The organism is Novosphingobium organovorum, from assembly GCF_022832435.1.
Taxonomy (GTDB): domain Bacteria; phylum Pseudomonadota; class Alphaproteobacteria; order Sphingomonadales; family Sphingomonadaceae; genus Novosphingobium; species Novosphingobium organovorum.
On sequence record NZ_JALHLF010000007.1, the window covers coordinates 1 to 95815 of the forward strand.

84 protein-coding genes are annotated in these 95815 nt (G+C 67.0%); 35 read left to right on the plus strand and 49 right to left on the minus strand.

The genetic code is table 11. The annotated features are described in order from the left end of the window. The 4 genes from MTR62_RS03340 to MTR62_RS03355 all read left to right on the plus strand — a co-directional run. Positions 1-729, plus strand: a 729-nt coding sequence (locus MTR62_RS03340) for a hypothetical protein (RefSeq protein WP_244016934.1), incomplete at its 5' end; no start/stop codon positions are given. Then, a complete protein-coding gene (gene tolB, locus MTR62_RS03345; protein ID WP_244016936.1) occupies positions 726-2126 on the plus strand; it encodes a Tol-Pal system beta propeller repeat protein TolB in 1401 nt (466 codons plus the stop codon). The genes MTR62_RS03340 and tolB, both read left to right, overlap by 4 nt. A 157-nt stretch (positions 2127-2283) precedes the next feature. Then, positions 2284-2829, plus strand: a complete 546-nt coding sequence (gene pal, locus MTR62_RS03350; protein ID WP_244016938.1) for a peptidoglycan-associated lipoprotein Pal — start codon at positions 2284-2286, stop codon at positions 2827-2829. A gap of 217 nt (positions 2830-3046) precedes the next feature. Further along, positions 3047-3580: a J domain-containing protein gene (locus MTR62_RS03355; protein WP_244016940.1), complete on the plus strand. Its 534-nt coding sequence runs from the start codon at positions 3047-3049 to the stop codon at positions 3578-3580. Between the two features lie 33 nt (positions 3581-3613). Here MTR62_RS03355 and MTR62_RS03360 read toward each other — a convergent pair whose 3' ends face one another. After that, positions 3614-4324: an HAD family hydrolase gene (locus MTR62_RS03360; RefSeq protein WP_244016942.1), complete on the minus strand. Its 711-nt coding sequence runs from the start codon at positions 4322-4324 to the stop codon at positions 3614-3616. 182 nt (positions 4325-4506) lie between these two features. Between MTR62_RS03360 and MTR62_RS03365 the strand changes: the two genes are divergently transcribed. Together MTR62_RS03365 and cueR are read left to right on the plus strand one after the other, a co-directional pair. Then, positions 4507-7071 carry a heavy metal translocating P-type ATPase gene (locus MTR62_RS03365; RefSeq protein ID WP_244016944.1) on the plus strand — a complete coding sequence of 855 codons (2565 nt, stop codon included), beginning with the start codon at positions 4507-4509 and terminating at the stop codon, positions 7069-7071. Beyond that, positions 7068-7463 carry a Cu(I)-responsive transcriptional regulator gene (gene cueR, locus MTR62_RS03370; protein WP_244016946.1) on the plus strand — a complete coding sequence of 132 codons (396 nt, stop codon included), beginning with the start codon at positions 7068-7070 and terminating at the stop codon, positions 7461-7463. Before MTR62_RS03365 ends, cueR begins: the two co-directional genes overlap by 4 nt. 6 nt (positions 7464-7469) lie before the next feature. Here cueR and fumC read toward each other — a convergent pair whose 3' ends face one another. After that, on the minus strand, positions 7470-8852 hold the full coding sequence (gene fumC / locus MTR62_RS03375) for a class II fumarate hydratase (RefSeq protein WP_244016948.1): 1383 nt from the start codon (positions 8850-8852) through the stop codon (positions 7470-7472). A gap of 1206 nt (positions 8853-10058) precedes the next feature. Between fumC and MTR62_RS03380 the strand changes: the two genes are divergently transcribed. Beyond that, positions 10059-14753 (plus strand): NAD-glutamate dehydrogenase domain-containing protein, encoded by a 4695-nt coding sequence (locus tag MTR62_RS03380; RefSeq protein WP_244016950.1) that lies wholly within the window; start codon positions 10059-10061, stop codon positions 14751-14753. A gap of 29 nt (positions 14754-14782) precedes the next feature. Here the strand turns inward: MTR62_RS03380 and MTR62_RS03385 are convergent, their stop codons facing one another. Next, positions 14783-15880 carry an AbrB family transcriptional regulator gene (locus MTR62_RS03385; RefSeq protein WP_244016952.1) on the minus strand — a complete coding sequence of 366 codons (1098 nt, stop codon included), beginning with the start codon at positions 15878-15880 and terminating at the stop codon, positions 14783-14785. 310 nt (positions 15881-16190) lie between these two features. Beyond that, positions 16191-16652: an Lrp/AsnC family transcriptional regulator gene (locus tag MTR62_RS03390; protein WP_244016954.1), complete on the minus strand. Its 462-nt coding sequence runs from the start codon at positions 16650-16652 to the stop codon at positions 16191-16193. A gap of 106 nt (positions 16653-16758) precedes the next feature. On the opposite strand from MTR62_RS03390, the gene phhA reads away from it, so the two are divergent. The 3 genes from phhA (at position 16759) to MTR62_RS03405 (ending at position 19426) form a co-directional block, all read left to right on the plus strand. After that, positions 16759-17622 (plus strand): phenylalanine 4-monooxygenase, encoded by an 864-nt coding sequence (phhA, locus tag MTR62_RS03395; protein ID WP_244016957.1) that lies wholly within the window; start codon positions 16759-16761, stop codon positions 17620-17622. Continuing rightward, positions 17619-18713, plus strand: coding sequence for a 4-hydroxyphenylpyruvate dioxygenase (gene hppD / locus MTR62_RS03400; RefSeq protein WP_244016959.1), 1095 nt, complete (start codon positions 17619-17621; stop codon positions 18711-18713). Before phhA ends, hppD begins: the two co-directional genes overlap by 4 nt. A gap of 167 nt (positions 18714-18880) precedes the next feature. Beyond that, on the plus strand, positions 18881-19426 hold the full coding sequence (locus tag MTR62_RS03405) for a VOC family protein (protein WP_244016961.1): 546 nt from the start codon (positions 18881-18883) through the stop codon (positions 19424-19426). A gap of 89 nt (positions 19427-19515) precedes the next feature. Here MTR62_RS03405 and MTR62_RS03410 read toward each other — a convergent pair whose 3' ends face one another. The 3 genes from MTR62_RS03410 to hflK all read right to left on the minus strand — a co-directional run bounded on the left by MTR62_RS03410 (position 19516) and on the right by hflK (position 23247). Next, positions 19516-21066: a Do family serine endopeptidase gene (locus MTR62_RS03410; protein WP_244016963.1), complete on the minus strand. Its 1551-nt coding sequence runs from the start codon at positions 21064-21066 to the stop codon at positions 19516-19518. Positions 21067-21181: 115 nt separating this feature from the next. Beyond that, entirely contained in the window at positions 21182-22027 is an 846-nt protein-coding gene (gene hflC / locus MTR62_RS03415) for a protease modulator HflC (RefSeq protein WP_244016965.1), read from the minus strand. Further along, positions 22027-23247 carry a protease modulator HflK gene (gene hflK / locus MTR62_RS03420; protein WP_327194374.1) on the minus strand — a complete coding sequence of 407 codons (1221 nt, stop codon included), beginning with the start codon at positions 23245-23247 and terminating at the stop codon, positions 22027-22029. The genes hflC and hflK overlap by 1 nt, the downstream gene beginning before the upstream one ends. A gap of 134 nt (positions 23248-23381) precedes the next feature. Between hflK and MTR62_RS03425 the strand changes: the two genes are divergently transcribed. From MTR62_RS03425 to MTR62_RS03440, 4 genes are all read left to right on the plus strand, one after another. Beyond that, positions 23382-24389 carry an Mrp/NBP35 family ATP-binding protein gene (locus tag MTR62_RS03425; protein ID WP_244016967.1) on the plus strand — a complete coding sequence of 336 codons (1008 nt, stop codon included), beginning with the start codon at positions 23382-23384 and terminating at the stop codon, positions 24387-24389. Further along, positions 24386-26659, plus strand: a complete 2274-nt coding sequence (locus tag MTR62_RS03430; protein WP_244016970.1) for a molybdopterin cofactor-binding domain-containing protein — start codon at positions 24386-24388, stop codon at positions 26657-26659. The genes MTR62_RS03425 and MTR62_RS03430 overlap by 4 nt, the downstream gene beginning before the upstream one ends. 3 nt (positions 26660-26662) lie before the next feature. After that, positions 26663-27673, plus strand: a complete 1011-nt coding sequence (hemH, locus tag MTR62_RS03435) for a ferrochelatase (RefSeq protein WP_244016972.1) — start codon at positions 26663-26665, stop codon at positions 27671-27673. A gap of 83 nt (positions 27674-27756) precedes the next feature. Further along, the gene (locus MTR62_RS03440; protein ID WP_244016974.1) at positions 27757-28728 is read left to right on the plus strand and encodes a MarR family winged helix-turn-helix transcriptional regulator; all 972 of its coding nucleotides are present in this window, start codon (positions 27757-27759) and stop codon (positions 28726-28728) included. A gap of 322 nt (positions 28729-29050) precedes the next feature. Here MTR62_RS03440 and MTR62_RS03445 read toward each other — a convergent pair whose 3' ends face one another. The 8 genes from MTR62_RS03445 to cyoA all read right to left on the minus strand — a co-directional run bounded on the left by MTR62_RS03445 (position 29051) and on the right by cyoA (position 36550). Further along, a complete protein-coding gene (locus MTR62_RS03445) occupies positions 29051-29503 on the minus strand; it encodes a PilZ domain-containing protein (protein ID WP_244017092.1) in 453 nt (150 codons plus the stop codon). Between the two features lie 111 nt (positions 29504-29614). Next, positions 29615-30166 carry a response regulator transcription factor gene (locus MTR62_RS03450; protein ID WP_244016976.1) on the minus strand — a complete coding sequence of 184 codons (552 nt, stop codon included), beginning with the start codon at positions 30164-30166 and terminating at the stop codon, positions 29615-29617. Continuing rightward, complete coding sequence (locus MTR62_RS03455) at positions 30163-31488, minus strand: ATP-binding protein (RefSeq protein WP_407672596.1); 1326 nt, start codon at positions 31486-31488, stop codon at positions 30163-30165. The genes MTR62_RS03450 and MTR62_RS03455 overlap by 4 nt, the downstream gene beginning before the upstream one ends. Continuing rightward, complete coding sequence (locus tag MTR62_RS03460; protein WP_244016978.1) at positions 31458-32141, minus strand: SURF1 family protein; 684 nt, start codon at positions 32139-32141, stop codon at positions 31458-31460. The genes MTR62_RS03455 and MTR62_RS03460 overlap by 31 nt, the downstream gene beginning before the upstream one ends. A gap of 71 nt (positions 32142-32212) precedes the next feature. Continuing rightward, positions 32213-32599, minus strand: a complete 387-nt coding sequence (cyoD, locus tag MTR62_RS03465) for a cytochrome o ubiquinol oxidase subunit IV (RefSeq protein ID WP_244016980.1) — start codon at positions 32597-32599, stop codon at positions 32213-32215. Further along, complete coding sequence (gene cyoC / locus MTR62_RS03470; protein ID WP_244017096.1) at positions 32599-33234, minus strand: cytochrome o ubiquinol oxidase subunit III; 636 nt, start codon at positions 33232-33234, stop codon at positions 32599-32601. The genes cyoD and cyoC overlap by 1 nt, the downstream gene beginning before the upstream one ends. 27 nt (positions 33235-33261) lie before the next feature. Then, positions 33262-35271 carry a cytochrome o ubiquinol oxidase subunit I gene (gene cyoB, locus MTR62_RS03475; protein ID WP_244016982.1) on the minus strand — a complete coding sequence of 670 codons (2010 nt, stop codon included), beginning with the start codon at positions 35269-35271 and terminating at the stop codon, positions 33262-33264. A gap of 4 nt (positions 35272-35275) precedes the next feature. Further along, positions 35276-36550: a ubiquinol oxidase subunit II gene (gene cyoA / locus MTR62_RS03480; protein ID WP_244016984.1), complete on the minus strand. Its 1275-nt coding sequence runs from the start codon at positions 36548-36550 to the stop codon at positions 35276-35278. A gap of 188 nt (positions 36551-36738) precedes the next feature. Between cyoA and MTR62_RS03485 the strand changes: the two genes are divergently transcribed. Next, the gene (locus tag MTR62_RS03485) at positions 36739-38052 is read left to right on the plus strand and encodes an MFS transporter (protein ID WP_244016986.1); all 1314 of its coding nucleotides are present in this window, start codon (positions 36739-36741) and stop codon (positions 38050-38052) included. Positions 38053-38155: 103 nt separating this feature from the next. Here the strand turns inward: MTR62_RS03485 and MTR62_RS03490 are convergent, their stop codons facing one another. The 6 genes from MTR62_RS03490 to MTR62_RS03515 all read right to left on the minus strand — a co-directional run bounded on the left by MTR62_RS03490 (position 38156) and on the right by MTR62_RS03515 (position 42560). Continuing rightward, complete coding sequence (locus MTR62_RS03490; protein WP_244016988.1) at positions 38156-39001, minus strand: class III extradiol dioxygenase subunit beta; 846 nt, start codon at positions 38999-39001, stop codon at positions 38156-38158. 29 nt (positions 39002-39030) lie between these two features. Beyond that, positions 39031-39441, minus strand: a complete 411-nt coding sequence (gene ligA / locus MTR62_RS03495) for a protocatechuate 4,5-dioxygenase subunit alpha (protein WP_244016990.1) — start codon at positions 39439-39441, stop codon at positions 39031-39033. Beyond that, positions 39438-39875 carry a dihydroneopterin aldolase gene (locus MTR62_RS03500; RefSeq protein WP_244016991.1) on the minus strand — a complete coding sequence of 146 codons (438 nt, stop codon included), beginning with the start codon at positions 39873-39875 and terminating at the stop codon, positions 39438-39440. The genes ligA and MTR62_RS03500 overlap by 4 nt, the downstream gene beginning before the upstream one ends. Further along, positions 39872-40753, minus strand: coding sequence for a bifunctional 5,10-methylenetetrahydrofolate dehydrogenase/5,10-methenyltetrahydrofolate cyclohydrolase (locus tag MTR62_RS03505; protein WP_327194375.1), 882 nt, complete (start codon positions 40751-40753; stop codon positions 39872-39874). The genes MTR62_RS03500 and MTR62_RS03505 overlap by 4 nt, the downstream gene beginning before the upstream one ends. 4 nt (positions 40754-40757) lie before the next feature. Then, complete coding sequence (gene purU, locus MTR62_RS03510) at positions 40758-41615, minus strand: formyltetrahydrofolate deformylase (RefSeq protein ID WP_244016993.1); 858 nt, start codon at positions 41613-41615, stop codon at positions 40758-40760. Between the two features lie 75 nt (positions 41616-41690). Beyond that, entirely contained in the window at positions 41691-42560 is an 870-nt protein-coding gene (locus MTR62_RS03515) for a methylenetetrahydrofolate reductase (protein ID WP_244016995.1), read from the minus strand. A gap of 113 nt (positions 42561-42673) precedes the next feature. Here MTR62_RS03515 and MTR62_RS03520 point away from each other — a divergent pair, with 113 nt between their 5' ends. The 3 genes from MTR62_RS03520 (at position 42674) to MTR62_RS03530 (ending at position 46181) form a co-directional block, all read left to right on the plus strand. Next, positions 42674-43405, plus strand: coding sequence for an alpha/beta fold hydrolase (locus MTR62_RS03520; protein ID WP_244016997.1), 732 nt, complete (start codon positions 42674-42676; stop codon positions 43403-43405). Between the two features lie 48 nt (positions 43406-43453). Continuing rightward, on the plus strand, positions 43454-44863 hold the full coding sequence (gene desA / locus MTR62_RS03525; RefSeq protein WP_244016999.1) for a syringate O-demethylase: 1410 nt from the start codon (positions 43454-43456) through the stop codon (positions 44861-44863). A 127-nt stretch (positions 44864-44990) separates the two neighbouring features. Beyond that, a complete protein-coding gene (locus tag MTR62_RS03530) occupies positions 44991-46181 on the plus strand; it encodes an MFS transporter (RefSeq protein ID WP_244017001.1) in 1191 nt (396 codons plus the stop codon). A 17-nt stretch (positions 46182-46198) separates the two neighbouring features. Here MTR62_RS03530 and MTR62_RS03535 read toward each other — a convergent pair whose 3' ends face one another. From MTR62_RS03535 to MTR62_RS03545, 3 genes are read right to left on the minus strand one after another with little or no spacing between them, the layout of a single operon-like run. Further along, entirely contained in the window at positions 46199-46954 is a 756-nt protein-coding gene (locus tag MTR62_RS03535) for an IclR family transcriptional regulator (protein WP_244017003.1), read from the minus strand. Positions 46955-46968: 14 nt separating this feature from the next. Then, entirely contained in the window at positions 46969-47370 is a 402-nt protein-coding gene (locus MTR62_RS03540) for a nuclear transport factor 2 family protein (RefSeq protein ID WP_244017005.1), read from the minus strand. After that, positions 47367-48509, minus strand: coding sequence for a cobalamin-independent methionine synthase II family protein (locus MTR62_RS03545; RefSeq protein ID WP_244017007.1), 1143 nt, complete (start codon positions 48507-48509; stop codon positions 47367-47369). The genes MTR62_RS03540 and MTR62_RS03545 overlap by 4 nt, the downstream gene beginning before the upstream one ends. Before the next feature lie 126 nt (positions 48510-48635). On the opposite strand from MTR62_RS03545, the gene MTR62_RS03550 reads away from it, so the two are divergent. Then, the gene (locus MTR62_RS03550) at positions 48636-49757 is read left to right on the plus strand and encodes an NAD(P)-dependent alcohol dehydrogenase (protein ID WP_244017009.1); all 1122 of its coding nucleotides are present in this window, start codon (positions 48636-48638) and stop codon (positions 49755-49757) included. An 82-nt stretch (positions 49758-49839) separates the two neighbouring features. Here MTR62_RS03550 and add read toward each other — a convergent pair whose 3' ends face one another. Together add and MTR62_RS03560 are read right to left on the minus strand one after the other, a co-directional pair. Next, positions 49840-50967 (minus strand): adenosine deaminase, encoded by a 1128-nt coding sequence (add, locus tag MTR62_RS03555; protein WP_244017011.1) that lies wholly within the window; start codon positions 50965-50967, stop codon positions 49840-49842. Positions 50968-51146: 179 nt separating this feature from the next. After that, entirely contained in the window at positions 51147-52571 is a 1425-nt protein-coding gene (locus tag MTR62_RS03560) for an aldehyde dehydrogenase family protein (protein ID WP_244017012.1), read from the minus strand. A 172-nt stretch (positions 52572-52743) separates the two neighbouring features. Here MTR62_RS03560 and MTR62_RS03565 point away from each other — a divergent pair, with 172 nt between their 5' ends. The 3 genes from MTR62_RS03565 to MTR62_RS03575 all read left to right on the plus strand — a co-directional run bounded on the left by MTR62_RS03565 (position 52744) and on the right by MTR62_RS03575 (position 55795). Beyond that, a complete protein-coding gene (locus MTR62_RS03565; protein WP_244017014.1) occupies positions 52744-53172 on the plus strand; it encodes a MarR family winged helix-turn-helix transcriptional regulator in 429 nt (142 codons plus the stop codon). A gap of 139 nt (positions 53173-53311) precedes the next feature. Beyond that, positions 53312-55441 carry an acetate--CoA ligase family protein gene (locus MTR62_RS03570; protein WP_244017016.1) on the plus strand — a complete coding sequence of 710 codons (2130 nt, stop codon included), beginning with the start codon at positions 53312-53314 and terminating at the stop codon, positions 55439-55441. A gap of 147 nt (positions 55442-55588) precedes the next feature. Continuing rightward, positions 55589-55795 (plus strand): hypothetical protein, encoded by a 207-nt coding sequence (locus MTR62_RS03575; RefSeq protein WP_244017018.1) that lies wholly within the window; start codon positions 55589-55591, stop codon positions 55793-55795. 94 nt (positions 55796-55889) lie between these two features. Here the strand turns inward: MTR62_RS03575 and MTR62_RS03580 are convergent, their stop codons facing one another. The 4 genes from MTR62_RS03580 to MTR62_RS03595 form a co-directional block, all read right to left on the minus strand. Then, positions 55890-56732: a p-hydroxycinnamoyl CoA hydratase/lyase gene (locus MTR62_RS03580; protein ID WP_244017020.1), complete on the minus strand. Its 843-nt coding sequence runs from the start codon at positions 56730-56732 to the stop codon at positions 55890-55892. A 77-nt stretch (positions 56733-56809) separates the two neighbouring features. Further along, positions 56810-57997, minus strand: a complete 1188-nt coding sequence (locus MTR62_RS03585; protein ID WP_244017022.1) for a multidrug effflux MFS transporter — start codon at positions 57995-57997, stop codon at positions 56810-56812. Between the two features lie 272 nt (positions 57998-58269). Next, positions 58270-58821 (minus strand): MarR family winged helix-turn-helix transcriptional regulator, encoded by a 552-nt coding sequence (locus MTR62_RS03590; RefSeq protein ID WP_244017024.1) that lies wholly within the window; start codon positions 58819-58821, stop codon positions 58270-58272. A 96-nt stretch (positions 58822-58917) separates the two neighbouring features. Next, the gene (locus tag MTR62_RS03595; RefSeq protein ID WP_244017026.1) at positions 58918-59313 is read right to left on the minus strand and encodes a nuclear transport factor 2 family protein; all 396 of its coding nucleotides are present in this window, start codon (positions 59311-59313) and stop codon (positions 58918-58920) included. 121 nt (positions 59314-59434) lie between these two features. On the opposite strand from MTR62_RS03595, the gene MTR62_RS03600 reads away from it, so the two are divergent. The 3 genes from MTR62_RS03600 to MTR62_RS03610 are packed head-to-tail and all read left to right on the plus strand — an operon-like array spanning position 59435 to position 61151. Further along, the gene (locus MTR62_RS03600) at positions 59435-59851 is read left to right on the plus strand and encodes a nuclear transport factor 2 family protein (RefSeq protein WP_244017028.1); all 417 of its coding nucleotides are present in this window, start codon (positions 59435-59437) and stop codon (positions 59849-59851) included. Between the two features lies 1 nt (position 59852). Next, positions 59853-60614: an SDR family oxidoreductase gene (locus MTR62_RS03605; RefSeq protein ID WP_244017030.1), complete on the plus strand. Its 762-nt coding sequence runs from the start codon at positions 59853-59855 to the stop codon at positions 60612-60614. A gap of 12 nt (positions 60615-60626) precedes the next feature. Next, complete coding sequence (locus tag MTR62_RS03610) at positions 60627-61151, plus strand: DUF3237 domain-containing protein (protein WP_244017033.1); 525 nt, start codon at positions 60627-60629, stop codon at positions 61149-61151. A gap of 357 nt (positions 61152-61508) precedes the next feature. Here the strand turns inward: MTR62_RS03610 and MTR62_RS03615 are convergent, their stop codons facing one another. The 3 genes from MTR62_RS03615 to MTR62_RS03625 all read right to left on the minus strand — a co-directional run bounded on the left by MTR62_RS03615 (position 61509) and on the right by MTR62_RS03625 (position 64493). Continuing rightward, the gene (locus tag MTR62_RS03615; protein ID WP_244017034.1) at positions 61509-62504 is read right to left on the minus strand and encodes a GGDEF domain-containing protein; all 996 of its coding nucleotides are present in this window, start codon (positions 62502-62504) and stop codon (positions 61509-61511) included. Between the two features lie 88 nt (positions 62505-62592). After that, positions 62593-63018, minus strand: a complete 426-nt coding sequence (locus tag MTR62_RS03620) for a nuclear transport factor 2 family protein (RefSeq protein ID WP_244017100.1) — start codon at positions 63016-63018, stop codon at positions 62593-62595. Positions 63019-63020: 2 nt separating this feature from the next. Then, complete coding sequence (locus MTR62_RS03625; RefSeq protein ID WP_244017036.1) at positions 63021-64493, minus strand: aldehyde dehydrogenase; 1473 nt, start codon at positions 64491-64493, stop codon at positions 63021-63023. 309 nt (positions 64494-64802) lie between these two features. Between MTR62_RS03625 and MTR62_RS03630 the strand changes: the two genes are divergently transcribed. Beyond that, positions 64803-66011 (plus strand): MFS transporter, encoded by a 1209-nt coding sequence (locus tag MTR62_RS03630; protein WP_244017038.1) that lies wholly within the window; start codon positions 64803-64805, stop codon positions 66009-66011. Here the strand turns inward: MTR62_RS03630 and MTR62_RS03635 are convergent. The 6 genes from MTR62_RS03635 to MTR62_RS03660 form a co-directional block, all read right to left on the minus strand. Beyond that, on the minus strand, positions 65997-66416 hold the full coding sequence (locus tag MTR62_RS03635; RefSeq protein ID WP_244017040.1) for a hypothetical protein: 420 nt from the start codon (positions 66414-66416) through the stop codon (positions 65997-65999). The two genes, MTR62_RS03630 and MTR62_RS03635, sit on opposite strands and share 15 nt — an antisense overlap. Positions 66417-66430: 14 nt before the next feature. After that, complete coding sequence (locus MTR62_RS03640; RefSeq protein ID WP_244017042.1) at positions 66431-68857, minus strand: TonB-dependent receptor; 2427 nt, start codon at positions 68855-68857, stop codon at positions 66431-66433. Between the two features lie 354 nt (positions 68858-69211). Next, positions 69212-70699 carry a carotenoid oxygenase family protein gene (locus MTR62_RS03645; protein WP_244017044.1) on the minus strand — a complete coding sequence of 496 codons (1488 nt, stop codon included), beginning with the start codon at positions 70697-70699 and terminating at the stop codon, positions 69212-69214. A 94-nt stretch (positions 70700-70793) separates the two neighbouring features. Next, complete coding sequence (locus tag MTR62_RS03650; protein WP_244017046.1) at positions 70794-72404, minus strand: GMC family oxidoreductase; 1611 nt, start codon at positions 72402-72404, stop codon at positions 70794-70796. A 14-nt stretch (positions 72405-72418) separates the two neighbouring features. Next, positions 72419-74620 (minus strand): PQQ-dependent dehydrogenase, methanol/ethanol family, encoded by a 2202-nt coding sequence (locus MTR62_RS03655; RefSeq protein ID WP_244017049.1) that lies wholly within the window; start codon positions 74618-74620, stop codon positions 72419-72421. Continuing rightward, positions 74617-75531: an SDR family oxidoreductase gene (locus MTR62_RS03660; RefSeq protein WP_244017051.1), complete on the minus strand. Its 915-nt coding sequence runs from the start codon at positions 75529-75531 to the stop codon at positions 74617-74619. The genes MTR62_RS03655 and MTR62_RS03660 overlap by 4 nt, the downstream gene beginning before the upstream one ends. Before the next feature lie 144 nt (positions 75532-75675). Between MTR62_RS03660 and MTR62_RS03665 the strand changes: the two genes are divergently transcribed. Further along, a complete protein-coding gene (locus MTR62_RS03665) occupies positions 75676-76173 on the plus strand; it encodes a nuclear transport factor 2 family protein (protein WP_244017053.1) in 498 nt (165 codons plus the stop codon). Positions 76174-76301: 128 nt separating this feature from the next. Here MTR62_RS03665 and MTR62_RS03670 read toward each other — a convergent pair whose 3' ends face one another. The 4 genes from MTR62_RS03670 to MTR62_RS03685 form a co-directional block, all read right to left on the minus strand. Beyond that, positions 76302-76856: a hypothetical protein gene (locus tag MTR62_RS03670; RefSeq protein ID WP_244017055.1), complete on the minus strand. Its 555-nt coding sequence runs from the start codon at positions 76854-76856 to the stop codon at positions 76302-76304. Next, on the minus strand, positions 76853-77317 hold the full coding sequence (locus tag MTR62_RS03675; protein WP_244017057.1) for a c-type cytochrome: 465 nt from the start codon (positions 77315-77317) through the stop codon (positions 76853-76855). The genes MTR62_RS03670 and MTR62_RS03675 overlap by 4 nt, the downstream gene beginning before the upstream one ends. Beyond that, positions 77314-78846 (minus strand): FAD-binding oxidoreductase, encoded by a 1533-nt coding sequence (locus MTR62_RS03680; RefSeq protein ID WP_244017059.1) that lies wholly within the window; start codon positions 78844-78846, stop codon positions 77314-77316. The genes MTR62_RS03675 and MTR62_RS03680 overlap by 4 nt, the downstream gene beginning before the upstream one ends. A gap of 159 nt (positions 78847-79005) precedes the next feature. After that, positions 79006-79491, minus strand: a complete 486-nt coding sequence (locus MTR62_RS03685; RefSeq protein ID WP_244017061.1) for a MarR family winged helix-turn-helix transcriptional regulator — start codon at positions 79489-79491, stop codon at positions 79006-79008. A gap of 164 nt (positions 79492-79655) precedes the next feature. Here MTR62_RS03685 and ligM point away from each other — a divergent pair, with 164 nt between their 5' ends. After that, on the plus strand, positions 79656-81062 hold the full coding sequence (gene ligM / locus MTR62_RS03690) for a vanillate/3-O-methylgallate O-demethylase (protein WP_244017063.1): 1407 nt from the start codon (positions 79656-79658) through the stop codon (positions 81060-81062). 76 nt (positions 81063-81138) lie between these two features. Here ligM and MTR62_RS03695 read toward each other — a convergent pair whose 3' ends face one another. Then, positions 81139-81756 (minus strand): cation diffusion facilitator family transporter, encoded by a 618-nt coding sequence (locus MTR62_RS03695; RefSeq protein WP_244017064.1) that lies wholly within the window; start codon positions 81754-81756, stop codon positions 81139-81141. 90 nt (positions 81757-81846) lie between these two features. Further along, entirely contained in the window at positions 81847-82635 is a 789-nt protein-coding gene (locus MTR62_RS03700) for a CmcJ/NvfI family oxidoreductase (RefSeq protein ID WP_244017066.1), read from the minus strand. 244 nt (positions 82636-82879) lie between these two features. On the opposite strand from MTR62_RS03700, the gene MTR62_RS03705 reads away from it, so the two are divergent. The 6 genes from MTR62_RS03705 (at position 82880) to MTR62_RS03730 (ending at position 90982) form a co-directional block, all read left to right on the plus strand. Then, positions 82880-85330, plus strand: coding sequence for a TonB-dependent receptor (locus tag MTR62_RS03705; RefSeq protein WP_244017067.1), 2451 nt, complete (start codon positions 82880-82882; stop codon positions 85328-85330). A gap of 74 nt (positions 85331-85404) precedes the next feature. After that, positions 85405-86172 carry a glutathione S-transferase family protein gene (locus tag MTR62_RS03710; RefSeq protein ID WP_244017069.1) on the plus strand — a complete coding sequence of 256 codons (768 nt, stop codon included), beginning with the start codon at positions 85405-85407 and terminating at the stop codon, positions 86170-86172. Beyond that, positions 86172-86969: a glutathione S-transferase family protein gene (locus MTR62_RS03715; protein ID WP_244017071.1), complete on the plus strand. Its 798-nt coding sequence runs from the start codon at positions 86172-86174 to the stop codon at positions 86967-86969. The genes MTR62_RS03710 and MTR62_RS03715 overlap by 1 nt, the downstream gene beginning before the upstream one ends. A 118-nt stretch (positions 86970-87087) precedes the next feature. Next, a complete protein-coding gene (locus MTR62_RS03720; RefSeq protein ID WP_407672598.1) occupies positions 87088-89364 on the plus strand; it encodes a PQQ-dependent dehydrogenase, methanol/ethanol family in 2277 nt (758 codons plus the stop codon). Then, positions 89361-90236, plus strand: a complete 876-nt coding sequence (locus tag MTR62_RS03725; RefSeq protein WP_244017075.1) for an amidohydrolase family protein — start codon at positions 89361-89363, stop codon at positions 90234-90236. Before MTR62_RS03720 ends, MTR62_RS03725 begins: the two co-directional genes overlap by 4 nt. Then, on the plus strand, positions 90233-90982 hold the full coding sequence (locus tag MTR62_RS03730) for an SDR family NAD(P)-dependent oxidoreductase (protein ID WP_244017078.1): 750 nt from the start codon (positions 90233-90235) through the stop codon (positions 90980-90982). The genes MTR62_RS03725 and MTR62_RS03730 overlap by 4 nt, the downstream gene beginning before the upstream one ends. Positions 90983-91110: 128 nt before the next feature. Here the strand turns inward: MTR62_RS03730 and MTR62_RS03735 are convergent, their stop codons facing one another. The 3 genes from MTR62_RS03735 to MTR62_RS03745 are packed head-to-tail and all read right to left on the minus strand — an operon-like array spanning position 91111 to position 93382. Then, positions 91111-91548 carry a VOC family protein gene (locus MTR62_RS03735; protein ID WP_244017080.1) on the minus strand — a complete coding sequence of 146 codons (438 nt, stop codon included), beginning with the start codon at positions 91546-91548 and terminating at the stop codon, positions 91111-91113. After that, positions 91545-92453 carry an SDR family NAD(P)-dependent oxidoreductase gene (locus MTR62_RS03740; RefSeq protein ID WP_244017082.1) on the minus strand — a complete coding sequence of 303 codons (909 nt, stop codon included), beginning with the start codon at positions 92451-92453 and terminating at the stop codon, positions 91545-91547. Before MTR62_RS03740 ends, MTR62_RS03735 begins: the two co-directional genes overlap by 4 nt. A 41-nt stretch (positions 92454-92494) precedes the next feature. Then, complete coding sequence (locus MTR62_RS03745) at positions 92495-93382, minus strand: BKACE family enzyme (protein ID WP_244017084.1); 888 nt, start codon at positions 93380-93382, stop codon at positions 92495-92497. A 150-nt stretch (positions 93383-93532) separates the two neighbouring features. On the opposite strand from MTR62_RS03745, the gene MTR62_RS03750 reads away from it, so the two are divergent. After that, entirely contained in the window at positions 93533-94369 is an 837-nt protein-coding gene (locus MTR62_RS03750) for a helix-turn-helix transcriptional regulator (RefSeq protein ID WP_244017086.1), read from the plus strand. On the opposite strand, the gene MTR62_RS03755 is transcribed toward MTR62_RS03750, so the two are convergent. Continuing rightward, positions 94366-95815, minus strand: a 1450-nt coding sequence (locus MTR62_RS03755) for an MFS transporter (RefSeq protein WP_244017088.1), incomplete at its 5' end; no start/stop codon positions are given. The two genes, MTR62_RS03750 and MTR62_RS03755, sit on opposite strands and share 4 nt — an antisense overlap.

Here is a 95815-nt window from a genome sequence, read left to right on the forward strand (position 1 = left end):
GAGACCGCGCCCGCGCCGGCTCCCGAGCCTGCCCCGCAGCCCGAGCCGCAGCCCGCACCAAGGCCCGAGCCCAAGCCTGCGCCCAAACCGGCCCCCAAACCCGCGCCCAAGCCCGCCCCCAAAGCGCCGCCCAAGCCGGTCGCCAAGCCTGAGCCCAAGGCCAAGGAGACGCCCCGGCGCGAGACCAAGCGCCCGGCGCCCGAAAAGAAGACCACCAGCCGCCGCAAGGAAAGCGCGATCGACGATATCGTCTCGCAGCCGTCCGCGTCGAAATCGACGTCCAAAAGCCCGTCCAAGGCCAAGGACGAACCCAGGAAGGCTGGCGGAAGCCGGATCGGCTCGAACTTCCTCGACGGGGTGAGCGGGGCGTCCGATGCTCAGGGTTCGGGTACGCCCGCGGCCGAGATCGGGCCGAGCGCGCGCTCGGCGCTGTCCGCCTCGATCACCCGCCAGCTCAAGCCGCACTGGAATCCGCCTTCGGGCGTCGATGTCGACAAGCTGGTGACCGTGCTCTCGTTCGATCTCAACAAGGACGGGAGCCTGGCGGGCAAGCCGCGCGTTGTACGCCAGCGCGGGATCACCGATTCCAACCGCGCGCAGGCCGCCCGGCACGCCGAGCAGGCCATTCGTGCGGTTCAGCTTGCAGCCCCGTTCACTTTGCCCGCAGAATACTACAACGCGTGGAAGCACGTATCGTCCTTCGAATTTGACTTGAGGCTCTCGCAATGACCGCCCGATCCCTTTCCCGACTTCTCGCCCTTGCTCTGCTGGGGAGCGCCCCCGTCATGGCGCAGGCGCAGGTTCAGCCGCCCGTCGAGCCGCAGGCGGCGTCCGCGCCCGGCGATGGCCAGGATGGCGGGCTGACCGGCTCGGTCTCGGCCGACGGCGCCTGGCAGGATCTGGGCATCGCGATCACCACGTTCGCGACCGACGCCGACGTGCCCACGCAAACCAACGCCGGATCGACCGCGCAGCTGGGCAACGCGATCTCAAGGGTCGTCGCCGACGATCTGAAGGACAACGGCCTGTTCAAGCCCTCGGGCCCCGACGGTCTGCCGCGCCCGCGCTTTGCCGAAGTGACCACGCCCAACTTCCCGCTCTGGGCGACGGGCGGCACCGACATGCTGGTGCAGGGCTATGTCCACGCCAACGGTGACGGCACGCTGACGGTGGGCTGCTACCTCTACGACGTTGCGCTCAAGCAGCAGCTGACCAAGGCGGGCTGGAAGGTCAATCCGGCCGACTGGCGCCGCGCCGGGCACAAGTGCGCGGACCTTGTCTACTCGCGCCTTTCGGGGGAAAGCCCGTTCTTCGATTCCAAGATCGCCTACATCGCCGAGACGGGGCCCAAGGATCACCGCATGAAGCGGCTGGCGATCATGGATTCGGACGGTGCCAACCACCGCTACCTCACCAGCGGACAGGCCATGGCGCTGACCCCGCGCTATTCGCCCGACTATTCCAAGATCCTCTACCTGTCGTATCTGAACGGCCAGCCCAGCGTTTATGCCTATGACCTGGCGAGCAATTCGCAGAAGCTGATCTTCCGCACCACCAACCCGACGATGGCCCCGCGCTGGTCGCCCGACGGCAAGTGGGTGCTGTTCTCGATGTCGCAGGCCGGGCGCACCGACATCTACCGCATTTCCTCGGCCGGGGGCGGCACGCCGCAGCGCCTGACCGATGGGCCGGGCATCAACATCGGCGGCAGCTACTCGCCCGATGGCAGCAAGATCGTGTTCGAGAGCGACCGTTCGGGCTCGCAGCAGGTCTACGTGATGAACGCGGATGGTTCGAACCAGCACCGCATCAGCTTCTTCGGCGGCCGCTCGGCGACGCCGGAATGGAGCCCGCGCGGCGATCTCATCGCCTTCACCCACATCGCGGGCAACTTGCGCATCGCGGTCATGTCGCCCGACGGCAAGGGAATGCGTTACCTCACCAACTCGTGGCAGGACGAAGCGCCGACCTGGTCGCCCAATGGGCGCATCGTGCAGTTCTTCCGCACCGAGAAAGGCTCGGGCCTGGCCTCGATCTGGCAGGTCGACCTGACCGGCCACAACGAACGCAAGCTGCCCACCCCGGTGGGCGCCTCGGACCCCGCCTGGGGGCCGATCCGACCCTGACACGGCGCCGCAGAGCGCACGCAAGGCGGCGGCCGGCGCAGGCTGGCCGGCGGCTTTGCGTGACAGGGTCTATTCATCTTGACAGTGTGAACAATTGCACGGAACTACGCTTTTCGCTGGCCATTACTATCGGCTGAGCACCAGAGGAGATTACCCGATGTCTTCCCCCCTTCCGACCGCCCGTTTCCTGAAGAGCGGAGCCACCATCCTGCTCGTGGCCGGTGCGCTGAGCATTTCGGCCTGCTCGCACAAGAAGGCGCCTCAGGAACTTCCGCCCGAGCCGGGCCCCGCACGCACCACCACCACGCCGCCCTCGGGCCAGCCGCTCGGCCCGCAGCCCGGCAGCCAGGCTGATTTCGCGGCCAAGATGATGGGCGCGGACACCATCTACTTCGACACCGACAAGTACGACATCGACGCGATGGACCAGCAGGCGCTCGCCAAGCAGGCGCAGTGGCTGATGATGTACCCCAACAAGCAGGTGACCGTCGAAGGCCATGCCGACGAGCGCGGTACGCGCGAATACAACCTTGCGCTGGGCGAACGCCGCGCCAACTCGGCCAAGAACTATCTGGTGAGCCTGGGCGTCGCGCCGGGCCGCATCACGACGATCAGCTACGGCAAGGAACGCCCGGTCGCGCTCGGTTCGAACGAGCAGGCCTGGGCGCAGAACCGCCGCGCGGTGACCGTCACGATCGACTGAGACGGGTCGCCTTACTTAGGCGCCTGACGCGAGAGCTTTGTTCTTTCGCGAAATGATCGGGAAATTCGCCAGTTCGCCCGTCCGTGCCCTCGCTTGCGAGCGGCGCGGGCGGGCGCTGGCTTTGGGCTTGCCAAAGGGGGCCGGGCATCGGCGCGGTTGGGCGAATTGGCCGCAAGAGGCTTGCAACGAGGCAAGCGGACAGCGTAACGGCTGGGGAATGAGCCGCGCACGACGCACCGACAACTGGGGATTCCCGCGCTGGGGAGGCTACGGCAGCTCGCGCGAGGCCGCGCAGGTGCGCCTGTGCGATCGCCACGGGTGCACCGAGCGAGGCGATTGCCCCGCCCCGAAAAGCCCCAACAGCCCGGAACGCTGGTACTTCTGCCAGAAGCACGCGGCCGAATACAACGCGGGTTGGGATTACTTCGCCGGGCTCGACAAGGAAGAAGCGCAGCAGCGCGAGGCCGAAGAGCGCTCGGAAACCTCCGGCTACCAGGAATCGGCGCATTACGGCTGGGCAGGCTCGGGCGATGGCACGCGCAGCCGCGACGAACTGCGCGCGCTTGAGGCGCTGGGGCTTGATCCCGACGCCGATTTCCAGGCCGTGCGCCGGGCCTGGCGCGCCAAGGCCAAGGAAGTCCACCCCGACGTTCGCCCCGGCGACGCGGAGGCCGCCAAGGCCTTCCAAACCTATCAGCTGGCTTACGAAGTGCTCCGCGCGGCCGAGGAGCGGCGCGAATGGCACGGCTAGGCCTTTAAAAAGGCGCCACGTATTTCGCCTCGCTCAGGCGGGCGCGAGCGCCGCATCCATCCAGCGGCGTACTACGTCGAGATCGGGCAGCACCGCGTGCGCCAGCGTGGCGACATCGGGCGCGGGGGTGACGAGGTCGGGGACGAGCAGCACGGTCATGCCCGCAGCGGCCGCCGCCTTGAGGCCATTGGGCGAATCCTCCACCGCCACGCAGCGCGCCGGATCGGCGCCAAGGTTGCGCGCGCTGACAAGGTAGGGCTCGGGATGGGGCTTGGGGTCCTCGACGTCGCTCAAGGTGACGATCGAATCGAACAGCGCGAGGAAACCGGCGTGTTCCAGCTTCTCGAGCGCCTTTTCGCGCCGGGTCGAGGTGCACAGGCCCAGCGGCACGCGCGCCTGGCTGAGCGCGGTGAGCAGCGCCGTGGCGCCCGGCTTGATCGGGATGTCGGCGCGCCACAGCGTGTCGAACAGCGCGTCGGCCCTGGCGTTGAAGGCGTCGAGATCGGCGTGCTCGCCCCACAGGCGGCGCAAGGTGAGGTCGTTGACCTCGCGGTGGACGCCAACGAAGCCGTTGTGGATTTCGGCGGGAAGATCATGGCCGAGTTCGCGGGCGGTTTCGGCCTGCGCGCGGCGGTGGAGCGCTTCGGTATCGATCAGCGTTCCGTCCATGTCGAAAATCACCGCTGCGGGGCGGGCGGGCGCGAAGGGGGGCGGGCGAAGGATCGCATCGGGCGCGTTGGTCACTGGCTGGTTCCGATCGTGGTTGGGGAGGGGGAGGTCACGACGGGTTCCCACCTAGGAACTGGCCTTGGGCGCTGTCAACGGGAAGGCGCGGCTTCTCCTTGGAACAATTGCGCGGGCCGGGCCTTGACTCTGACATGATGTCAAACCCTATCTGGGGTAGCGTCATGCAAAGGAGGAGCCCGATGGCGCCGTGTAATTCCGATTCCTCACCCACGCCCGAAACGGCAGCGCCCCCCGCCTCGGACGCGGGGCACGCGCACCATGGGTGCTGCCTTCATGGCGAGGACAAGGCCCCTGCACGCGCGAGCGACCCGGTCTGCGGCATGAGCGTCGATCCGGCGAGCGCGAAGCACAGCGCCGAGCATGACGGCCAGTCCTATTATTTCTGCTGCGCTGGCTGCCGCACCAAGTTCCTTGCCGATCCCGCCCGCTATCGGAAGGCATCGAGCGAGCCCGATCCGGACCGCGATCCCGTTTGCGGGATGCGCGTCGATCCGGCGAGCGCCAGGCACAGCGCCGAGCATGACGGGCACACCTACCACTTTTGCAGCGCGGGCTGCCGCACCAAGTTCGTGGCCGACCCGGCACGCTATCTCGATCCGCAGCCGGTGGCCGAGGAAGACGTGCCCGAGGGTACGATCTGGACCTGCCCGATGGACCCTGAAATCCGTCAGGACCATCCGGGCCCGTGCCCGATCTGCGGCATGGCGCTCGAACCCGAGACGGTTTCCCTCGACAGCGGGCCCAACGCCGAGCTGGTCGACATGACGCGCCGGTTCTGGATCGCGCTGGCCCTTGCGCTGCCGGTGTTCGGGCTCGAGATGGGCGGGCACCTCGTTCCCGCGCTGCATCATCTGGTGCCGCAGCGCCTCTCGATCTGGGTCCAGCTGGTGCTGGCGAGCCCGGTCGTGCTGTGGGCCGGTGCGCCGTTCTTCGCGCGCGGCTGGGCTTCGGTGAAATCGCGCCACTTCAACATGTTCACGCTGATCGCGCTCGGTACCGGAGTGGCCTGGAGCTACAGTCTCGTTGTCGCGCTGGCGCCGGGGATCTTCCCGCCGGCGCTGCGTGGGAGCGATGGCCTCGTCCCGGTCTATTTCGAGGCGAGCGCGGTCATCGTCGTGCTGGTCCTGCTGGGGCAGGTGCTCGAACTGCGCGCGCGCGAACGCACGTCGGGCGCGATCCGCGCGCTGCTCGAACTGGCGCCGCGCACGGCCCGGCGCATCGCGCCGGACGGCCGCGAAGAAGAAGTGCCGATCGAGGAGATCGCGGTCGGTGAACGCCTGCGCCTGCGCCCCGGCGAAAAGGTCCCGGTCGATGGGGAAGTGGCTGAAGGGCGCTCGACGCTCGACGAGGCGATGCTCACCGGCGAGGCTATGCCGGTTGCCAAGGGGCCGGGCGATGGCGTGATCGCGGGCACGATCAACCAGGGCGGCGCGCTGGTCATCACCGCGGGCAAGGTCGGGCGCGATACGATGCTTTCGCGGATCGTCCAGATGGTCGCCGAGGCGCAGCGCTCGCGCGCGCCGATCCAGGGGCTGGCCGACCGGGTCGCGGGGTGGTTCGTGCCCACGGTCCTGGCCGTTGCGGTGCTGGCCTTTGCCGCCTGGATGCTGTGGGGCCCGCAGCCGCGCCTCGCGCACGCGCTGGTCGCGGCGGTCTCGGTGCTGATCATCGCCTGCCCCTGCGCGCTGGGGCTGGCAACGCCGATGTCGATCATGGTCGGCATCGGGCGCGGCGCGGGGCTCGGCGTGCTGATCCGCAACGCCGATGCCCTCGAACGGCTCGAAAAGGTCGATACGCTGGTGCTCGACAAGACCGGCACGCTGACGCAGGGCAAGCCGCGCGTGGTGGCGCTTGAGACGGTGGGCGGCTGGAGCGAAGCCGATCTGCTGCGTCTCGCCGCGTCGGTCGAGCAATCGTCCGAGCATCCGCTCGCCGCCGCGATCGTCGCCGAGGCGCGTGAGCGCGGGCTTGACCTCGCCTCTGCCGACGATTTCGCGGCACCTACCGGGAAGGGCGTGAAGGCCCGTGTCGAGGGCAAGGCGGTCCTGCTGGGCAATCAGCGTTTTCTCGAGGAGGAAGGGGCCTGGGACCGCGCGCTCGCCGAACGGGCCGATGCTCGCCGGGCGGATGGCGCGACGGTGCTGTTCGCGGCGATCGATGGCGCGCTGGCGGGGCTCTTCGCGATTGCCGATCCGATCAAGGAGACCACGCCCGAGGCGCTGGCGGCCCTGCGCCGGCAGGGGTTGCATCTGGTCATGCTGACCGGCGACAACCGCCGCACGGCTGAGGCGGTGGCGCGCACGCTCGGGATCGAGGAGGTCGAGGCCGACGTCCTGCCCGACCGCAAGAGCGCGGTGGTTGCCCGGCTTCAGGGCGAGGGGCGCATCGTGGCGATGGCCGGTGACGGTATCAACGATGCTCCCGCGCTCGCTGCGGCGGACGTCGGCATCGCCATGGGCACCGGCACCGACGTAGCCATCGAAAGCGCGGGCGTGACCCTGCTCAAGGGGGATCTCACCGGCATCGTCCAGGCGCGCCGGCTGGGGCAGGCAACCTTGCGCAACATTCGCCAGAACCTGTTCTTCGCCTTCGTCTACAACGCGGTCGGCGTGCCGGTGGCGGCGGGCGTGCTCTACCCGGTGTTCGGGGTGCTGCTCTCGCCGATCCTCGCGGCGGCGGCGATGTCGCTCTCCTCGGTCAGCGTGATCTCGAACGCCTTGCGGCTCAACCGGAGCGCGCTGTGAACATCGGCGAGGCCTCTAAGGCGAGCGGGGTTTCCCCGCGCATGATCCGCCATTACGAAAAGATCGCGCTGGTGCCCGCTCCGGCGCGGCGTGACAGCGGCTACCGCGATTACGACGCGCGCGACGTGCACCGCCTGCGCTTCATCGCCAACGCGCGCGATCTGGGCTTTTCGGTGGGCGAGATCGCCGAACTGCTCGACCTGTGGGAAGATCGCGCGCGCGCGAGCGCGCAGGTCAAGGCGCTGGCGCTGGCGCATATCGACGCGCTCGACGCCAAGATCGCGCAGCTACAGGCGATGCGCACGACGCTCCATCAACTGGCGGACCGTTGCCACGGCGATGGTCGGCCCGATTGCCCGATTCTGAGCGAACTGGCCGACCCGGAGCGCTGAGCCGCGTCAGACCATCGTTTCGGGGCGGACCACCCGGTCGAACGTCGCCGCGTCGACCAGTCCCAGCTCGAGCGCGGCGGCGCGCAGGGTCTGGCCGGTCTCGTGCGCGTGCTTGGCGATCTTCGCCGCGCTGTCGTAGCCGATCTCGGGCGCGAGCGCGGTCACCAGCATCAGCGAATTATCGACGAGCTGGGCGATGCGCGCGCGGTTGGGGGTGATCCCCTCGACACAGCGGGTCGCGAAGCTGTCCATCCCCACGCTCAGCAGGTGGATCGAGCGCATGACGGCCGCTGCGATCATCGGCTTGAACACGTTGAGTTCAAACGCGCCCTGAAGCCCGCCAACGGTGATCGCCTGATGGTTGCCGATCACTTGCGCGGCGACCATCGTGAGCATCTCGCACTGGGTGGGGTTGACCTTGCCCGGCATGATCGAACTGCCCGGCTCGTTCGCCGGAAGTTCGAGCTCCCCCAATCCCGAACGCGGGCCCGAGCCGAGCCAGCGGATGTCGTTGGCGATCTTGGTCAGCGCCACGGCGAGCGTGTTGAGCTTGCCCGAAAAATCCACCAGCGTGTCGTGGGTCGCCAGCGCTTCGAACTTGTTGGCGGCCGAAACGAAGGGCAGGCCGGTCAGCGCGGCGAGTTCGGCGGCGACGTCATCACCGAACCCCTCGGGCGCGTTGAGCCCGGTGCCGACCGCGGTGCCGCCGATGGCGAGGCGGCACAGGCCATGCTCGATCAGTGGCAGGGTGCGCGTGCGGGCAAGGCGCAACTGGGCGTAGTAGCCTGAGAATTCCTGCCCCAGCGTCACCGGTGTCGCATCCTGCAAATGCGTGCGGCCGATCTTGACGATGCGGTCCCAGGCCTGCGCCTTGGCGTGGAGGGCGGCTTCGAGCGTCTCGACCGCAGGGATCAGCGACCGGCTTGCGGCGAGCGCGGCGGCGACGTGCATGGCGGTCGGGAAGCTGTCGTTCGAGGACTGGCTCTTGTTGACGTGGTCGTTGGGGTGGACCGGGCTCTTGCCGCCGCGTGTGCCGGTCAGGATCTCGTTGGCGCGGCCCGCGATCACTTCGTTGACGTTCATGTTGGTCTGCGTGCCGCTGCCGGTCTGCCAGATGACCAGAGGGAACTGGTCGTCGAGCGTGCCCTCGATGACTTCGATCGCGGCCTGTTCGATCGCATCGGCAAGCGCGGGATCGAGCCCGTGGCGCCGGTTGACCCGTGCCGCGGCCTGTTTGACCAGCGCCATGGCGTGGACGAGGGCGATCGGCATGCGTTCGCTGTCGCCAAAGGGGAAATTGGCGTGGCTGCGCTGGGTTTGGGCGCCCCAGTAGGCGGTTGCGGGGACCGCGATCGCGCCGATGCTGTCGCTTTCGATCCGGGTATCCATGCGTGCTGACCCTCTCTTATGACTCTGGCTCTTGTGACTCTGGGGCTCTCGTGACTGTGGGAACGATGTCCCGTGCCAAAAAGGTAGGGCGCGGCCGCAGGGTTTTACAGGGTGCGCCGAGGTGAATTCGCGGGCGGGAAGCGCGCGCGCGGTGCAAAGGCGATAATACCAAAAAAATCCCCCGCCGCTGTCGAGCGACGGGGGATAAGGTCGTCAGAGTCTGAGGGAATTTCAGAAACTCGAGCGAGTCCTTACGGCCGGTGATCGAGCCTAGCCAGTGCTGCGGTGCAAAAAATTCGTATGGCGAACAAAAATGGCCTCTAATGTGTATTGAGGGGGCTACTTTAAGCGTTTTTACGGAGGGACGGAGCGATCCAGGACTCTGTTTCCGCGCTCGAACAGCGAAATCCATGCGGGAAAAAATTCGCAGGACGACCAAACAGGGGCCGAATCGCACGCGCGGCGATCGGGTGATTCGCTGGCTGCGGTGCCCTGAAATCTCACAAAAAGTCGATATATCAGATGGATGTATTGCTTTGTGGATATCTTCTTTTTTGATTCAAGGACGATCGTCAAGTATTCTATCTGTGGGTAGTTGGTGGGCTGGGATTACTTGCTGGTCGGTGGTTATGGCGGAAGTATCGCTTCGGTCGAGCCGGGGCTCGATCTTTTGATTATACTTTTGCGGTATTTCTTTGGTCCTGCGTTTCGACCGCGATCCGATCGCCGGGAGCGAAGGGTCCGTGATGCGCGTTTCACGTTCGCATCGGCAGGGCGGGACCGCGTTCGAAGGGCTCTCTACGAATCATTGCTTGTTGCAGTTATAAAGTTACAAGATGAGGTCCATATCTTGCAAAGGGCGCAAAGGCGTTTGTGCGGGGTTGGAAGCCGGCCGGGCAGCAGCTACCCCGGCTAGTGTATGGCTAGCTGTTGAATGGAAGCGTAAATGCCCGTGGTTCGCCGAAGCCGAGTTGAAACGATCCCGTCGCACGATGGGCTCGCGGCATTCGTGCGCACGGCGACCCCCGACCTTGATCGGCGGCGGCATCCGGCGAAATAACACGAAGCCAGTAGGCGGAGATGATGATGAGTGCAGGTGAGAAGACGTCCGTTGCCAAGAAGCCTTCCAGGACGAAGCCTTCCAAGCCATCCGAGAAACGCGTCACGGCTCCGCCAGCGAAGGCCCGCAACGGGACGAACGCGGCCATGAGCGGCTGCGAGAGTGCGCTGGCCGATGCCATCCGCTCGGGCCTGCTGCCCGGTGACGGCGCGCCCGACCAGCCCTGGATCGAAGATGCCGCCCAGTTCCTGGTCGCCGCCGGTGCGTCGCGCGCGGCGGGCCAGTCAGTCGTCGAGATCGCCTCGACCAGCGAGGAACGCCGCCTGGTGCGCGTGGCGCTGGTCAACGACGACATGCCCTTTCTTGTCGATTCGACGGCCGCGGCGCTCGCCTCGCTGGGGCTGGTGATCGACCGGCTGGTTCACCCGATCGTCGGTGTCGAGCGCGATGCGGACGGGCGCATCGTGCGGATTTCGGCCGACGGGCAGGACGTCAAGGGACGCGAGTCCTTCATCTATATCGAGATGGCGCGGATCGACGCTCGCCAGCGCCGCGAACTGCAGGCAACGCTCGAGGGGACGCTCGCCGACGTGCGCAGCGCCGTCGCCGACTGGCCGCGCATGACCAAGGCGCTGGCCGCCGATGCCGCCATCGTCGAGGACGTGGAAGGGGCCGCGCTGCTCAAGTGGTTCGCGCAAGGCATGCTCACCGTGCTTGGCCACGTCACGCGCGGACGTGACGGCGGCCACAGCCAGAAGCTGGGCATCTGCCGCCGCGGGATCAAGACGCTGCTGTCCGATGCCAGCTTTGCGCGCGCGTTCGAAATCTTCGACGGGCAGCTCGCCACGGGCAAGGTCGTCGCGCCGATGGCGATCAAGGCCAACCGCATCGCCACGGTCCACCGCCGCGTGCCGCTCGACCTGTTCCTGGTGCCGGTCATCAAGCAGGGCAAGGTCGCGGCGATTTCGGTCCACGCCGGGACCTGGACGAGCGAGGCTCTGGCCTATCCGCCCGACCGCGTGCCGCGCCTGCGCGGGATGCTGGCGAGTCTCGCCACCAAGCTGGGCTGCGATCCGCGCGGACATACCGGCAAGGCGCTGGCCCATGCGCTGACCAGTCTGCCTCATGACCTCGTGCTGGGTCTGGCGGCGGCCGACGTGGAGCGGCTGGCCGGCACCATGACCGGGCTGGTCGATCGTCCGCGTCCGCGCCTGCTGCTGGCGACTGCACCGCTGGTGCGGCATCTCTTCGCCTTCATCTGGCTGCCGCGCGACATGGTCTCCACCCAGATGCGCCAGCGCATCCAGGCGCTGGTCGAGGATGCCACCAGCGCGCCCGCGCTCGACTGGAGCCTCCAGGTCGAATCGGGCAACCTCGCCATGCTGCGCTACACCTTCGACATTCGCGAGGGCGCGAGCGAGCCCGACGAGGCCGATCTCGATCACCGCCTGCAGGTCATGCTGCGCGGCTGGAGCGAGGCGGTGGGCGCCGCGCTCGCCCAGCAGTTCGAACCTGCCCGCGCCGAAGCGATCGCGCTGCGCTATGCCGAGGCCTTTCCACTCGGTTACCGCAGCGAATACGGTCCGGCCGAAGCGGCAATCGACATCGCGCACATGCGCAAGATCGTGGTCGGCGAATCGGGTGAGGGCAAGGCCCCGCTCGGCTCACGCGATGCGCGCCTCTACGCGCACGAACAGGATGTGCCCGGCAGCCTTCGCCTCAAGATCTACCAGGCCGGGGGGCAGTTGCCGCTGTCCGACGCGGTGCCCGCGCTCGAGAATTTCGGGTTCCGCGTGCTGGCCGAAGTGCCCACGCCGCTCGATCAGGGGCGCATCGGCACGATCCACGATTTCACGCTCGAACTGCCCGTCGGGCGCAGCGCCGAAAGCGTGCTCGGGCTTGCCCCGATGATCGAGGATGCGCTCTGCGCGGTGCTCAACGGGCATGGCGAGAACGACGCCTTCAACCGCCTGGTGCCGAGCCTTGGTCTTTCCAAGCGCGAGGGCAACTGGCTGCGCGCCTGGTATCGCTACTTGCGCCAGGGCGGCATGCACTTCGGCATCGCCACCGTGGTCGAGGCGCTCGAAGGGGCCCCGGCGGTGACACTGGGCATCGTCGACCTGTTTCGCGCGCTGCACCAGCCCGATTTCAAGGGCGATCGCAAGGCGGCGCAGGACATGGCCGAGGAGGCGATCCGTGAGGGCCTTGCGGGCGTGGGCGCGATCAACGATGATCGCCTGCTGCGCGCCTATCGCGATCTCGTGCTGGCGATGCTGCGCACCAACGCCTTTGCCGCGCCGGGCCAGCTCGCGCTCGCCTTCAAGTTTGATTCCGCGATGGTGCCGGGTCTGCCCAAGCCGCTGCCCTGGCGCGAAATCTTCGTCTATTCGCGTCGGGTCGAGGGTATTCACCTGCGCGCCGGGCCAGTCGCGCGCGGAGGGCTGCGCTGGTCGGACCGGCGTGATGACTTCCGCACCGAAATCCTGGGGCTGATGAAGGCGCAGCGCGTCAAGAACGCGGTCATCGTGCCGACCGGCGCGAAGGGCGGGTTCTATCCCAAGCAGCTTCCCGATCCCGCGCGCGACCGCGCCGGATGGGCGGCCGAGGGGCAGGCGAGCTACGAGATCTTCATCGCCACGCTCCTCTCGATCACCGACAACATCCACGATGGGGCGGTGATCCATCCCGAGGACATCGTCATCCGCGACGGCGAAGACCCCTATTTCGTGGTCGCCGCCGATAAGGGCACGGCCAAGTTCTCGGACATCGCCAACGGCATCGCGCAGTCGCGCGATTTCTGGCTCGACGACGCTTTTGCGAGCGGCGGCTCGAACGGCTACGACCATAAGGTGATGGGCATCACCGCGCGTGGTGCCTGGGTGTCGGTCCAGCGCCACTTCCTCGAAATGGGGATCGACGTGCAGACCGACCCGGTGCGCGTGGTGGGCTGCGGCGACATGTCGGGGGATGTGTTCGGTAACGGCATGTTGCTGTCCAAGGCGATCCGTCTGGTCGCCGCGTTCGATCACCGCCACATCTTCATCGATCCCGATCCCGACGCAGCAGCCAGCTGGGCGGAGCGCAAGCGCCTCTTCGACCTGCCGCATTCGAGCTGGGACGATTACGACAAGTCGTTGATCTCGAAGGGCGGCGGGGTCTTCCCGCGATCGATGAAGTCGATTCCCCTGAGCCAGGAAATCCGCGATGCGCTGGGCTTCCAGGTCTCCGAGATCGATCCCGATTCGCTGATTTCGGCGATTCTGTGGGCCAAGGTCGACCTGCTCTGGTTTGGCGGCATCGGGACGTATGTGAAGTCCTCGAGCGAGAACAACGCGACCGTGGGCGATCCCGCCAACGACGCGCTGCGCGTGAGCGCCAACGAAGTGGGCGCGCGGGTCATCGGCGAGGGCGCCAATCTGGGCGTGACCCAGGCCGGCCGTATCGAGTTCGCGCTCAAGGGTGACGGCGGGCGCGGTGGGCGCATCAACACCGACTTCATCGACAATTCGGCGGGCGTTGACTGTTCGGACAACGAGGTCAACATCAAGATCGCGCTCGCCGCGGCCAAGCGCGCGGGCAAGCTGTCCGAGAAGAAGCGTGTCGAGCTGCTGCGCGACATGACCGAGGAAGTCTCGCAGCTCGTGCTCGAAGACAACCGGCTCCAGGCGCTGGCGCTGTCGATCGCGGGGCGCGGCGGGGCGGATGCGATCCACTCGCACATCCGGCTGATCGAGATGCTGGAAGAGGGCGGCAATCTTGATCGCGTAACCGAGGGGCTCGCCGAGAACGAGGCGCTGGTGCGCCGTGCGCAGGACGGACGCGGGCTGGTGCGGCCCGAGCTGGCCGTGCTGCTCTCGTCGAGCAAGCTGGTGCTGCAGGACGCCATCGAGAAGAGCACGCTGCCCGAGGATTGCGGCCTTCGTCCGATGCTCGAAGCGGCCTTTCCGGGGCCGATGCAGGCCAGGTTCAAGCCCTTTATCGCCGAGCACCGGCTGGCGCGCGAGATCATCGCGACCAAGCTTGCCAACCGCATCGTCAACCGCATGGGGCTGGTCCACCCCTTCGAACTCGCCGAGGAAGAAGGCGCGACGCTGGGGCAGGTCGCGGCGGCCTATTCGATCGCGGAGCGGCTGTTCGATCTGCCGCGGCTCTGGGCCCGGCTGGAGAACGCGCCGATGGGCGAGGAAGCGCGGCTGGCGCTGTTCGACGGTGCGGCGATGGCGGTGCGTTCGCACATGGCCGACCTCTTGCGCGCGGGCGCGGGTCGCGTGGCGCCGCACGAGCTTGAAGCGCGGCTCGAACCGGGCATCGCGCTGCTCACCAACGACGTCTACGAACTGCTGGGTGATCGCGGGCAGAGCCAGTCGGCGCGGATCTTTGCGCACCTGAGCGCGCTTGGCGCGCCTGAGGAAGAAGCGCGCCTGGTGACGCGCCTGTTCGATCTCGACGGCGCGGTGGGCCTTGCCGATCTTGCCGCCGATGCGGGCATCGCGCCGCGCCGGCTGGTCAACGCTTTCGTCTCGCTGGGCGCCGGGCTCGGGCTCGACTGGGCGCAGGCGAGCGCGGCGATCATGACGCCGAGCGATCCGTGGGAGCGCCTGCTGGTCGCGGGGCTTTCGCGCGATTTCCAGCAGATGCGGCTCGACTTTCTCAAGGCGCTGGGCCGCACCAAGGCGGGCAAGGCCGATCTGGAGGCGGCAACCGCGCGCTGGTGCAAGGACAACGCGGGCGCCATCACCGGCCTTCGCAACGTGGTGCGCCGGGCCGAGGAGAGCGGTACGCACACGCCCGCGATGATGGCGCAGATCGCGGTTCAGGCGCGCAACGTGCTTACCCGCTGAACGCGATCAGGATGACAGATGACGCCGGATCAGCCTTCGGGCTGGTCCGGCGTCGACGCGTCGGGGTGGACGAAGCGGCGCGCGATGGTGCGCGCAAGCCAGGGCCCGATCAAAAGGATCGCGGCCATGCGCGTGGTCTGGAGCGTCATCACGAAGCCCACGTCGACAGGGGAGGAAGCTGCGACGATGGCGATCGAGTTCATGCCGCCAGGGCTCGTCGCAAGGTAGGCGGTGGCGATGCTCACCCCGGCGATACGCGCGACGATAAGTCCGAGCGCGAAGCAACTGGCCATCATGGCCAGGATCGCGACCAGCACGGCGGGCAGCGCGGCGCGGGCGCGCGTAACGCTTTCGCGGGTGAAGCGCGCGCCGATGCCCCAGCCCACGATCAGGTAGGCCAGCGCGACAAGCGCGCGCGGCAGGGTGAAGTCGGTGAACACGCCGGTCGCGTTGAGGATCGTACCGAGCACCAGCGGTCCCAGAATGTCGGGTGCGGGCAGGCGCACGAGGCGGCCCAGCAGCAGCCCCGCTGCCGCCGTGGCGAGCGTTGCGCCAAGCGCCACGGGATCGACCGGCCACAACCAGGGCAGGGCGGCGCTGGCGACCGCATGGCCGCCCGTCTCGTCGCCAAGGATCATCGCGAGACCCGAGGCTCCCAGCGCGACCATGATGACGCGGACGTAGGTCATGAAGGCGACCATGCGGAAATCCTCGCCGCTGTCGCGCGCCATGAGCACCATCGCGGTGGCGAGGCCGGGCGCAGAGCCCCAGATCGCGACGGCTCCGGGCAGGATGCGCAGCGCGGCGAGCAGCATGCCGGTGCCGAAGGCGACCGCGAGCGTGGCCAGCGCGCTGCCCACGAACAGCGGCCAGTCGGTGAGGAAACGCGCGAGCACCGGCGGGCCCATCGAAGAAGCGATGAGGCTGCCGACGAGCGCCTGCGCCAGCGCGAAGAGCGCGGGCGGGGTGTTCATCGAACGTCCGCGCAGCGCCATCGCGATCGCCGCGAACATGGGGCCGAGCATCAGCGCGGCCGGGACGCCCAGCGCCTCGCCGCCCAGGCCCAGGACGAGCGAGAGGGCGATCAGGACCAGCCAGGGGCGTGCGTGCTTGAGGATCGGGGGCAAACAGGGTCCGCTGGAACGAAGGGTTTGAACACCACTGGCCCTAGGCCGCGTCGATGGGCTTCGCAAGCGCTGTGGAACTGGCCGGGATGCGGACGGTACGCGGGCCGCCCACCCCGCTGCGACTAGCATCGCCTCCGGCTCTGCAAGTCTCGCTGCCCCTCCCGCCAGCGGGAAGGGGGGACATGACGCGTCGCCCTCCCGCTGGCGGGAGGGCCGGAAGGCTTGGGACCGAAGGGACCTAGCCGGACGGGGTGGGCTAACCACGCCATCCGCAACCGCGTATTGGCGTTCGTGGTCGAGGCGTCGGTTCCTAGCCCAGCGGAAGGCGGCGCGGCGGCTTGACCGTTTCGAGCACGATGATCGACTTCACGTCGCGCACGCCGGGAATGCGCAGCAGCGACTTGAGCGTGATCTGCGAAAGATGCTCGACATCGCGCGCCACCACGTGGACGAGATAGTCCATGTCGCCGGTCACCGCGTGGCAGGCGATGACGTAGTCGTTGTCGAGAATGGCGCTCTCGAAGCGCTCGATATTCCCGTCGCGGTGGGCTTCCAGGTTGATGAGCACGTAGGCGCTCAGTTCGAGGCCGAGCCGTCGCGGATCGAGCACGGGCTGGTAGCCCAGGATCACGCCATCTTCCTCGAGCTTGCGGATCCGGCGGCTGACCGGGGTTGCGGAGAGCGCGGTGCGTTCGGCGACTTGCGCCACGGGCATGCGCGCGTCGTCCTGAAGCGTGGCGAGGATCTTGCGGTCGAAAGCGTCGATGGGCATTGATCACCTAACCAGATGGCTGTTGTTGGTCGAATACACCCTTCTGGCCTCTTTTTGGAGCGGATTGCGCACGGATCAGCCAGGCGCCTCGTGCTACACTCGCGCGATGGAGAAACCGCACACGTCCACGACGAGAAGCGGCCTTCGCGGAGAGTATGCCCTGGCCGGGCCCGATTACACCGTGGCGCAGGCCTGGGGGGACTACACCGAGGAGATGCACGCGCGCTGGCGCCGGCTCTACGCCCGCCAGTCGGCTCTGGTGCGCGAACACGCCTGCGCGGCCTTTTGCGAAGGGCTGGCCCGGCTTGACTGCGCGCAGGGTGTCCCCAGGCTGGAGGAGGCCAATGCGCTGCTCGGCGCGGCGACCGGCTGGCGGCTGGTGGCGGTGCCCGGTTTCATTCCCGACGCGGTCTTCTTCGACCATCTGGCGCATCGCCGTTTCCCGGTGACGTGCTGGCTGCGCGAGGAACACGAGCTGGACTATCTCGTCGAGCCCGACGTGTTCCACGATTTCTTCGGCCACGTGCCGATGCTGCTCGATCCCGCCGTGGCCGATTTCCTCCAGCTTTACGGCGAGGCAGGGGCCAGGGCGATGGCGCACGACGGGCTCGAGATGCTGGCGCGGCTCTACTGGTACACGATCGAATTCGGGCTGGTGCGCGAGAAGGGCGCGATCAAGGTCTTTGGCGCGGGGATACTCTCGTCGGCGGGTGAGACACGCTACGCCGCGACCGATCGCGGCGTGCTGCGCCTGCCGTTCGAGCCCTTGCGGATCATGCGCACCGCCTACCGCATCGACCGCTTTCAGGACGGCTATTTCGTGCTCGAAAGCCTGCCCGAGCTGATCGACGGGCTCGTCGGGCTCGATTTCGGTCCGCTTTACGACATGTGGCGCGCCACGGCGCCGATCGCAGCGGGCGAGCGCCTGCCCGGCGAAACCAGCATAAGCCTGCAAGGAGAAGCGGCATGAGCGACCTTTTCGACAATCCCATCGGCCTCGACGGGTTTGAGTTCGTGGAGTTTTCGGCGCCCGAAAAGGGCGTGCTCGAACCGGTGTTCGTGGCCATGGGCTTTACCCATGTGGCGCAGCACCGCTCCAAGGACGTGGCGCTCTGGCGCCAGGGCGGGATCAACTTCATCACCAATTACGAACCGCGCAGCCCGGCCTGGTTCTTCGCGCGCGAGCACGGCCCCTCGGCGTGCGGCATGGGGTTTCGCGTGCGCGATGCGCGCAAGGCCTACGCCGAACTGCTCGCCCGGTCGGCCGAGCCGGTCCAGGTCGAGACCGGGCCGATGGAACTGCACCTGCCCGGTATCCGGGGGATCGGCAATTCGATCATCTATCTGATCGACCGCTATGAAAGCGCGGAAAATCCCGGCGCGCTGTCGATCTATGACATCGATTTCGACTATCTGCCGGGGGTGGAGCGGCATCCGGCGGGAGCCGGCTTCCACGCGATCGATCATCTGACCCACAACGTCTATCGCGGGCGCATGGCCTACTGGGCGAACTATTACGAGAAGCTCTTCAACTTCCGCGAGATCCGTTACTTCGACATCAAGGGCGAATACACCGGGCTGACCAGCCAGGCGCTGACCGCACCCGACGGGCGCATCCGCATTCCGCTCAACGAGGAAGGCGAGGGGGGCAAGGGCCAGATCGAGGAATTCCTGCGCGCCTTCAACGGCGAGGGTATCCAGCACATCGCGCTCGTCACCGACGATCTGATGACGGCCTGGGACCACCTCAAGGCGCTCGGCGTGCCGTTCATGACCGCCCCGCCCGAAACCTACTACGAGATGCTCGAAGCGCGCCTGCCGGGGCACGGGCAGCCGACCGGGGCGCTTGAGGCGCGCGGCATCCTGCTCGACGGGACGACTACGGGCGATAGGCCCCGGTTATTGCTGCAGATCTTCGCCGAGCCGCAACTTGGTCCGGTCTTTTTCGAATTCATCGAGCGTCAGGGCGACGATGGATTTGGAGAAGGCAATTTCAAGGCGCTTTTTCAATCGATTGAACGCGATCAATTGCGTCGGGGTGTGCTTTCCGTCACGGAATGACAGCCATATACGTAATAATACTGTGTGAGGCGAAGCGGTGACGGTCGAAAACGACGCTCGAACTTCGCGGGCCTGCCGGACGCCCCAATCGTTCCGCAATCGGCGTCGGCAGGCCCCCCCTCACAGATACACACATGAGCGCAACCCGCCAGACGAGGAGAGGTTCCATGGTCGCAACGACAATTCCCAGACTGGGTGGCATTCACCATGTCGCCTACCGCTGCCGCGATGCGCGCGAGACGGTGAACTTCTACCGTGAGGCGCTGGGTATGGACTTCCAGCTCGCGATCGCGGAGGACCGCGTGCCGTCGACCGGGGCGCCCGATCCCTACATGCACGTGTTCCTCGATTGCGGGGGCGGCAACGTGATCGCGTTTTTCGAGTTGCCCCATTCGCCCGAGATGGGCCGCGACGAGGCAACACCGGCCTGGGTCCAGCACATCGCCTTCAAGGTCGCGAGCGAAGCCGACCTCCTGGCCGCCAAGGCGCGGCTCGAGGCGCGTGAGGTCGAGGTGCTGGGGCCGGTCCACCATGGTATCTTCAAGTCGATCTACTTCTTCGATCCCAACGGCCACCGGCTGGAACTGGCCTGGGCCTTCGGGACCGCGCAGCAGATGCGTGCCCTGCACGATGTCGCCGATGCCATGCTCGAGGAATGGTCCCGCACCCGCCGCGCGCCGCGCCACGCCGCCTGGCTGCACGAGGTGAAGTGACAGCCATCGCTTCTGTGTTTGTCGTCACCAACGAAAAAGGCCCGCCGGATCGCTCCGGCGGGCCTTTTCGATCGGGGCCGTGCGCAGGCTCAGTTGAGTCGCACGGGGATGAACAGCGGCGACGTGCCGCGCGGCTGGACGCGCAGCAGCATGACGGCGCGGCCCGAAGCCTTGGCCGCGCTCACCGCCTTGGCGAGATCGGCCTTGGTGTTGACTTCCTTACCGTCGGCCATGAGCAGCAGCATACCGCGCTTGAGGCCCTTGGCGGCGGCGTCCGAGGAATCGTCGACACCGCTGATGACCACGCCCTTGCTGGGGTCGGTGATGCCCAGCTGGCGCGCGATCTGCGGGGTGAGATCGATCACCGAGAGGCCCAGCGATTTCTCGACCACGCCCTGCTGCTGTTCGTCGTTCTTGTCGAACGGGCTGCTGTCGGAATCGTCGTCGGGGTCGAACGCCTTGTCGAGTTCGGCTTCGCTCGGGCGCTTGTCGACCGTGGCGCTGACCGTCATCTTGCGGCCGTCGCGCAGCAGTTCGATCGGGATGCGGCTGCCCGGAGCCGTGTTGGCGACCAGGAACGAGAGCGTCTGGTCGCGCGTGACTTCCTTGCCACCGACCGAGAGGATCACGTCGCCGCCCTTGATGCCGGCCTTGGCGGCCGCACCGTCGGGTTCGACCGACTGGATGAACTCGCCCTTGTTCTTTTCGACGCCCAGCGCATCGGCGAGGTCGTCGTTGAGCGGCTGGATGCGCACACCCAGGTAACCGCGTTCGATCGCTTCGCCCTTAATGAGCTTCTGGACGATCGGGGCCGCAGTCTCGGCGGGAATGGCAAAGCCGATGCCCACGCTGCCGCCGGTGGGCGAGAAGATGGCGTTGTTGATGCCGATGACGTTGCCGTGCATGTCGAACATCGGGCCGCCCGAGTTGCCCTTGTTGATCGCCGCGTCGGTCTGCAGGTAGCGGTCGTAGGCGCCGCCGCCGGTGTTGCGGTAGACCGCCGAGATGATGCCCTGGGTCACCGTGCCGCTGAGGCCGAACGGATTGCCGATGGCGATGATCCAGTCACCCACGCGCGCCTTGGTGCTGTCCCCGAACTTGACGAAGGGGAAGGGCTTCTTGCCCTCGATCTTGAGCACCGCGAGGTCCGAGGCGGCGTCCTTGCCGATCAGCTTGGCGGGGTATTCGGTCCCATCGGTGGTGGTCACCGTGATCGATTCCACCTCACCCTTGCCGTCGGCGGTGATGACGTGGTTGTTGGTCACGATGTAGCCGTCGGCCGAGATCACGAAGCCCGAGCCGAGCGACTGCGCCTCGCGGGTCTGCGGGGTGGCGCCGCGGCCGCCGCCGAACATGCCCTCGAAGGGGGTGCCGGCGAAGGGGTTGTTCTGCTGGACCTGGAGGCGCTGGCGGGTCGAGATGTTGACGACGGCGGGGGCCAGCTGCGCGGTCAGATCGGCAAAGCTGGCCGGCGCGCCGGCCTTGGGGACCACGGTGGCCATCTGGCTGGCTTCGTTCTGGGCGACCTGGGCCCCGGCGGGGTAGCCGGTCACCAGCGAAAGGGTAGCGCCTCCGACAAGGAGCGCGGTGGTCAATCCATAAGCGTATCGCACGGGCTTCACGTCCTTTGATTCCTCCATTGCGACGGTTACACGGAACCGCCCTTCCGACCCCCTGCTCGATTGAAGTGTTACAACTTAACCGGGTTTGAATGGCGCGGGGGTCGCGTCTGACAAATTGAACGAACGAGCGGTTCTATGGCTGCCTGAAATGCTTGAGGTAGGCGTTGTCGGGCGAGAGGATGATGGTCTTGGCGCCCGAGGTGTCGTCCTTGACGAACGCCGTATCGTAGCTCTGCATCGCGCGGTAGAAGTCGTAGAAGGCAGGATCCTTGCCATAGGCCTTGGCGTAGATCGCGGCGGCCTGGGCTTCCGCGTCGGCGCGAATGATCTGCGCGTCGCGCTGGCCCTGGGCCTTGATCGTCTTGGCTTCCTCGTCGCGGCCCGCGATCATGCGGTTGAACGCGCTTTCCTGCGCGCCGTCGGGCAGGTCGGCGCGCTTGATGCGCACGTCCACCACTTGCGCGCCGTACTGCTTGGCCTCGGCGTCGAGCAGGTCGCGGATGTTGATCATCGCCGCACCGCGCTCGGCGGTGAGCAGCGAGGAGAACGTCCGCTTGCCCAGTTCCTGGCGCACGACCGAGGAAAGGATCGGCTCGAGCTGCTGGGTGAGGTTGGCGGTGGTGCCCGCGGCCTCGACCATCTTGACCGGGTTGACGATGCGGTAGCGCGCGAAGGCATCGACGTTGACGCGCTGCTGGTCGGTTGACAGCACCTGTTCCTGGCTCATGTCGACAGACAGCAGGCGCTTGTCGATGCGCTGGATGCGTTCGATCAGCGGGATGTGGAAGTGGATACCCGCGCCGGTCGCGCCATAAGCCGCGCCCGCAACGTAAGGGTTGTAGACCCGGTTGGGCTTGCCGCCCTGGATCACCACCACCTGCTGGTCTTCGGGCACGACGATGACGCTGGCCCACAATCCGGCGATCACGACACCCGCAGCGACGAGGGCGCCGGCGTATTTCTGGATCATGTCGTTCATCACTGGTCTCCCTTCGCGCTCGACGCGGCGCTGTCCGAAGCGGCAGCGGCGCGCTTGTTGAGCTCGGACAGCGGGAGGTAGGAGGTCACGTTCTTGGCGTCGGCGACGACGGTGTCGTTGTTGTGCAGCACGCGGTCCATGGTTTCGTAGTAGAGGCGCTGCTTGGTCACTTCGGGGGCCAGCTTGTATTCGGCGTAGACCTTGTCGAACTGCTCGGCGTTGCCCTCGGCCTCGGCCAGCTTCTGCTGCGCCCAGGCGCGCGCGTTCGAGCGATCGCGCTCGGCGTCCTGCTTGGCCACGGTGACCTGGTCGAAGGCGGCCTTGGTCTTGGCGGGCGGGTCGGACTTCTTGATTTCCACGCCCTGGATGGCGACGCCCGCCTTGTAGTAGTCGAGCACCTTCTGCATCCGGTCGCGCACGTCCTGTTCGACCTTGGCGCGGCCATCGCCCGAGATCGCATCGGCGAGGCTGATCTGTGCGATCGAGGCGCGCATCGCGGTCTCGGCGACTTCGCGCACCGTTTCGCGCGGGTCGGCGAGGCGGAAGGTGTAGTTCCTGAGGTCCTTGATGTTCCAGCGCACCAGATAGGTGAGATCGACCAGGTTGTTGTCGCTGGTCAGCATCAGCTTTTCTTCCGAACCCTCGGGGATCGTCTCGACGTTGAACGAGCGCACGTCGGCGACTTCGACGTGGTCGATCGGCCAGGGCAGGGTGAAGGTGATGCCCGAATCGATGATGCCCGAGAACTTGCCAAAGCGCGTCACCACGCCCTGTTCCTTGGGGCCGAGCTGGTGGAACGAGGACAGCCCGAGCAGCAGCACGACGACGAGCCCCGCGATATAGGGCGCCCACGAGGAACCGTCGGCGCGCCGGGGCATCTGCGGAAAACCACCGCCCGGACCGCGCGGGCCACCGCCCCCCGACCGGCGCGGATCGCGCGAGCGGAAGATGTCCTCGATGCTGGCCGAGCGACGCGGTGGGGTGCTGCCCGAGGGCAGCCAGGGGTTGCGCGGGCCGGGGCGCGTGGGCTCCTCGCCCTCGCTGCCGTCCTTGTCGGCCGGTCCCCTGTCGGCAGGTCCTTTGTCGGGGCCTTGCGAGGTGTCGTTGCCTTCGCCGCCCTCTCCGTCATCGCCCGACGAACCGCCGCCCGAACCCCAGGGGCTGTTGCGTCCGGCCATCTCCAGACCCGCTCGTGTGCTTGCATCGCCATGTGCTGTCATGGCGTTATCTATAAGAAGGCTTGCGCCAAAAAACACCCTTGGGTCAAAAAACAGCGCCTCTCTTGCCCTTTTTCTTCCGGTACGCCACCTGAGCGCCATGATCGGCTCCCAATTCGTCGAAGCAGGCGGTGACCATGCCCAGTGAAAATGATGCCGCGCTGCGCGCGCTGCTGCCCCGTGAAGCGGCCGCACGGCTGCAATCGCTGCGCCTTTCGGACGGCGTTGCGACGCTCGTGCTCGATGCCTCGGGCCTTGGCGCGGCCGAGCGCGCCGGGCTCGAGATCGGGGCGCGCAAGGCGCTCGAACGCGAAAGCGACATTGCCGAAGTGCGCGTCGCGCTGATGGCCGAGCGCGATGGTCCGGCCAAGCCTGCGCCGCGCATCCTGGCGGTCGGTTCGGGCAAGGGCGGGGTCGGCAAGTCGACGCTGTCGACCAACCTCGCGGTCGCGCTGGCGCGCCGGGGGATCAAGGTCGGGCTGGTCGATGCGGATATCTACGGGCCCTCGCAGGCGCGGCTGCTCGGCACCGAGGGGACCAAGGCGCTGGCGCACGACAAGAAGCTGGTGCCGGTCGCCACGCGCTGGGGCGTGCCGGTGCTTTCGATGGGCCACCTGATCGAGCCGGGGCAGGCGATGGCCTGGCGCGGGCCGATGGCCGCGGGCGCGCTGACCCAGCTGCTCGAAGCGCACTGGGAAGAGGCCGAGGTGCTGGTGGTCGACCTGCCGCCGGGTACCGGCGACGTCCAGCTCACGATGCTGCAGAAGTTCAAGCCGGCAGGCGCGGTGATCGTCACCACGCCGCAGGATCTCGCGTTGATCGATGCGACGCGCGCGATCGAGCTGTTCACCAAGGGGGGCGTGCCGATCGTGGGTCTGGTCGAGAACATGGCGGGCTATGTCTGCCCGCACTGCGGCGAAGAAAGCGATCCCTTCGGCCACGGCGGGGGCGAAACTTCGGCGCGCGGGCTCGGGATCGATTTTCTCGGCCGCATTCCGCTCGACATCGCGATCCGCCGGCAGAGCGATGCGGGCGAGCCTCCCGCCGCAGGCGATGGTCCGCAGGCCGAGGCTTTCGCCGCGCTGGCGGCGCGCGTTGCGGACTGGCTGGCCGCACCATCCGACAGGGCTGCGGGGGCGGCTTGAGCGGGTTTACCCGGCGCAAGGTCCTCATCGCAGGGCTTGTCGGCGGCGGTCTCGTCGTCGGCTGGTTCCTGCGTCCGCGCCACTTTCCCCTGCCGCTCCAGCCCGGACCCGACGAAAGGGCGTTCGACGCCTGGATCAAGATCGCCACTGACGGGGTGGTGAGCGTGGCCGTGCCGCAGGTCGAGATGGGGCAGGGGATCACCACGCTGCTGCCGCAAGTCGTGGCGATGGAGCTGGGCTGCGACTGGCGCCAGATGGCGGTCGAACCCGCGCCGGTCAGCGCCTATTACGCCAACACCGTGCTGGCCGCGCGCTGGGCCGAGATGTGGCTGCCGATGGCCCCGCATCTGGTTGAGGACCCCGATGATCTGGTCACCCGCCGCTGGGCGCAGGATACGCTGTTCAACGTCACGGCCGATGGCACGTCGCTGGCCGCTTACGAAGGTCCGGCGAGGGCGGCTGCGGCGACCGCGCGCGCGCTGCTTCAGCAGGCCGCCGCGGCGCGCTGGGGCGTTGCCTGGGAGGAATGCACGCTCGAGGCCGGGCTGGTGCGGCACGAAGGGCAAAGCCTGCCGCTCGGCGCGCTGGTGAACGAGGCGGTGGCCTTCGATCCGCCGCCCGTGCCCCCGCTCCAGCCCGAGCCGCCGAGCGAGGACCCGTCGGACTTTCCGCCCGGCGCCGACCTTGCCTACCCCCGCCTCGACCTGCCCTCGAAGGTCGATGGCTCGTGGACTTTCGCGGGCGATGTGCGCGTGCCGGGGCTGCTCCACGCCGCGATCCGGCAGGGGCCACTGGCCGCGCGCTGCTCGCTCGAGGCGCTCGATGAGGCGCAAGGGGCGAAGGTTCCCGGCTTCGAACGCGTGGTGCGCGGGGAAACGCAGGGGCGTGCCTGGGTCGCGGTGGTGGCGCGCAACGGGTGGGCGGCGCAAACCGCGCTCGACAAGATGCAGCCGCGCTTCCGTTTCGCCGGGGCTGTAGACAGTCTGGAGGTCGAGAACGCGCTCGACACGGCGCTGCACGACGGAGTGGCGCAGCGCCTTTTTGCGCAAGGGGATGCCGCGTTGACCTCGGGCTATCTCCCGCTCCAGTCACGCTACGAAGTGGCGCCCGCGCTCCACGCGACGATCGAGACCGCCAGCGCGACCGCGCGGATCGAGAACGGCGTGCTCGAACTGTGGATCGCGACGCAGGCGCCCGAGGCCGCACGCAAGGCCGCCGCGCAAGGGGCCGGGCTCGATCCGGCGCAGGTCGTGCTTTATCCGATGGCGATCGGGGGCAGCTTCGACCGCCGGCTCGAAGTCGCGATCGCGGGGCAGGTGGCGAGCCTCGCGCGGGAAATGGACAAGCCGGTGCAGCTCACCTGGTCGCGCGGCGAGGAACTGCGCGCGGGCTTTCCGCGTACTCCGGTGGTCGCGGTCATGGCCGCGCGCCCGGATACCGAAGGCAGCATCGGGGCCTGGCGTGCGCGCATCGCGGTGCCCGCCACCGCGCGCGAATTCGGCCGCCGGATGTTCGGCGGTGATACGCCGGCCGAGGCGATCGCCGCCGCTGCGGGAGAGGGCGACAGGCTGGCGATCGAAGGCGCGGTGCCGCTTTACGCGATCCCGCACGTCGCGATCGACCATGTGCCCGCGCGCATTGCGCTGCCGACCGGACGGCTGCGGGGCAACGCGCATGGCTACACCGCCTTTTTCAACGAGTGCTTCGTCGACGAGATGGCGCACCGCGCCGGGCACGAGCCGCTGTCGTACCGCATGGCGATGCTCGGCGGGCAGCCGCGTCTTGCCGAATGCCTCCAGCGCGTTTCGGCGCTGGCGCAGTGGGATGGCGGGGCCGACCAGAGCGGGCAGGGCGTTGCCTGTCACGCGATAGGCGGTGGATTCATCGCGGCGATTGCCAGCGCGCGGCGCAGCGACGCGGGCGTCCGCGTCGAGAAGCTGAGCGCGGTCGTCGACATCGGCCGGATCGTCAATGCGGATATCGCGCGCCAGCAGATCGAAGGCGGGCTGCTGTTCGGGCTGGGGCTGGCCTTCGGCTGCACGACCCGTTTTGCCGAGGGGCGTCCCGATACGCTGACGCTTGCCCCGCTGGGCCTGCCTGGCCTGCGCGATGCGCCCGAGATCGACGTTGAATTCGTGGTCAGCCGGGCCGATCCGGTCGATCCTGGCGAACTGGGCGTGGCGGTTGTTGCTCCGGCGGTTGGCAACGCGCTGTTTTCGGCAACCGGGCTGCGCTTGCGGCGTTTGCCGTTTTTTGGCGAGGAGGTGTAAACCATGCGCAAACCTGACGATCATCCCCCGGCGATGGTGGGGCGCCTTGGCGTCCTGCTGGTCAACCTGGGTACGCCCGACGCACCCACTCCATCGGCGGTGCGGCGCTATCTGGCCGAATTCCTGTCCGATCCGCGCGTGGTGGAAATCCCCGCGATCGCCTGGAAGCCGATCCTGCACGGGATCATCCTGCGCACGCGTCCGGCCAAGTCCGCGCACGCCTACGCGCAAGTGTGGACCGAGGAAGGCTCGCCGCTGGCCGCGATCACCGCGCAGCAGGCGCGCGTGCTCCAGCAGCGGCTGGGCGATGCGGCGCTGGTCGACTGGGGGATGCGCTACGGCAATCCGGGGCTTGCCGAGCGGTTGCAGCGGCTCAAGGATGCGGGCTGTGATCGCGTGCTCGTCGCCCCGCTCTACCCGCAATATTCGGGCGCGACGACCGCGTCGGTGATGGACAAGCTCGGCGATGCGCTCAAGGCGATGCGTTGGCAGCCCGCGATCCGCACGCTGCCGCCCTACTACGATCACCGCGCGCATATCGATGCCTTGGAGCAGGATCTCACCCGCCAGATCGCAGCGCTCGACTTTGTGCCGCAGGTCCTGTTGCTGTCGTTCCACGGCATGCCCGAACGCACGCTGCAGCTGGGCGATCCGTACCATTGCCAGTGCCGCAAGACCGCGCGCCTGTTGGCCGAACGGCTGGCGACGCGCTTGCCGGACCTGCGTGTCGAGACCAGCTTCCAGTCGCGCTTCGGGCGCGCGAAGTGGCTCGAGCCGGCGACCGATGCGGTGCTCGTCAAGGAAGCGCGGGCGGGAACCCGGCGAATCGCGGTGGCGGCACCGGGCTTCTCGGCCGATTGTGTCGAGACGCTGGAGGAGCTGGCGCTGCGTGGCCGCGACGATTTCCTCGCCGCTGGCGGCGAGGCCTTTGCCACGCTTGACTGTCTCAATACCTCGCGTGCAGGCATGGAGATGCTTGAAATTCTTGTGAAACAGGAACTGTCTGGCTGGTGAAAGCAATTTAATTTGCTGATTTCTTGACTTGATCTCCATTTGTTCTACTCCTGTTCCTAGGTAGTCAAACGGAGTCGGGTGCGATGTACGACACGAAGAACCAGCAGGAGGACTTTTCCTACGGCGGTCACAAGACCTGCCTTTCGATCTACGCCGACCGCGCGCACTTGCGCGCCGGACTGCGCGAGGATGCCCTGGCCGCCGGGCTCAGCGTCACCGCGACCGGCTCGCTCGATGATCTCGGGTTTGAGGATGTGCGTCCGCTCGGCGACATTGTGGTGGTCGATTGCCCGCAGGTCGATGCCCAGCGCACGGCGACGCTCAGCCGGCTCGACGAACGCGCCCGGCGCACGGGAACCAAGCTGATCGTGTCGACCACGGTCGATGCGCTCGACTGCGTGTTTTCGTGCATGGACCAGTCCGACCCGCTCCTGCTGGTCGATCCCAATCGCGCCGACCGGGTGCTGGCGCTGGGGCAGGTCATGGCGACGTTCTCGCAGACACACGTGCGCGAACTTTCCGACGATGACCGGCTGATGCTGTTGCGGCTGACCGAGCAGGTCGGTCAGATCGCCGGTCAGATCGAGCGTCTTTCGCCCACCGCAAACGGCACGCCGCCCGCTTCGGGCAAGACGCCCGTGTTCAATTTCGGCCAGCGGGTCGAAGCAAGCCCCGAGGATCAGCGCGCACAGGCGGGCAAGGGCGAACTTCCCGACGCCGCCTTCGTGCGCAAGATCCTGCGCCAGCGCCAGTTGCGCGCGCGTTTTTTCGAAGGCGACCTGTTCGGCGATCCGGCGTGGGACATGCTGCTCGACCTCACGGCGGCGCGCAAGGAAGGCAAGCGGGTGTCGGTGACGTCGCTGTGCATCGCCTCGGGCGTCCCGCCGACAACCGCGCTGCGTTGGATCGGCCAGATGGTTGAAGCCGGGCTCTTCGTGCGCGTGTGCGACGACAGCGATCGCCGGCGCGCCTTCATCGACCTGTCCGAAGGCTCGGTGGAAGCGATGGCCCGCTACTTTGCGGAGATCGAGTTTCCGGTCCCGATGCCGGTGTGATGAAGGGGCAGGGACGGCTGCGATATCCCCCAATACCCCGGCGGGGCACGGCAGCGTAGGCAGCCCGCCTGCGACCGATACCGTACGGCGCACCGTTTGGGCGCACGTGCAGAACGGCACTTCGTGATAAGGCAACCCAGCTTTGGCGGGCCTGATTTTCATGGGGGCCGGGACCGCCGTGGCAGGCGGGCGTGCCGGTCGATCCGATTGCTTCAGATCACGCGGCGTTCCAAGGGCCTGGTTCGCGACGCTGGCGTATCGCAGGATACTTCGCCATTCGGGTGCATGGCGGGAGGCCCGGGCACGCCCTCGTGCCAGGAGGTCATAGGCGGCGGCTGCCCTGGACCCATTGGGCAGCGATCTTCTTGAGAAGGGCGCGGTCGTCGGGGAGCTGCGAGGCATCGTTGATGGCGCGTGTCGCGAACACCGTATCCTGCCTGATCGTTTCGACGAAGGCGATGCCGCACTGGTTGTGCTGGCACCAGATCACTTCGCCAAAGGCTTCGTATCCGGCCCAGGCCAGCACCACTTCGCACCCTGCGGGCAGGCGGGCATCGCTGAGCACGCGCGCGCCCGTCGTGGACAGATCGGCGAGGATGGCCTGGTGGGATTCGGCGCGGGTTTCCAGCGTGGCGGGAAGGCGTACCCGCAAGCGGCTTTGCCGTCGCCGACTGGGCTGGCCATCGGCTGCGGCGTGGGCTTGCGCCTGCTCGATCGCCTGTCGGGAGATCGTGCGCCGCCTGCCGGTCGAGAAGGGGAGTTCGCTTGCCGCCATCACCGGGGCATCGCATGGCAATGCCTGCTATCGCGTTAGATCGCCCCCTGCGGCAAGTTCTTAGGGAGGCGGGAAGGGCGCGCGATACCCCGCGTCCGCGCGGCCAGGCGTTCAGACGCGGCGCTTTTCGAGTTTTCGCGCCAGCGTGCGGCGGTGCAGGCCAAGCCGGCGGGCGGCTTCGGAAATGTTGAAATCGCATTCGACCAGCGTCTGGTGGATATATTCCCACTCGAGCGTCTTGATCGACGTCTTGCGCCCTTCGACCGGGATGCTCGGATCGCCCTGGCGGCTTTCGAATGCGGCTTCGATGTCGTCGGAATTGGAGGGCTTGGCGAGGTAATGCGAGGCGCCCAGCTTGATCGCCTCGACCGCGGTCGCGATGCTGGCAAAGCCGGTGAGCACGACGATATGCGTCTCGGGCGAACGCGCGTGCAGGATCTGGACCACGGTAAGGCCGGAATCGGTGCCGAGCTTGAGGTCGACCACGGCATAATCGAAGGTGTTCGCCTGGCTCAGATCATCGGCTTCGTGCGCGCTCAGCGCGGTCGAAACGCGATAGCCGCGCCGTTCGAACGAACGCGCGAGCGTGCGCGAAAACGCCGGGTCATCCTCGACGATGAGCAGATGGGGGCTGGGAGTGTCCTCGGAGGGGGGCGTGGTCATGCCGGAACATCCTTGGTGTAGGCGAGTGCGGTCAGCGGCAGGCTCAGGCTCACCCGGGCGCCGCCGTTCTCCCGGTTGGTCACTTCCACGCTCCCCCCCAGCTTGCGCACGACGTTTACGACAAGGAACAGCCCAAGGCCACCGCCGTCGCGCCCTTTGGTGGAGGAATAGGGCTGCCCCACGCGGGCAAGCATGTCGGGCGCGAAGCCGGGGCCGATGTCGGTGACGGTGATGGCGATGCGTTCGTGCTCGCGCGCGATGGTCAGCGTGACGAGGTGCGGGGAGACTTCCTGCGCGTTGTCGATGACGTTGCCGATGACCTGGCGCAGTCCCTGGTCGGCGACGATGGTCATGTCCTCGCCGAAGCGGTCGACGAAGCGCAGCTGGCCGTGCATGCGCCCCTCCCATTCGGCAACCAGCTCCTCGAAGAAGCCGCGTACGGTGGTCACGGCGGGCGCCTCGCCGCGCATTTCGCCCGCCGACATGAGAATGCCGCTGACGATCGTCTTGCAGCGTTCGAGTTCGGTGCGCATGTCGTCGAGATCGGCGCGCAGATCGGCGTCCTGCGCGATACGCGGGAGGCGGGCCCAGTCACCCAGGACCACCGAAAGCAGCGAGAGCGGAGTACCCAGTTCGTGCGCCGCGCCCGAGGCGAGCAGGCCCATGCGGATGATGTGGTCTTCTTCGGCGGCCTGCTGGCGTAACTGGGCGAGCGCCTTGTCGCTCTCGCGCCGGTTGCGATCGAGCCGCACGACGAAGAACACGAGCAGTCCGGCGGTCAGCAGGAAGCAGAACAGCGAGCCCAGCAGATAGAGCCCGAACGGATCGCCCGCCTGTTCGGGAGGGAGGCGCAAGGGAATGTAGAAGAAGGTCAGCGTGAAGACCGCGAGCCCTGCGATCCCTGCGATGACCCAGGCCCAGCGCGATTCCAGGATCACCGCGCCGATGACGATCTGGAGCAGGAAGAGGAAGGTGAAGGGGTTGGTCGCGCCGCCCGAATGGAACAGCTGCCAGCTCAGCAGGCCGACATCGGTGAGCAGCGCGAAGAACAGCTCGTACTGCGCGAAGGCACGCCGCCGCTGGAGGATCGCGCTGACCGAAAGGTTGAGGACAATCAGCAGCAGCGGGGCCAGCAGCAGCGGCCCGAGCGGGAGCACCACGCCAAAGACCTGCACCACGGTGACGATCGTGAGCAGCTGGCCGATGACCGCGATCCAGCGCAGCTGCAACAGCAGGTAGATGCTGCGCCAGCTCTCGGAGCGGGTCTTGGGCGGGGTGGCAAGAAAGCGCATCAGGCCAAAGAGCGGCCCGCGCGCCTCCATGCAAGGAAAATCCCGAAGAGCGAGAGCACGGCAAGCGCGAACCAGGTCAGCGCGTAGCTCAGATGGTTGTCGGGAAAGCGGATGACGGTGAGGCCGGGAACCGGCAGCGTCACGCCCGCCGGCTCCTTGGCCGTCTCTTTCTGGGCATCGACGAAGACCGGTGCGGTTTCGCCGGCATGGCGGCTCGTCGAGAGGGCGGCGAGATCGCGCGAATACCAGCGGTCGAGCGCGGGCTTGTTCGCCTGGAGGAGGCTGCCGCCCGGCTCGTCGATGCGCACGAGGCCAGTCACCTCGACCGGGCCGCTCGGCACGGTGCGCCGGGCGGTGGCGGGCGTTGCATCGTCGGGCATGAAACCGCGGTTGATCCACACCTTGCGCCCGTCCCTGGTGACAAGGACGGTCATCGCCCAGTAGCCGCTGCCAAGGTCGGTCGCGGCGCGCACCAGCGCGGTCTGTCCGGGTTGGTAGCTGCCTGAAAGCGCGACGCGCAGATATTCGTGCGCCTGGCGATCTTCGCTCGCGAGCTGGCGCGAGGGGGGCAGGGCTACGGGCGCGGCGTGGACGCGCGCGTTCACCCGCGCGATCAGGTCGTGCTTCCAGTGCAGGCGATGGACCTGCCACACGCCCAGCGCGACGAAAGCGCAGGCCGCCACAAGGAGAAACGCGGCGAGCCCCCAGGGCCGCCGCGTCTCGATGTGTGCCTGCGATGGTGCGAGCGGGTCGGTCAGGAGACCTGTTCCATCTGGTGCGCCATGGGCATCATGTTGGTGTTCAGGTGGTACATGACCCACAGCGAGCCCGACAGCGCGATGACCAGGATGATCACCGTGAAGATCAGCGCCATGAAGGTCCAGCCGCCTTCCGACTTGGTGTTCATGTGCAGAAAGTAGATCATGTGGACCACGATCTGGACCATGGCGAAGGCCACGATCACCAGCGCCGCGGTGCCCTTGTCGGCGATGGCGTGGGTGCCGATCAGCCAGAAGGGAATGGCGGTCAGGATGACCGAGAGCAGGAAGCCGATGACGTAATCGCGCATCGACCCGTGGCTGGCGCCGTGCTCGTCGTGATGATCGGTGGCGTTCGGGTTGGGGTGGGCGTGTTCGCTCATCACAGCATTCCCATCAGGTAGACGAAGGTGAAGACGCCGATCCAGATGACGTCGAGGAAGTGCCAGAACAGCGAGAGGCACATGAGGCGACGCTTGTTGGACTGGATGAGGCCCTTCTTCGAAATCTGGATGACCAGCGTGAAGAGCCAGATCAGGCCGAAGGTCACGTGCAGGCCGTGCGTGCCCACCAGCGAGAAGAACGCGGTGAGGAAGCCCGAACGCATCGGGGTCGCGCCCTCGTGGATGAGGTTGCTGAACTCGTAGAGTTCGATCCCGAGGAAGCAGGCGCCGAACACGGCGGTGACCAGCAGCCAGCCGATCGTGCCGCCCTTGTTGTCCTTGGCCATCGCGAGCATCGCGAAGCCGTAGGTGATCGAGGAGAACAGCAGCATCGCGGTGTTCACCGCGACGAGCGGCAGCTCGAACAGGTCGTGCGGGCCGGGCCCGGCGGCAAAGTTGCCGCCGAGCACGCCGTAGGCGGCAAACAGCATCGCGAAGATGAGGCAGTCGCTCATCAGGTAGATCCAGAAGCCGAGCATGGTGCTGGCGCCTTCGGGATGGTGATGCGGTTCCAGCTCGTAGAAGGCGGCGGTGCGCTGCTCCGGGCTGGCCGTGGGCGTGGTGGCTTGGGTCATGGTGTCCAGTGTGGAGGCAGTCATGGTTCAGGCTCCTGCGGGCAGGGGCTGGCCGTGGGCCGCCGCTTCGGTGGCCGCGACTTCATCGGCAGGGATGTGGTAGTCGCGGTCGTAGTTGAAGGTGTGGAAGATGGCGTAGCCGATCATGCCCAGGAAGGTGATCGCCGAGAGCCACCAGATGTGCCAGATCATGGCAAAGCCGAAGACCGTGGCAATCCCGCCCAGGATGATACCGGCACCGGTATTCTTGGGCATATGGATCGGCAGGAACCCGCTCTTGGGTGCCTCGACCTCGCAGCGCTTCATATCGGTCCAGGCGTCGATGTCATGGACGACGGGCGTGAACGCGAAGTTGTAGTGCGGCGGGGGCGACGTGGTCGACCATTCGAGCGAACGGGCATCCCAGGGATCGCCGCCGCAGGCCAGTTCCTTGCGCTTCCAGATCGAGAAGGCGATCTGCGCGATGAAGGCGGCGATGCCGACCGCGATGATCGCGGCACCGATCGCGGCGATCACGAACCAGATCTGCAGGCTGGGATCGTGGAACACACGGGTACGGCGGGTGACGCCCATCAGGCCGAGCACGTAAAGCGGCATGAAGGCGAAGTAGAAGCCGACCACCCAGCACCAGAAGCTGACGAGACCAAAGCCCCTGTGCAGCTTGAAGCCGAAGGCCTTGGGCCACCAGAAGTTGATGCCGGCGAAGACCGCGAAGACCACGCCGCCGATGATCACGTTGTGGAAGTGGGCGATCAGGAACAGCGAGTTGTGGAGCACGAAGTCGGCCGGGGGAACGGCGAGCAGAACGCCCGTCATGCCGCCGATGGTGAAGGTGACCATGAAGGCGACCGTCCACATCATGGGCAGTTCGAAGCGGATGCGCGCACGGTACATCGTGAACAGCCAGTTGAACAGCTTCGCGCCGGTCGGGATCGAGATCACCATCGTGGTGATGCCGAAGAACGAGTTGACGCTGGCGCCCGAACCCATCGTGAAGAAGTGGTGCAGCCACACGATGTACGACAGGATGGTGATGACCATCGTGGCGTAGACCATCGAGGTGTAGCCGAACAGGCGCTTGCCGCAGAAGGTCGAGGTGATTTCGGAGTAGATGCCGAAGCAGGGCAGGATGAGGATGTAGACCTCGGGGTGGCCCCAGATCCAGATCAGGTTCACGTACATCATGGCGCTGCCGCCAAAGTCGTTGGTGAAGAAGTCGAAGCCCAGGTAACGGTCGAGCGAGAGCATGCACAGCACCGCGGTCAGGACCGGGAAGGCCGCAACGATCAGGATGTTGGTGCACAGCGCCGTCCAGGTGAAGATCGGCATCTTCATCATGTTCATGCCCGGCGCGCGCATCTTGACGATGGTACAGATGAGGTTGACGCCCGAGAGCAGCGTGCCGACACCCGCGATCTGAAGCGACCAGATCCAGTAGTCGACGCCGACGTAGGGGCTATAGGCGATGCCCGACAGCGGCGGATAGGCCAGCCAGCCGGTCTGGCCGAATTCACCGATGAACAGCGAGGCCATGATCAGCACCGCGCCCGAGGTCGTCATCCAGAAGCTGAAGTTGTTCAGGAACGGGAAGCTGACGTCGCGGGCACCGATCTGCAACGGCACGACGTAGTTCATGAACCCGGTCACGAACGGCATTGCGGCGAAGAAGATCATGATCACGCCGTGGGCGGTGAAGACCTGGTCGAAGTGGTGCGCGGGCAGGTAGCCCTCGCTGCCGTTGAAGGCGATGGCCTGCTGGAGGCGCATCATGATCGCGTCGGCAAAGCCGCGCACGAACATGACGATACCCAGTATCATGTACATGATACCGATCTTCTTGTGGTCCACGCTGGTGAACCACTCCTTCCACAGGTAGCCCCAGACCTTGAAGTAGGTCAGGCCCGCGACGAGCGCGAGGCCGCCCATCATGACCGCGGCAAAGGTAACCCATACGATCGGGTCGGGTGGGATCGCGTCCCACCACAGGCGGCCCAGCAAGGGGCTCCAGTGAGAATGATCTACGGCTTCGATTGCCATGGTTTTAGTTCCGGGAAATCTTGGAGGGGTGAGCCGGCGTGCTCTGGATGTCGTCTTCCGCGCGGGAGAGGGACTGCGGTGCCTTGAGGCCGAAACCGGTCAGCGAGGACTTGTCGGCCGGGGCATGGACGGTCGAGTCGCGCACCGCGCCCGGGTCCTGCTTGCACAGGGCACGAACCCAGGCGAGTTCCTTGCGGACGGCCTGATCGGGGTTCTCGGTGCCTTCCTTCGCCGCTTCGCGGCCGTGCTTGTCGTAGGTGAGCATCTGGACGTTGCGGATACCCGCCTTGCCCAGGCCACCGCGCGCGTCGATCGCCATCATCTCGCTCATGCACATCTTGCCGGGCTCGACGCACATGTCGACGATACGGCTGTACAGCTTGGGCTCGACGCTGGCGTACTGCATCGCGGCCACGTTCTCGCTCGGCTTTTCGAGGGCGAGGTAGGTCTTGGTGTCGAGCGCGCCTGCGCTCTTGGCGCCGCCGGCCTTCACGCCCGAGACCCAGCCCGAGAATTCGTCGGCCTTCACCGAACGCACCGCGAAGTGCATGCCGGAAAAGCCCGCACCGGAGTAGTTCGCCGAGAAGCCGTCGAAGTCATGGCCGGTCTCGGCGCTGGTCTTGTTGAAGACCGCGTTGAGGCGCGTTTCCATGCCCGGCATCGCGTAGATCTGGCCGGCCAGTTCGGGAATGTAGAACGAATTCATCACGCTCGAGGCGGTGATGCGGAAGTGCAGGGGACGGTTTTCGGGGACGACGAGTTCGTTGACCGTGGCGATGCCCTGTTCGGGGTAGATGAACAGCCACTTCCAGTCGAGCGCGATGGCTTCGACCTCGAGCGGCTTGTCGGCCGCGGTGATCGGGGTCTTGGCGTCGATACGGCCGATGGTACGGTAGGGGTCGAGCAGGTGGGTGCCGACCCAGGTCAGCGCGCCGAGGCAGATGATGATGAGCAGCGGGGCCGCCCAGATGAGCAGTTCGAGCTGGGTCGAGTGATCCCAGTCGGGCTCGTACTTCGCTTGCTTGTTCGACGCGCGGTAGTGCCACGCGAAGAACAGCGTCGCGGCAATGACCGGGACGATGATGAGCAGCATCAGGACGGTGGCTATGACGACCATGTCCCCCTGTTGCTGCGCAACGTCGCCCGCCGGCTTGAGCACGACGGTGTTGCAGGCGGAAAGGGCACTCGTCAGCGCCACGGCGGCGGCGATGCGAGTGACTGGGGCTCGGGGCGGCGCAGCGGGACGGCGCGGCATCTGTTGGGACTCAGGAGAGCGCATGGCCGCTCGCCTAAGACGATGCCGCGAGTGCGAACATAGGACATTTTGTCCAATCCCCTTGACGCAAATCAATGACGATACGGCCAGCATACCGATTTAGGCGTCCTCGTGCGGCGCCTGAATGATTCGTGCCCGCGGTGCCGCGTCCGGTGCCCGGGATCATCACAGATGAAGGCCGCATTACCGCAATGAGCACAACCACTCCGAACCGCGAAGCCTTGGGGCTCCCGATCTTCAAGGGGCACCACGAACCCTCGCCGAGCGAGATCGCAATCGGTGTCATCATCGGCCGAACCTCGGAGTTCTTTGACTTCTTCGTCTACGGCATCGCCTCGGTGCTGGTCTTCCCGTCGATCTTCTTCCCGTTCGTCGACGCGGTGACGGGTACGCTCTACTCGTTCGCGATCTTCGCGCTCGCCTTCATCGCGCGCCCGATCGGCTCGCTCGTGTTCATGGCGATCGACCGGGCTTACGGGCGCGGCACCAAGCTGACCATCGCGCTGTTCCTGCTCGGCGGGTCGACCGCCGCGATCGCTTTCCTGCCGCCTTATGCGACGGCCGGTTCGCACGTGATCTGGGCGCTGGCGCTGCTGCGCCTGGGCCAGGGCTTCGCGCTCGGCGGCACCTGGGATGGCCTCGCTTCGCTCCTCGCGCTCAACGCGCCGGAGGAAAAGCGCGGCTGGTACGCCATGATGCCCCAGCTCGGCGCGCCGTTCGGCCTGATCGTCGCCAGCCTGCTGTTCGCCTACATGGTGACCGAACTGCCCGCCGCCGACTTCCTGAGCTTCGGCTGGCGCTTCCCGTTCTTCGTGGCCTTCGCGATCAACGTCGTGGCGCTCTTCGCGCGTCTTCGCATCGTGGTGACGAGCGAGTTCCAGCACCTGTTCGAAAGCCGTGACCTGCAGCCCGAACCCGTCGCCCAGACGCTCGCTTCGGGCTGGAAGACGATCGTGATCGGTGCGCTGGCCCCGCTTGCGAGCTTTGCGCTGTTCCACATGGTCACCGTGTTCCCGCTCTCGTGGGTCTTCCTGTTCACCCCCGACACCCCCGTCAGCTTCCTGCTCATCGAAGCCATGGCCGCGGCCTTCGGCGCGGTTGCGGTGCTCGCTTCGGGCTACCTCGCGGACAAGTTCGGCCGCCGCACGCTGCTGGGCACCTGCGCGGTGCTGATCGCGGTCTTCTCGGGCTTCGCGCCGCTGCTGCTCAACGGTGGCCCGATGGGCGAGATCCTGTTCATGGTCATCGGCTTCATCGTGCTCGGCCTTGCTTTCGGCCAGTCCTCGGGCGTGGTGTCCTCGGAGTTCGAGACCCAGCACCGCTACACCGGTTCGGCGCTGACCAGCGACCTTGCCTGGCTGTTCGGTGCGGGCTTCGCGCCGCTGGTGGCGCTGTCGCTGGCGACTCACTTCGGCCTGATGGCCTCGGGCGCCTATCTGTTCTCGGGTGCGGTCGTCACGCTTCTGGCGCTGTGGTTCAACCGCAACCTCGCCGCCAAGAGGTAAGGGGCAGGGGCCGTAAGGTCTTTCGCCGAAAAGCCAAAAGGGAAGCCCGGCACTGCAAGGCGCAGTGCCGGGCTTCCCTTTTTTCGCTACCCGGATGCTCGGCTCAGCCGGTCGGTTCGAGGACGATATGGCCAAGCGCGGTGTTGCTGATCGGCACGTGGTAATGGCGGTGGAGGCATTGGGTGCGCTTGCCCAGCGCGCCGCGCATGATCAGCCACATGACCATCTCGATCCCTTCCGAGCCGGTTTCGCGCAAGTATTCGATATGCGGGATCTGGCGCAGTTCGTCGGTCTCGCCCACCAGCCGGTCCAGGAAGCGGTTGTCCCATTCGGCGTTGATGAGGCCGGCGCGCGGGCCCTGGAGCTGGTGGCTCATTCCGCCCGTGCCCCAGACCTGGACGTTGAGATCCTCGGGGAAGCTGGCCACCGCGCGCGCGATCGCCTCGCCCAGCGCCCAGCAGCGGTTGCCCGAGGGCGGCGGATAGGTAACGACGTTGACCGCCAGCGGGATCACCCTGACCGGCCACTTGTCGACCGCGCCGTACATCATCGTGAGGGGAACCGTGAGCCCGTGGTCGACGTCCATCTCGTTGACGATGGTCATGTCGAACTCGTCGAGGATGAGGCTTTGCGCGATGTGCCAGGCGAGGTCGGGACAGCCCTCGACCTCGGGCACCGGGCGCGGTCCGAAGCCTTCGTCGCAGATGCCGAAACGCTCGCCGCAGCCGATCGCGAAAGTCGGGATGGTCTTCATGTCGAAGAACGAGGCGTGGTCGTTGTAGACCAGGATGACGACGTCGGGCCGGGCGTCCTCGCGCATCCACGCGCGGGTCCAGTCGAACCCGTCGAACGAGGGTTTGAAGAGCGGTTCCTGAGTCTTGTCGTGGTCGTGGGCAAAGCCCAGGACGGGAACGTGGCTGCAGCCGATACCGGCGCTGATACGGGCCATGGGGTGGTCCTTCTGGTGAGAGTTCGGGGTCAGGTCCGTTCGGCGAGCGAGCGCACGCCGATAGGCGAGCGGCCACCGGCGAGCATCATCGCCTGGTAGTCGGCGACGCTCATCCCGGTCATCGTCGAGACCGCCTGGACAAAGCTCAGGCCATCGGTGGAGAACACCTTGGCGAGGAAATAGACGTTGCCGCCCAGGTCCAGCAGGCGGTTGTAGTCGCGGTCGAGCACGCCCTGCTTCTGTTCTTCGGTCATCGGCCACTGGTCGAGATAGGCGCGCTCGTCGGCCTTGAAGCGTTCGCGGTTTTCCGGCTTCATCAGGCTCATCGCGAACTGGTTGAGGTGGTAGCCCGACCGCGCGCGGCTGGCGGTGAACACGCGGGTGCCGGGAATGTCGTCGAATTCGGCGAGGTAAGCCGCAACGTCGGTGACGCGGGTCATGCTCTTCTCTCCTGGTTGGTGGCTGGGGTAAGGGCGCCGGGGCGGGTCATGGTGATCGCGACCCCGGCCATGCCGCGGGTCAGCGCGAAGGGCTTGTCGATCGAGACGCGGGCCTCGCGCACCGCGTTCCAGGCGAGGCAGCGCGCGGCGAGGCGCTGGCCGAAGCTTTCGATCAGCGGGATGTGGACGAGCGCGAGTTCCTCGGCCGCAGCGACGATGCGGCGGTAGTCGACCGTCTCGTCGATCGCGCCGATGGTCTCGGCGACCAGTTCGAGTTCGACGCTCAGCACCAGCGGCTGGCGTCGGCCGACCTCGTCGGGGTTGATGCCGATGTCGGCGAGCAATTCCAGATTGCGCACGCGCACGGTGGTCGTCGCCTGGCTCGCCAGCTCGGTGAAAGGCGCGCTGAAGGGATGGGTGGTGATCTCGTTCATGCCGGCTCGCTTTCAAGGGAGGTGCCAAGGGTGGCGCGCGCCGCGCTCACCGTGTTGGCGAGCAGGCAGGCGATGGTCATCGGCCCGACGCCGCCGGGCACCGGGGTCACCGCGCGGGCGTGTTCGAGTTCGTGCGTGGCGCAGTCGCCGACGATCCGGGTGGCGCCGTCGTGGTCGGTCATGCGGGTGATGCCGACATCGATCACCACCGCGCCTTCCTTGACCCAGTAGCCGCGCACGAGGTGCGGGGCTCCGGCGGCGGCGACGATGATGTCCGCCTTGCGCGCGATGTCGGGCAGGCCGCGCGTCTCGATATGGGTGACGGTGACGGTCGCTTCGCGTTCGAGCAGGAGCATGGCGACTGGCTTGCCCACGATGTTCGACTTGCCGATCACCACCACGTCGAGCCCGCGATAATCGTCGATCACGCTGTCGAGCAGCTTCATGATGCCCAGCGGGGTGCAAGGGACGAGCCCGCCGGTGCCGGTCGACAGGCGCCCGACGTTGACCGGGTGGAACCCGTCGACGTCCTTGCCCGGCGCGATCCGGTCGAGCACGCGGCCCGCATCGATGTGGCGTGGCAGCGGGAGCTGGATCAGCACGCCGTGGATCGCGGGATCGGCGTTGAGCGTGTCGATCAGCGCGATGAGGTCGCACTCGGCGGTCTCTGTGGGCAGGCGGTGCTCGATCGAGCGGATGCCGGCCTTCGCGCACTCGCGCACCTTGCGCCCGACGTAGACCTCGCTCGCCGGATCGCCGCCGACGAGGACCACAGCGAGCGCAGGCGTGATCCCCTGCGCTTCGAGCGCGGCGACGGCGCTGCGGGTTTCCTCGAGCAGCGCGCGCGCCATGGCCTTGCCGTCGATACGCTCGGCCACGCGCTCAGTCCCGGAAGACGACGGTGCGCGCGCCGTTCAGGAATACGCGGTCGTCGAGATGGAGGCGCACCGCTTCGGCGAGCACGCGGCGTTCGACGTCGCGGCCCTTGCGGACCAGTTCCTCGGGCATGTCGGCGTGGGTCACGCGTTCGACGTCCTGGTGGATGATCGGCCCTTCGTCGAGGTCGGCGGTGACGTAGTGCGCGGTGGCGCCGATCATCTTGACCCCGCGGTCGAACGCCTGGTGATAGGGCTTGGCGCCCTTGAATCCGGGCAGGAACGAGTGGTGGATGTTGATGCAGCGGCCCGAAAGGAACGCGGCCAGATCGTCCGAGAGAATCTGCATGTAACGCGCCAGCACGATCAATTCGGCCCGGGTCTCGTTGACCACCGTCTTGATCTGCGCTTCCTGCTGCGCCTTGGTGTCCTTGGTGATCGGCAGGTGGTGGTAGGGCAAGCCGTTGATGAGCGAGGTGTGGAGCAGCTCCTTGGGATGGTTGGAGACGATGCCGACCACCTCCATGCCCAGCTCGCCGATGCGGTTGCGGTAGAGCAGGTCGCCCAGGCAGTGGTCCCACTTGGAGACCATCAGGAGCACCTTCTTGGGAACCGCCTTGTCGCGCAGGCTCCATTCCATGGTGGGCTCGGCCACCGTCTCGGCAAAGCTCCGGGTGAGGCGTTCGAGCCCCTGTCCCTTGCCGGGGGTGAAGGCGATGCGCAGGAAGAAGCGGCCCGAGAGCCGGTCGTGGAACTGCTGCGCGTCGACGATGTTGCAGCCGCGATCGGCCAGGAAGACCGAGACGCGGGCAACGATGCCGGCCTTGTCCTCGCACTGCAGGCGCAACGAATAAGTCGTGCTCACGGGGGCGGTGTCCTCTCTCTATCGTGTTTTAGGGCGTTGCGGTCGGCTGCCGCGCGTTGGGCCGGAAGGGGGGCGTCAGCGCGTTGCCGCGTAGTCGTTGATCCAGCCGACGGTCTTGGCGAGCCCCCCGAAGGGGTAGAAGTGCAGGCGCACCGCGCCGTGTTCCTCGCCAAGCCCGCGTTCGAGCGCGTCGACCAGCTTGTCGGGACCGGCCGAACCGATCAGCTTGGTGATCGAGATGCCGTACTTGGTCATCACCGAGGCCGAAGCGCCCACGCCGCAGCGCGCGGCAAAGCGCATCAGCGTCTTGATCCCGGCGGGACCGGGAACCCCCAGCCGCACCGGCGCGTCGAGCCCGCGGCGGCGCAGCTGCGCCAGCCAGTCGAGCACCGCACCGGCATCGAAGGCGAACTGGGTGACGATGAGCGGGGCCATGCCGCGCGCGGTGATCGCGTCGCACTTGGCATCGAGCACCGCCCAGCACTGGTCCGGGCTCATGTTGGGGTGGCCTTCGGGGTGGCCGCCAATGCCGATCGCGGTGATCCCGGCGGCCTCGAAGGCGCCGGTCGCGATGAGCGCGGAACTGTCGGCGAAGGGGCCTTCGGGTTCGGGCGGATCGCCCGCGATGACGAAGCAGCGCTTGACCCCGGCTTGCTGGGTGACCGCGGCAAGGTAGTCGCGAAATTCGCTTTCGCTGGCGATGCGCCGGGCGGAGAAGTGGGGCATCGGCTCGAATCCCAGGTCGCGCACCGCGCGGGCGGCGGCCACGCGCGCTTCGAAGGCTTCGCCGGGCAGGAAGGTGACGGCGACGGGGGTTTCGGGAAGAATCGCCGGCGCCGCCTCGCGCAGCGCGTCGATGTCCTTGGCGGTCATCTCGAGCGAATAGCCTTCGACCATGTTGATGGCCGGGCGAGCCCAGTTTGGATGAATGATCGGAGTGCTCACCGATTCTCTCTCCCCATGTAACGACGTGATGCCTTGTCTTGCTTTTCCTCTAGCGCAGAGGAAAAGGTTCGTATAGATGAAATTTCATGAATACGAAAAATAGGGATGAGGCCATGCCGGAATCGCTCGTAATTCTGCCAGGGTTGCTGTGCGACTCAGCGATGTTCGGCGCGCAGCTCGATGCCTTCGAAAACGCGCAGGTGATCGATGGCTTCTACGGCGGGGCCGACCGGCTCGAGGCGATGGCCGACTACGCGCTCGAGCGGATGCCCGCGCGGGTTTCCCTGATGGGCCATTCAATGGGCGCGCGCGTCGCGCTCGAAGTGTGCCGCAAGGCGCCCGAGCGCGTGGCGCGTCTGGCGCTTGCGGATACCGGTATCCATCCCGTGCGCGCGGGCGAGGCGGACAAGCGCTACGCCCTGCGTGATCTGGGGCGCACGCAGGGCTTTGCCGCGCTCGTCGATGCCTGGCTGCCGCCAATGATCGGTCCGGCGCGGCGCCACGAAGACGACCTTTACGAGGCGCTGCAGGCGATGTGTCTGCGCGCCGGGCAAGCCGTCTACGAGGCGCAGATCGAGGCCTTGCTGAACCGCCCCGAGGTCGAGGACCTGCTTGGCCGCCTGTGCTGCCCGGTGGCGCTGATCGTGGGTGAGGCCGATGCCTGGTCACCGCCGTCGCAGCACGCCGAAATAGCCCAGTTCATCGCCCCGCACTGGGCCGATACCTGCCCGCTGAGCACCATCGCGGGCGCCGGGCACATGGCGCCCGCCGAAGCGCCCGAGGCGTTCAACACGGCGCTGCGCCGCTGGCTGGCGATGCCCGCCTGCACTTGCGCGACCACCTGATCCCAAACGTCACCAACCATAACAACCAACCTGAAAGGCGAAGCCCAGATGACCGGACAAACCCTCCAGCAGCTGCTCGACGAAAAGGGAGACATCGTCGAATTCCTGCGCAACCAGCAGACCGGCCCCAACGTCTATCCGGGCGTTCCGGGCGAATATTCCAACTGGCGTGACGAACAGCGCGCCTGGGCGGAAACCGCCATCCTGTTCAACCAGAGCTTCCACATGGTGGACCTGCTGGTGACCGGGCCGGGCGCGTTCGACATGCTGTCCTATCTTGCGCCCAACAGCTTCAAGGGCTTCAAGCCCAACCGCGCCAAGCAGTTCGCGCCGGTCACGCCCGAAGGCTACGTCATCGGGGACGTGATCCTGTTCTACCTCGAGGAAGAGAAGTTCGAGCTGGTCGGCCGCGCGCCGACCATCGAATGGGTCGAATACTGGGCCTCGACCGGCAAGTGGGACGTTACCGTCGAGCGTGACGAGCGCACCGCCGCGCGCCCGCTCGATCAGCAGGGCACGCGCCGCAACTACCGCTTCCAGCTCCAGGGCCCCAACGCCATGAAGACGCTGGAACGGGCGATGGGCATCACGCCGCCTGACTTGAAGTTCTTCCACATGGCGCCGATCACCATCGCGGGGGTCGAAGTGCGCGCGCTGCGCCACGGCATGGCCGGGCAGCCGGGCTACGAACTGTTCGGTCCGTGGAAGGACTACGACACCGTGCGCAACGCGCTGCTCGAAGCGGGCAAGGACTTTGGCCTCAAGCCCTCGGGCGGGCGCACTTATTCGTCCAACACGCTGGAATCGGGCTGGATTCCCTCGCCTCTGCCGGCTCTTTACACCGGCGAAGGGTCCAAGGGGTTTCGCGAATGGGCAGGGGCGAAGTGCTACGAGGGGATGACCTCGATCGGCGGCTCGTTCGTGTCGGACAACATCGAGGATTACTACCTCACGCCGTGGGACCTGGGCTACGGCATCATGGTCAAGTTCGACCACGATTTCGTCGGCCGCGCGGCGCTCGAGGCGATGGACAAGGCGCCCAAGCGCCGCAAGGTGACCCTCGCGCTCGACAACGAGGACGTCATGCGCGTGCAGTCCTCGATGCTGACCAAGGGCGCGCCGCGCGCCAAGTACATGGATTACCCGAGCGCGGTCTACGCCATGCACCCCTACGACATGGTGCTCGACAAGAGCGGCAAGATGGCCGGGCTGTCGACCTGGATTGGCTACACCCAGAACGAGGGCCGTTTCCTTGCGCTCGCCATGGTCGATGAAAGCATCGCCGAGCCGGGCACCGAGGTGACGCTGGTCTGGGGCGAGCCCGATGGCGGGACCTCCAAGCCCACCGTCGAACCCCACGTCCAGACCGAGATCAAGGCGGTGGTCGCGCCGGTGCCCTATTCGGAAGTCGCGCGCGACAACTACGCCGAAGGCTGGCGCTCGAAGGCCATGGCCTGAACGCTCCCGTCCGCGGGGCCAAGGAAGGGGCTGCCGGGTAACCGGCGGCCCCTTTCGTTCGCAAAGGGAAGGGCGCGGCTGCACTTTTTCATGGGCAGCGCGCGCGCGTGTCCCTATGGGGCCGGGCATGACGCGACGCTGGCCCCCGATCTTGTTCCTCTGGCTGGTGGGTATTCTGGCCGCCGCCCAGCTGGCGAAATTCTCGACGATGGCGCCGCTGCTGCGCGCGCGCTTCGATCTGTCCCTGCCCGCGACCGGCCTGCTCATCTCGCTGATGGAAGTGGGGGGCGGGGTGCTGGGCTTCGGCGCCGGGCTGGCGTTGAGCTGGATCAGCCGGCGCCAGTCGCTCGTCGCAGGGCTCGCGCTTCTCGCGCTGACCGGCGTGGTCGAAGCCGAGGCGACGAGCGCGACCACGCTGTTCGCCGCGCGCGCGGCCGAAGGGATCGGCTACCTTCTCGTGGTCATCGCCGCGCCCACCGCGATCGCCGCGCTGGCGGACGATGTGATCCGCCCGCGCGCGCTGGCCTTGTGGAGCAGCTTCGTGCCGATGGGCATCGCGATCGGCGCGGTGCTGACCGGCTACGGGGTCGATCTCGTCCAGCCGCGCGGGGTGATGCTGGGCTGGTCGATCGTGCTGGCGCTGGCCATCGTTCCCGTGCTGCGCCTGCCGCTGGGGCACAGCGAGGCGTGCCGGATCATGCTTCCCGCGCCCGCCGCCTGGGTCTCGACTCTGGCCTTCGGGGTCTACACGCTGTTTCTGTGTTCGCTCACGATGCTGCTGCCTACGTTCCTGATCGACGAACGCGGGGCAAGCGTGGGCGAGGCCGGACTGGTCGCCTCGCTCGCCTCGCTTTCGGCGCTGCCCGCCTCGGGGATCGCCATGGCGCTGATCCGCAAGGGGCCGATGTCGCTGACCCGGCTGTTCGCGATCTGCGGGCCGTCGCTGGTCTTGACCGCGGGGCTGGCGCCGCTGGTGTTCGCCGGGCCCTCCGGGCTGGTGGCGACGAGTGTCGTGGTCGTTCTGGCGGTGCTGCTGAGCGGGCTCGTCTCGCCGCTGGTGTTTGCCCGGCTGCCCTTGCTCGCGGGCGCGCGCAGCCCGCACGACCCGCGCATCGCGGCGGCGAACGGGCTGATTACCCAGTTCGGCGCGGGCGGTGCGCTGGTCGGCCCGCCGCTGGCCGGGCTGGTGGTGCGCCACTGGGGCTGGGGGGCGCTGGGGCTGACCATCGCCGCGCTGGCGCTGGTCATGCTGGTGCTGATCGCGCTCGCCGAGGCGCTCGGTACGCGCCCCCGTCCGCGCCCCAGTTCGCGCTGCTGAGCGCCGTCCAGCCGAGCCTAGCGTTCGAAACTGGCGGTGATCGTCTTGAGCGTTTCGCCCGCGCTCGCCTCGACCTCGGCATCGCAGCGCACCACCGGGATCGCCACCGCGAGCGAGCCGACGACATTCTCGCCCTGGCGCAGCACGCGCGCGATGCCGCAGATGCCTGGCGTGTATTCGTTGCGCGTGGTGGCAAAACCGCGCTCGCGTGTTTGCGCCAGTTCCTCGCGCAGGCGCGGTTCGTCGACGATGGTATTGGCCGAGAAATGCGCGCGCGTGGTCTGCGCGAAGTAATCGTCCAGCTCGCTTGCGGGCAGCGCGGCGAGCAGCGCCTTGCCGCCCGCGAGGCAGTGCATCGGGGTCATCGAGCCGACCGCGATCGAATAGCGCAAGGTGTGCTCGGCGACTTCGGTGATGACCGCTTCGATCTGCCATTCGCGCCGCACGAAGAACGAGGAGGTCTCGTTGAGCCGCAGGCGCAACGAACGCACCAGCGGGCGCACCCGCTCGACCATGGGCAGGCCCTGCGGGGTGAGCCGCAGCCGGTCGAGCCCGTTGCCCGGCTGGTAGAGCCTTCCGGCGCGTGTGAGATAGTCGCGCTCGACCAGCGTTGCGAGCAGGTACGACAGACTGCTCACCGGGATCGAGAGCGCCTGCGCGATTTCCTGCGCCACCACGCCGGTGGGATGCGCCACGACGTATTCGATGATGTCGAGCGTGCGCATCGCCGATTTGACCGCACCGCTCGATCCGCCAACCGCTGTTGTAGCCACCCTGTTCGCCCCCTTCAGAACGTCATCGTCCCGCGCCTTTCGGCAAACCGCCATCCTTCGCCCGTGCGCACGAAGCGGTCAAGGAAGGAGCCGACCCTGGGCGCGGCGTCGCCGGTGAACAGCAGCATGGCGCTTTCACCCAGCGCGGTGTCGGCATCGAGGACGGTGATTTCGACGTTGGAGCAGACGTGGCGGGTGGTGCGCGCCGGACGCGCAGCGAAGGCGGCGAGGATCGCTTCGCGCCCCACGATCCAGTCGTCGGGCGCGGAAGGGCGCGCCATGCGGCCATCGGGGGCGTAGAGCGCGGCCACCGCTTCCCAGTCGGCCGCATCGTTGCGGTTGGCGTAGCGCGCGACGAGGCGGGCGCAGTCGTGTTCGATCGCGCGCACGGCTTCGGCACAGAGCGGCTGGCTCATGCCGCCACCCCGGCACGGGCCTCGGCGATGTCGGCGCCTTCGCGCAGCGCGCGCAGCTTCTTCCAGGTCACGTCGGGATCGATCTTGCCATAGCCCGCAAAGGTGCCGAAGCCGCAGTCGGTGCTGGCGATCACGCGTTCGGCGCCGACGATGGCGATGTAGCGTTCGAGCCGCTGCGCGATCAGCTCGGGATGCTCGACATAGTTCGAGCAGGTGTCGATGAGGCCGGGGGCAAGCACTTTGTGATCGGGCAATTTCGCATCGCGCCACACCGTCCATTCGTGTTCGTGGCGCGGGTTGGCGGCTTCGAACAGGACCGTGGCCGGGCGCGCGGCGATGACCGTGTCGATGATCTTGGCCAGGTCGATGTCGCAGTCGTGAGGCCCCTCGTAATTGCCCCAGCACACGTGCATGCGCAGCCGTTCGGGGGCGATACCGGCGGTGGCGGCGTTGAGCGCCTCGACATTGGCGGCGGCGGTCTTGAGGAAGCTGGCCTCGTCCTGGTCCTGATAGCCCGTGTGGCGCGACATCGCGAGGTCGGGGCAATCGAGCTGGAGGTCGAAACCCGCGGCCACGATCGCCTCGTATTCGGGGCGCATCGCGTCGACCAGATCCGCAAGGTAGGCGTCGTGGCTGGGGTAGTGGCGGTTGACCTGGAAGGCGGTGATGAGGCCGGGCGAGGCCGCGTTGAGGAAGCCGCGCACGCCGGGTTGCCCGTGCCGTTCCAGCGCGTGGGTGAAGCGCCGGATGTCCTCGTGCACCGGGTCGAGGGTCTTGAGCCGGACCGGGCCGATGCACGAGGCGCGGGTGAACTCCTGGCTGCCCATGATCGCGGAAAGTTTTTTGGACAGCGCGGGATGCGCGGCGAGATCGGCGGCGGGCTTGCGGTCGATATGGCCGCCAAAGCCCGTCAGGCGCTCGATCATGTAGGTCGAATAGCCGACCTTGCCCAGTTCGCCGTCGCTGACGCGGGTGACACCGCAGGCGATCTGCTTTTGCACGCCGTCGTCGACCGCCGCCTGCACAACACGGTCGAATTCGGCGGCGTCGTAGGGCTCGCCCTTGTCGCGTGCGAGCAGCAGCGGGGTCAGCGCGTCGCCGCGCGGCAGGCTGCCGACATGGGTGGTGGCGATGGTCATCGGGCAATCTCCTCAGCTTCGCGCTCGTCCTGCCATTTTTTCACAAATGTGTATAGCTTCGCATCTATGAAATGTTCTATGCCCGGTGAGCAGGGGGACCACACCCGTGAGAGGACTGGAAAAAGCATGACCCTTCAAAGCCGCGCCGCGATCTGTTCGGGGCCTGAGGCTCCCTTCGAAATCGCGCCCGTCGCACTTGATGCGCTGCGTCCCGATGAACTGCGTGTACGCATCGTGGCCTGCGGTATCTGCCACACTGATCTCGCCGTGCGCGATCGCCAGTTGCCCGTCCCCGTGCCCGTCGTGCTTGGCCATGAAGGCGCCGGGATCGTCGAGGCGGTGGGGGCGGACGTCACCGCCGCCAAGGTCGGCGACCGGGTGGTGATGAGCTTCAATTCCTGTGGCCATTGCCCGAGTTGCGCCGATCACGCGCCGACCTACTGCTATGATTTCTTCCCCGAGAACTGGTCGGGCACCCGCGCCGATGGTTCGCCCACGCTGTTTCGCGACGGCGAACCGCTCAACGGCAATTTCTTCGGTCAGTCGAGCTTCGCCACCCACGCCATCGCGCACCAGCGCAACGTGGTCAAAGTGCCCGAGACGATGGACGATGTTCCGCTCGACATCCTGGCGCCGATCGGCTGCGGCCTGATGACCGGGGCGGGCGCGGTGCTGCGCTCGATGCAGGTACGCGCCGGGCTGCCGCTTGCGGTGTGGGGCGCGGGCACGGTGGGGATGGCCGCGATCATGGCGGCCCGGATCGCCGGGGCCGGTCCGATCATCGCCATCGACCTGCACGACAGCCGCCTCGACCTCGCGCGCGAGCTTGGCGCGACGCACACCATCAACGGGCGCGAGGACGTGGCGGCGAAGATCCGCGAGCTGTGCCCGGCGGGGCTTGGCTACGCGTTCGACACGACCGGGGTGAACCGGCTCATCGAAGGCGCTTTCAACCTGCTCGCTCCCAAGGGCGTGATCGGGCTCGTTGGCGCCTCAGCGCCCGATGCCGAACTGACTTTCAACGAAAGCGCGTTGATGGGCGGCGGGCGCCGGGTCATGGGCATCCTGGGCGGCGACAGCGATATCGTCACCTTCCTGCCCGAACTCATGGAGCATTATCGCGCGGGCCGCTTTCCGTTCGACCGGCTGATCGGCCACTTCGCCTTCGAGGACATCAACGCGGCGATCGCGGCGAGTGAGAGCGGGGCCGTCATCAAGCCGGTGCTGCGGATTTCGCCCGAGGGGTGAAACCGGACGTTTGAATTTGTCCACGCCGCCTAAACAGTCCGGGTTCAAGGGATAATAACCCCTTGAACCCTCTTCCTGCTGCCTACGATTTCCCCCAATCGCGCACATAGGCGTCGAGCCTGGCCTGGAACCCGGCGCGTTCGGACAGCGGCAGCCAGGCAGTGTCGAAGGCGTTGCGTTCGATCCGCACGAGTTCTTCCATCGAGAGCGCGCTGCGCACCTGCGTGCGGGCGAGCGCGTCGGTGATGTATTCGCTCGCCATGTAAGCCGGATCGTCCGAGTTGATCGAGATCTTGAGCCCGTTGTCGAGCATCGCGCGCACCGCATCGATCGGGCCGCTGGCGCCGCGCACTTGTCCGGAGAAGCTGGGGCACACGGTGAAGGGGATGTTGCGCTTGCGCGCCTCAGCCATGAGTTCGGGGGACTGGACCACGTTGACCCCGTGATCGACCCGGTCGAGCTCCATCTCGACGATGACCTGGCGCAAGTGGTCGAGCGTGTTTTCCTGGTTCGCATCGCAGTGCGCGGTGGTCCTGAGCCCGGCGGCCTTGGCCTTGGCGAAATGCGCGGCGAACTTGATCGGCGGGTTGTCCTTCTCGTCGGAATCGAGCCCGAGCCCGACGAGGTACTGTTTCATCGGCAGCGCGGCGTCGAGCACGGCCATCGCGGTGTCGGCGGGCAGGTCGCGCACGATGCACAGGATGAGCTGCGAGCGAATGCCGAGCTTCGCCTCGGCGTCTTCGCGTGCGCGGGTGATGCCGCCGATCACGTCCTCGATCGCGACGCCGAGCTTCACGTGCTCCTGGGGATCGAAGAACATCTCGGCGTAGAGCACGTTCTGGCTCGCCGCCTTGGCGAGATAGGCGTAGGCGAGATCGTGGAAGTCCTGCTCCTTTTGCAGCACTTTCATGCCGTCGTAGTAGATGGCGAGGAAGCTGGGCAGGTCGTGGTACTTGTAGCTTTCGCGCAGCTGCGCGGCGTTGGCGTAGGGCAGGTGGACGCCGTTGCGTTCGGCCAGCCTGAACTTCATCTCGGCCTCGAGCGTGCCTTCGAGGTGGACGTGGTATTCCGCCTTGGGCATCCCCTGGATGAAGCGCAGGACTTCGTCCGACTGCGGCAAGCCGCTTGGCTGCCCTTGCGCGAAGGCGGGCAGCGCGCCGAGCATGGGCAGGCCCATCGTGGCGGCCATGAAGCCTCGTCTGTTCACCATGTCGCTGTAATCCCCCTGAAAAGCCCTGCGGCGCACTTGGCACGGCGTGGGCGGCGAGGTCCAACACCAATTTGCGGACGGCGCGTTGCTTCAAATGGGGTGGGGCGCGGGTTGGCCATGATGCAAAAAGGGCTGCCGTTCGCGGGCAGCCCTTTTCGTTTTCGTCGCCGAGAGGCGGGTCAGGCGGGTTCGGCCTCGAGGCTGACCGCGTTGATGATGTGCGCCTGGGTGTATTCCATGAGCCCGGCCAGCCCGTGTTCGGAGCCCAGGCCCGACTGCTTGGAGCCGCGGAAGGGAATGTTGGGATCGATCGCGAGGTGCTGGTTGACCCATACCGTCCCCGAATCGATGCGGCGTGCAACGTCCATCGCGCGCAGCTGGTCCATGCCCCAGACCGTCCCGCCAAGCCCGAACGGCGAATCGTTGGCGCGGCGGATGACGTCCTCGATATCGTCGTAGGTCAGCACCGGCAGGACCGGGCCGAACTGCTCCTCGGCCACCAGCGGGGCATCGTCCGACAGGCCGCCGATGACGGTCGGCGCGATGTAGTAGCCCGGCTTGTCGGGCGCGCTGGCCTCGGCGATCAGCGTGCCGCGCGCCTTGGCATCGGCGATCAGCGCCTTGACCTTGTCGTACTGCATCTTGTTCTGGACCGGGCCGACGGTCGCGCCCTGCTTGGACCCGTCGTCGACCACGGCGGCCTGCGTCAGCTTGGCGATCTCTGCGCAGAATTCGTCGTACATCGCGCTTGGCACATAGGCGCGCTTGATCGCGACGCAGATCTGCCCGGCGTTGGCCATCGCCCCGTTGTAGACCTTCTCGGCGGCGATCCTGGCGGGCACGTCGTCAAGCACGATAGCCGCATCGTTGCCGCCCAGTTCAAGCGTCACGCGCTTCACGCCTTCGGCGGCCGAAGCCATGACCTTCTTGCCGGTCGCGGTGGAGCCGGTGAAGGAGACCTTGGCAATGTCCGGGTGCCCGGTCAGCCTCGGGCCAAGCTCGTTCTGGTCGCACACCACGTTGAACACGCCCGCCGGGAAGATGTCGGCGGCAAGTTCGGCCAGCAGCAGCGTGGTCAGCGGGGTCGTCGGCGCGGGCTTGGCAACCATGGTGTTGCCGGTGATGAGGCAGGGCGCCATCTTGCCGACCAGCAGGATCACCGGGAAGTTCCAGGGCGTGATCGCGGCGCACACGCCCAGCGGCGTGCGATGCTCGATGATCGTGTTGCCACCTTCGTCGCGCATGGTCTGGTCGGGCAGGCGCATCCCCGCGATGGCGCGGATGGTGTAGATGCTGCCGCCGATCTCATACATCGCCTGGTCGAGTGGCTTGCCCTGTTCGGCGGTGAGCAGGCGGCCGAAATCCTCGATCCGGGCCTCCATCGCGTCGGCGAGGCGGTGCAGGCAGGCGCCGCGTTCGTCGGCGCTGAGCGCGGCCCAGGCGGGCTGGGCGGCTTTGGCCGCGGCAACCGCGCGGTCGAGCATCGCTTCATCGGCGCGCGGGCATTGGGCAAAGGCTTCCTCGGTCGCGGGGTTGATGACGTCGAAGCGGGACACGCCGTCGACCAGTTCGCCCGCCACCAGCAGCTTGAAATCGGTTTTCACGATCGCTCTCCTTGTTTAGCGATAAGGCGCCAGGGGATCTTTCCCGTTGTGGGGCGCATTGTCGCGCAGCCCTTTCTCTTGGCTGCGGTTTTATGTACGCCCGGCATACATAGTTGGCAAGCTGGGTTCGAAGTGTGGGCGGCAGGAAAGGCAGCGAGGGGGTGAACGCGCAATGAAAGTGGGCAGCGATCTTGCCGGGCAGCTCGGATTTCAGGTCCAGATGCTGCAGCCCGCCGCGCACGAGGCCGCGCGCGCCGCGCTGGCGCATCTCGACATCAGCCCCGCGCGGGCGACCGCGCTGCTGCTGATCCGCGCCAATCCGGGGTGCACGCAGTCGGCGCTGGGCGCCGCGCTCAACGTCAACCGGTCGAGCGCGATGAAGATCGTCGACCAGTTCGAGGGGCGCGGGCTTATCCGCCGTGCGCCGAGCGCCGATCCGCGCGCCCACGCCCTCGAACTGACGGAGGCAGGCGAGGCGTTCACCCGCCAGCTCGACGAAGCGCTTGCCGAGCATGAAACGCGCTTCTTTTCCGTGCTCAGCGTGGCAGAGCGAAAGGCGCTGCTGGGGATGCTCCAGCGTCTGCGCGGCGGGGCGGGCTGAGGTCCGGCAAAAGGCGGGAGGGCGCTGTACCCGGCGTCGCCTCTCTTGCACGTTATGTATCCTTAGGATACAAAAGCGCGCTTGCCGGACGAACCGGCCAGTGCCGCGCCGAACGGGCGTATCCAGTGGGAGAGTGTGCATGGCCCTAGAGCCTGTTGCCGTTGCCGAGCGTGTCGAGCGTGCCGCGATCGATCGTCTTCTGAGCCCGCGCAGCGTCGCCATCGTGGGCGCGTCGGACCGGCCCGGATCACTGGGCGCTTCGGTGCTCAAGAACCTCCTCGATGCCGCTTTTCCCGGAGCGATCCATCTCGTCAATCCCAAGCGTGACACGATCGGGGGGCGCGCCTGCGTGCCCGATGTCGCGGCGCTCCCCGAAGGGATCGACGCGGCCGTTCTGGCGATCCCGCAGGCGGGCGTGATCGATGCGGTTCGCGCACTGGCTGCGCGAAAGTGCGGGGCGGCGGTGATCTTTTCGGCCGGATTCGCCGAAGACGGGGCCGAGGGGCTCGCCCGGCAGGAGGAACTGGGCCGCATCGCGCGCGAGGCGGGGATGGTGATCGAGGGGCCCAATTGCCTGGGCCTCGTCAATTTCGACGCCAATGTCGCGCTGACCTTCGTCGAACTGCCTCCGGCGCGCGCGAAGGGCGCGCGCAAGATCGGCGTGGTCTCGCAATCGGGCGCGATGGCCGCCGTACTGGCGACAACGATGATCGCGCGCGAGGTTCCGCTTTCGTGCTACATTTCGACCGGCAACGAGGCGGCGAGCGGGGTGGAGGACTATCTCGACCATCTCGCCGGCGATGCCGGGACCGCGGTGATCGCGATGATCGTCGAGCATTTCCGCAAGCCCGCCGCCTATCTCGCTGCCGTCGCCAAGGCGCGTGCGGCGGGCAAGCAGGTGGTGCTGCTGCATCCCGGATCGAGCGAGGCGGGGCGCGAGAGCGCGGCCACTCACACCGGCGCGATGGCGGGCGATCATGCGGTGATGGAAACGCTGGTGCGCCACGCCGGGGTGATCCTTGTCGAGGGGCTCGAGGAACTGGGCGATGTCGCCGAGATCGCGCTGCGCTGCCCGCGTCTGCCCGGACCCGAGCTTGCCGTGGTCTCCGAATCGGGCGCGCTCAAGGCGATGATGCTCGATGGCGCCGAGGCGCAAGGGCTGGCCCTGCCGCGGCTTGGCGACGCGGATAGTCCGGCGCTGCGCGCGGCGCTGCCGCCCTTCGTGCCGGTGAGCAATCCGCTCGACATCACGGCGATGGGGCTGGTCGATTCCACGCTCTACAACCGCACGATCGCCGCATTGGCGGGCGATGATCGCATCGACACGATCCTTGTCCCGCTAATCCAGACCGACACGCACACCAGCCACGTCAAGTTTGCCGCGGTGGGCGAGGCGATCCGTGATCTGGACGGGGCCAAGCCGCTGGTGGTGGCCGGTGTGGATGAAGGCGGGGGCGTGCTGGCTGAGGACATTGCTGCGCTTCGCGCGCTGGGCGTGCCCTATTTCCCGACGCCCGAGCGCGCGCTCAAGGCCCTGGCCCGGCTGGCGGCGAACCGGGACGACACCGGCGCAGGCGAGCCGCTGGCACCGATCGCGATCGCCGGGCCGCAACCGGGCGAAGTGTTCCCCGAATACCGCGCCAAGGTGCTGCTCGGGCCCCATGGCCTGCGCTTTTCGCCCGGCGCCCTGGCAACGAGCGAGGAGGAGGCGTGCGCAATTGCGGACCGGCTGGGCTATCCGGTGGTGCTCAAGGCGCAGGCCCCCGCGCTCAGCCACAAGAGCGATGCGGGCGGGGTTCTCGTCGGGATCGCCGACGAGGCCGCGCTGGTTGCCGCCTGGGCCAGGATGCACGCCGATGTCGCCGCGGCGCGCCCCGGTCTCGTGCTCGACGGTCTGCTGGTCGAGGCGATGGGGCCACGCGGGGTGGAGATGATCGTGGGCGCCCGGCGCGATCCCGACTGGGGGCCGGTGCTGCTCGTCGGGTTCGGCGGGGTGGCCGCCGAACTGCTCCACGATGCGGTGCTGCTGCCGCCCGACCTTACCCGCGCCCAGATCAAGGCGCGCATCCTGACGCTGCGCATGGCGCCGCTGCTGCGCGGCTTTCGCGGCAGCCCGATGGCCGATCTCGACGCGCTGGCCGCCACGGTCGAAACGCTCGGCGCGGTGGTGCGCGGAACGCCCGGTATCGCCGAGGTCGATCTCAACCCGGTGCTGGTCCTGCACGAAGGAGAGGGCGCGCTTGCGCTCGATGCCCTGATCTCGGGTTAGGGCGTAAACTCGTAAAGGACGCCCTAGGTTGCGTAGCGAGCGAGCGTTCCTGTGGCTCGGCTCGTCGTCGCGGGTGGGAACGGACGGGCGATTAGTGCGCTCGGGTCAGGGCGTGTGCGACGGAACAACGTCGGAAGGAAGTTTCCCATGATCCGCAAGCTGATGACCGCCGCTGCCGTGTGCAGCGTGCTTTCGATCACCCCCGCGATGGCCGCAACGGTGTGCAAGGATGCCCATGGCAAGGCGATCCGCTGCACCGGGCATGGCGCGATCAAGGTGGTCAAGGACAAGAAGGGCGTATGCAAGATTGCGGCCGGTTCGAAGAAGGGCGCCGTGACGCCTTGCCCCAAGTGATGGGGGCATGATCCGCCTCAGGCGGGTTGCGAAAAAGGCCGCTTTCCCGGTTGGGAAAGCGGCCTTTTTCGGTGAAGGATGACTCGGCCGGGTTTCAGCTTTGCGCCTTGGCGCGGTCCTTGTCGTAGGCGCCAAGGCCGGGCTTGTAGCTCTTCTCGTCGATGAACTGGCGGATGCCTTCCTTGCGGCCTTCGGTCTTGTCGTGGAAGTTCATCGCTTCCTGCAGGCGCACGAGGTAATCCTCGGCCTCGTCGTAGGTCATCAGGCCGACGCGGCGCACCGCGTCCTTGGCGAACTTGAGCGTGACCGGGTTCTTCTGGAGCAGCATCCGCGCGACCTCGGCGGTGCGGCTCTCGAGCTGGTCGGCGGGCACGCATTCGTTGACGAGGCGCATTGCGCTGGCCTGCGCGCCGTCGATCAGGTCGCCGGTCAGCGTCAGCCACATGGCATCGCGCATCGAAAGCAGGTCGACCACGACCTTGGTCACCCCGCCGCCGGGCAGGATGCCCCAGTTGATTTCGGACAGGCCGAACTTGGCCTCCTGCGAGCAGATCGCCAGATCGCAGGCGAACAGCGGGCCGAAGCCGCCGCCGAAACACCAGCCGTTGACCATCGCGATGGTCGGCTTCTGGAACCAGCGCAGGCGGCGGAACCAGCCGTAGCTTTCGCTTTGCGACTTGCGCACGCCGCGCAGGCCATTGGCTTCGGTCTCGCGGAAGTATTCCTTGAGGTCCATGCCCGCCGACCACGCGGTGCCCTGGCCGCCGAGCACCAGCACGCCGACATCCTCGCGGTATTCGATCTCGTCAAGCACTTCCATCATGCGGCGGTTGAGCTTGGGGCTCATCGCGTTGCGCTTGGCCGGGCGCGAGAACCACACCCAGGCAATGCCGTCCTCGACGGTGTAGATTACGGTATCGGCTTGCTCTTCGCTCATCCTTGGAGTCCTTTCCCGGCTTGGTTCTTTTTGTATCCTGAGGATACAATATAGCGCGCGCCGATCAAGCGAAACCCTCAGGCGAGGTCCTTGCCGCGCGCCATCGCGGTAACGATCGCGAGCATCAGTGCGAAAGCGCCGCCCAGCACCAGGCCGAGCGGCTGGAGCGAGACCGGCGGCCAGAGCGCGACCGCGCCGCTGGCGATCGCGGTCACCGCAAGCTGGATCGTTCCGAGCAGCCCGGCCGCAGAGCCGATCCCCTCGCGCACTGCGTCGAGCGCGCTGGTGGCTGCGGGCGTCAGCACGAAGCCGGCGATGACGAAAAGCAGCACCGAATAGGCCTGGAACAGCGCCAGCGGCACGCCGCCGGGCAGCGTTACCGCGCCGAGGCCGAGCAAGGCCGTTGCCCCAAGCGCGGCCAGCGCGGCGCGGATCGCCAGCCGCGCCGGGCCCAGCCGCTTGAGCAGGTGGGGGGCGGCCTGCGTGGCCGCGATGGAGGCCCCCGCGTTCAAGGCCAGCAGCAGGCTGAACCACACCGGGGGCAGACCATAGACGCCCGAATAGAGAAAGGGCGCTGCGGTGACGAAGGCGAAAGGCACTGTCGTTGCAAGTCCGGCGACAAGCGCCCAGCCGATGAAGCGCGTGTTGGCGAGCAGTGCGCCGAGCGCGCGCGGCAAGCCGCTCCAGTCGGCGACGCGGCGCGCCGGTTCGAGCGTTTCGGGCAGGAAGACGATCACGCAGACCGCCGCAACGAGCCCGGCCCCCGCCAGTACGCCGAACAGCCCACGCCAGGACACGAGCTGGAGCAGGCCACTGCCGAGCAGTGGGGCAAGCATCGGTGAGAGGCCGATGACGAGAAAGGTGAAGGCCATCAGCCGCGCGGCGTGATGGCCGCGGTGCAGGTCGCGGATGATCGCGCGCGCGCTGCTCGTCCCGGCGCAGGCGCCCATGCCCTGCACGAAACGCAGCGCAACGAGCTGGTCAAGGCTGGTCACCGCCGAGCAGGCGAGCGAGGTAAGCACGAACAGGCCCAGCCCGCAGACCAGCGGTACGCGCCGTCCGAAGCGATCCGCGAGCGCGCCGATCGGAATCTGCGCGAAGGCGAGCCCGAAGAAGAAGGCCGAGAGGGTGCGCTGCACCGCATTTTCGGACCCGCCAAGCGCGCTGGCCATGTCGGGCATGGCGGGCAGGTAAAGGTCGATCGCCAGCGGGCCGAGCGCGGAAAGGAATCCGAGCGCGATTCCGAAGCCGAGGCTTGCTTGCACGGGCCGTCCTGCCTCCACGGGGGCAGCGGACGGCGATTCGGGACGAGGGGCGGCGCTCACGCGCGCTCGCGGCGAAGCTGAGGGGCGATCATCATAATAACGAATGTTATAGTATGTGCGTGCAACGAATCAAGCGCCAACCCTATCCGCACGCGCTTCGGGAACGGCGCTGCCGCCCCGCAAAAAAAGCGCAGGGCCGCGTGCCGGGGCGAGAGATGGACAATCTCTTCAATCCCCTGGTCCTGGTTTGCGACGTCGGGAAAGGGGCCCGATCAGTCCGTAAGGTCGGGCCTGGTCCCTTCTAGGAACAGCGAGCGGCCTTCGCCGTCGGTCTCTTCGAGCGTGTCGATAAGCGTGGAGAGGATATGGTCGAACATGGCCACTTCGTGCGGCTTGAGCTGCGAGAGCAGGTAGTCGGCCACGCGGTCGGTCTGCGGGCGCATGATGGTGTAGAGCCGTTCGCCTTCTTCGGTCAGCGAAAGCCGCTTGCGGCGCCGGTTGGTCTCGTCCCGCTCGACCCTGACACGGCCGTGCTTTTCGAGCGCGGCAACCGCGCGCGAGACGCTCATCGCGTTGACGCCGGTGCGTTCGGCCAGTTCGTGGCTGGCCGAATGGGGAAAACGCCCGATCAGCATGAGCATGCGAAATTCGTTGATGCTGATCTTGTACTGGTGTTCCAGGTTGATCGAGAAGGGCGCCATCAGCCGGTTCGAGAGCTTGAGCAGGCGGTGCAGGATCTCGGCGTGCGGGCTCACCGGGGGGAGGCCTTCGGGCGTTTCGCCATCGGTCGGGATCGCGGGCGAGTTCGGCTCGGTTTCACGCATTCCTAGCCTGTGCGCCGAGCGCCGGTCGCTTGTCAAGATAATCACGAATGTTACTTGTTGACCCGATGGTATGACGCGACGCGCGCGCCGGCGGGGTTATTCCATCAGCGCGCAAGTCACGCCGGTGAAGCGCCCGTTGGCGACATGGTAGTGGATGCTCTGGCGCAGCTCCTGAACTTCGCCCGCACGAATTGGAAAGAACCGGTCGAGCCCCTCGGCGGCAAGCGCCTGGGCGGTAAGATCGCGCCGCGCTTCGATGCGTATCACGCCTTCGAGCGCGACGAGCTCGTCGCTCGCGGCGAAGCGCTCGATGGTCAGGCTTTCATCGACGTAGCTATGCAGGAACGCGTAGAAGCGCTTGAACGCCGCGCGGTCCGGCAGGTCGACGCCGAAGAAGGCGAGCCGCGCACCGGGGGCGTAGAAATCATAGACGGCATCGTAGTCGCGTGCGTTGAAGGCGGCGGCATAGCGCTCGTAATCCTCACGGGTCATCGTGGTTCTCCCACTGGTTGTGCGCGTCACGGCGCGCTTGCCATATGTGATAACGATCGTTACGGTTAAGCGCAACGACGGTCAGGCTCTTGCGCCCCAAGGCCGCGCAAGGGAGAGCACGATGTCCGCAACCGCCGCGCGCGAAGGGCGCGCCTATACCGCGCAGGAACAGGCCAATATCGCGCATGTGCGCGCGATGATCCGCGAGGTGCTCGATGCGCTCGATCCCGAAGCGGTCGAGCGGTTCATCGTGCCCGGCTACATCCAGCACAACCAGATGGTGGGGCAGGGCAGCGAGCCGCTCAAGCGCTTCCTGCGCGAGGCGAAAGTCCATTCGCCCGAGCCGGTCCACGACATCAAGCGCATCTTCGCCGATGGCGATCACGTCATCGTCCACTACCACTTGCGGCGTTGGCCCGGCGATACGGGCTATGCCATCGTCGACATCTTCCGGCTGGAGGAGACCATGGTGGTCGAGCACTGGGACGTGATGATGGAGGTTCCTGGCGACAGCCCCAATCCCGTGGGGCCGTTCTGACATGGCGCGCGCGGATCGCTTCACGGCAAAGCGCGTCGTTGTCCTGGGCGGCAACAGCGGGATCGGGCTTGCCTGCGCGCAGGGCTTCGCGGCCGAAGGCGCGCGGGTCTGCCTGACCGGGCGCAACCCCGAGACGATCGCGGCCGCACTCGCGACGATCCCCGGCGCGCGCGGTGAAAGCGTGGACATCGCCGATCTGGCCGCGATGGACGCCTTCTACGCGGGCGTCGCGCAGGAGGAGGGCGGGATCGACGTGCTCCTGGTCAACGCCGGGATGGGGGGCTTTGCGCTGATCGACACGCTGACGCCCGATTACTGGGATGAGGTCCACGCGATCAACCTGCGCGGCTGCGTCTTCGCGATGCAAAAGGCGCTTGCGCTGATGGGCGAGGGCGCGGCGATCGTGGTCACCGGGTCGATCGGTGGGCACGCTTTCGTACCGGGCAATCTGGCCTATGGCGCGGCCAAGGCCGGGCTCGCGCTGGCCATGCGGCAATTCGCGGGGGAGTGTGTAAGGCGCGCAATTCGCGTCAACATGGTCAGCCCCGGCCCGATCGAGACCCCGCTGCTCTACCGCAACCCCGGTATGGACGAGCGCGCGGTGGCGGGGCTGCGCGAACAGATGATCGCCGCCGTGCCGATGCGGCGCATGGGCACGGCGCGCGAAGTCGCCGATGCCGTGCTTTTCCTTGCCTCGCACGAGGCCAGTTTCATTACCGCTGCAAACCTGATGGTCGATGGCGGCGCTCTCGAGATCGGATGAGGATCAGTCAGGATGACGCACGACACCACGCCCTTTGCCGGGCCTTTTTCGACCATCGACAACCCGCGGCTCGAATTCGCGATGGAAGTGCGGCTGACTTTCCCGCGCGTGCAGATGATCGCCAATACGCCGGCTGGTGGCAACCGCACCGCCGTCTATGTCGAGGGGGGCACGTTCGAGGGGCCGCATCTCAAAGGCCAGGCGGTGCCCGGATCGGGCGGCGACTATGCCTATTTCCGGCCCGACGACGTGGCGGTGTTCGACGCGCGCTACATGCTGGAGGAGGACGACGGCACGCTCATCCTGCTCAACAACCGGGGGTTCCTGTGGGGGCGCAAGCCCGGCACGATGGAGCGCCTGCGCGACTGGGCGTTCAAGGGGGGCGAGCCGGTCGAACAGCAGGAATATTACCTGCGCGGCAACCCCAGTTTCGAATGCCCGGTGGGCAAGCACGACTGGCTGACCAAGCACGTCTTCATCGGCGTGGGTGAGCGGCGCGCGGATGGCAATCTCTTGCGGTACTATGCGTTGATCTGAAAGCGTCCGTCTGTGGTGCGCCCGCCGCGCTGCGACTAGTGGATTGATTTTGACATTTGAGCGCGCCCTATCCGATAGGGTATCAAATGTCAGAATCGAACCACTAGGTTCGTTACGCTCCCCAAGTCTCGCTGTCCCTCCCGCACGCGGGAGAGGGAAGGCGATTATACCCTCCCGCTGGCGGAAGGGCCGGAAGGCTTGGCACCGAAGGGACCTGGCCNTTACGCTCCCCAAGTCTCGCTGTCCCTCCCGCACGCGGGAGAGGGAAGGCGATTATACCCTCCCGCTGGCGGAAGGGCCGGAAGGCTTGGCACCGAAGGGACCTGGCCGGACGGGGTGGGCGGGAACCCGCCGCAATCAGTCGTTCCGATCACCTCCAAATCTGTCCACGCAGCCTAGTGGTTCGATTCGCCGCGACCGCCCGCCCAGCGCCTTGGCGCGGTAGAGATCGGCATCGGCGAGCGTGAACAGCTGGCGCGGTTCGCGCGGCGCGTTCGGATCGTCAAGCGCGAGGCCGAACGAGACATGGATCGGCAGCGCAGAGCCCTGCCAGTCGAACGGCCGGTTGAGCCGGGGAAGTGCGCGCAGCAGACGGGCGCGCAGGGCGTGGTGGTTGTCCGGGCGGGGCAGGATGAGCGCGAATTCGTCGCCGCCGATGCGGGCGGCCAGCCGCGCGTCGGAAAAGACCTCGCGCAGTCGCGCGCCGAAGACGCCAAGGCAGGCGTCGCCCGCAAGGTGGCCCCAGCAATCGTTGAGCGCCTTGAACCCGTCGAGGTCGAACAGCACCAGTGCCGTCGCCTCGCCAAGGGGGGCGCTGCCCGGTGGCGGCTCGAGGAAGGCGTGCTGGAAGCGCTGGCGGTTGGCAAGACCGGTCACCGCGTCGGTATAGGCCAGCCGTTCGAGATCGCCCAGGCGCTGGCGTTCGGCGGTGATGTCCTGTTTTGTGCCGAACAGGCGCACCGCCTGGCCGCCGCGCACTTCGACGCTGGCGCTGATGCGGATCCAGCGTTCGAGCCCGGTGCCGGTCTCGATCTGCGCTTCGAGGCAGAACGCCGAGCGGTTGCGGATCGCGCGTTCCCGCACGCTTTCCAGCAGGGCGCGTGAGGAGGAGGCGTACATGTCGAGCGTCATGCGCCGGTCGACCGCGACGCCCTGGTCGAGCCCGAACAGCGCGAAGGTCCCTTCGCTCCAGCGCAGCGTCTCGCTGCCGAGGTCGCAGGAGAACATGCCGATGCCTTCCTCGGCGTCGGGCTGGATGGCGCTCGACGTGGGCTGGGTGGGCGGCGTGGGCAGGGCGCCGATGGCGTTGCCGCCGGCGCGCGAGATCGAGAAGAGTGCTTGTCTCTGAGCCATCACGCGCCGTGCCGTTATCGAATGCTGATAGTGCAATCGTTTAATAGTGAACACTTAACGGCGTGCTAACGGTGTTTTGACTGTGCGGTTACGCCGGGGCTGGTTCGGGGATCCAGACCGCGCCCTTGATATGGTCGATCAGCCCTTGCGCGTTGACGCGGTAGAGGATCAGGAACTCCACCTCGACGCGGGCGCCCTGGGGGACCACCGCCATGCCGGTGTAACCGTGCGCGGCCAGTACCTGGGCTGATAGGTCCTGCAGCCCCTCGAACGCGATGACCACGTTGGCGACGAACCCATCCTGGCCCGGATAGTACCCGCACAGGCGCACGGTTTCGCGGCAATAGGCGTGGAAGAAGGCGTAGAAGCGCCGGAACGCTTCCTTGCCGCGCACCGCGAAACCGGCGTTTTCGAGCACGAAGTCATCGGTGAAGAAGGCTTCGAGCGCCGCATAGTCGCGCGCGTTGAAGGCGGCGATGTAGCGCTGGTAATCTTCGCGCGAGGGGACGGGCACGCTCAAAGCTGCGCGGGCATGGCGTCGAGCAGCAGTGTCTTGCTTTCAAGGAACGAGGACAGCCCCTCGATCCCGCCTTCGCGGCCCACGCCCGATTGCTTGAAGCCGCCGAAGGGCAGCCCGAATTCCAGCCGCATGCCGTTCTGTCCGAACCCGCCCGCGCGCACCTGGCGCCCGATGCGGTAGGCGGCTTCGTGGTCGGTGGTCAGCACCGAGCCGTTGAGCCCGAACTGGCTTTCGTTGGCGATGCGGATCGCGTCGTCCTCGTCCTCGGCCGGGATGAGGGCGAGAACCGGGCCGAAGATTTCCTCCTGCGCGATGCGGCTGGTGTTGTCGACGTGGGCGAACAGGGTGGGTTCGAGGAAGTAGCCCTTGTTGAGGCCCGCCGGGCGCTGGCCGCCGGTGACGAGCTGCGCGCCGTCCTGCTGGCCGATCGCGACATAGCTTTCCACGCGTTCGAGCTGGCGCTTCATGGCGAGCGGGCCGAGCTGGGTGTCGGGCGCGGTGCTGGGGCCGATCTTCACTCCCTTCATCACCCGCGCGATGGCTTCGGCCAGTTCGTCGTGGCGTGACTTGTGGACGATCGCGCGGCTGAGCATCGCGCAGACCTGCCCGCTCATCACGGTGATCGTGTTGCCCAGGATCGCGGCGGCGGCATCGATGGGGAAATCGTCGCGCACGATCGCGGCCGACTTTCCGCCCAGTTCGAGGGTGCAGCGCGCGATCCGCCCGGCGCAGACCTCGCCGATGCGCTTGCCCGCGAGCGTCGATCCGGTGAAGCTCACCTTGTCGACGCCGGGGTTGTTGACGAGGTGGTCGGACGCCTCGCGCCCGCCGCAAACCAGGTTGATGACGCCGGCAGGGATCCCGGCGGCGTCGGCCGCTTCGGCCATGATATAGGCTTCGAGCGGGGTTTCGGGGGAGGGTTTCATGATGACCGTGCAGCCCGCGACAAGCGCGTAGGCGACCTTGCTCGACAGGATGCCGAAAGGGGCGTTCCACGGCGCAATGCAGGCCGCGACGCCGACCGGTTCGTAGGCGACCAGCGCGGTGTCGACCATCGTACTGGGGCGGCGCACGACGAATTCGAAATCGCGCCCGAGCGAAGCGATGAATTGGATCGTGGCGATCGCTCCGCCGTGCATCTGCGGGGCGAAGCTGGCAAGGCCGCCGACTTGCGCGGTCCACGCCGCGCACAGTTCCTCCTGGCGCTTTTTGAGTTCCTGCGCCCAGCGCGTGACCATCGCGCCGCGTTCGGCCGGGGCCATGCGCGGCCAGGGGCCGGTGTCGAACGCCGTGCGGGCCGCTGCCACCGCGCGGTCCATGTCGGCCGCCGTCGCTTCGGCGACGATGCTCACCACCTCCTCGCTGTTAGGGCTCACCAGCGCGATCCGGTCGGTGCCGGTGGAATCGACCCAGGCCCCGTCGATGTAGAGCTTTTCAGGATTGCGGATGTCTACGCCTTTGGGGGTCATCGCGGGATTCCTCTTCCATACAGGTTGCGCGCCTTCGTGAATCCGTCGGGCGGGTGGGCGCGCGTCTTGCTAAAACGATAACGAGCGTTACGATGTGGTGCAACGCCCAAAACGCATAGTCTGCGTAGAAAATGGGAAGAGCGCTCGCGTCCAGCGCTGGGGAGAGGATCGAACACGATGCACGACAGCGCGAGCCGGGCCGAACCGGCGCAGGGCCCATCCGGGGCAGACCCGTCCTTGGTCGGAGAGCCCGCGCCGTCACCGTCACCGTCACCGTCACCGTCACCTTCGGGGCGGCGCAGCCGGGGCGTGTCGCTGGTGCTGTGCGGCGCGGTCATGCTGCTCGACGGGTACGATCTGACCGCGATGCCGCTGGCTGTGCCGCATCTCGGCCCGCTGCTGGGCCTTGCCCCGCAGGGGTTCGCGCTGGCGCTGTCGGCGGTGCTGCTCGGGCTTGGGCTGGGGGCGGTGACGCTGGCGCCGCTGGGCGATCGGTTTGGTCGGCGGCGGGTGATCCTGGCGGCGCTGCCGGTGCTGGCGGCGGCGACGTTTGGCACTGCGAGCGGGCGCACGCTGGAGGCTTTCGCCGCGTGGCGTCTGCTGACCGGGCTCGCGCTGGGCGCGTGCCTGCCGAACGTGACCGCGCTCAGCGCCGAACTGGCCCGGCCGGGACGGCGCGCGAGCACGATGAGCGTGGTTTCCATGGCGATCCCGCTGGGCGCGGCGGGCGCGGGGCTGATCGTCCCGCCGCTGGTGGCGCTGGCGGGCTGGGCAGCCATCTTCCTGCTGGCGGGCATCGTGACGCTGGTTCTCTTCGTAGCGCTGTGGCTGGGGCTTGCCGAAGCGCCGCAGATGGCCTCCACCGCGTCGCAAAATACCCGCATCGCCGCGCTCTGGTTGGCGCTGCTGGCGCCCTCGGTGCGGCGTGTCACCGGGCTGATCTGCGCGCTCTACGCGCTCAACGCTGGCGTGCTTTATTACGTCAATTCGTGGGTGCCCACGGTGCTGCCCTGGGCCGGGTTCCCGCTCGCCAGCGCGGCGCACGCGGTCGCGTTGCTGCAGATTGGCGGCATGGCCATCGCGCTCGTCCTGGCGCGGCTGCTCGACGCGGGGCGCGGGATTGCGGTCCTTGCGGCAAGTTATGCGGTGATCGCTGCGGCGCTGCTGGCGTTCGGCCTTATCGCGCCGACGCGCCTGGGCTGGGGCGCGCTGTTGCTGCTGGCGGGCGGCGGGGTGGCGGGTGTCCACGTCGCCATCCTCGCGCTGGCCTCGCAGTGGGTCGCGCCGCGCCTGCTGTCGAGCTTGATCGGGATGGCGGTGGCGCTGGCGCGGATCGGGGCGATTGGCGGCCCGTTGCTGGGGGGACTGGTGGTGGCGCGGGTTCCGGCCGAGCCCGCCGGGGCGAGCGCTTTCTTCGCGCTTGCCGCGGTCCCGGTGGCGGCGTGTCTGGGGCTGGTCCTGCTCTTGCGCCGGACCGCCCCGCGGCGACCCGCCCAGGGTAACTCAGTCGAGCCTTAGCGTAAAGTCGCGCGCGCCTTTCCACGCGGTCAGCATCGGGCGGTAGTAGGCGCGGTAGGGCCACAGCAGGACGGCGTTGAACAGCACGGTGAGCGCGCCGAACACCACCTCGACGACGCCCCATTCGAGCGCGAAGTTCCAGTAGGCGATGACCACCGTGAGGGGGACCGCGGCGGCCGCGACGAGTGGCATCAGCCGGTCGGCGAGGACCAGCACGGCGATCGCGATCTCGGCCACCTTGACCCAGGCGAACAGCCCCGAATGGATCAGGGCGAGCGTGAATTCCTGGCCGAGCGCGGTGTTGCCCAGCGGCTGGAGGTCGAAGGGGGTGAAATACTCCACCCCCGAGAACAGATACCAGCCGCCAAAAACCATCCGACTGACATGGTAGAGCGTGCGCATCATGGCCTTCGCGCTCCTCAGAACGAACGGCGCAGCGCGACGAACCACTCGCGCGGGCGTCCCACCGCGCCGGTGACCACGCCGTAGTTCGAATAGTTGTCCGCCTTGCCGGTATAGTAGAATTTGTCGAACAGGTTGGTGATCGCGCTGCTCAGTTCCCAGTCGCCGTCGTGCGAGGCGTAGGTCAGGCGCAGGTTGAACAGGCTGCGCGCGGCGACCTTGTTGGTGTCCGCGTTGACCGAGTTGAAGTAGAACGCGGACTGATAGGTCCAGTCGAAGCGGGGGGTCAGCGTGCCGATCCCGTGGCCCAGGTCCGCCTTGTACTGGACCCCTGCGCTGCTCTGCCAGGACGGGTTGAACGGCGCCTTCATGGCGAGCGAAACCCCGGTCGAGGCGTCCACGCTGGTGTACTGGAAGTGGAGGTAGCCGAACGAACCGTCGATCTGGAGACCGTCGAGGGGTTCGGCGAACAGTTCGCCCTCAAGCCCCCATACATGCGCGTTGCCCGCGTTGGCCGGCTCCGAACAGGTCGACAGCACGCTTTCGCTGCAGGTGTAGCGGTTGATCTGGATGTTCTTGTAATCGTTGTAGAAGAACGTGCCGTTGAAGCGCAGGCGGCGGTCCAGCAGGTCCGACTTGAAGCCCGCTTCGTAAGTAACGAGCGTTTCGGGATCGAAAGTCACGATCTGGTCGACGACGTAGGGGCGCGGGTTGGTGCCGCCGCCCTTGTAGCCGGTGGCGACCTGCGCATAGACCATGAGTTCGGGGCTGAAGCGGTAGTTGGCACCCAGCCGCCAGTCGATCCGGTCGCCCGTGTAGGTGCTGCTCTGGTCGTTGAGCCCGACCACCAGCAGGTTCACCAGCGAAGCGCCGTCGGGCACGCTGCCGTCGGTGTTGCTGCGGTGGAAGACATAGGTCTTCTTGTCGTCGGTGTAGCGCAGCCCGCCGATGAGGTTGAGCGCGTCGGTCAGGTGCAGCTCGCCATGGACGAAGGCCGAGGTCGAGCGGTTGGTGACCGGATCGTCCTGAATGAAATCGAGCTGCGAGGTGGGCAGCAGGACGCGGCCGGTGATGCGATCCCTGGCGTTGTAATAGTACCCGCCCACGGTCATGTCGGCGAGCGTGCCGAGCTGCGCGGAGAGGCGCAGTTCCTGCGTGAACTGCTTGTGCCCATAGGTGAATTCCTGGGTCAGCAGCGAGAGCGGTGAACCGTCCAGGTCGATGCCGGTCTTGCCGTGCGCCTCGCGGTAGGCGGTGATCGAGGTCAGCGCGAGATGATCGCCCAGCTGGTAGTCTACATGGCCCGCCACGCCCCAGGCCTTTGCGGTGTTCTCGGGGCTGGTGGTGAAGCTGCCGGGCTCGACCTGGTAGGGCCCGAAGACCGAATCGTAATTGCCCCCGCTCGCGTAGTTGGCGTAGCTGGTGTACGAATGCGCGCCGGTGATGAAGCGGCTGTCGAACGGCACGCCCGCGCTGGCATCGTCCGCGACGTAACTGCGCACGGCCGAGTTGTCGGCGGCGATCAGCTTGGTGGCGACCTGTTCGGAATTGTTCTGCGAATAGTCTCCTACAAGGTTGATCTCGAGCGGCGAGCCGTCGGGCTGGTAGCGCAACGCGAGGCGTCCGCCGTGAATGTCGATGCCGCCTTCGGTGCCGGTCTTGCAGCTCTTGCTGCCCGTCGTCGCGGTGATGCCCGAATCCGGATAGAGGCAACCATAGTCGAGCAGCGTCATGTACCCGTCGGTGTGCTTGGACATTCCCGAAACGCGCGCGTAGAGCCCGTCGGCGATGGTGAAGTCGGCGCTGCCCTTGAAATCGAGCCGGCCGTAGCTCCCCGTGCTTGCCTCGAGGAAGCCGCCGCCGTTGCCGTCGGGCTTCTTGCTGAACAGCTTGATCGAGCCACCGATCGAGTTCTTGCCCGACAGCGTGCCCTGCGGACCGCGCAGGACTTCGACCCGGTCGAGATCGTTGAGTTCGAGGATCGCGCCGAACGTGGTGCCGTAATAGACGTCGTCGATGTAGATGCCCACGCCCGGTTCGAGCGCGAAGCTGGAATCGTTCTGGCCGATGCCGCGGATATAGGCCTGGATCGCGCTGCCGTTGAGCCCGGTCGCCTGCGAGAGGTTCACGTTGGGCGCGATCGCGGTGAGATCGGTCACGCTCTCCACGCTCTTGGCTTCCAGCTCCGCGCCGCTGGTCGCGGTGATCGCGATCGGTGTGTCCTGCAGGCGCTGCGCACGGAACTGCGCGGTGACGATGATCTCGGGAATGCTGGCCCCGTCACTGGCCCCGTTACTGGCCCCGCCCCTGGCCGGAGCGTCGGCGGCTGGCGGGGTGGAGGTGGTCTGGGCCTGGGCGAGACTGGCCGCGCCGGTAAGGCCGGTGGTGAGGGCGATGATCGCGGTCATCGTCCGCCGGGCAGGGGTGATCGTGGCTCGTGCCATGCTGGTTGTCCTCTCCCTAATGCCGCCGGAGCAGGGCCGGGGATGGCGGGTCCTTGAGGCCCGTTCTCATCCTCGCCTCAGGGGTCAGGGCAGGGCCGGGCCCGCGTGGTGCGACCATGGGCCTTGCGCCGTCGTCCCGATCCGACGGTTGCTTGCTGGTGACTGTTCTTGTTTATGTTCAGTTCTGGTTCTGTGCAGGCGCGTGCGTGCGGGCGGTGCCCGGCGCTGGGACGCGCCCTGTGCACCGGGTGCCGACACGCTCCCTGTCTATCAAATTTGTAACGATCGTTACTAATGAGTCAATCGAAAAATCGGCCCGATCCGCGTCCGCCGCGGATCCGGCATGAACGGGGTTCAGGCGGCGTGGGCGGGTTCGCGGCGGGCTTTCGCCTGGTCCAGCTGCTGGCGGGAAACCCACCATCCGTGGACTTGCGCGCGCATCGGCATGGGCATCGCCACGCGCGCCACCGGCCCGGCTGCAATGGCGCCTGCATCGATCACCCACAGCTCGGAATCGAACCGGTTCTCGCCCACCTGTTTGTCCACGACCGTTAATAACCAGCCTTCCTTTTCGGGATCGGCCGAGGGGACGTGGACGGGCTCGTTGATGGCCATGCCGGGGCCGAGCGGCAGCGCTTCGATGCGCCCGTTACTCGGCTCGATCTGGAGCAGCATGTTGAACGAGACGCCAACCGGCCCGCCCAGCACCGGGGGACCGCCCTGCGGGTTGATGGTCAGATACCAGCCCTTGCGGTGCAGCCGTCCCTGGCTCGCATCGGGAATGCGCGGCATGTCGCCCGGAGGGCCGATCACGCGCGATTCGAAGCTTTCGCCGGGCTTGCCCATGTCGAAGCTCCAGCGGGTCAGCCCGCCCCCGACGTCCTGCTGCGCGCGATCCACCCCGCCCGCCTCGCGCATGAAGGGGAAGGCGCAGGTGTCCGACAGGCACACGTCGAGATGGACGAAATCGCCTTCCTCGTAGGCGTTGAGGAAATGGAACGCGGAAACCCCCTTGGGGCCCTTGAACCAGCGCATCTCCTCGACCTTGCCATAGCGCGGCATGATCCCGACCCAGCTTTCCAGCTCCTGCTGGTGCGCCCAGTGCGGGCCGCCCGCCGCGATCCGGTCAAGATCGGCGGTGGTCGGAAAAATCGGGAAGATGGCGTAGCGCTCGGTGATCAGGAAATCGTGAATGGTCGAGCAGTAGGGCTGCTTGAACCACTGTTCGCTGACAAGATTGCCATGCTTGTCGGCAATGCCGTAGGCGACGTCGAGACTGGCCAGCCCGCCGGCCTCGTAGCCGAAAAAGAACATCTCGCCGGTCACCGGGTCGATGCGTGGGTGCGCGGTGAAGGTCTGCGATTTGAGCGCGCCGTAATAGTCGAACCGGCCGAGCGTCTCGAGCGTTTCGGGATCGATCTCGTAGCCAAGGCCGTCCTCCTTGGTCATCAGCAACCGCCCGGCGTGCCAGACCGGGGTGGTGTTGGCGACGGTGCGGTCCTTGCCCGCAACGCTGGGATCATCGGTATAGGGGTTGCGGTAGCGCCCGAAGAGCGCCTTGCGCGCCGCCTTTTCGAGCGCATAGCGTTCGGTCTCGACGAACTTGATGGCGTAGTCGACATGGCCACCATGGATGTCGAACTTGGCGATCATGCCGTCGGCCGAAAGCGCGATCTCGTCTTCGAACATCGGCGCGTGGGCGGGGTCGGGCACGGCGCGGAAGAAGGCGCCGTCGATCTCTTCGGGGATGGTCCCTGTGACTTCGAGATTGGACGCCGACCATTCGATGCCGACGGGGGTGTTGGTGCCTGTGAAATGGACGGTCTGCGGAAAATCGGTCACGGCTACTTCCTCTCCAAAAGTGTAACCAGAACGGTTGTTTACGGTATTCTCCCCGGGTGGTCCCCGTATCGTTGCTCTGTGTGACGTGCCCCCCTCAGGCGGGGACGCGCAGGGCCTTCAAGACGTGATCGGAACCCTTGTCGCCGACCATGATCGCAGTGGCGTTGGTGTTGCCGGCGGGCAGGCTGGGGAAGACCGAGGCATCGGCGACCCACAATCCTTCGACACCGTGGACCGCAAGGTCGGCGTCGACCACCGCCATCAGATCGTCGCTGGCCCCCATCCTGGCCGTGCCGACCGGGTGGTAGAGCGGGATCGAGGCGAGCTTGACGTATTCGCGCAGCGCTTCGGGCGCCTGGAGCGGGACACCGGGGCGCACTTCGCCGGTGACCTGCGCGGCCATCGGCGAGGCGGCCATGATGCGGCGCGCGATGGCGATCCCCTCGACGATCTGCTCGATGTCGTCGTCGCTGCCCAGTTGACGGTGCGCGATCACCGGCGGGGCGAGCGGGTCGGGTGAGCGCAAGGTGATCCGCCCGCGCGAGGAGGGGCGCATCAGCCCGATCAGGGTAGAGACCGCCGCGTCCTTGCGCAGCATCAGCCGGCCCTGCTCGTCGAAATCGAAGGCGAAGGCGGCGAAGGAAATCTGCAGGTTGGGCGCGGGAAGCCCCGGACGGCCGTGGACGAAGGCCTGCGCGTGGCCGATCCCGGTGGTCAGCGCACCGGTGCGGGCAAGCGCGAACTTGAGCACCTGCCAGGCCCCGCGCAGGCCTTGTGCATCGGTGTTGAGCGTGGTCGCGCTGACCGTGTTGACGAGGTGCGTGCCGACATGGTCCTGCAGGTTGCGCCCGACGCCGGGCCGTTCGCACACGACGGGAATGCCCATGTCCTGAAGATGTTCGGCCGGACCGATGCCCGACAGCATGAGCAGGCGCGGGGTGTTCATCGATCCCGCGCTCAGCACCACGCCGCGCCGCGCGCGCAGCGTGCGCTCGGCGCCGTCCTGGCGCACGATGACGCCGGTGGCGCGGCCATTTTCGACAAGCACGCGCAGCACCTGGCATTCGAGCACGACCTCGAGCATCGCGCCGTGGCTTTGCCCTTCAAGATAGCCGCGCGCGCTTGAACTGCGCAGGCCTGCGCGCTGCGAGACCTGGACGTAATCGACCCCTTCGGCGCATTGCCCGTTGAGGTCGGCAGAACGCGCGATGCCCGCCGCCTGCGCCGCCTCGATCCAGTCATCGGTGATGGCGTAGCGCGCGCGCACTTCGGACACCCCGATCGGACCGCCGGTGCCGCGCCATTCGTCTGCGCCGCGCTCGTTGTCCTCCAGCCGCCGGAAATAGGGCAGGCAGCTGGCGTAGTCCCACCCTGTGGCGCCAAGCTCGGCCCAGTGGTCATAGTCCCACTTGTGGCCGCGGATAAACATCATCCCGTTGAGCGAACTTCCCCCGCCCAGCAGCTTTCCGGCGGGCCAGACATCGGCGCGTCCGCCCAGCGAGGGATCGGGCTCGACGGTGTAGCACCAGTCGAAATCGGGGTTCTGCACCAGGGAACTGGTGAGCGCGGGGACCCGCGACTTGAGCACCTTGTCGGTGCCCCCGGCTTCGATCAGGCAGGTGCTGATGCCGCCTTGGGCGAGGCGCGCGGCCATCGCCGCACCGGCCGATCCGCCGCCGACGACGAGGATATCGGGTTCGTTCATGGCCGCTCTCTCCCTCAATAGCTCGACAGGATGGTGAGGCTGGGCGCGTCGAGCGGTTTGCCTTGCGCCTGCAGTTCCAGCTCGCGTTTGCGTTCCTTGGCCTGTTCGTCGATCAGCCAGGCGTGGATGGCGTGGGCATCGTCCTTGCTGATGAGATCGTCCCAGCGCGGCATTCCGGCGGGCACGAACGCGCCTTCGAGCACGATCTGGTCGAACGCCTCGTGGATCTCGGGCGGCATGCGGCGAAGGTCGGGCACGCCCGAGCGGATCTGGTTGGAGTGGCAGATCGCGCAGTTGCCAAAGAACACCGCCTGGCCGCGCGCGAGGGTTGCGGGCGTTACGCCGGGGGCTTGCGCGGGCGGCGCGGCGACGACCTGCGGGGCGGGTAGCGGGTCGGGCTTGGTGACGGGTTTGCCATCGAGCCGGAAAACCAGCAGCTGGTTTTCGTTGCCGTATGTGTAGGCCGCCGAATAGCGCGGCACGAAGCCCCAGCCGCCGCCGCCAAAGCCGGTGGCGACCGCGACATACTGCACGCCCCCCACGCGGTAGGTCATCGGTGCGGCCATGATCGAGCGTCCGGTGTCGAGGCTGGCGAGGACTTTCCCGGTCCCGGCGTCGCGGGCGTAGAAATGCCCGTCAATGCTGCCGTGGAACACCAGTCCGGTGCGGGTGGCAAGCACGCCGGGGCGGTCCTGCCAGCCCGCGGTGTCGACCGCCCACTTGGCCTTGCCGGTCATCGGATCGATCGCGCGGACCTGCGAACTAAAGGGCTTGTCCTTGACCCACTGCCATTCGGGCAGCGCCTTGACCGCGTCCTGCAGCGGCGGGGGCAGGGTGGCGAGCGAATGCTCCAGGTCCGAGGTGAACAGCAGCGCGGTCTGGATGTTGAGCGCCTTCTTGCGGTGCGGGTCCTTGGGGTCGAGCGGGGGCGTCGGGAACATGAGGTTGCCCATGTCGAGCACCGAGGCGAAATAGAGTCCGCGCCCGGCATCGTAGGCCGCCGGATACCAGTTGCGCGCGCCGGGCGAGGCGGGAAAGACGATCCGCGGCCCCTTCCAGTAGTTGGCGCCGTTGGCGGTCTTGTTCGGGCGCCCGCTGGCAAGGTCGTAGCCCTTGGCCCAGCTCGTGCGCACGAGCGCGTTGATCGCGAGCGGCTTGCCGGTTTCGCGGTCGATCACGAACAGGAAGCCGTTCTTGGGCGCGTGCAGGATGACCGGGCGCGAACGGCCATCGATGGTCATGTCGGTGAGGACCATCGGCTGGGTCGAGGTGAAGTCCCAGGCGTCGCCCGGCGTTTCCTGATAGGCCCATTTCACCCGCCCGGTCTTGCGGTCGAGCGCGACGAGCGAGCCGAGGTAGAGGTTGTCCCCGCCACCGGGCGAACGGCGCTCGATGTTGTAGGGGCCGCCGTTGCCGACGCCGATGATGACCGTGTCGAAACGCGCATCGTAGTTGATCGCGTCCCACACCGTGCCGCCGCCGCCGATGTCCCAGCGGCTGTCCTTCGACCATGTCGCCACCGCCTTGTCGAGCGCGGGGCTCTCCTGCGGCCCGAGCTTGGGGTCGCGGGGCACGGTGAAGAAGCGCCAGGCCTGTTTGCCGGTCGCAAGGTCATAGGCGGTGACATAGCCGCGTGTGTCGTACTCCGCGCCGCCGTTGCCGATCAGCACAAGGTTCCCGGCCACTTCGGGCGCGCCGGTGATGGTGTAGCCGCGCGTCGTGTCGGTGAAGGTCTGGACCTTCCACAGGACCTTGCCGTTCTTCGCGTCGAGCGCGTAGAGCCACCCGTCGAGCGTGCCGACGAAGACCTTGCCCTGCGCCACGGCAACGCCCCGGTTGGCCTGGTCGCAGCAGGCGGCGCGGTTGGCCTGCATGTCGATCTCGGGGGTGAATGTCCACAGTTCGCGGCCCGTCGCGGCGTCGAGCGCGTAGGCCCGGCCCAGGTTGCCCCCGGTGTACATCACCCCGTCAACTACCACCGGGGTGGCTTCCTGCACGCGGTTGGTGCCCAGGTCATAGCTCCAGGCCAGGCCCAGGCGCGCGACATTGCCCGGATTGATGTCGGTCAGCGCGGAGAAGTGCGCGGCATCGGCCCCGCCCTTGGGGCTGGGCCAGTCGTCGCCGGTGCCCGGATTGGCGGCTTGTCCCGAAGCGAGCGAGCAGGCGGCGAGAATGAGGGCGGGCGCAACGATGAGCGCTTGGCGCAGGCGGCTCACTTCGGCCAGCTCGCGCAGTGCTGGAGCATGACGTCGCGCAAAGAACGCGGGGGCCTGCCGGTCAGTTTCGCGACATGGTCGGTCGCCTGTTCGAAATAGCCTTCGCGGATCGCCTGGCCGAAGGTCACCATGTCGTCGCTCGACCAGGGGATCGGCCCGTCGGGCACGATGTCGGAGGCGTGGCGCGGCACGCCCAGCGCGTCGAAATAGGCGAACATCGCCGCATCGTCGACCGGTTCGACCACGATTGGCTTGTCCGCGATTTCGCTCGCCATGGCCAACGCCTCGGGGATCGAGAGAAGCTCGGGACCGGTCAGGGTATAGGCGGTGTTGGCGTGGCCGTCCTGCGTGAGCACGCCGACCGCCGAGGCCACGCAGTCCTCGCGGCTGACGAAGGCGACCTTGCCCTCGCCGCAGTTGTCGGCCTTGCGGCCTTCGGCAAGGGCGGGGATCACCATGGCGCGCGCGATGGCCTCGGCGTACTGGCTGTCGCGCAGGTGCGTCCAGGCCGCGCCCGAGGCTTCGATGATTTCCTCGGTGGCGCGGTGATCCAGCTTGACGATGGCCGGATTGCCGGGCGCATCGGCGGCGATCAGCGAGGTGTAGACGATGTGGCCGACTCCGGTAGCCACCGCGGCCTCCACAGCGTTACGGTGCTGGCCCACGCGCGTGCCCACGCGCGCGGTGCTTATGAGCAGCATCCGCTCACCGCCTTGCATCGCGGCGGGAAGCGTGGCCGGATCGTCGAAATCCGCGCTGCGCACTTGTGCGCCCGCCTCGGCAAAGGGCTTGAGCTTTTCCGGGGTGCGGGTCAGAAACACGAGGTCTTCGGGCGCGCAGCGCGCCAGAAGCTGCTCTGCCGCGGCGCGGCCGAAGGCGCCCGATGCGCCGGTGACGATGATCTTGCCCAAGGGTTCTCTCTCTTCCCAAGCTGCTCCGAATCTTCGACGGAGTTCTTGTGGGCAACAGTAACGAGTGTTACGATGTCGTCAAGGCGCGATACGGCCCCCGCTCGAAGCGCAGGCGGTATCGGCGCGAGATGGGAGAGAAGAGACTTGGCACCAATTGCGATCGAAGACCGGCTGGCCCTGCAGGACCTGATTGCCGACTACAGCTGGGCGCTCGACACCGGCGACGTCGAGGCGCTGGTCGCCTGCTTCACCAGCGACGCGCGCATGGTCGAGGAAGTGTTCGAGGACCCGGACATCTGGGAAGGGCACGAAGGCATTCGCGGCATCGCCGAGCACTACCGCAACGCGCCCGGCTTTCCCGGCCGCCAGCACCACGTCACCCAGACCCAGTTCACGCCGCAGGCGGATGGATCGGTCACCATGCGCAGCTTTGCCTTCGTCACCGAGTGCGAGGACGAGCCGCCCTACCTCCTGCGCTTCACCGGATGGTACGACGATCACGCGGTCAAGGGCGAGGACGGGCGCTGGCGCTTCCACCGCCGCACCGTGCGCCTGTGGGACGGCGCGGTGCTGAGCAAGTTCCCCGGACGCGGCCAGTGGGTGGCGCGCAAGCGTCCGGCTTCGCTGGTGATCCAGCGGTAGGGGAGAGGGGGCAAGGGTGGTTCTCTCGGTGGATTTCCAAGAGCCCACCCCCAGCCCGGCCCGGCCCGCAGGCGGGAGGGGGGAAGCAGGGTGTCCTTCCGACCTTTCTGAAGGGCCGGTCCAATGGGTCAGCCGCGCAAGTGCAGCACCCAGCTGACGCTTGAGAGTCGGTCGGCCTGGGGTTTGCTATGCGGCTGCGCGCGGGGCGGAGTGTCCATTGCGCCAAGCGCGTAGTGCGCGAAGGCTTCGGGCCAGAGCGGGCCACTGGCGCGGGTCAGGGCGGCGAGATCGTGTGGCGCGCGTCCGCACCGGGCATCGCCAAGGCACCCGGTACGGTGCCCGATGCGGACGCGCGCATCGTAGCCGAGCTCGCGCGCAGCGTCGATGAAAAGCAGCCGGTCGGCCTCCTGGCTGATCGCAAAGACCTGGCCGGGGCGTGTGGCGAGGAGCGTGCGGGCCAGGCGGATCGGGTCGCCCGACAGCACGAGGCTGGGCTGGCCAAGCGCCTGTGCGCGCGCGGCAAAGCGGCGTCCGGCGGCAAGGCTGGGATCGTGGAGGAGCAGGACCGAGGCGTCCTTCGGCGCGGCGGCAAACGCACCGGGAGGCAGGGCGGCGCTCAGCAGCCCGGCGGGCAGGGCCAGGCTCGAGTGGGCGAGCAGCGCGCGGCGGGTGAGCGGGCTCATCGGCGCGCCTTTCGCGACGTGGGGGCCGCATCGTGCGCGAGGTAGTGCGCGATGGCCGCAAGCTGCGCATCGCTCGCCTCGCCGCGCGGGATCGCGGGCATGTTGCCGATCCCCATGCGCGCGGCCTGGATCACGAAGTCGGCGGTAAGATCGGTGCGCTTTTCGAGCAGGGGCTCGTCGCTGCGGCGGGCGAGCAGGCCGGTGCCCATGCCGTTGGGCCCGTGGCACATGGCGCACTTTTCGAGGAACAGCCGCTCACCTGGTCCGGCGTCGGGACGCGAGGAGACCGTGAGTGGGGCGGGCAGGGGCGGTGGGCCCTTGGGTTCGGAGGCGGGTGCGGAGGCGGGTGCTGGCGCCGGGGTGTCGGCGTGCGCAGCGGCGAACGCGGCGGCCAAGGCAAGCGCACCCACGGTGGCGAGGGCAAAGGGACGGCGGCGGCGGGGCGTGCGAACGGGGGTCATGCGCTGGCTCCAAGGTTCGCGTCGGCCCAGATGCCGCTCTTGCCCGGTGCAATGATTCCCGAGGGATCGAGCGCGTTCTTCACCCGCTGGTTGAGCTTGAGCAGCGCGTTGCCGCCGAAATCATAAGTCTGTGCGACGAGGTCCATGTAATCGAGATGGGTGCGGTACTCGCCATAGCCCTGCGCCTTCGCGTCGGCGACGAGTTGGCGCAGGAAAGGGTCGACCTTGCCCATCATCGCGGGATCGTCCTTGTCGAGCAGCGCGACGTTGACGTTGATGAGGTGGCGTTCGCCAAAGGCGAAGCTCGCCTGATAGTCCATGCCGAATTCGCGGTAGCGATCGTAAGTGCGCTTGAACTGCGCCATGGCCGCGTTGCCCGATTGCGGCAGCACGGGGGAGAACCCCAGGTGCCCGCCGCGCCCGCCATGCCAGTTGGCGTTCTGCATCGGAAAAGTGATCGGCGTTCCGGTCCAGCCCGAGTGTTCGAGCGGCTCGCCGCGTTTCCAGGTGGCGGGACGCAGGGTCATCGGCTTGAGATCGTTCATCGCCTTTTCAAGGATCGGGTAGGCCGCCTTATTGACCGCCTCGCGCCCGTAGAGGCGCAGGCTCACCCCCCACCAGCCGATGCGGTATTTGGCCCGGATCGCGGCAATTACCGCATCGCTCAGCGCGCCGGGCTGGTCGGTCCATTCCGAGCGGGTGGTGAGCACGGCGGCCGCGCGCAGCCAGTTGCCGATGGTCGGCGATTGCTGGAGCAGCCCTTCGCGCCGCAAGGGGCCGAGCGCGTCGATCAGCGGGCCGAGATCCTCGGGGCTGTCGAACTCCAGATCCATGCCCATCAGCGATTCCGGCTCGGGCATCAGCCACAGCCCCATCTTGGTGACGATGCCGAAGTTGGACTGGACGAACATCTGGTCCCAGGCCGGGCCGAAGCCGTAGCGGTAGAGCTGCCAGGTGGGCGAACCCGCCAGCGCGCCCATGCCCGTGCGCACCACCGAACCGTCCGCCAGGACCACTTCCATCCCGCAGATCTTGCTCGTGTTCTCACCATAGGGGGTGTAGCCGACCCCGCGATCGAGCGCGTTGCCGACGACCGAGCCCCAGGCGTTGCCCGGCGTCGACAACCAGTGCTTCATGCCGCGCGCCTGGAGGAAATCGTAAAGGTCGTAGAAGCCGACGCCCGGTTCGAGCAGGACGGTGCCGTTCGCCTCGTCGTACTCGATCTTCTTCATGCGCGAGAGGTCGAGCACAACCGATCCGGCAAGCTCGGGCGCGCTGCCACCATAACCCAGGTTCTTGCCCCGGCTGATCGGCCAGAGCGGCACCTTGTGTTCCGCCGCGATGCGCACCAGCGCCTGGATTTCCTCGACCGTCTCGGGCGCGAGCGCGCCGGCGGGATGGTGCAGCGCATCGTCGATCGCGAACTTGTCCTGGTAGGACGTCGCGTCCTCGTCCGTAAAGAAGGTGCGGTCTGCGCCGAGTACCGACTGGAATTGCCTGAGCGCCTGCTGGATACGCGCCGGGGGCACGGCCCTTTCGCCTGTTGCTGCCATCTCTCTCCGCCTCGCCCCGATGCGCTACCGCCCGAGGGCGCGCGCCGTGGCTCTCTTATTTAGTAACACTCGTTACTGTGATGCTCGGAGCGGCTCTTGTCAACGTCTTGGCGCGGGGCCTGCCTCGGCAGGCGCTTAAGGGCTGGGTGGCAGGCTGTGGATGCGTTCCAACAGGCCGATCAGGGTTTCAACCTCGGCGGGGGAGAAGCGTTCCTTGAGCCAGTTTTCGTGCGCGCGAATCGAGGTGCGCGCCTCGCCGAGCACGCGCTCGCCTTCGCTCTCGAGGTAGAGCGCGCTCTTGCGCCGGTCGAACGGGGAGGGCTCGCGGCGGATCAGCCCGCGCGCGGCGAGGCGGTTGATGATTTCGGTCGTCGTGGCACGGTCCATCTGGAGTTGCTGGCCCAGATCCGCCTGGATGAGGCCGGGCTGTTCGGCCACCAGCCAGAGCACCGAGACCTGCTTCTGGGTCAGTTCCAGCTCGCTGAAGGTCTCCGAAAAATGGCGGTAGACGGCCCCATGCGCGAGCCGGATGTGAAAGCCCAGGACCGAATCGAGGTCCCCGCGCCCGTGCGCGCCCGAAGCGCCGGGCGGTGTCGTGCTGCTGTTTCTGATCGTACCCACGCCATCCTGCTTAGCCCGCCGGGGGAATGGATCAACGGGGATTTCACGGCTCGTCGTGAATTTAGTTCGTTTCACTAACATTATCTCTTGTGCCGATTCTGGCACCGCGATAGTCTGCCTCTCGCACGCGGCAAGGCTGTGGCATGACATTTAGGAGAGGTGAGATGGCTCAAAATCTCGAGCAGGTCCTGCAAGGGACGGGTAATATCGTTCAGATGCTGCGCAACTCGCAGCTTGGCGCCTACGTCTACCCTGTGGTGGCGCCCGAATTCTCGAACTGGCGTTCGGAGCAGTGGGCCTGGCAGCACAGCGCGGTCCTGTTCGATCAGTCGCACCACATGGTGAACCTCTACATTCGCGGCAAGGACGCGCACAAGCTGCTGTCGGACACGATGATCAACAGCTCGAAGGGCTGGAGCGTCAACAAGGCCAAGCAGTACGTGCCGACCACGCCCTACGGCCACGTTATCGGCGATGGCATCATCTTCTGGGAGGAAGAGGAAAGCTTTACCTACGTCGGCCGCGCGCCCGCCTCGAACTGGCTGCGCTACCACGGCGAGACCGGCGGGTACGACTGCGAGATCGAGCTGGATGACCGTTCGCCGATGCGACCGATGGGCAAGCCCGTCACCCGCAAGGAATGGCGCTTCCAGATCCAGGGGCCCAAGGCCTGGGCGGTGATCGAGAAGCTGCACGGCGGCCCGCTCGAACAGCTCAAGTTCTTCAACATGAGCACCATGAACATCGCGGGCAAGACCGTGCGCACGCTGCGCCACGGCATGTCGGGCGCGCCGGGTCTGGAAATCTGGGGCCCTTACGAGGAGCAGGAAGAAATCCGCGCCGCGATCCTGGAAGCGGGCAAGGAATTCGGCCTGATCCCCTGCGGCAGCCGCGCCTATCCGTCCAACACGCTGGAATCGGGCTGGATTCCCTCGCCGCTCCCGGCCATCTACACCGGCGAGAAGCTCAAGGGCTTCCGCGAATGGCTCGGCGCCAACAGCTACGAGGCGACCGGCTCGATCGGCGGTTCGTTCGTTTCCGACAACATCGAGGACTACTACCTCAACCCGTGGGAGCTGGGTTACGGCAACTTCGTCAAGTTCGACCATGACTTCCACGGCCGCGAAGCGCTGGAGGCGCTCGACCCGGCCCAGCAGCGCAAGAAGGTGACGCTGGCCTGGCACCCCGAGGACATGGCCAAGATCATGGCCTCGCTGTTCGATCCCGACGGCGAGCAGTACAAGTTCTTCGACGTGCCGCTCGCGAACTACGCTTCGTCCAACTACGACGCGGTGCGCGACGCTTCGGGCAAGACGGTCGGCTTCTCGATGTTCACCGGCTATTCGTACAACGAAAAGCAGGCGCTCAGCCTTGCGACGGTGGACCCTTCGGTCCAGGTCGGCGACGAGGTCACCGTGCTGTGGGGCGAGGAGAACGGGGGAACTTCCAAGACCACGGTCGAGCCGCACAAGCAGCTTGCGGTTCGCGCGATCGTCTCGCCGGTGCCCTATTCGCGCGTCGCCCGCGAAACCTACCAGGAAGGCTGGCGCACACAGACCGTCGAGGCCTGACGGCCCACAGCGTCCCTCCTGCATCACACCCGAGGAAGGGGCCGCCCGCCGTCATGGCCGGCGGTCCCTTTCGTCGTCAGGAGCCGCCGCCGCCGGTCGATCCGGCCTTGCGCGCCTCACGCAGGATTTCGAACGCTTCGCGCATGACATAAAGTCCGATGCCGACCCCGACGACAAGATCGAACCCGATCCATCCGCTCGCCAGAACGGCAAGGCCCGAGGCGATCACCGCCGCGTTCGCCACCACATCGGCGCGGGTGAAGATCCAGGCCGCGCGCATGTGCACTTCGCGGCTGCGCTGGCGGGCGAGCAGCCGCAGGACGAAGGCGTTGACGCCAAGCGCCAGGGTTGCCACCGCGATCATCCACAGGCCTTCTGGTGCCCCGCCTGTAAACGCGCGGCGCACCGCTTCGAGCACGACGCCAAGGCCGGTGAGCAGCAAGAGGGTGCCGCTCCAAAAGGCGGCGCGGGCCTTGAAGTCCGCCGATCGCGTGATCGCGGCCAGCGCGACGGCGTAGACCGTCGCGTCGGTCAGCATGTCGAGCCCGTCGGCGATCAGCCCGGTCGAGCGGGCATGAACCCCGGCGCCGACCTCGACCAGGAACATGATCGCGTTGAGCGCCAGCGCAAGACGCAGCGCCTGGCGCTGCGTGCGGGTATCGGTTCGGGTATTGCCACAGCCACAGTCTGCCATGCCCACCAGCATAGGGCGCGATAGTGCCAGGCCCAAGCGAGGAATGCATGGGCCAGGACGCGATCCAAAGAAAGGGGGCCTTGTCCAGCCTCATCTCCAATAGGCGATCGCCCGTAGTTCGACCGAGGAGCGCGGCGGCGTGCCGGGCGGTGCGAGGGGGTTGTCGAACGCGACGTGGGGCACGCAGCGCGCGCGGTCGGGGCGGCTGTCATAGGTCTTGAACAGCAGCGCTTCGCCTGGCGCCATGTCGCTGAACCAGACCCACTGGTGGCGCGGGGAATGGGCCAGGACGTAGCTTTCCATGGACCACAGGTCCTCTCCGTCGCGGTCGAACACGGCCTTTGCAGGGAGCAGGTCGGCGTCCGTGACGCTGCGCGCGTCGCACAGGGCCAGCGGGACGTCCTGCGGGGGCGGCGAGGTCACGCACCACAGGTTGTAGTGCGCGCTGTGGCGGTAGGCGGGGAGGTCCTGGGGGCACGAGCGCTGCGAGAAGCGTTCGGCCACAGCGCTCGACACATCGACATGGGCAAAGCGGGCAGGGCGCGAATTGTCGAGCTGGCCCGACCGCTCCGAGCGTTCGGCGAAGCGGTGGACGGGCGGGGCGGAGGCGACGACGCTGTCCGCGCCGGTCAGTCGGGCGATCAGCGCGCAGGCCGAATCGCGGTCGGGTTCGAGGAGACCGTGCGCGCCGGGCGTCATAACGCATGAGACTATTTGATACCCATTGCAATAGAGCGTCGATTTTTGCGCGCGTCCATCGCTGATCGGCATCGCTTTGGGCGCCAGATCGACCCGGTCACGGGTCGTGTCGTTGGCGCGGTAGAGCGTGTCCGTTGCATCGCGGGCGACATAGGCGATAGTGCTGGAAATAAGGGTCATTTTTCAGGTTTTCTCCCATTGTTCAAGGCGCATTCCGGCCCCCGTAGAGCGTCATTGTGACGGCTGCGGGGGGGGCGAGGCGCGCGTCTGATACCGCGCGTCCTGGCAAAAAATCGAGCGGCGAGGTTTTGCGTACTTGCCATCCTGATATTGTATGCCATACAAACAACATGTCGCACAACGCGACGGCATGAAAGGCGCACGGAGCCCAGAATTTCCGGCGCTGGTTCAGGAGAGGACCAAGATGCACACCATTTCCAAATCGGGGTTGCGCTGCGCCCTGCTTGCCACGGTTTCCGTTGCCACCCTGTTCGCTTCCTCGGCTGCCCAGGCGCAGAGCGCGGCACCGCTTGCCAGTGCCCAGGCGGGCGCGCAGGCCGCCGCTTCGACCGGTGACGGTGCCGCCAAGGACGCGGGCCAGAAGGTCAGCGACGACACCATGCGCGAGATTATCGTGACCGCGCAGTTCCGCTCGCAAAAGCTTCAGGACACGCCGCTGGCGATCACGGCGGTCGATTCCGCGCTGCTCGAAGCGCGCAACCAGACCGATATCTCGCAGATCGCGGCGCAGGCCCCCAACGTGCAGATGACGCAGATGGGCGGCGCCTTCGGGGCCTCGATGGCGGTCTACATCCGCGGTATCGGCCAGTACGACTTCAACCCCGCTTACGAGCCGGGCGTGGGCATGTATGTCGACGATGTCTACTACGCCTCGCTGACCGGTTCGATCATGGACCTGCTCGATCTCGAACGCGTCGAGGTGCTGCGCGGGCCGCAGGGCACGCTGACCGGGCGCAACTCGATCGGCGGCGCGATCAAGATGTTCTCGATGCCGCCCGAGGCCGAGGACAGCGGCTCTTTCGAGGCCGCCTACGGCGCGCGCAACCGCATTGACCTGCGCGGCAGCATGAACTTCGCGCTGACCGACAACCTCTTCGCGCGCGTGGCGGGCGTCTACAAGCGCCAGGACGGCTACGTCGACCAGATCGACTACGGCTGCGCCAACCCCGACAACGCGCTGGGCATTACCGCCAAGCCCTCGACCCCGTCGAACTGCGTCATGGATAAGCTGGGCGAGAAGGGCTACGCGGGCGTTCGTGGCGCGCTGCGCTTCAATCCCAACGACAAGCTCGACTGGACGGTGATCGGGGACTACTCCTACGAGAAGCACACCAATGCCGCCAACGTGCTGACGATCGATGATACCAGCAAGACCGACGGCATCAACTTCATCTGCGGCAAGCGCTGCACCTACGCCGATTTCTACGTGCCGGCGGGCGGCGATGCCAGCCAGTCCTACTCGATGCCCAACGAGACGATGTTCACCGGCTGGGGCGTGTCGAGCAACCTCAAGTACGATTTCACCGACACGCTCAAGCTCCAGTCGATCACCGCCTACCGCGCGTGGCACACCACCTTTGGCACCGACGATGACTTCACGCCCGATCCCAACATCGTGGGCGGCGGCTACAACGACATCAAGTTCCACTTCTTCAGCCAGGAACTGCGCCTGTCGGGTTCGGTCGGGACTGTCGCGGACTGGACCGTGGGCGGTTATTATTCCGACCAGAAGACGGTCTACTTCACCCGTCAGGACATCCGCTACATCGATTACGCCTATTGTGGCGGCCTGGGCGTGTGCAACCTTCAGTTCACCGGCAACGATCCGGTCAACGCCGACACCAAGGCGCTGTTCGGCACGGTCATGCTGCACCCCACCTCCGATCTCAACGTGACCGCGGGCATCCGCTACACCAAGGAGCACAAGGACTACACCTTCGTGCGCAAGGCGTTCGACGGGGGCACGCTCAACGATGCCTTCGGGGTGGGCCTGCTTGACGGGTCGACCGCGAACTACGATGGCAGCCGGGTCGACTGGCGCATTTCGGCCGACTACCACTTCACGCCCGACTTCATGGGCTACGCCACGGTCAGCACCGGCTTCAAGGGCGGCGGCGTGGTGGCGCGTCCGTTCACCCGGCTCCAGGCGGTCAACGGCGCGTTCGATCCCGAAACGCTCACCGCCTATGAAATGGGCTTCAAGACCGACTTCTTCCACCACATGCTACGCGTCAACGTGGCCGCGTTCTACAACGACTACAAGAACATCCAGCTGCCGATCTCGGACTGCTCGGTGCTTGACGAGGTGGAACCCGGCACCGACACCAACACCTGTGCCGCGGTCACCAACGCGGGCGATGGACACATGTACGGCGCCGAGCTGGAAGTCAGCGCGAACCCGGTCGACGGGCTCGATTTCGATGCCTCGCTCAGCTACATCAACGGCGCGTGGGACAACATCGCGGACGTCGTGGGCGGCTCGATCAAGGTCGGCGATCCGATCACCACGCCTAACTGGCGCTGGAGCATGGGTGTGCAGTACCGCGCGGACCTGGGCAATTCGGGCTCGCTCACCCCGCGCCTCGACCTCAATGGCCTGAGCAAGCAGAGCCAGGGCCGTCTGACCCTGACCTCGCCGCTCGACTATATCCCGGCCTATATGCTCGCCAACGCGCGGCTGACCTGGAAGAACGCGAACGAGGATCTGGCGATCTCGTTCGAGGTGCAGAACCTGTTCGACAAGTACTACCTGCTGCCGCTGCGCTTTACCGCCGTCTATGGCGCGGCGGGGACGGGCTACAGCACGGTCGGCCGTCCGCGCGAATGGGCCGTCAGCATCAACAAGAAGTTCTGATCGAAAGCGGATACCGGGCTGCGTCAAGCGGCCCGGTATCCTCGTTTGACACGCCATCACGCGGGAGAGAAGCGATGGCCGAGGTTACGCTCTACCACTGGGAACCCAACGCCAATTCGGGCAAGCCGATGCTTGCGCTGATGGAAAAGGGCGTACCCTTTGACAGCCACTACATCGACATGCTCAATTTCGATCAGCACAAGCCGGAGTATCTGGCGATCAACCCGCAAGGCACGATCCCCGCGATGACCCACGGCGCGCGCGCGCTGGTCGAGAGCACGGCGATCATGGAATACGTCAACGAGACCTTCGAGGGGCCCCAACTGATGCCCTCTGACCCGCGCGATCGCTGGCGGGTGCGCTGGTGGATGAAGTTCATGGACCAGTGGCTGGCGCCCAGCTTCTCGATGATCGGCTGGTCGGTGTTCATCGGCCCGGTAGTGCGCCAGCGTGATCCGGCCGAACTGGAGGCCGCGATCGAACGCATCCCCATGCCCGAACGGCGCGTGTCCTGGCGCAAGGCGATCTACGGCACGTTCTCCGAGGCCGAGATCGCCGAGAGCCAGCGCCGCGTGGCGCTCGGCATTGCCATGCTCGAGGCCGAACTGGGCAAGCGCGAATGGCTGGCGAGCGATACCTATTCGCTGGCCGACATCAACGGGTTCAACCTTGCCTACGCCATTCCGCTCAGCCAGCCGCATCTCTCGAACGATGAACTGACCCCCAATCTGCTGCGCTGGCTGCGCGCGATCTACGCGCGGCAGGCGGTGAAAGACTGCTGGGCGCTGGGCCGCACCGACATGGTGAAGCGCGTGACCATTCTCGAGAAGGAGCGCATCTGATGGCGACCATCCTTTACCACGGCGAGCCCAACGGACCCTCGCTCGCCGTCCTCGCCGCGCTTTATGAGACGGGCGCGGACACCACGCTCGCGGTCGAGTGCCGCACGATCGACCTGCTGGCGGGGGATCGCCACACGATCCCCGCACTGGCCGAGCCACTGGCGCGCGACATGGGTGTCGAGGGGGAGGGGCCGGTGCTGGTCGTGGCGGGCGAGGCGATGACCGAATCGGTCTTTCTCGCGCAGTATTTCGACGAGGCAAGCGGCAGCGGATGCCTCCAGCCAAGCGACCCTTACGCGCACTGGGAAATGATGATGTGGTGCCGCCAGATCACCGAGCGGCTTTCGCCTGCGGCGGCCTTGCTGGGCAATCTGGCCACCTCGCACGAGCGGCTGGAGGCGATGGACCAGGACGCCTTCGATGCCTGTCTGGAAGGCATGGCGAGCGCTGATCTCAAGGTGCGCTGGGATCTGGTGCGCGATGGTGAGGCGGACGATGCGCAGCTGCGCGACTGCGAGGCCAAGGTCGTCCAGGCGGTCGCGCGCTGCGAGGCGCAGCTTGGCGACGGGCGCGAATGGTTGATGGGCGCGCTCACGATTGCCGATTTCGAGACCTATGCCTGGCTCGCGGGCATGGTATCGATCGTCCCGCAGGCCTTCGCGGAAAAGGCCCTGACGGGAGAGTGGATGGACCGGGTCAAGGCACGGCCGAGCGTGGCTCGCGCACGGGCGCGGGCGCGCACCGCGCAGCCCGAGCGCGCCTTTGCGCCGGGGCCGGAGATCAACCGCTGGGGCTGAGGGCGTAGCGCCCGAGCGGGGGATGCCTGCACACGAAAGAGAAAAAGACGGCTTTTCCCGCAAACGGCCCGGCATGAGGTCGATCCGGGATGGCGATGAAGGGAACTGGAAGAGGATGATGACGCGCACCGGCTCGGGCTCGATTTCGCATGAGGTACGCCAACACACCCGCACGCGCACCGGACTTCTCGCTATCGCGGCGGTCGGCGCACTGGCGCTGGGCGGGTGCAGTGGGGGACGGGCCAGTCCGTCGCATGAAAGCGTATCGAGCAAGGGCGTGGTCGATGGCACGATCATCGCGACGGGCGACAATTCCGAGTGGCTGAGCTACGGGCGCACTTACGACGAGCAGCGCTATTCGCCGCTCGACGCGATCAACCGGACCAATGTGGGCGAATTGGGCCTCGCCTGGTCGAGCGACCTCGACACCGCGCGTGGGCAGGAATCGACCCCGCTGGTGATCGACGGGGTGATCTACATCACCACCGCCTGGTCCAAGGTGCGCGCCTACGATGCGAAGAGTGGTAAGGAACTGTGGGCCTACGATCCCGAAGTTCCCGGCGCCACCGGCGTCAAGGGGTGCTGCGATGTCGTCAACCGCGGGCTTGCGGCCTGGGGGGACAAGCTGTTCCTGGGCACCTTCGACGGCCGGCTCGTCGCGCTCGACCGCAAGACCGGCAAGGTCGCCTGGACGCAGGTCACCACCGATCCGGCCAAGCCCTATACCATCACCGGCGCGCCGCGCGTGGTGAAGGGGCTGGTGATCATCGGCAACGGCGGTGCGGAGATGGGTGTGCGCGGTTACGTCACCGCCTATCACGCCGATACGGGCAAACAGGCCTGGCGCTTCTACACGGTCCCCGATGCGCCGGGGAAGAACTCCGAAAAGTACCTCAAGGACGCCGAGAAGACCTGGCATGGCCAATACTGGGCCGAGGGTGGCGGCGGCACGGCGTGGGATTCGATGGCCTACGATCCCGAACTCGATTTGCTCTACATTGGCGTTGGCAACGGGTCGCCATGGAACCAGGGCATCCGTTCGGAAGGCAAGGGCGACAACCTCTACCTCTCCTCGATCGTCGCGGTCCGGCCCGAGACCGGCGAATACGTCTGGCACTTCCAGACCACGCCGGGCGAGACATGGGACTTCACCGCCACGCAAAGCATCATCCTGGCGGACCTCACGATTGGTGGCAAGACGCGCAAGGTCTTGATGCAGGCGCCCAAGAACGGGTTCTTCTACGTCATCGACCGTGAGACCGGGAAGTTCATCTCGGGCAAGAACTTCGTGCCGGTCAACTGGGCGACGGGGCTCGATCCCGTCACCGGGCGGCCGATCGAGAACCCCGAGGCGCGCTACTACAAGACCGGCAAGATGTGGGTCGGTTCGCCCGGCGCGGGGGGGGCGCATTCGTGGCACCCCATGGCTTACAGCCCCAAGGACAAGCTGGTGTTCATCCCTGCACAGCACGCCGCCTTGCCCTATTTCCCCGACAAGGACTGGAAGCCCGCGAAGAAGGGTTTCAACACCGGGGTCGACATGTCGGCGGGGGCGATGCCGGCGGACCCGGCGGTGCGCAAGGCCGCGGCCGAGGCGACCTGGGGCGAGCTGATCGCCTGGGACCCGGTGGCGCAGAAGGCGCGCTGGTCGGTCAAGTTTCCCAGCGTCAACAACGGCGGCGTGCTGGCCACCGGCGGCGGGCTCGTGTTCCAGGGCAACATGACCCAGAACCTGGCCGCCTACGCTTCGGACAGCGGCAAGAAGCTGTGGTCCTATCCGGTCCAGACCGGCATCGTTGCCCCGCCGATCACGTATGAGATCGACGGCACGCAGTATGTCGCGGTGGTCGCGGGCTGGGGCGGGATCTGGGCGCTGGCGCCGGGTATCCTCTCGCAGGATGGCGGGCCGATCCGCAACGTCAGCCGCCTGCTGGTGTTCAAGCTGGGCGGCAAGGCCACGCTGTCCAAGCCCATGACGCTCGACCAGCTGCCGCTCGATCCGCCCGCCTTTGCCGGGACGAAGGAGCAGGTCGCCAAGGGCGCCTACCGCTTCGCGCGCTTTTGCAGCACCTGCCACGGCGATGCGGCGGTGGGCGGGGGCGAGCTGCCCGACTTGCGCCGTTCGGCCTTCATCCAGCAGCGCGACGCGTTCCAGCAGGTGGTCCACGATGGCGCGCTGACCGACCTTGGCATGGTCAGCTTTGCCGACGTGATGAAGCCCGAGGAGATCGAGGACGTGCGCCAGTACGTCATCCACCGCGCCAACGAGGACAAGGCGCTGGAAGCGGCGGGCGGCAAGGCTCCGGCCGCGCCGAGCCCGACGCCCGCCGACAAGGCGACCCAGGCCGCCGCGCAGATCGTCAAGGATCAGGAGAAGACGGGTCCGCGGCGGTGAGCCTCGATCTCGCATCGCTCGCTGCGATCGACGTCCACGTTCATGCCGAAGTCTCGTGCCATGATCCCGAAGACCCGGTCATGGCGCAGTTCTTCGACGCCGCCTCGGCCTATTTCAAGGCCCCGCGCGAACGCCCCCGGATGCCCGAGATCGCCGAGATCTACCGCGCGCAGGCCATTGCCTTTTGTCTCTTCACGGTCGATTGCGAGAGCGGGGTGGGCGCGCGGCGCGTATCGAACTACGAAGTGGCCGACTTTGCCGCCGCCAACGCCGACGTATGCATTCCCTTTGCCTCGATCGATCCGCGCAAGGGACGCCTGGGCGCGCGTGAGGCGCGCGACCTGGTGGAGAACCACGGCGTGCGCGGTTTCAAGTTCCACGCCATCATGCAGGATTGCCACCCGGCCGACCGGGTGGGCTATCCGATCTACGAAGTGATCGCCGAACACGCCTTGCCCGCGATCTTCCACACCGGCCATTCGGGGATGGGCACGGGAATGCGCGGCGGGGGCGGGCTCAGGCTCAAATACGGGCGCCCGATGCTGGTCGATGATGTCGCGGTGGATTTTCCCGAGATGAAGATCGTCCTGGCCCACCCCAGCTGGCCCTGGGTCGATGAGAGCCTGTCGATGGCGCTGCACAAGGAGAACGTGTTCATCGACCTCTCGGGCTGGAGCCCCAAGTATTTTCCGCCGCAGATCGTGCGCTACGCCAATGGGCAACTCAGGCACAAGATGATGTTCGGCTCGGACTTCCCGCTGATCCGCCCCGACAAGTGGATCGAGGCGGCGAAGCACGTCGGTTTCCGGGACGAGGTGATGCCGGGGATCATGAAAGGCAACGCCGCGCGCGTGCTGGGGCTGGCGGTATGAGCGCCTTTGCCGGACGCCATGTCGTCATCACCGGAGCTTCGAGCGGGATCGGGGAAGCAAGCGCGCGGGTGATCGCGCGCGCCGGCGGGCGCGTGACGCTGATCGCGCGCCGGGCCGAACGGCTGGCCGCACTGGCGCAGGAACTGGGGGAGGACACGCGCTGGTTCGCGCTCGACGTCGCGGATGGCCGTGCCCAGCGCGCGGTGTTCGACGCGATCCTGGAGCAGCTTGGGCCGATCGATGGCCTGTTCCTCAACGCCGGGACGGGAGGCGCCTTCGCCCCGGTAGAGAGCTATGGCGAGGCCGCCTTCGAGACGGTGCTCGGCGTCAACCTGCTTGCCCCCTACCGCGCCATCGCGCAGGTCCTGCCCGCCATGAAGGCGCGCGGGAAGGGGGCGATCCTGGTTACGGGCAGCCTCGCCAGCGAACGCGGGATGGCCAACAACGCGGCCTATGTCGCCTCCAAGCACGCGGTGCTGGGGCTGTCGCGCGCGGTCGCGCTCGAAGCCGCGCCGTTCGGGGTGCGTTGCAACTGCATCGTTCCCGGCTTCATCGAGACCGAGATGTTCGCCAACCTCCCCCCCGATGCGCTGTCGCACATCGCCGCGCGCGTGCCGCAGGGGCGCACCGGGAGCGCCGAGGAGCTGGGCGAAGTCGCCGCGTTCCTCCTGTGTGATGCAGCCTCGCACGTCACCGGACAGAGCCTTGCCGTCGATGGCGGCGTGCTGGGGACGTTGACGGTGTGAGCCCGAGGAACCTTGCCCCTCGCAGAAACGCTCACCCTACCGCTTCCAGAGCACGCTGGCCGAGAGCCGTGACCTCTACAGTCATGGGGCGCAAGGGGTAATAACCCCTTGAGTCCTCCTTTCCCGCTTCAATCCTCGAAGAAATTGAGCTCCAGCAGCACCCCGTCCGGATCGTGCACGAAGAGTTGCCTCAGGCCAATCGAGCGGATGAAATTGCTTTCGTAGACAAGACCATGGTCTTCAAGCCGGTCTCGGATCTCGTCGTAGCCTTCGCAGCGCAGCGCGATGTGGTGCAGCGCGCCAGTCGGCCCGCGCGCCATGTCGCGGTCCATCGCGCGCGGGGCTTCGCGGGTGTTGAGGTGGATGATCGGGCGCTCGTCGTGGTCGTAGATCCAGCGCGCGGTCTCGCGGGTGAGCGGGGCGGGGGCGGGGTAGGATTCGAGCGAGAGCACGTCGCAGTAGAACGCCTCGGCACGGTCGAGATCGGCGACCACCACGCAGAAATGGTCGAGCGCGACGACGCGGGCGCGCACGCGGGTTTCGAAGTGGAGGAAGGGGCTGTTCATGCGGTTTCCTCCTCCTTCTTCGCGCCGCCGGGCACGCCGTGGGCGATGCGCCGTTCGTAGTCGGGATCGTCCTCGGGCCGGGCGAGCGCGGCCATGACGCGCGCGTGAATGTCCTTTAGCGGCTGGCGGAACTCGGGGTAGGCGAGGATGTAGAGCTGGTTTTCCTCCACCGCCCTGAGCACGTAGGCGGCCAGCGTCTCGGGCTCCATCCCGCAGGCGATCACGTTCTTGAGGTGGGCGAACATCTCGGGGTTGGCGGTGTAATAGCCGGTGTCCGCGAGGTGTTCGGGGCGGGTGAGCAGCGCTTCGTGGATATTGGTGTTGACCGCGCCCGGACACAGCAGCGACACCCCGATGCCGTGCTCCTCGAGGTCGAGCGCGAGCGTTTCGGTGAGCCCGCGCACCGCCATCTTGGTGGTGCAGTAGATGCCCGTGCCCTTGAGCGCGACGAAGGCCGACATCGAGGCGGTGTTGACGACATGCCCGCCGTTGCCCCGCGCGATCATGCGCGGCATGAAGGTCCGGATGCCGTTGATGAGCCCGCGCAGGTTGACGTCGATCTGCCAGTCCCAGTCGTCGTAAGTCGCGTCCTGGATCGCCCCGAAGTGCGAGACGCCCGCGGTGTTGAACAGCAGCGAGACCGGGCCGAGCCGGGCTTCCACCGCATCGGCAGCGGCGGCGTAGGCCTCGCGGTCGGTGATGTCGAGCTTGACCGCCATGACCTCGAAACCGGCGCCTTTCGCGTTTTCGGCCTCGAACCAGGCCATGGCCTCGTCGAGATGGTCCTGGCGGATGTCGGCGATGGCCACCTTGCAGCCGGCCCGCGCGAAGACCTTGGCCTGGCCCAGCGCCACGCCCGATCCGCCACCGGTGATGAAGGCGGTACGTCCCTTTACCTCAGTCATTCCTCTCTCCAATCGCTCTCGTGTTCTGTTTTGGTATCGGTTCAGGCGTAGGCGTGGTTCTCCAGCCCCAGAAGGTCGCGCGTTTCGCCCGCGCTCGACACCTGCCCGCCCAGCCGGTCGATGAGGTCCACCGCCCAGCGTACGTGCGCCGCGTTGTCAGGCGCCATCTGGCCTTTGCGCAAGTAGATCGTGTCTTCGAAGCCGACCCGCACGTGTCCGCCCAGAAGCACCGACTGCGCGGCCATGGGGTAGGAATGGCGGCTGACGCCAAAGCCGGTGAAGGCCGCGCCGCGCGGGATCTGCCCGGCCGAATAGACCATCGCCTCGGTCGTTGCGGGAAGGCCGTACTTGGTGCCCAGCACGAAGGAGAACGGGGCGTTCTGCGGGATCGCGCCCTTGGCCATGAGATCGTCGGCGAAGACGAAGTCGCCCGCCTCGAAGCACTCGATCTCGGGCAGCACGCCCGCGTCCTGGATCATGTGGCCCATGCGGGTGATCATCGGGTCGAGATTGATCGCCACCCCGCCCCACAGCTGCATCGTGCAGATGTCGAGCGTGCACATGTCGGGCTTGAGGTCGAGGATATGTTCGAGCCGGCGTTCGGCGGTGAACATCAGCGTGCCTTCGCCGCAGACCGCCGGGTCCTCCTCGCTCTGCATCCAGGTGCAGCCCGGCCCGGTGGTGACGTTGAGGATGACCTCGCGGTTCTTCTCGCGGATCATGCCCACGACCTTGCGGTAGTCCTCGAGCGCCTGCGAGGGCTTGCCGGTCTCGCCGTCACGCACGTGGACGTGGATGATCGAGGCACCCGCCTCGGCCGCGGCCAGCGCCTCGGCGGCGACGTGTTCGGGGCGGAAGGGGAAGTTGGGGTGGTCGGGCAGGGGTGAACTGCCGGTCACCGCGCACGTAATGTAGACCTTGTGGGCCAATCTCGATTCTCCTCTCACCTTGCATGCCCGCTTGATTTCGGGTTCACTGCGGCGAAATTACCAAGTTGAGACTGACGGAATAGTTCAGCACATATCCTATCACGACCGCTGACAGGTAGTGGCGATGATAGGCAGGAGAGAGGAGAGCCCATGTCGCATCGCGAGGAACTGTCGCGTTTCCTGAAATCGGCCCGCGCCCGGCTCAGTCCCGGAGAGGTCGGCTTGCCCGAAGGCGAACGGCGCCGCGCCAAGGGGTTGCGCCGCGAGGAAGTGGCCGCGCTCGCGGGGATGAGCGTGACCTGGTACACCTGGTTCGAACAGGGGCGCGAAATCCAGCTTTCGGCGCCGATGATCGAGCGTCTGGGACGCACCCTGCGGTTGTCGGATACCGAGCGCGACTATCTCTTCGGCCTTGCGCAGCACCGCCCGCCGCCGCTGGCCTCGCGGCTCGACGAGGCGATTCGTCCGGCCACGCGCCATATGCTCGACGCGCTGGCGATCCCCGCGCTGGTGATCGTGGCGGACTGGACGGTGGTGGGCTGGAATGCCCTCGTCACGCGCGCCTTTCGCGATTACACCGACATGGATCGGCCAGAGCGCAACCTGTTCAAGATCCTCATGCTGTCGGAGCGCTACCAGCGCAATCCGGAGAATTTCCGCGAGATGGCCGCACGCCTCACCGCGCGCTTCAAGTGGGATTACAGCCAGGCCGGAAGCCCCGAAGTGTTCGACGACCTGATCGAGGAGATGACCCAAAAATCCGCAATGTTCCGCGAATTCTGGCAATGCAGCGCGATCCAGGCGCATTTCGGAGGCGAAAATTCGAGCCGGATCGAAGGGGTGGGGCGGGTTTCCTTCGTGCACAGCTCCTATGCGATCGAGGAAGCGCCCAGCCAGCGGCTGATCGTCTTCGCGCCCAAGAGCGCCGAGGATGCGGCCCGGCTCGACCGCTTGCGTGCGCTCGAACCCGAACTGGCGGTGTCCTAATGGGCCGTCAGCGCCGCGCTTGACGGCGCGGTGGTGATCGCGGCGCCCGCGTTTGCCGGCAGGCGGGCAAAGAACACCACGGCCAGCGCGCCGATCGCCGCCAGCGCGAGCAGCGCGACGCGATAGGGCAGGGGATCCGAAACGAGCAGCGGGCCGAGCGGGAGGTTGAGGAACAGCGCGCCGAGCGAAATGCCGATCGCTGCCGAAAGCGCGTTGCCGATCGCGTTGAGCACGTTGGCGCCGGGCATTTCCTCCCCCTCGACATCGGCGAAGGCAAGGCTGACCATCCCGGTGAACGGCACCGAGCGCGCCATGCCTGCCCCGAACAGGGCGAGCGCCAGGAACCAGAACGGCATCGCCGCATCGAGCGCGGCGATCCCTGCGGTCGCCCCCATCATCAGCGCGGTCCCCGCGGTCAGGCCGGTGCGAAAGCCCCTCGCGCGAAGGATGCGCGCGATGAACGGCTTGAGCGCGAGATCGCCCAGGTTGTTGGCGAGCAGCAGCACGCCCGCCATGCCCGGTGAAAGCCCGAAGGCGAGCTGGAAGAACAGCGGCAGGACCAGCGCCTGGCCCATGTGCGGAATGCGCATGAGCATGCCCGGGCCAAAGGCGATGGCGCGAAAGGTGTGGTGGCGCAGCGCGTCGAGCGGGATCAGCCGCCCCGGCATCGCGCGCAGCCAGGCGCAGGCGACAAGGCCGATGCCCGCGCCCGCGCCGATCAGGCCGAGCGCGCCCATGGGGTGCGCGGGGTGCGCGCCGAGCCGGTCGAGCCCGTAGATCACGAGCGCGAGCGCGGTGGCGATGAGCGCGAAGCCTGGCGCATCGAAGCGCAGGCGTTGTGGTGCGATCGGGGGCAGCAGGCGCCGGGTCAGGAACGCGCCCAGAAGCGTGAGCGGCAGATTGATGAGGAAGATCGCCGGCCAGCCGAAGGCCTGGGTGAGAAAACCACCGAGCGGCGGGCCGATCACCGGCGCGATCAGCGCGGGCGTGGTCGAGATGGCGAGGATCTCGACCAGCCGGTGCTTGGGGGTGATGCGCAAAAGGACGAGATTGCCGACCGGGGTCATCAGGCTCGATCCCAGCGCCTGGAGTGCGCGCGCGGCGACGAAGAGGCCGAGCGTCGGGCTTTGCGAGCAGGCGAGCGAGGCGAGCCCGAAGCCGAGCAGCGAGCAGGTCAGCACCCGCCGGGGGCCAAGCCGCAGCGCGATCCAGCTGCTTAGCGGCAGGAACGCGGTGGATACCAGCAGGTAGGCGGTGATGCCGATGCCCAGCGCGCTGGGCGCGACGCCAAAGTCGCGCGCCATGTCGGGCAGCGCGGTGGCGATCACCGTTGCCTCGAGGATCGAGAGGAACAGGATGAAGGCGACGAGCAGCGCGGGCGCGCGCGGGTCGGGGCTGGCAGGCCGGGATTGCGCTGGCGCTTCGGTGCGCTGCGCAGCGCCCCGC

Coding starts and splice junctions, on each gene's coding strand:
- MTR62_RS03595 (WP_244017026.1), bottom strand. CDS start 59,313: ATGACCCGTGAGGATTACGAGCGCTATGCCGCCGCCTTCAACGCACGC.
- MTR62_RS03700 (WP_244017066.1), bottom strand. CDS start 82,635: ATGACCCTTATTTCCAGCACTATCGCCTATGTCGCCCGCGATGCAACG.
- MTR62_RS03530 (WP_244017001.1), top strand. CDS start 44,991: ATGACGCGACGCTGGCCCCCGATCTTGTTCCTCTGGCTGGTGGGTATT.
- tolB (WP_244016936.1), top strand. CDS start 726: ATGACCGCCCGATCCCTTTCCCGACTTCTCGCCCTTGCTCTGCTGGGG.
- MTR62_RS03500 (WP_244016991.1), bottom strand. CDS start 39,875: ATGAACGAGATCACCACCCATCCCTTCAGCGCGCCTTTCACCGAGCTG.
- MTR62_RS03625 (WP_244017036.1), bottom strand. CDS start 64,493: ATGACCCCCAAAGGCGTAGACATCCGCAATCCTGAAAAGCTCTACATC.
- cyoC (WP_244017096.1), bottom strand. CDS start 33,234: ATGACCCAAGCCACCACGCCCACGGCCAGCCCGGAGCAGCGCACCGCC.
- hemH (WP_244016972.1), top strand. CDS start 26,663: ATGCGCAAACCTGACGATCATCCCCCGGCGATGGTGGGGCGCCTTGGC.
- MTR62_RS03425 (WP_244016967.1), top strand. CDS start 23,382: ATGCCCAGTGAAAATGATGCCGCGCTGCGCGCGCTGCTGCCCCGTGAA.
- MTR62_RS03635 (WP_244017040.1), bottom strand. CDS start 66,416: ATGATGCGCACGCTCTACCATGTCAGTCGGATGGTTTTTGGCGGCTGG.
- add (WP_244017011.1), bottom strand. CDS start 50,967: ATGGTGAACAGACGAGGCTTCATGGCCGCCACGATGGGCCTGCCCATG.
- pal (WP_244016938.1), top strand. CDS start 2,284: ATGTCTTCCCCCCTTCCGACCGCCCGTTTCCTGAAGAGCGGAGCCACC.
- cyoB (WP_244016982.1), bottom strand. CDS start 35,271: ATGGCAATCGAAGCCGTAGATCATTCTCACTGGAGCCCCTTGCTGGGC.
- MTR62_RS03410 (WP_244016963.1), bottom strand. CDS start 21,066: ATGGAGGAATCAAAGGACGTGAAGCCCGTGCGATACGCTTATGGATTG.
- MTR62_RS03550 (WP_244017009.1), top strand. CDS start 48,636: ATGACCCTTCAAAGCCGCGCCGCGATCTGTTCGGGGCCTGAGGCTCCC.
- MTR62_RS03380 (WP_244016950.1), top strand. CDS start 10,059: ATGAGCGGCTGCGAGAGTGCGCTGGCCGATGCCATCCGCTCGGGCCTG.
- MTR62_RS03705 (WP_244017067.1), top strand. CDS start 82,880: ATGCACACCATTTCCAAATCGGGGTTGCGCTGCGCCCTGCTTGCCACG.
- MTR62_RS03675 (WP_244017057.1), bottom strand. CDS start 77,317: ATGACCCCCGTTCGCACGCCCCGCCGCCGCCGTCCCTTTGCCCTCGCC.
- MTR62_RS03640 (WP_244017042.1), bottom strand. CDS start 68,857: ATGGCACGAGCCACGATCACCCCTGCCCGGCGGACGATGACCGCGATC.
- MTR62_RS03580 (WP_244017020.1), bottom strand. CDS start 56,732: ATGAGCGAAGAGCAAGCCGATACCGTAATCTACACCGTCGAGGACGGC.
- MTR62_RS03615 (WP_244017034.1), bottom strand. CDS start 62,504: ATGGCTCAGAGACAAGCACTCTTCTCGATCTCGCGCGCCGGCGGCAAC.
- fumC (WP_244016948.1), bottom strand. CDS start 8,852: ATGGATACCCGGATCGAAAGCGACAGCATCGGCGCGATCGCGGTCCCC.
- desA (WP_244016999.1), top strand. CDS start 43,454: ATGACCGGACAAACCCTCCAGCAGCTGCTCGACGAAAAGGGAGACATC.
- phhA (WP_244016957.1), top strand. CDS start 16,759: ATGGAGAAACCGCACACGTCCACGACGAGAAGCGGCCTTCGCGGAGAG.
- hflC (WP_244016965.1), bottom strand. CDS start 22,027: ATGAACGACATGATCCAGAAATACGCCGGCGCCCTCGTCGCTGCGGGT.
- cyoD (WP_244016980.1), bottom strand. CDS start 32,599: ATGAGCGAACACGCCCACCCCAACCCGAACGCCACCGATCATCACGAC.
- MTR62_RS03590 (WP_244017024.1), bottom strand. CDS start 58,821: ATGCGTGAAACCGAGCCGAACTCGCCCGCGATCCCGACCGATGGCGAA.
- MTR62_RS03730 (WP_244017078.1), top strand. CDS start 90,233: ATGAGCGCCTTTGCCGGACGCCATGTCGTCATCACCGGAGCTTCGAGC.
- hflK (WP_327194374.1), bottom strand. CDS start 23,247: ATGACAGCACATGGCGATGCAAGCACACGAGCGGGTCTGGAGATGGCC.
- MTR62_RS03445 (WP_244017092.1), bottom strand. CDS start 29,503: ATGGCGGCAAGCGAACTCCCCTTCTCGACCGGCAGGCGGCGCACGATC.
- MTR62_RS03650 (WP_244017046.1), bottom strand. CDS start 72,404: ATGAACGAACCCGATATCCTCGTCGTCGGCGGCGGATCGGCCGGTGCG.
- hppD (WP_244016959.1), top strand. CDS start 17,619: ATGAGCGACCTTTTCGACAATCCCATCGGCCTCGACGGGTTTGAGTTC.
- MTR62_RS03605 (WP_244017030.1), top strand. CDS start 59,853: ATGGCGCGCGCGGATCGCTTCACGGCAAAGCGCGTCGTTGTCCTGGGC.
- MTR62_RS03545 (WP_244017007.1), bottom strand. CDS start 48,509: ATGACCATCGCCACCACCCATGTCGGCAGCCTGCCGCGCGGCGACGCG.
- MTR62_RS03670 (WP_244017055.1), bottom strand. CDS start 76,856: ATGAGCCCGCTCACCCGCCGCGCGCTGCTCGCCCACTCGAGCCTGGCC.
- MTR62_RS03715 (WP_244017071.1), top strand. CDS start 86,172: ATGGCGACCATCCTTTACCACGGCGAGCCCAACGGACCCTCGCTCGCC.
- MTR62_RS03490 (WP_244016988.1), bottom strand. CDS start 39,001: ATGGCCCGTATCAGCGCCGGTATCGGCTGCAGCCACGTTCCCGTCCTG.
- MTR62_RS03710 (WP_244017069.1), top strand. CDS start 85,405: ATGGCCGAGGTTACGCTCTACCACTGGGAACCCAACGCCAATTCGGGC.
- MTR62_RS03365 (WP_244016944.1), top strand. CDS start 4,507: ATGGCGCCGTGTAATTCCGATTCCTCACCCACGCCCGAAACGGCAGCG.
- MTR62_RS03610 (WP_244017033.1), top strand. CDS start 60,627: ATGACGCACGACACCACGCCCTTTGCCGGGCCTTTTTCGACCATCGAC.
- MTR62_RS03695 (WP_244017064.1), bottom strand. CDS start 81,756: ATGGCAGACTGTGGCTGTGGCAATACCCGAACCGATACCCGCACGCAG.
- MTR62_RS03540 (WP_244017005.1), bottom strand. CDS start 47,370: ATGAGCCAGCCGCTCTGTGCCGAAGCCGTGCGCGCGATCGAACACGAC.
- MTR62_RS03720 (WP_407672598.1), top strand. CDS start 87,088: ATGACGCGCACCGGCTCGGGCTCGATTTCGCATGAGGTACGCCAACAC.
- MTR62_RS03600 (WP_244017028.1), top strand. CDS start 59,435: ATGTCCGCAACCGCCGCGCGCGAAGGGCGCGCCTATACCGCGCAGGAA.
- MTR62_RS03455 (WP_407672596.1), bottom strand. CDS start 31,488: ATGGAGGCGCGCGGGCCGCTCTTTGGCCTGATGCGCTTTCTTGCCACC.
- MTR62_RS03570 (WP_244017016.1), top strand. CDS start 53,312: ATGGCCCTAGAGCCTGTTGCCGTTGCCGAGCGTGTCGAGCGTGCCGCG.
- MTR62_RS03735 (WP_244017080.1), bottom strand. CDS start 91,548: ATGAACAGCCCCTTCCTCCACTTCGAAACCCGCGTGCGCGCCCGCGTC.
- MTR62_RS03575 (WP_244017018.1), top strand. CDS start 55,589: ATGATCCGCAAGCTGATGACCGCCGCTGCCGTGTGCAGCGTGCTTTCG.
- MTR62_RS03740 (WP_244017082.1), bottom strand. CDS start 92,453: ATGACTGAGGTAAAGGGACGTACCGCCTTCATCACCGGTGGCGGATCG.
- cyoA (WP_244016984.1), bottom strand. CDS start 36,550: ATGCGCTCTCCTGAGTCCCAACAGATGCCGCGCCGTCCCGCTGCGCCG.
- MTR62_RS03485 (WP_244016986.1), top strand. CDS start 36,739: ATGAGCACAACCACTCCGAACCGCGAAGCCTTGGGGCTCCCGATCTTC.
- MTR62_RS03520 (WP_244016997.1), top strand. CDS start 42,674: ATGCCGGAATCGCTCGTAATTCTGCCAGGGTTGCTGTGCGACTCAGCG.
- ligM (WP_244017063.1), top strand. CDS start 79,656: ATGGCTCAAAATCTCGAGCAGGTCCTGCAAGGGACGGGTAATATCGTT.
- MTR62_RS03750 (WP_244017086.1), top strand. CDS start 93,533: ATGTCGCATCGCGAGGAACTGTCGCGTTTCCTGAAATCGGCCCGCGCC.
- MTR62_RS03405 (WP_244016961.1), top strand. CDS start 18,881: ATGGTCGCAACGACAATTCCCAGACTGGGTGGCATTCACCATGTCGCC.
- MTR62_RS03390 (WP_244016954.1), bottom strand. CDS start 16,652: ATGCCCATCGACGCTTTCGACCGCAAGATCCTCGCCACGCTTCAGGAC.
- MTR62_RS03565 (WP_244017014.1), top strand. CDS start 52,744: ATGAAAGTGGGCAGCGATCTTGCCGGGCAGCTCGGATTTCAGGTCCAG.
- MTR62_RS03450 (WP_244016976.1), bottom strand. CDS start 30,166: ATGACCACGCCCCCCTCCGAGGACACTCCCAGCCCCCATCTGCTCATC.
- MTR62_RS03355 (WP_244016940.1), top strand. CDS start 3,047: ATGAGCCGCGCACGACGCACCGACAACTGGGGATTCCCGCGCTGGGGA.
- ligA (WP_244016990.1), bottom strand. CDS start 39,441: ATGACCCGCGTCACCGACGTTGCGGCTTACCTCGCCGAATTCGACGAC.
- MTR62_RS03440 (WP_244016974.1), top strand. CDS start 27,757: ATGTACGACACGAAGAACCAGCAGGAGGACTTTTCCTACGGCGGTCAC.